Raw genomic sequence first — 111948 nt, forward strand, 5'->3', positions numbered from 1 at the left:
GCGGATGGCGTGTTGAAGGAGATCACGACCTATGGCGAGCCTGCGCTGCGCCGCGTCTATGGCGACTGGTCCTCGCAAAGGCTTGGCCCTTGGAAATCCAAGGTGCAGGAACTGGGGATGGTCGCGCATCAGGAAAGCGCGAATACCAAGGGCAAGAATGCCTCCGACATCGGTCTCGTGATCGACGCGATGGACCTTTTGCACACCGGGCGGTTCGACGGTTTCGTGCTCGTCTCGTCCGACAGCGACTTCACCGCATTGGCCAACCGCATCCGTGAACAGGGGCTGACCGTGATCGGGATCGGCGAAGGCAAGACGCCGGAAAGCCTGCGCAACGTCTGTTCGCGCTTCGTCATGATCGAAAACATCGTGGATGAAGAGGCCGAGAAACCCGCCGAGAAGAAAAAGGGTAAACGCGACCCGATGGACGCGCTGCCGCTGATCTTCGGTGCGATGGCCAAGATCGATCAGGATGGCGAGTGGTTCCAGCTTGGCGTCGTCGGCCAGACCATTCAGGCCGACAATCGCGACTTCGATACCCGCAGTTACGGTCGCGCGAAATTGTCGGACCTGATCCGCGACACCAAGCGGTTCGAGATGAAGCGTGAGGGAAACCACGTCTACGTCCGTCGTCTGGACTGAGGCCGCGACAAGCTGGACCCTTGAACTTGGCGGGCGCGTCGCTAGTTTGGAATCGTTCCAAACAGGTGTGCATATGGTTCCCGGATTCTCATTCTCCCGCCGTCGGTTCTCCGATCTGTCCGAGCAGGAAGTGCTCGCGCTCGCCATTTCCAACGAAGAGGATGACGCGCGCATCTACCGCCAGTATGCCGAACGTCTGCGCGAGGAATATCCCTCCTCCGCGAAGGTGTTCGATGAAATGGCGGCGGAAGAGGACAACCACCGCAAATGGCTGATCGACGAGCATGAGCGCCGTTTCGGCACGGTGATCCCCTTGGTCCGGCGTGAGCATGTGGCGGGTTATTTCCAGCGCCAGCCGGTGTGGATGATCGAAAACCTCGGGCTCGAGCGGATGCGAGCGCAGGCGCGCGAGATGGAGCGGCAGGCGGAACAATTCTACCGCAAGGCCGCCGACCGCTCATCAGATGCCGCCACGCGCAAGCTTCTGGGTGACCTCGCGGCTGCCGAGGCCGGGCACAATGACGTGGCCGGGCAGCTCGAACGCAAATACCTGTCGGGCGAGGCGCGGGAGCAGGAGGACGAAGCGGCGCATCGCCAGTTCGTCCTCACATGGGTGCAGCCGGGGCTGGCGGGCCTCATGGATGGCTCGGTGTCGACGCTGGCCCCGATCTTCGCCACCGCGTTCGCGACGAAAGACCCGCAGACCACGCTTTTGGTCGGTCTGGCGGCGGCGGTCGGCGCGGGCATCTCGATGGGCTTCACCGAGGCCGCGTCGGACGATGGCGAACTGTCGGGCCGCGGCTCTCCGGTCAAGCGCGGGGTGGCATCGGGGCTGATGACCACGCTCGGCGGTCTGGGCCACGCGCTCCCCTACCTGATCTCGGATTTCTGGACCGCCACGATCATCGCGATCATCGTGGTGTTCGTCGAGCTTTGGGCGATCGTGTGGATTCAGAACAAATACATGGCGACGCCCTTTTTTCGCGCTACGTTCCAAGTGGTGCTGGGGGGTGCGCTGGTGTTCGCGGCAGGGGTGCTCATCGGGGGCGGTTGACGCCCCAGAGGCCTCAGACCGAGTTGACCAGTTTTCCTTCGGCGAAGAACGACAGGATGTTGTCCACCGCCAGCATTCCCATCGCCGTGCGCACCTCAAGCGTCGCGGTGCCGAGATGGGGCAGGAGCGTCACGTTCTCCATCGCTCTCAGCGCCTCGGGCACCTCAGGCTCGTTCTCGTAGACGTCGAGCCCGGCCCCGCCGATGTCGCCCGCCTGAAGCGCGGCGATGAGCTCGGCCTCATCGACCACGTCCCCGCGCGAGATATTCACGAAGATCGCATGGTCCGGCATGGACGAGAACACCTCGCGCCCGATCAGGTGATGCGTCTCGGCCCCGCCCGGAACGGCGACGACAAGGAAATCGGCAAGCGCCGCCACATCCTCCAGCCGTTCACGCTGGCGCGCCGGAAATCCGACTTTCTTGGGCGAGCGGTTGTAGAAGATCACGTCCATGCCGAAACCGTGGTGGCAGCGTTTCGCTATCGCCTGACCGATCCGGCCCATGCCGATAACGCCCAGCGTCTTGCCGGTGACGTGCTGGCCGAGCATCTGCATCGGACCCCAGCCCTCCCACTGACCGGCCCGCACGATCCGCTCGCCTTCGCCGGCGCGCCGCGCGGTCATCAGGATCAGCGTCATCGCGATATCCGCCGTCGCATCCGTCACCGCGCCGGGGGTGTTGGACACCGCCACCCCATGCGCCTTGGCCGCCGCCACGTCGATATGGTTGTAACCGACCCCGAAATTGGCGAGCAGCTTGCAGCGGATGTCGCCCGCCGCCTCGAACACCTCGCGCGAGAACGCGTCGCCCAGCGTCGGCAGAACCGCATCGAAACCCGTGAGCGCCGCCAGCATCTCATCCCGGTCGAGCGGTTCGGTCGACTCCCGCAGGGTCACGTCGTGGGCGGCGCCCAGTTTGTTCAGCACGGCGTCGGGCAGGGGGCGGGTGACGAGGATCTCCATCAGAAAAGCCGCCCGCCGTTGGGCACGGATTTGTCCGGGGTGATGAGCACCACTTCGCCATCCGCATCCGGCACGCCGAGGACGAGGATTTCCGACATGAATTTGCCGATCTGGCGCGGCGGGAAATTCACCACCGCCATGACGCCCATGCCGATCACGCTGGTCTCGGTGTAGTGTTTGGTGATCTGGGCCGAGGATTTCTTGACCCCGATCTCTTTCCCGAAATCGACCCAAAGCTTGATCGCGGGCTTGCGCGCCTCGGGAAACGGCTCGGCCTTGACCACCGTGCCTTTGCGCACGTCGACCTTCAGGAAATCGTCAAAACTGATCTCGCTCATGCGCCCAGTTCCTTGTCGCGCTTGATCGCGGCCTCGACCGCGCGTTCCAGAAGCGGCGGGAACCCATCGGTCTCGTTCATGAGCACTTCGAGGGCGGCTTGCGTCACACCGTTGGGCGAGGTCACGTTGACGCGCAACTGGCCCGGGTCTTCGTCGGCGTTCTCGGCCAGATGCCCGGCGCCTGCCACGGTTGCCCTCGCCAGTTGCAGCGCCAGCTCTGGCGCCAGCCCATTCGCTTCGCCCGCCGCCGCCATCGCTTCGATCAGGTGGAAGGTATAGGCAGGCCCGCAGCCGGAAATCGCGGTCACCGCACTCATCTGGTCTTCACTCTCCAGCCGCACGACCTGACCCACGGCGGACAAGAGCGCCTCGGCCAGATCGGCGTGATCGGCACCCGCCGCGCCGTTCCCGATGATCGCGGTCACGCCACGGCCCACGGCGGCAGGCGTGTTGGGCATCGCGCGCACGATGGGGGTCCGATCGCCCAGCATATCCTCATAGGTGGCGATGGTGATCCCGGCGGCGACCGAAACGAACAGGGTGGACCCGTTTCCCATCGCCTTCAGCGTCGGCAGCGCATCGGCCATCATCTGCGGTTTGACCGCGACCAGAACGACCGCGGGCGCAGGCGGCAGATCGGCGTTCAGGTTCAGACCCTCCAGCCCCTGCAACCATTCCGACGGTTTCGGGTCGTTCACCCAGACCGACGTGGCGGGAAGCCCGCCATCCAGCCAGCCCTTGAGCATCGCCGAGCCCATCTTGCCGCAACCCAGAAGGACCATGCCCTTCTCGCGGATGTCGTTCATGTCCATCGCTTGTCTCCTTCGTCGGCGCGGAGACTAGGCGGGCGGCACCCGGTGCGCAATGCGGATACGAAAACAGGGGGCCGAAGCCCCCCGTCGCCGTTCATTGGAGATGAATTTCGTCAGGCGCGGCCGTAAGCCTCGGCCATCGCGATCTGCATGGCGGCTTCCACGCTCTTGTCGCCCCAGTTGACCAGTTGGAAGGCCGGGTAGAAGCGTTCGCAATTCTGGACCGCCGAGGAAATCAGGCGTCCGATCTGCTCGGGCCCGGCCATCTGGCCGCCCGCGAGCACCAGGCCGTAGCGGAACACCATCAGGCGTTGTTCGTGCCAGTAGGTGAAGGCCCCGTCCCACACCATGTCGTTGGTCGCGTTGAGCGCCTCGTAGAGCATGGCGAGTTTTTCTTCGGGCGGCTCCATCTCGAACGTCGTGATGAGCCGGAGCGTTTCGTCGTAGGGGCTCCAGGCGAGCGTGATCGAGTAGGTGCGCCACTGACCTTCGACCGCCATCGCGATCTGGTCGTCGGCCACACGGTCGAAGTCCCAGGCGTGGCTTTCCGCGAGAGTTTCGACGATGTCGATTGGATGCAGGTCTTCCGCTTCGAGATAGTGCTCGGTCGCCGCCATGGCTTGCCCCTTCTGCTCGCTTCAGCCTTTGCGGATGCAGAAACGCAATGGCTGGTTGCCTGTACAGGGTGTGGCGTCTAGTGCGCCCCATCCCTACTAGATATCGTGTGATATTCGTTGACTCCTGTAAAGGAGAAAGTCGAAAATCCGCTTTTTCCTAACGAATCGAGTCGCTTGAGGACTCGCGACTTGCACAAATCACGCAATTTTTTCGAGATTTCCGGGCGTTAACCATCGTCAGGTGCGCGATTTGCAGCCGAACGGCGCGGGCCGTTCCGGCAGGTTGGTGCCGGGTCAGGCGGCGCAGCCCGCGATGCGCTCAGGCGGCTCTGCCCCGGATCATGTCGGCGGCCTTTTCGGCGATCATGACGGTGGGCGAGGCGGTGTTGCCCGAGGTGATCGTCGGCATGACGCCCGCATCGACGACCCGCAAACCGTCGATCCCGTGGACCTTGAGGTCCGGTCCGACGACGGCCATGGGGTCGGTTCCCATCTTCGTGGTGCCGACCGGATGAAAAATGGTCGAAGCGATGTCGCCCACGCTGCGCAAGAGGTCCGCATCCGTGGCGATGGCGGGGCCGGGAAGGAATTCTTCGGGCGCGTATTTCGCCATGGCAGGCATTTTCATCAGTTCGCGCGCCTGCTGCACGGATTTGACGGCCACCAGTTTGTCCTTCTCGGCGGAGAGGTAATTCAGCCGGATGTTCGGCTGTTCACCCGGATCGGTCGAGCGCAGATGCGACGTGCCGCGGCTTTCGGGCCGGAGGTTGCAGACCGAGACGGTGATGCCGGGGAACGGGTGCAACGGATCGCCCAGCTTGTCGGTCGTCAGCGGTTGCACGTGATATTCGAGGTCCGGTGTCGCGACGCTGTCGTCCGACCGGGTGAAAATGCCCAACTGCGAGGGCGCCATGGCAAGCGGACCGGAGCGTTTCAGCGCATATTCCATGCCCATCCGGGCCTTGCCGATCAGCGAGTTGGTCAACTGGTTCAGCGTCTTGGCGCCGGTGACCTTGTAGGCGGTGCGGATCTGAAGGTGGTCCTGAAGGTTCTTGCCGACACCGGGAAGCGCATGGGCGACATCGATCCCGAAGTCGCCGATCACGTCGGGGTCGCCGATGCCTGACAACTCCATGAGCTTGGGAGAGTTGAGCGACCCGGCGGCCAGCAGCACCTCGCCCGCCGTCCGCGCCTCCTGCGGTGCGCCGTTGACGGTCCACCGCACGCCGACCGCGCGCTTGCCATCGAGGATCAGGCTTTCCGCCAACGCCCCTGTCACCACGCGCAGATTCGAGCGCCCCTGAGCCGGGCGCAGAAAAGCCTTGGCCGCCGACCAGCGCACGCCGCCCTTCTGGTTCACGTCGAAGAAACCGACACCTTCGTTCAGCCCATCGTTGAAGTCCGGCGAGAACGGGATGCCGAACTGGATCGCCGCTTCCTGCACCGCTTCGAGAATATCCCATTTCAGGCGTTGTTTCTGGACCTTCCATTCGCCGCCGGACCCGTGAAGGTCCGACGCGCCGCCGTAGTGATCCTCGCTCCTGCGGAAATAGGGGAGGACATCATCCCAGCCCCAGCCCGTGTTGCCCAGTTGCCGCCAATGGTCATAGTCCGCCGACTGCCCACGCATATAGATCATGCCGTTGATCGAGGTGCAGCCGCCGACGACCTTGCCGCGGGGATAGGCGAGCGACCGTCCGTTCAGACCCGGTTCCGGTCCGGTGGTCATCATCCAGTCGGTCTTGGGGTTCCCCATCGTATAGAGATACCCGACCGGCACATGGATCCACGGGTAGGTGTCCTTGCCCCCGGCTTCGAGCAGGAGAACGCGGGTGCCCGGATCCTCGCTCAGTCGGTTCGCAAGCACGCATCCGGCGGTTCCAGCGCCGACGATGATGTAGTCCCAGTTGCCGCCGATATCCGCCATGACCCGCTCCCAAGTTTTCAACCGCTTCCATAGTCCCCGTAGCCAAGTTGACGCAAGGTTCGAGGGACGATTTGTTTCGCGTGCGACGAATTGCGCAAAGTGACGGGATCGCTTATTTCATCAGTCATGAGGGCGGGCTATCGGCGCAAGATTCTTGTTGTGCTGGTCATGACGGTGGTTGCCGTCGTGACCGGACCCTTTGGCACATTCTTCGATCTCACCATTCTCGAACGGGCCTATTACTGGCCCGTCGCGCTGGTGTTCATCACGGTGCCGATGATCGCGCTGACCGAGTTGACGCTTTATCGCTTGCCCGGAAACCTGCACCCGATCCTGCGCATCGCCATCGGTGCCTTCATCGCCGGGCCGATCGGGGCGACCGCGCTTTTGGTGCTCGATACGATGGTGCGGCATGCCGAGTTCACGCCCTACAACCTTGGCTTCCGGTGGGTGTTCGTCACCCTGATCGGCTTCGGGGTCGGGGTGTTCGAGGGCTATCTGCGCCCGATGTACCATGCCGCCCCCGAGCCTCAGCCCGACGCCGACAAGACCACGTCGAAACCGGCCGAACCGGAGCCGCCCCTGTTCGTGCGCAATCTCGAACCCGAGCTTGGGACCGAGCTGATCTCGATCACGACGCAGGACCACTATCTCGATGTCGTCACGTCGAACGGTGCGGGCCGCATTCTCAAACGTATGTCCGACGCGCTCGCAGAGTTGAACGGCTATCCGGGAATGCAGATTCATCGGTCGCACTGGGTCGCGCTTCACGCGGTCGAGCGGGTCGAAAAGGACGGGCGCAAATGTCAGGTGGTTCTGAAAAACGGAACCACGCTGCCGGTCAGTCGCCCGAACGTGCCTGTCCTGACGGAAGCATTGGAAAAACGCTAGGGTTCTCGACACGGGCCGGGCGGATGCCTAGGTCTGTCGGGAAAGGATCCGCCATGACCGCCTATTCCATCCTCGATCTCGCGCCCGTTCCCGAAGGGTCGACGCCTGCAGACGCCCTCGCCAATTCCGTCGATCTTGCCCAGCACGCCGAACAATGGGGCTACACCCGGTACTGGTTCGCAGAACATCACAATTCGACCGGGATCGCGTCCGCCGCGACCTCGATCATGATCGGTCATGTTGCGGGCAAGACGAACACGATCCGCGTGGGGGCGGGTGGCATCATGCTGCCGAACCACGCGCCGCTCATGGTGGCCGAACAGTTCGGAACGCTTGCGACGCTATATCCCGACCGGATCGACCTTGGTCTGGGCCGCGCGCCGGGCACGGATATGGCGACCGCGCGCGCCCTGCGGCGGATCATGCAGCAGGCGGATACCTTTCCCGAGGATGTGGTCGAACTCATGGGGTACTTCGAACCGCTGACGGAAGGTCAGCGGATCAAGGCGATTCCGGGCGCGGGCACGCGCGTGCCGGTCTACATGCTCGGCTCATCGCTCTTCGGGGCGCAACTGGCCGCGCATCTGGGCCTTCCCTACGCCTTCGCCTCGCATTTCGCGCCGGACGCGCTGGACGATGCGCTTCATGTCTATCGCTCCAACTTCCAGCCCGGTCAGATCGAGAAGCCCTATTTCATGCTGGCGGCCAATGTCTTCGCCGCCGACACCGACGACGAAGGCAAACGGTTGCGCACGTCGATGCAGCAGGCGTTCCTGAACCTGCGCACCGGCAAGCCGGGGCCTTTGCCGCGGCCCGTCGACGACGCCTCGCTCATCGCGACGCCGGATCAACTGGCGATGGTGAACCATGCGCTGCGCGTCACGGCCGTTGGCGGGCCGGACCGGGTGGCCTCGCAACTGAATGCGCTGATCGAGCGCTACCAGCCCGACGAAATGATCCTCACGGGCATGATCCATGACCACGAGGCGCGCAAGACATCGTTCCGCATCGCGGCGGAGGTTCTGTCGGACCACGCGGGCGCCGCTCAGGCGGGTGTCGGCGCAGGTTGAGACAATCGCGCGCAGAAGGCTTTCAGCGCGGTCACCGGCGCACTGTCCGGTTCGGCGATTGAAACGTCGGTGCCGATGAGCGTGACCGCCGCCTCGACCTCGCCCTGCCAGTTGAGCACCGGGGCCGAGATCGCCGCGAGGCCGGGGATGAGATCGCCGGAAACCCAGGCATAGCCGTCATCGCGCACCTGCGCCGCGATGCTGCGGGCGTCCAGTGACGGCTGCGCGTCGCGTTCCTCGGCGAGTTTTGCCGCGATGACGTTCGGTTGCGCCCACGTCAGGAAGGTGCGGCCCGTGGCCGACCCCAGAAGGGGCATGGTCGTTCCCAGTCCAAGCGTGGTGACGATGAACCCGGCGGCACGCTCCCAGCGGATGATCGTCGGCCCGAAATTGCCCCAGATCGACAGCATCGCGGTCAGGTTCGTCTCGGCGCACAGGTCGGGCAGGGCATCGGCGGTGCGGTTGACGAAATCGAGCCGCGCCATGGCCGACAGCCCAAGCGCGATGGCACCGGGGCCGAGGTCGTATTTCCCGGACTTGCCCGCCTGCGCCGCCAGTCCCGCGTTCACGAAACTGGCGAGGTAGCGGTGCACCTTCGACGCGGGCATGTCGACCCGTCGGGCAAGGTCGGAAAGCGAGAGGGGGGCGTTGGCCTGTGCCATCGCCTCGAGAACCCGCAACGCGCTGTCGAGCGACTGTATCCCGGCACTGTCAGCCATGATCCACCCCCTCGATCAAAGCGCGCAATTGGTCGGTCGGTGCCGCCGTCAGTCGCCCCTCACGTTCGGCGAAAATGCCGCGTGTTTCGTAGCCTTCGACCAGAACACGGTCGTCGATCCGCCCCGTATAAGGCACCGTCAGGCTGCGGTTGGCCCAGTCGATCGGGCCGAGGTCCAGCGTGAACAGGTCGCCGTCCAGTCCGGGCGACCGAAAGTCCGCGTCAGCGTGCATGAGGCCGATACCGCGCGCGCCGAGTTGTCTGCAAAGCGCGGCGTGGCCGCCGTGGCGCTCCAGCAGAAATGTGTGAAAGCACCTGTCGAACCAGCGAAAGAAATTGGGATAGAACACGATCCCCGCCGCGTCGCAGTGGCCGAAGCTGATCTGGACGTCGATCTGGAAAAGCGGTGTTTCGGTCATCTATTTTTCCGTTCTGTAAAACTTGTTGCATAATGCGGAATCGTTTCATACGATCCCGGGCAACGCAAGCTAGACCGAGGGAGGGCGGAATGGCTACGCTCAACACCATCGAAATCGTGGGCGGCGGCCCGGGCGGGCTGTATTCCGCGATCCTGTTGCGCCGCGCGTTCCCCAACGCCCGCGTCCGCGTGACCGAGGCCAGCCCGCGTGGCGTCACCTGGGGCTTCGGTGTCGTCTTTTCGGATCAGGCGCTCGATTTTCTCAAGGCTGACGACCCCGAAACCCATGATCTGATCGCGCCGCAGATGGAACGCTGGCGCAACATGACGCTCAACCACCCGGACGGGGCGGTGACGCTGGACGGTGTCGGCTTTTCGGCCATCGGCAGGCTGGAACTCCTGACGATCCTTCAGGACCGCGCCGAAGCGGTCGGGGCCGAGTTGGTGTTCGACACCCTCATCGACGACATCGACGCGCTCGACGCCGACCTCGTGATCGGCGCGGACGGCCTGAATTCGGTCGTGCGGCAAGCCACGCCCGAGGCGTTCGGGGCGACCGTCGAGAACATGACCAACCGCTTTGCGTGGTTCGGCACGGACCGGCCTTTCGACACGCTGACCCAAACGTTCGTGCGCCACCCGAAAGGGGCGATGAACGCGCATCATTATCGTTACGCGCCGGATATGAGCACCTTCATCGTCGAGATCGAAGAAGGCGGGTTCTTCGCGCACGGCTTCGACAAGATGGACGAGGATCAAACCGCCGCCTATTGCGAAGAGGTCTTTGCCGACGTGCTGGAAGGCGCGAAGCTTATCAAGAACAAGTCTGTCTGGCGACAATTCCCCAAACTCTGGTGCAAAAGCTGGGTGTCGGGCAACCGCGCCCTGATCGGGGATGCCGTTCACACCGCGCATTTCTCGATCGGGTCGGGCACGCGCCTTGCGCTCGAAGACGCCATCGCGCTAGTCGAGGCGATGAAGCGTTCGGCCACCGTCGAAGAAGGCCTCGCCGCCTATCAGGGCAGCCGTCAGCCCATCGCGAAAAAAATCGTGACCGCCGCCAACACCTCTTGCGCGTGGTATGAGACCTTCGGGGACCGGATCGAGCAAAAGCCGCTCGACTTCGCGATGAGCTACATGACCCGCTCGGGCCGCATCCCGCGCGACCGCCTTCGTAAGATCGCGCCGGAGTTCATGGCGGCCTATGAGGCGCTGCGCCCCGAGATCACGGACCCTGTCACCGACGACACCCCCGGCGCGCGTGAAATCGGGTTCGACAAGTCGAAGCATCCGAACTGCTCTTCCGTCCTGTGGGACAACCTCGACCGCAACCCGGACAAGGTCGCGCTGACCGGACCTGCGGGCGATGTGACGTATGCCGGCCTGATCGCCGATGCCGCCCGTTGGGGCAATGCGTTCAAGGCCGCGGGTCTGATCCAAGGCGACCGCATCGCGTTTTTCCTCGACGATACGCCAACGTATCCTGCGGCCTTTTTCGGCGCGGTGCGGGCCGGGTTCGTGCCCGTGCTGCTCAACACCATGACGCCGCCCGATGTTCTGGCCTACTACCTCGAAGACAGCGCAGCTCCCTTGGCCCTGACCGAACCCGGTCTGGTCGAGGTCTTCGCCAAGGCGGGCACCCGCGTGCCGCTGATCGTGAATGGCGAGGCGCCCGCCGGCACCCGCGCGGCTGCCGATTTCATCGCAGGTCAGCCCGACACGCTCGACCTTGCCCCCACCGGGCCGGACGACATGGCGTTCTGGATGTATTCCTCGGGCACCACGGGCCGACCCAAGGGCATCGTCCACCTGCATCACGACATGGCCTACAGCCAGCAGAGTTTCGCGGCGCATGTGCTGAAGCTAAGGGAAGACGACATCTGCTTCTCGGTGCCGAAAATCTATTTCGCCTATGGCTTCGGCAACGCCTTCACCTTCCCGTTCTCCATCGGCGCGACCACGCTTCTGATGCCGGGCCGCCCGACGCCCGACGCCGTGCTGGACATGATCGAGACCTACAGGCCCACGGTGTTCTATGGCCTGCCGACGCTTTACACCGCGATCTGCAACGCGCCGGGCATCGCGGAACGGGATCTGTCGTCGCTGCGGCAATGCATGTCGGCGGCGGAAACCCTGTCCGAGGACGTGTTCAACCGCTGGAAGGCGCTCACGGGCCTCCCCGCGATCGAGGGTCTCGGATCGACCGAGCTTCTGCACGTCTACCTGTCGAACACCGCCGAGGAACAGCGCCTTGGCGCGGCGGGCAAGGCGGTGCCGGGGTATGAGATCGAACTGCGCGACGCGGACGGAAACCGCGTCGGGTCCGGGGTCGACGGTGTCATGTATGCGCGGGGCGGATCGTCCGCGCCGTGCTATTGGAACCGTCCCGACAAAACCGCCGACACGATGCGCGGCGACTGGATCTACACCGGCGACCGTTTCATCGAAGAGGATGGGTTCTACTATTTTCAGGGCCGCGCCGACGACCTCATCAAAGTGTCCGGCCAGTGGGTCTGGCCGCTGGAAGTGGAGCGTTGCCTGAACGAACACCCGGATGTCCACGAATGTGCCGTGCTGGCACATGAACTACCCGACCGGCGGATGACGTTGCGCGCCGTCGTCGCCTTGCGGCAAGGGCACGTGCCGCGTGAAGGGCAGACCGAAGCCTTGCAGAATTTCGTCAAATCGAGACTCGCCCCCTTCAAGTATCCGCGTTTCGTCAGCTACATTGAAGATCTGCCCAAGACCGGCACGGGGAAACTCGACCGTCAGGCCGTGAAGGCGATGCCGGTAGACGGAGCGGAACGCCTTGCATAGGGTGCAAGTGTGAAAAGCAACGGTCCGACAAGCCCGACGAACGGGCGGACCACCAGGGAGGAACCATGAAACGCATTATCTCGGCGGCACTGGCCGCCACAATGTTCACGAGCGTCGCGCAGGCGGAATCGGTCAAGATCGGCTTCGTCACCACGCTCACCACCCCCGCCGCCGTGATCGGCAACCAGATGGAAAACGCGGTGAACCTCGCCGTCGAGCATCTGGGCGGCAAAGCGGGCGATCTGGATATCGAAGTGATCTTCGGCGACGACGGCTTCGCACCGGAAACCGGCAAACAGGCGACCGACAAGCTGGTAAAGCAGGACGACGTCGATTTCGTCGCGGGCTACATCTGGTCCCACGTCCTGCTCGCCTCGCGCAAATCCGTGCTCGACGCAGGCAAGTTCCTGATTTCCGCCAACGCGGGCCCCAGCCAGATGGCCGGCAAGCTCTGCGATCCCAACTTCTTCTCGACCTCGTGGCAGAACGACCAGACCCCCGAGGCGATGGGCGACGTTCTGAACGATGCCGGGGTGAAATCGCTTTATATCATGGCCCCGAACTATGCCGCGGGCAAAGACATGGTGGCCGGGGTCGAGCGCACGTTCGAAGGCGAAATCGTCGGGCGCGACCTGACGAAATGGGGCGCGGATGCGCAGCTCGACTTCTCGGCCGAACTCGCCAAGGCGCGGGCGTCGGGTGCCGATGGTATCTTCGTGTTCTACCCCGGTGCGGCGGCCGGTGCCTTCATCAAGCAGTATGACCAGGCCGGCCTTGCCGAAGAGCTTCCGCTCTACTCGGTCTTCACCGTCGACGCGATCTCGCTTCCGCGCCTGCAAGAGGCCGGGTTCACCGCTGTTCTGGGGTCGCAGACCACGCAGGAATGGGATCCGACGCTCGACAACGAAGCGAACGCCCGCTTCGTCGCGGATTACAAGGCGCAGTTCGGCGGATACCCGTCCTACTACGCGGCGCAGGCCTATGACTCGATCATGCTGATCGCGTCGGCGGTGGCCAAGGTCGGCAACACCGAGGACACCGACGCCCTGCGCGCGGCCCTCAAGGAATCCGATTTCGACAGCGTCCGGGGCGAATTCACCTACGGCAACAACAACATCCCGATCCAGAACTTCTACCTGCGCGAAGTGGTCGAGGATGCCGATGGCGTCTGGACCACGAAGGTCGTGAAAACCGTCTATGAGAACGCTCAGGACAACTTCGCGGCCGAGTGCCCGATGGAGTGATCCTCAATCCGGCGCGGGCGGCCCGACTGCCCGCGCCAACTCCGGGAGCCCCCCCCCTTGGATTTTGCACTACTCGTCATCCAGACCCTCAACGGTCTGCAACTCGGGCTTTTGCTGTTCCTCGTCGCCTCCGGGCTGACGCTGGTGTTCGGCATTCTCGATTTCGTCAATCTCGCCCATGCGTCGCTTTACTTGATCGGGGCGTTCATCTGCGCCACGCTGACCTTCGCGCTGGGCAATTTCCTGATCGCCGTCGTCGTGGCCCTGCCGCTGACCGGGCTGATCGGATGGGCTGTCGAACGCTTCGTCGCGCGGCCTTTGTATGAGCGTGACCACCTCGACCATGTGCTCGCCACCTTCGGTCTGATCCTCGTGTTCGAAACCCTCGCTCACCTGATCTGGGGGCCCGAGGGGATCGCCGTGCCGCTCCCCGAATTCCTTCAGGGCCAGATCGTGCTGTCGGAAACGCTCATCATCCCGTCCTACCGCTTCCTCATCATCGGGGCCGGGCTCGCCGCCGCCGGGGGACTGTTCTGGATGGTCAACTTCACGCGCCTCGGCATGTTGATCCGCGCGGGTGCCTCGAACCGCACGATGGTCTCGGCGCTGGGCATCAACATCGAAATGCTCTTCGGCCTCGTCTTCGCCATCGGCGCGACGCTCGCGGGGCTGGCCGGGATGCTCGTCGCCCCGATCACCGAAGCCAACATCGGCATGGGCAACTCGATCATCATCACCGCCTTCGTCGTCATCATCGTGGGCGGCATCGGGTCGATGAAAGGGGCCTTCGTCGCGGCGCTTCTGATCGGGCTGATCGACACGCTGGGCCGCTCGTTCCTCGACGATATCTTCAAGATCTTCATGTCGCCCTCCGCCGCCGAAAACTCGGCCCCCGCGATTTCGGCGATGCTCATCTACATCATCATGGCCGTGGTTCTGGCGCTGAAACCGCAGGGCCTGTTCCCGCCGAAGGTGCGCTGAGATGAGCCGTCGCAACATCATCACCCTCGTCGTCATGGCGCTGCTCGCGGTGCTGCCGCCGGTTTTCTACCTGACCGGCAACGCCTTTTACCTCGACCTCGCCACGCGCCTGACGATCCTCGCCATCGCGGCGGTCAGCCTGAACCTGATCCTGGGCTATGGCGGACTCATCAGCTTCGGTCACGCGGCCTACCTCGGGATCGGCGCCTATGCGGTCGGTATCCCGGCGCATCACTGGCTTTACGGCGGTCTCGAAAGCCTCGGCCTCGCCACCACCTCGGGCTATGTGCAGATCCCGCTGGCGATCGGTGTCGCGGCGCTCTTCGCCCTCGTCACCGGCGCGATCTGCCTGCGCACCAAGGGCGTCTACTTCATCATGATCACGATGGCCTTCGCGCAGATGATGTACTACGCCATCGTCTCGATCGAGGAATACGGCGGCGACGACGGGCTTGTGATCGACTCCCGGTCCGAGCTGCCCTTCATCGACCTCGACGACCCGCTGCAACTCTTCGGCCTCGCCTATGTCTCGCTCGTCGTCGCGATGCTGATCGTGCGGATGATCGTGAACTCGCGCTTCGGCATGGTCCTGCGCGGGGCCAAGGGCAACAACGAGCGCGTCGTGATGCTGGGCTTCAACACCTACCTGTTCCGCCTGACCGCCTATGTCATCGCGGGGGCCATGGCGGGCTATGCCGGCGCACTTCTGGGCAACTTCACCACCTTCATTTCGCCCGAGATGATGGACTGGGGCCGCTCCGGTGAGCTCATGTTCATGGTGATCCTCGGCGGCACCGCAACCCTCGTCGGCCCGGTGATCGGCGCCACGCTCTTCATCGTGCTCGAAGAGGTGCTCTCGTCGCTCACGGTCTACTGGCATCTGCCCTTCGGCCTGCTGCTGCTCGCCGTCGTGCTCTTCGGCAAGGGCGGGATCATGGGGATGCTGCGCGCGGACAAGGAGGACAGCGAATGACCATGCTGGAAACCAGATCGCTGATGAAATCCTTCGGCGGCATCCGCGCCACCGACGACCTGACCCTGTCGGTCGAGCCGGGCGAACTCCATGCCATCATCGGCCCCAACGGCGCGGGTAAAACCACCCTCATCACCCAGCTTTGCGGCTCGCAGAAACCCGACAGCGGCACGATCCTCTACAAGGGGCAGGACATCACGCGCGTCCCCGCCCACAAACGCGCCCGGCTGGGGATCACGCGCAGCTTCCAGATCACCTCGCTCATCCTCGACATGACGGTAATCGACAACATCGCGCTGGCAGTGCAGGCGCGTCAGGGGTCGTCGTTCCGACTGGTGCGCAATGCGCGTACGATTTCCGCGATCCGCGACCGCGCGATGGAGCTATTGACCCGCGTGGGCCTGTCCGACAAGGCAAATATGGTGACAAGCGCGCTCAGCCACGGCGAACACCGCCATATGGAGATCGCCATCGCGCTGGCCGCCGAGGCCGAACTCATGCTGCTCGACGAACCCATGGCGGGGCTGGGCGCCGAGGAAACCCGTGCGATGATCGACCTTCTGAACGGCATCAAAGGCCAGCACACCATCGTTCTCATCGAACACGACATGGACGCGGTCTTCGCGCTGGCCGACCGTATTTCCGTGCTGGTCTACGGCCACATCATCGCGACCGGCTCGCCCGCCGAAATTCGCGCGAACAAAGACGTCGAAGCCGCCTATCTGGGCGAAGAAAGCGGGGCCGCCTGATGCTGGACGTATCCGACCTCACCACCCATTACGGCACCTCGCAGGCGCTGTTCGGCATGAATTTCTCATTGGGCACCGGCGAGGTGGCCACGCTTCTGGGCCGCAACGGCATGGGCAAGACGACAACGATCAACTCGATCATGGGGATCGTGAAGGCCTCCGGCGGGTCCATCGTCTTCGATGGCGAGGAACTGGTGGGCCGCCCCTCGTTCCGCACCGCCAACCTTGGGCTGGGGCTCGTCCCCGAAGGCCGCCAGATCTTCCCCAACCTGTCCGCGCGCGAAAACCTCGTCGCCACCGCGTCCAATCACCTGAACCAGCCCGACCCCTGGACCATCGACCGCGTCTTCGCGCTCTTTCCCGAGCTTGAAAGCCGGGCCTCCTCGATGGGCAACCTGCTCTCGGGCGGCGAACAGCAGATGCTCGCCATCGGTCGCGCGCTCATGACCAACCCCAAGCTTCTGATCCTCGACGAGGCGACCGAGGGGCTCGCCCCCCTCATCCGCCAGAAAATCTGGTCCGCGCTGGCCGACATCCGCGCCACGGGCCTTTCGATCCTCGTCGTCGACAAGAACCTTCACGACCTCATGCGCCTTGCCGACCGCCATTTCATCGTCCAACGCGGCGAAGTCGTCTGGTCCGGCACCAGCGCCGAGTTGCAGGCCGACCAGACCGCCCGCGAAACCTGGCTCGGCCTCTGATCTTTCCGGTCTGAAAATATCCCGGGGGGTGCGGGGGGCTGGCCCCCCGCCGGCGCGACCGCAGAGCGGGCGCAACCTCAGGGGTCTTCGATCCACTCCGCCGCCCATTGCCCGGACAGATAGGCACCGTGCGTGGTCGCATGATAGTCGAACGTCGTGTGCTCGCCCGCGAACACCAACCGGGCTGACGCCGGGGTCTCGAACGCCTTCCACAGGCCCCGCGACGCACCTGCGACGGGAAACGAGTAAGCCCCCCGAAACAACGGATCGGTCGACCAAGCGGTCTTCAACACGGCCGTCGGCGCACCGGCACCGTCGAATGCGGCGTCGAGCACCTCCAGCGCATCCTGCGTCGCCTCTGACGTGCTCATCCGGTCCGCCACGGGGGCGTAAGCGCCGAAAGACAGGCCCAAAAGTATGTTCTGGTCCGAGAAGGTCCGGTAGTTCAGCCAGTAATTCCAGCGCCCGCGCGGCTCGGTCACGATGCCGAAATACTGCGTGTCCACGTCCCAGAACGCCTGATCGAATTTCAGCGCGATCTTGGTCACGGTGCCTATGCCGATGCCCCGGATGGCGTCGGCATAGGCGGCCCGCAAGGGTGGGTCGAAGGTGACATCGCCCGCTTTCAGCACGCCCAAGGGCAGGGCGCAGACCACGTTGTCGCCGGTCACCTCGCCCCACGGGCCCGAGACCCGCGCGACCGACCCGTGCGCGATGCCCGTCACCCGATGCCCCGTGCGGATGTCCAGCCCCAGCGCCAAAGGTGCGAGCAGGCGGTCGTAGCCGTCCGGCAGGATCACGTCCGTGCCGGGAAACGCCTCGTCCTCGAAAGCGAGCGCCGCCGACACATCTTCCAACGGCGCGCCGAGATCGAACTCCACATAAGCCGATAGCATCCAGCGCGCTTCGGGGGTGCGCAGGATGTCGGGGTCGATGTCGTCGATCAACGCGGCGAGGCTGCGGGGATCGTCCTCACCCCCAAGCTCGTCATACAACGCGTCCTCGAAATCTTCGTAGAGCGTGTCCAAAGCCTTGGCCACGTCCTCGCCCATCTCGGTTCCGTTCGCATAGAGAACCTCAAGACTGTCGTCAGCGGTCACGAAGGTCTGTGCGCCCAGCTCATCCGCAAGTCCTGCCACCGGGTTGCCGCGCCCCGGTCCGTGAATCCAGCCCGCGCCCCACTCGAACGGAGCGCCAAGGCTGTGATCGGTCCGGATACGCCCGCCGATCCGGTCGCCAGCCTCCAGCACCACGATCTCCGCACCTGCGTCCTGCAATCGCCGCGCGGCGGAAAGTCCCGCGATCCCGGCGCCGACGACGATCACCTTCCGGCCGCCAAGTCTCTGCGCCTGAACGCGTCCCGCGTGTGTCGCCGCCAGCGCCGCCAGCGCGAACCTGATGCTGTCGCGGCGTGAAAGACGTGTCATGACGTGGTCCCCGATCCGTTCCCCCAACGCTATGTAAGCGACCGCTCGCCGTCCAGCGCGATGTCCGGGCTTGGGAATTCGCGAGCGGCGGCGTACATAATCATCCGGGTCCGCCAAAGACGGCGGGGAAGCGGAGGAACACGGTTGATCACCATCCTCGGGACAGGCCGGGCGCTTCCCGCCCGTTGCGTCAGATCCGACACCTTCGATGAACGGATCGGCAAACCTGTCGGCTATCTCGCTGAAACGACTGGTGTCGCCGCCCGCTATGTGTGTGAGGCGGAAAGCCAGATCGACCTCGCCGAAACCGCGTGTCGGGCCGCGCTGGAGGATGCCGGTGTGGCGCCGGGCGACGTCGACCTGATCCTGTGCGGCAGCGCGGTGCCCTATCAGCCGATCCCGGCGACCGCCCCGGCGGTCATGCAAAGGCTGGGCATGGCGGATGGAAGCGCGGCCGCGTTCGACGTGAATGCGACGTGCCTGAGCTTCCTGACCGCGCTCGACACCGCTGCCCGCATGATCGCCACGGGGCAGGCGACCCGTGCGCTCGTGGTCGCGTCCGAGATCGCCTCCCGCGCGCTGCCGTGGGACAGGCAGCCCGAAGTCGCGGCGCTGTTCGGGGATGGCGCGGCCGCGGCGGTCGTCACCAAGGCGACCACAGGGGGTATGGTGGCGAGCCTCATGCGGACCTATCCTTCGGCTTACGATGCCTGTTCGCTCGGCTCCGGTGGCACGCGCTTCGACTACCACAAAGACCCCGATGGATTCGCCGCCCATGCGTGGTTCGGGATGGACGGGAAAGAGCTTTTCCGCCTTGCCTCCCGCCATTTCGGGGCGTTCGTGGACGACCTGCTCGCCCGCGCAGGCTGGGCGCGCGACGACGTCGACCTCGTCATCCCGCATCAGGCCAGCCCTGCCGCGCTCACCCACATGATCCGTCAGACAGGCTTTGCCCCCGACCGGGTGGTCGACATCATCGCCGACCACGGCAACCAGATCGCGGCCTCGATCCCCTTCGTGCTCGATGTCGCGCGGCGGTCAGGGCGGATGCCGGAAGGGACGCGGACGCTTTTCCTAGGCACGTCGGCGGGTGTGTCTTTTGGGGGCTTGGCCTATGTCGCCTGAGCGCATTCTCGTCACCGGAGCGACCGGGTTCCTTGGTGGTGCGCTGGTGCGAAGGCTTCTGGCAGACGGGCGGGACGTGGTCGCGCAGGGCCGGGACCCATCCGGGTGCGCGGCGTTGACGGCGCAGGGCGTTCCCGTCCTGCGGTGGGACGTTTCGGTGCCCCTGTCGGACGTGCCGCCCGCCTTGGCCGGTGTCACCCACATCGTCCACGGCGCGGGACTATCGTCGCCTTTCGGCTCTCGTGCAGCCTTCGAAGCGGCGAATCTCATCGGAACCCGGAACGTGGTCGATCTTGCCCGCCGCCTTGGGGTTCGTCGCTTCGTTCAGGTGTCCAGTTCGACCGTCTATTTCGCCCTGCGTGACCAGTTGGACCTGCGTGAGGACGACCCGCTTCCCAAACCCTTCAACCAATACGCCCGCACCAAGCGGCTGTCGGAAGAAATCGCGCTTGCCGCACCGGACATCGGCCCCCTCGCGATCCGCCCGCGCGGGCTGTATGGGGCAGGGGACACAGTGCTTCTGCCGCGCTTGCTCAAGACGGCCGCCGAACGCCCCCTCCCGCTTCTGCGTGGTGGGGCGGCCCGGATCGACCTGACCCATGTGGAGGATGTCGTCGCCGCGATCATCGCCGGGTTGGACGCACCGACAAGCGCGGAAGGAGAGGTGTTCAATGTGACCGGGGGCGAAACCATCCCGGTAACGCGTCTCGCCGAAAGCGCCTGCGCCCGCGCGGGCATTTCGCTTCGCTGGCGCAAGGTGCCCGTGACCCTCGGCCTCGCAGCGGCGTGGTCCGCCGAAAAGGCCGCGCTTCTGACAGGGAAAGGTGAACCCGCCATCACCCGATATGCGCTGGCGCTCTTCGCCTATGCCCAAAGCCTCGACATTTCCAAGGCCGAGCGCGTGTTGGGCTGGACGCCCCGCATCGGGTTCGAGGAAGGGCTGGATCGCACGTTCGCGAAGGCGGACCTATGACCCCCGTCTTCGCCAACAGCGCCACCGTCCGGGCGCGTGAAAGCCTGATCCAGCGCGGGGGGCGGCGCAGGCCGGTGGAGCTTCGGGTGCGCTTCGGTCTGTTGGATCATCCGCGGATCGGCCCCGTCCTGATCGACACGGGATATACACGCGAAACGGTCGAAGGGGCGCGCAGTCTGGCGCTCAGGACATACGCACGCGCGCTTCGGCCCAAATTGAACGAAGCCGGTCAGCCAAGCGCCGTTCTGTCCCGTCGTGGTGTGTCGCCGGAGGATGTCGCCTGCATCATCCTCACTCATTTCCACGCCGACCACATATCCGGCCTGCGCCAGTTTCCCAACGCCCGCATCATCGCCTGCGACAAGACCTTCGCGGCGATCAGTCGAAGGGGTGCGTTGGCCAACATACGCCACGGTATCTTTCCCGAACTTCTGCCAGACGATTTCTCCACCCGCCTCACAGGATTTTCGACTCTGCCCCGATCCGAGGTCACATTGCCCGGCGGCCAACCCGCCGGGGTGGATGTGTTCGGCGATGGCTCGGTCCTGACCGTCGATCTGCCCGGACATGCCGAGGGCCATGTGGGCCTGTTCTTCCCGTCGCTTGCAACGCCGCTGCTCTACGCCACCGACACGCAATGGATGCTGGACGCCCTCGACCACGGTCGCGCACCGGGCCTCCCCGCCTCGGTCATTGCGGACGATGTGAGCGCCGGACTGCAAAGCACCCGCGTCGTCCGGGCGGTTCGCGATGCGGGGGGGCAGGTCATGCTCTGCCACGACCCGGCGCAGCAGCCCTATGACGTGGAATCCGCGTTGTGATCGCCTTCGTCGAAGCGATCGGCACTTATGTCACGGCGCGGCGCATGGCCCGTCCCGGCATGTCGCGGGAAAGGTTCGAGGCATGGCAGGCCCGACAGGTCGACATCTGGCTGGCGCGTGATCTGCCGCGCGTGGCGGCCTATGCCCATGCGCCGAAAAGGCTGTCCGATCTGCCGATCACCGACAAGGCGACGCTCATGTCCGATTTCGCTGCCTATAACGTGCCGGGCCTGACTGCCGATGACGTGCGTCAGGCGATTCACGCGGATTGCCGGATCGGAAGCCTGACCGTGGGGCAGAGTACGGGAACCAGCGGCAACCGTGGCTATTTCGTCATTTCGAATGGCGAGCGGTTCCGGTGGCTCGGCGCGATCCTCGCTAAAGCGATCCCCGACATGCTGCTGGGGGGCGCGCGGGTGGCGGTGATCCTGCCGCAATCCACTCGGCTTTATGATGCCGCCCGCCGGACCCGGCGCATCGACCTGCGGTTCTTCGATCTCGTCGCGGGGCCGGAGGTCTGGCAAGACGACCTCGCGGCCTTCGACCCCACCGTCCTCATCGCCCCGCCGAGACTGCTGCGGCATTTCGCCGAGACAGGTCTTGCTCTCGCGCCCCGCCGCACCTTCGCTGCCGCCGAAACCCTCGACACGGTGGACCGGCCCGTGATCGAAGCGGCCTTCGGTCCGCTCGAACAGATCTACATGGCGACCGAAGGTCTGCTGGCCGTGACCTGCCGAGATGGCACGCTGCACCTGTGCGAAGACTCGGTGAAGTTCGAGTTCGAGCCGGTGGGCGACGGCCTCGTCTCGCCGCTCATCACCGCATTCCGGCGGCAGGCACAGATCATGGCGCGCTACAGGATGAACGACCTCCTGCGCCTCTCCACCGCACCCTGCCGCTGCGGCTCGCCGCTTTTGGCCGTGGATGAGGTCGTGGGGCGGATGGATGACCTCTTCCGTTTCGCAACGGCGGTGCTGACGCCCGACGTGATCCGCAACGCCGTTGTGGACGCGCACCCGGCCATTCAGGACTTCCGCGTGATCCAGACCAGCCCCTCGACCGTCCAACTTGTCCTGTCCCGTGACATGTCAGACGCAGCGTGCGAGGCCGCGTTGGCCGCCCTGCGCACCCTGTTCGCGGCGCGGGCGGGCGGGGTGTCGGTGTCGCTCGAACGCAGACCCCTTACGCTCGATACGGGCCGCAAACTGCGCCGCGTCGAATGTCGGCTGCCGAAAGCGGCTGGATGATCGCGGATCGACATATCAACCTGGGCGCCGAAAACGACCCGGTCAGCGTCGCGGCCCTCGTATCGCTGTTTCGCGATCACCCGTCCCGTGACCTGATTGCAAACCTCACCACCCGCGTCGAGGTGCTGGAGGCGTGCGGGAAGACCTTTCCGATAACGCTGAACGACCGGACGGAACGCGGCAATTGCTACATCTGCCGACCGAGCGCGGGCTATATCGACTATGGGTTGGACGAGACCCGCCATTTCGTATCGAACCCCGCGCTACGTGCGGCCCTTCGCGGATTGATCCGAGCCTGCGGGCCGGTTCTTGCGGCAAGCGGGCTCGACCATCAGGTGCAGGTCAACAACTGGCTTTTCTCGACCAATCCGGTGCCCGCGCTCACCCTGTCCGACGCGACGTCCATCCGCGATACTCTGGTGGGCCGATACCCGGACCGCGCGATCGTGCTGCGGTCTTTGAACAGGCTGGCGGATCGGGACACCATCTCGGCACTGGGGCAGGCCGGGTTCATCCTGTTGCCAGCGCGTCAGGTCTATATCTTCGCGGACCGCAGCAGTGCCCCGAAGCTCAGCCGCAACATGAAGTGGGACCGCAAACTGATGCGCGCGACCCCGCACGCGGCGGTCGCGAACGAGGCATTCGGTCCAGAGGATTTCGCCCGTGCGGAAGCCCTGTACGGTATGCTTTATCTGGACAAATACACGCCCCTCAACCCGCAATACAAGGCGCTCTGCCTGCGTGAGTTGCAACGAAGGGGGATCGTCGAATTCGCCGGTTTCCGGGATCGTGAGACGGGCATATTGACCGCCGTGACCGGCCTGTTCCGGTCCGGCACGACGCTGACCCAGCCCATCGTCGGTTACGATACGTCACGCCCGCAGGAGGAGGGGCTTTACCGGATGCTGATGGCGCTGTCGCAGGATCGGGCCAGCGCGGAGGGGTTGTTTTTCAACATGAGCGCCGGGGCAGCGGAGTTCAAACGGCTGCGCGGGGCCGAACCCGTGATCGAATACACCGCCGTCTACGTCGCGCATCTGGGGCGGCGCGAACAGGCGGCGGTTCGGGTGATGGAGCGGGTGCTGACCGGTGTGGGCGTGCCGCTTCTGGAACGGTTCGGCCTATGAGTGACCAATGGCATGCCGTGGCGCTCTCGCGCGCCCTCGGGCGCAAGCCGAAACGGGCGTTCTTCGCGGGTCTGCCCGTGGTGCTGTTTCGCGATGGGCAGGGCAAGGCTGCCGCTCTGCACGACCGCTGCCCCCATCGCTTCGCCGCGTTGTCCGATGGCAGGACGCGGAACGGCGAGGTCGAATGCCCCTATCATGGCTGGCGTTTCGGGGCGGACGGGCGATGCACCGCGATCCCCGGCCTCGTCGGCTCGCTGCCGCATTTCCGCACCCGCCGTTTCGCGGTGACCGAGGCCGAAGGCGCGATCTTCCTGTCCGAAGGCGCGCCGGAAAAGGCCCCTTACGTCCACTGCCTGCAAGGACAGCACGTGATCGTCCGTCACGTGACGAGTTCCACGCGCTCGACCCTGATCGACACGGCCGAAAACATCCTCGACGCCACGCATACGCATTTCACCCACAAGGGCCTGCTGCGCGGACTATCCGCCAAACGCTACATGGTCGCGGTCGAGGTGACGGGCGGGCCGGGTTGGGTCGAGGCCCGCTATACGGGCGAGGACCGGGCGCAAGGCGTGATCTCGAAGCTGCTGGAGGGCGAGCGGGTCAAGACCGTTGGTCGCTATCGTCATCCGGGCATTGCCGAACTCGAATACTGGGGGCCGAAGGGGATGGTGCTGGCGACGACCTTCCACTTGCGGCAGACAGACGCGCATACGGTCGAGGGGATCGGCTGGCTCATAGGCCCGAAGCAGGGCGGGCTCGGCTATATCAAGGCGCTCGCCTTCAGGCCGATGTTCCGGATCGCGTTGGAGCAGGATCGCCGCGTTCTGTCGACGGCCTTGGAGAACGCCCGACACGCGCCGGTCGCGAAGCCGGTGATCGGACCGCTGGATTTCCTGCGCGAAGACATTGCGCGCATACAGGCGGGCGAGGTGCCGTTGGCCGCAGCCACACCGCGCCGGTTTCAGATCGAACTTTGATCCGGCCCGTTCCATTCGATGTCGTATGTCGTCGCGGCGAGCAGGCTGATGCGCCGGCGTAGTGCCAGCCGCGCGAATTCGACCAACGCCACAAGCTGCGCTCTTTTTGCGCCCGGATCGCCGGGCCAGTCGAGCAACTCGTCCGTCTCTTGTCGGATGCGAAGGAAATCCCTCAGCCGGCCCTTTGCCAGCGCCGGGGCAAGACCGTAGACCCAGAGCGCGAGGTGCACGGCCTGCGGCCTTGTCACGTCGGGGTCGCAGGTGGCCTCTCCCGCCAGCATCCGGGCGAAGGACGCGCCATCGCGAAAGACATACAGACCGCTGGTTGCCCGTGGATTGCATTCGAGCGGCAGGACTCGGCCGTCCGCCAGACGCATCAGGTCGAAAGACACCTGTCCGCTCCAATCCGTCCCGGCGACGAACCGCTCCACGAACGCGGTCACAGCCGCGTCCTCGACCGGGGCGAAGGCGACCGCCGCCCCCGTGCCCGCCCGAGCGAGCGCACGGTAGGTGGCGAGGGCAGAAAGCCGCCCTTCATGCGCGACGGCATAGGCGCAAAGCTCGGTGCCCGGCAAGTAGTCCTGCGCGACCCATGGCCGCGTGGGGGAAGGCGTGATCGCATCCAGCCCGCGGGGATCGGGGCGGATCAGAACGTGCTCTGCAAAGCGCGACCAGACCGGCTTGAACACCATGTCACCGGCGCGGTCCCGAACCCTGTCGAGATCCGCAAGACCACGCAGCAGGTGCGTCTCGGGCACGTCGAGGCCAAGGCCGGCGCAAAGCTCGATGAAGGCGTGTTTGGAATGCGCCTGCGCGAGCCGGTCGAACCCCGGCGCGAACATAGGCAGTTCCAGCCCGGCCTCGTCGCGCAGGCGGGCGAGGTGAAAGACCTCTTCGCAAGTCGGCAGGATCAGATCGACGCCCTCGCGCGCAACGATCCGCGAGATTGCCTGCCCATGGGCGTCCGGATCGAAGCGTGGCGATGGCGTGCGCTCGTACCGCGCGAACCCGGTCGCGGCCCCGATCGGGCGGCGCATCGTGTCGGTGAGAACGACCCTGTGTCCCGCGCTTCCCAACAGCCGCGCCATGTGTAGCGCGACGGGCGCGCGGGCGCCGGTGACGAGGAATGTCTGTCTCTCCATGGCCGGACGCTAGGGGGCGTCAGGCCCCCGCGCAAGCGTCAGCCCTCGGGATACCAGCAGGCCGCCGGATGCTCGCCCATCAGGTCCGGGCGCTGCTCGCGGCATTTGCTCTTGGCCTTCCAGCAGCGCGGCGCGAAGGGGCAGCCGTCGGGAATGTTGAGCGGCGAGGGCAGTTCGCCCTCCAGCTTGATTCGCTTCTTTTCAGGGTTCGGCTCCGTCGACGGCGTCGCCGAAAGAAGCGCCTTAGTATAAGGATGCCGGGGGTTGCCGAAGACCGCCTCTTTCGACCCGAACTCCACGGGCCGCCCGAGATACATCACCACCACGTCGTCGGCCACATGCCGCACCACCGACAGGTCGTGCGAGATGAAGAGATAGGCGAGGTCCAGACGCTCTTGCAGATCGAGCAGGAGGTTCAACACCTGCGACTGGATCGACAGGTCGAGCGCCGAGACGGGTTCGTCCAGCACCAGAAGCTTGGGCTCCAGCATCAACGCACGGGCCACCGCGATCCGTTGGCGTTGCCCGCCCGAAAACATATGCGGGAAGCGGTCGTAATGCTCGGGCCGAAGCCCCACCAGTTCGATCATCTCGCGCGCTTTGGCCTGCCGTTCCTTGGCCGACATATCGGGGCGGTTGATCTTGAGCGGCTCTTCCAGAATGGCACCCACCCGGTGACGCAGGTTGAGCGACCCGTAGGGGTCCTGAAACACGATCTGCACCGTGTCGCGCAGCGTGTCCCAGTTGTCGGGCGTCACGTCCTTGCCCGCGATGTTGAGCGTGCCCGCCGTCGGCTCTTCGATCATCGTGACGAGCCGCGCGAGCGTGGATTTGCCGCACCCGGACTCCCCCACGACGGCGAGCGTCTTGCCGGCCTCGATGGTGAACGAGGCTTCCGACAGGGCCTTGACCACGCTGGGTTTCGAGAACAGGCCGCCGCCCACTTCGTAGTGGCGGGCGAGGTTCTGCGCGGTGACGACGGTGTTCATGCCACGCCCTCCTTCGCGTTGACCGGGTAGTGACAGCGCGCGAGGCCGAGTTCCGGCGGCTGCACCGGCGGGTCGGTCTTGCGGCAGGTGTCGTTGGCGAACCGGCAGCGCGGCGAGAACAGGCAGCCTTCGGGCCGGTCGTACTGCCCCGGCACGACGCCCGGAATGGTCGGCAGATGCCGCTCGGTCGCGCGTTCCGGCAGGGCCGCGAGCAGGGCCGAGGTATAGGGGTGGTGCGGTTCGGCGAAAAGCTTGCGCACCTCCTGTTCCTCGACCTTTTGCCCGGCATATTGCACCTGAACGCGCTGCGCCGTTTCGGCCACCACGCCCATGTCGTGCGTGATGAGGATCAGGCCCATCCCGGTCTCTTTCTGAAGATCCGTCAGCAGGTCGAGGATCTGCGCCTGAATGGTCACGTCGAGCGCGGTCGTCGGCTCGTCGGCAATGAGAAGGCGCGGCTTGCATGCGAGCGCCATCGCGATCATCACCCGCTGGCTCATCCCGCCCGACATCTGGTGCGGAAACGCCTTGAGCCGTTTTTCGGGATCCGGGATGCCCACGAGATCGAGCAGTTCGACCGCCCGCCTGTGGCGTGCCGCGCGGTCCATCTTCATGTGGATGCGCAAGCTTTCCTTGATCTGGAAACCGACCGTGAAACAGGGGTTCAGCGACGACATCGGCTCCTGAAAGATCATCGACATATCGCGCCCGATCACCTTGCGCCGCGACTTGGCCGTCATGCCGCGCAGGTCCACGCCGTCGAAACTCATCTCGTCGGCGGTGATCGTCGCGGTCCACGGTAACAGCCCCATCATGGCGAGCATCGAGACGGACTTGCCCGAGCCGGATTCGCCCACGATCGACAGGATGTCGCCCTCGTTCACGGTGATGTCGACGCCGTCCACGGCGCGAAACTGGCCACCGGCGGTGTCGAAGTCGACGCTGAGATTGCGGATATTGAGGAGGGTCATCGTCAGCTCCTCTTCAGTTTGGGGTCAAGCGCGTCGCGCAGGCCGTCGCCCATCAGGTTGATGGCCAGCACCGTGGTCAGGATCGCGACACCGGGGAAGGTGACGACCCACCACGCGCGCAGGATGAATTCGCGGCTTTCGGCCAGCATGGTGCCCCATTCCGGTGTCGGCGGCTGCGCGCCCATCCCGAGAAAGCCGAGCGCGGCCACGTCGAGAATCGCGTTCGAAAACGACAGCGCCGCCTGCACGATGATCGGGGCGAGGCAATTCGGAAGAACGGTGACGAACATCAGCCGTGGCAGTTTCGCGCCCGCGACCCGCGCGGATACCACGTAGTCCTTGGACAACTCCGTCATCACCGCCGCGCGGGTCAGGCGCACGTAGTGGGGTTGAAGCACGATGGCGATGGCGATCATGGCATTCAGCAGCGACGGCCCGAGAATGGCGACGAGGACGAGCGCGAGCAGCAGCGACGGGATGGACAGAATGATGTCCATGATCCGCATGATGATCGTGTCGAGCCAGCGCGGTGCGAACCCGGCGATGAGTCCGGTCAGAATGCCGCCGGTCGCCGCGAGGATCACGACGATGGTGCCGACGAGGAACGAATAGCGCGCGCCGTAGATCAGGCGCGACAGCATATCCCGCCCCAGCGGGTCGGTGCCCAGCGGATAGGTCCAGCTTCCGCCGTCCTGCCACGCAGGCGGCACCAGCGTGGCGCCTCGGTTCTGGGTGGACGGTTCGAACGGGGAAATGAGCGGCGCGAAGATCGCGACGATCAGGAAGAAGATGAACACGTAAAAGCCGATCACGGCCCCACGGTTCTCGCGGAAGTAACGCCAGAATTCCTTGAACCGGCCGGGGCGGACGGTCGTGGTCGGCGTGGTGTTGGTCGATGAACTCACGTCTGCCATGTCAGCGCTTCCGGATCTTGGGGTTGATGAGACCGTAGAGCAGGTCGACGATCAGGTTCACCACCATCACGAGAAGTGCCACGAGCAGCAGCCCGCCCTGCACAACCGGGTAGTCGCGGCGATAGATGCTGTCGACCATCCACTTGCCGATGCCCGGCCACGAAAAGATCGTCTCGGTCAGGATGGCTCCTGCAAGGAGCATACCCACGGACAGGCCGATCACGGTGATGACCGGGATCATCGCGTTCCTGAGCGCATGGACCCCATTCACCCGCGGCGGGGTCAGGCCCTTGGCGCGGGCGGTGCGGATGTAGTCTTCGCCCAGCACCTCGAGCATGGCCGAGCGGGTCTGGCGCGCGATGACGGCGAGCGGGATGGTGGCGAGCACGATGGACGGCAGGATCAGGTGCCTTACAGCCGAAACGAACGCGCCATCCTGCCCCGACAACAGCGAGTCGATCAGCATGAAGCCGGTCACGTCGGGGAAATAGTAAAGCAGGTCGATCCGGCCGGACACGGGCGTCCAGCCCAGATTGCCCGAGAAAATGATGATGAGCAGCAGCGCCCACCAGAAGATCGGCATCGAATACCCGATCAGGGCCGAGGACATGAGCGCGCGGTCGAAGAACTTGCCGCGGTTCACGGCGGCGATGACGCCCGCCGGAATGCCCAGCGTGATGGCGATGACGATGGCGCAGAACGACAGCTCCAGCGTCGCCGGAAACAGCGCGAAGAACTCGTCGAAGACGGGGCGCTTGGTGACATAGCTGGTGCCGAGATCGCCCTGAAGGACGCCGGTGAAGAAATCCCAGAACTGCACGACGAGCGGGCGGTCGAATCCGAACTGCTGGTAAAGCTCGTTGTAGCGTTCTTCGGTCATGCCGCGTTCGCCCGCCATGACGATGATCGGATCGCCGGGCAGCACGCGGATGAAGGAGAATGAGATGATGGTGACCCCGATGAACGTCGGGATGAAGGTCAGGAGCCTCCCGATCAGGTAACGTAGCATCAGCGGGTCCTGCGGTTCGGCTGGGCGTCGGCCTGGCTTGTACGGATCATATCGGCTCCGGTCGGAATGGCGGGGCCCGCAGGCCCCGCCAATTTGCGTTATTCAGCGAGGGAAACCTCGGTGAAGATGTGGCCGCCGAGCGGGTGGACCTTGTAGCCCTCCACTTCGGGGCGCATCGGCATGAACACGACCGAGTGCGCGATGGTCGCCCACGGGGCCTGCTCCTTGAAGATCACCTGAGCCTCTTCATAGAGCGCGGCACGCTCTTCCTGCGTCGGCAGGGTCTTGGCTTCCTGAATGATCTCTTCGAACGGCTCGTGGCACCACTGGGCACGGTTCGAACCGCCCACACCGTCACAGCCCAGGAGCACGGCGAGGAAGTTGTCCGGGTCGCCGTTGTCGCCGGTCCAGCCCAGGAGGACAGCACCGTCACGCTCGACGTCTTTCGAGCGGTCGAGGTATTCGCCCCACTCATAGGACACGATCTCGACGTCCACACCGATCTTGGAGAAGTCTTCCTGGATCAGTTCGGCCATACGGCGTGCGTTCGGGTTGTAGGGGCGCTGCACCGGCATCGCCCATACCTTCATCGAAAGGTCGGACACACCGGCCTCTTCGAGCATCGCCATCGCGCCTTCGGGATCGTAGGCGTCGTCTTCGATCGCGTCGTTGTAGGACCACATGGTCGGCGGGATCGGGTTCTTGGCGATCGAGCCGGAGCCCTGGAACACCACGTCGATGATCGCCTGCTTGTCGATCGCCATGTTCAGCGCCTTGCGCACCATCGGGTTGTCGAACGGTGCCTGCTGCGTGTTGTAGGCGAGGTAGCCGACGTTCAGCCCTTCCTGCTCCATCACGTTGATGCCGTCGTCATCCATCATCGCCTGAATGTCGGCGGGGTTCGGATAGGGCATCACGTGGCATTCGCCGGCGGACAGCTTCTGGTAGCGGACCGAGGCGTCGGGCGTGATCGCGAAGACCAGATTGTCGACCTTCGGCAGGCCTTCTTTCCAGTATTCGGGGTTCTTGGCGTAACGGATCACCGCGTCCTTCTGGTAGGCGACGAATTCGAACGGGCCGGTCCCGATGGGCTGCTGGTTCAGCATCTCGGGCGTGCCGGCTTCGTCCATCGCGTCGGCGTATTCCTTGGACTGGATCGAGGCGAAGTCCATGGCGAGGTTCGCGATGAACGGCGCTTCGGGACGGGTCAGAACGAACTTGACCGTCATGTCGTCGACCTTCTCGATGGACGAGATAAGGTCGGGCATCGACATGCCGTTGAAGTATTCCCAGGAGCCTTCGGTCTCCATCTGGCGCATGAACGAATAGACCACGTCATCCGCGTTGAAGTCGCGGGTCGGGGTGAAGTAGTCCGTTTCGTGGAACTTCACGCCGGAGCGCAGGTTGAAGGTCACTTCCAGACCGTCTTCCGAGGTTTCCCAGCTTTCGGCCAGACCCGGAACGACATTGGTGGTGCCCGTCTCGAATTCGACGAGGCGGTTGTAAATCGGGTGCGACGAAGCGTCGAAGGTCGTGCCGGACGTGTAGAGCGCCGGGTCGAAGCCTTCGGGGCTGCCTTCGGAGCAATAGACGAGCGTCGATTGCGCCGAAGCGGTGCCCGCGAGCAGGGCGAAAAGGCCCGCTGCGGTCAGTGTTTTTCTTAGAGACATTTGTAACTCCCTGTTTGGGTCTCTCGCTCTGATCGGTCTTGCCTGAGGGAGGGTGCCGGACCCGGCGGCTCCATAAACGGAACCGCCCGCCTCACGGGCGGGCCAAGCTTGTTCTCCCTGTCATCCGGGGTCTTGCGCCCCATGTGATCAAATTTCTTACGACGCAGTCGGGTCGAGACAACCCGTGCCGTTGCGTCAACTTTGACCATCAGGTCAAACTCACGCAACCCTTATTTTTGTGAGGTGAATTGGACGGGTTCGAACAAACCGACAGGGCCCGGGTGGAAAGGGGATCGGGTATGGAAACGGTGACGGGCGGCTGCCTTTGCGGAAATCTGCGCATATCGGCGCGGGGCGTGCCGGATCGCGTCGGGCTGTGTCATTGTCTGGATTGCCGAAAGCATCATGGCGCCGTGTTCTTTGCGGCTGCGTTCTTTCCCGCTGACGCCGTGACGGTGGACGGAGAAACGAAGCAGTATCAGGGTCGCCATTTCTGCCCCACCTGCGGCTCGTCCGTTTTCTCGGTCAGCGAGGGCGAATTCGAAGTGCATCTCGGCACGCTGGACGAGCCGGGCGTGTTCGAGCCGACATATGAACTGTGGACCTGCCGACGCGAGCCGTGGTTGCCGCAGCTGCCGGGGGTCGAGGGGTTCGAGCGCGACGGCTGACCCCGCCCTCTCAGTCCTTCACAAAGAGCTTCCGCTCGACGTTGCAGAGGGTCTGGGCCGGGCCGTCCTCGGTGATGAGGATCGTCTCGGTCGTCTCAAGCCCCCAATCGTCCATCCACAGTCCGGGCATGAAATGGAAGGTCATGCCGGGTTCAAGCACGGTTTCGTCGAAGGCGCGGATCGACACGGTGTGCTCGCCCCAGTCAGGCGGATAGGACAGGCCAACAGCATAGCCCGCGCGGTTGGGCCGTTCGATCCCGACCTTCAGCAGTTCCACGTCCAGCGCCCGCGCGATGTCGCAGGCCCGATTGCCCGCGCGCGCCACTTCGATCCCTTGGTTCAGACCTTCGGTCAGCGCCTCGGATGCGTCCTTCATGTGCTTGGGCGGCTTGCCGAAGAAAATCGTCCGACTGAGCGGCGCGTGGTAGCGGCGATAGCATCCCGACTGCTCGATGAAGGTCGCTTCGCCCTTCTTCAGCGCCTCGCCGTTCCACGTCAGGTGCGGGGCCGAGGCATCCGCGCCCGAGGGCAGGAGCGGCACGATCGCCGGGTAATCGCCCCAACTGTCGTCTTCGCCATGCACCGAGGTCTTGAAGAGTTCGCCCACCAACTCGTGCTTGAGCATCCCCGGCTCCGCGATCTCGACCGCCTTGCCGATCACCAGTTCGGAAATCCGCGCGGCGCGGCGCATGAACGCCAGTTCTTCGTCCGACTTCCTGAGCCGCACCCAGTTCACGAGCGTCGAGGCGTCGATGAAATCCGCCTCCGGCAACCCCTCGGCCAGCACCGCAAAGGCGCGGGCGGTGAAGAAGTAGGTCTCCATCTCGACCCCGATGCGCTTGTCGCCATAGCCCATGATCCGCAGGTGGCTGGCAAGATCCTCCATCGGGTGAATGTCGGGCGCCTGAATATAGCGGTCGGCGTAGTAGATGATTTCATCATCATCCATCCAGACCGTGCGCCGCGCCCCATTGGCGTCCTGAAGCCGCCCCCACCAGATCGGTTTGCCGTCGAGCGGCAGGATCACCCCCTGATGCACGTAGAACGACCAGCCGTCGTAGCCCGTGATGTAATTCATGTTGGACGGGTTCGTCAGGAACAGAACGTCAATCCCCATCGCTTCCATGGCGGCGCGCGTCTGGGCGATGCGGCGGTCGAATTCCCCTTGGGTGAAATGCGCATTCTCGATCGGCATGACGACTCCCGTTCCGTCTGGGTTGCTTGGGTCAGGCAGAGGATGGCGGAAAAGCCCGCAGGTTCAATGACTTTCTGGCGCAGTGACATGCGTGTCGGTTGGGTGAGGCCGAAATGCGTTCCTGCTGTTGGGAACCGCGAAAGTCGTGATAAAGGCCTGATATGGTTGCCCTCGACGCCACAGACCTCGCCATCCTCAAGGTGCTCGCCCGCGACGGGCGTATCACCAAGGCCGCGCTTGCCGACGCGGTGGGGCTGTCGCCCACGCCCTGCTGGAATCGCCTGAAGCGGCTGGAAAAGGCCGGGGTGATCGACGGCTACGGCGCGCGCTTCGACCTGCGCAGGATCGGGCCGTCGGTGACGGTCTTCGTTGCGGTCGAGATCGCGGATCACACCGCCGCCAGTTTCCGCATCTTCGAAGACGCGCTTACCCGGTATGACGAGATCACCGCCTGCTGGGCGCTGGGTGGCGGTTACGATTACCTCATGCAGGTCGTCACCCGCGACATCGACGCCTATCAACGCCTGATGGACGTGATGCTCGACGCCCGCATCGGCCTGTCGCGGTATTTCACCTACATCGTGACCAAGCCCGTCAAAGGCGGCCCGCCGCCCCTGGGTCTGATCGCGGGAGAGGAATAGTCTCCCAAACCCTGCAGGCAGGAGAGGAATCCTCTCCGCAAGAGACCGAATTCGGCCTCGACGTCCGCGCGAATCCCCCATCTTGAGCCCATCGAACAGGAGGCTTGAGATGCTCGACACAGCGATCCCGACCCACGTGGACATCACCGACAAGCGGCTTTTGCGCAGCTTCGCCTATGTGAACGGCAAGTGGCACGCGGCCTCGGACGGTGGTTCGTTCAACGTCACCGACCCCGCCAACGGCGCCTTTCTCGGGGAAGTCGCCAAGCTGACCGCAGAGGATTCCACCTCCGCCGTCGACGCCGCGCAGATGGCCTTTGCCGACTGGTCCATGACCCTGCCGCAGGAGCGTGCCGCGATCATCCGCCGCTGGTTCGACCTGATGCTCGCCCACAAAGAGGATCTCGCCCGCATCATGGTGCTGGAGCAGGGCAAACCGATCTCCGAAGCGCGGGGCGAAATCGACTACGCCGCCTCGTTCGTGGAGTTCTACGCCGAAGAGGCAAAGCGCCCGAACATCGAAGGCGTCACCTCGCACCTCCACGATGCCGAGGTCGAGCTGTGGCTCGAACCCGTCGGTGTCGTCGCCCTCATCACCCCGTGGAACTTCCCCTCTGCGATGCTGACGCGCAAGGCCGCCGCCGCGCTTGCCGCCGGCTGCACCATCGTTGCGCATCCGTCGCACGAAACCCCCTATTCCGCGCTCGCGCTGGCGGAACTCGCGGAACGCGCGGGCGTGCCGCCGGGCGTCTTCAACGTCGTCACCGGCCACGCGCCCACCATCGTCGAGCCTTGGACGCAGGACCACCGCGTTCGTGCCCTGTCCTTCACCGGCTCGACCGAAGTGGGCCGGCTCCTCTACCGCCAGTCGGCTGCCACCGTGAAACGGCTGGTCATGGAATTGGGGGGGCACGCCCCGGTGATCGTGTTCAAGAACTGCGATCTGGACGAAGCCGTTGCCGAGACGATGAAAGCCAAATGGGCGACGTCCGGGCAAGATTGCCTCGGCGCGAACCGCATCTATGTCGAACGTGCTGTCTATGACGAATTCTGCCAGATGTTCACCGAAGCGACCGAAGCGCTGACCATCGGGCGCGGCATGGACGACCCCGATATCGGCCCGCTGATGAACGAGAAAGCCGTGGCGAAACAGGAGGAACACGTTGCCGACGCGCTCGCAAAGGGCGCGACGCTCATGTGCGGTGGCAAACGCACCGAGCATGGCGATCTGTTCTACGCGCCCACCGTGCTCAAGGACGTGACCGACGACTGCCTCATCATGCGTGAGGAGACCTTCGGCCCCGTTGCCGCGATCACCCCCTTCGACAGCGAGGATGAGGTGGTGCGCCGGGCGAACGATACGGAATACGGGCTTGTGGCCTATGTCCACTCGATGGACCCGCGCCGCATCTACCGCCTGACCCGCGCGCTGCAATACGGCATGGTCGCGGTGAACCGCACCAAGGTCACGGGCGCGCCGATCCCCTTTGGCGGGACCAAGCAATCCGGTCTGGGTCGCGAAGGTGCGCGGCGCGGCATGGAGGAATTCATGGAAATCAAGTACGTCTGCCGCGACTGGGCCTGAGACGCGAACAAGCGCAGCCCGAAAAGTGGGCACCGGTTTTCGGACCAAGCTGCGCGAAAATAAGAAAAGGAAAAACGATGCTCAAGAACGATCAACTCGACCGCTGGGACCGGGAAAACTTCTTTCACCCGTCCACGCACCTCGCCCAGTTCGCCCGTGGCGAAGCGCCGAGCCGCGTCATCCAGACCGGCAAGGATTGTCACATCACCGACCGCGACGGGAACGAACTGCTCGACGCTTTCGCCGGGCTCTACTGCGTGAACGTCGGCTATGGACGCCCCGAAATCGCCGAAGCCATCGCCGAGCAGGCCAAGGAACTGGCTTATTATCACGCCTATGTCGGCCACGGCACCGAGGCGTCTATCACGCTTGCCAAGATGGTGCTCGACCGTGCGCCGGACCATATGTCCAAGGTCTATTTCGGCCTGTCTGGCTCGGACGCGAACGAAACCAACATCAAGCTGGTCTGGTATTACAACAACATCTTGGGCCGCCCCGAGAAGAAGAAGATCATCTCGCGTTGGCGCGGCTATCACGGGTCGGGCCTGATGACCGGGTCGCTGACGGGCCTGCATCTGTTCCACAAGAAATTCGATCTGCCGCTGGAACAGGTGATCCACACCGAGGCGCCGTATTACTACCGCCGCGAGAACACCGACATGACCGAAGAGGATTTCGTCGGTCACTGCGTCTACGAACTCGAGCAACTGATCGAACGGGAAGGGGCCGACACCATCGCCGCCTTCATCGGCGAGCCCGCGCTGGGCACCGGCGGCCTCGTCCCGCCGCCTGCGGGCTATTGGGAGGCGATCCAGAAGGTGCTCGAAAAGCACGACATCCTGCTCATCGCGGACGAGGTCGTGACCGGCTTCGGGCGTCTCGGGTCCATGTTCGGCTCGGACCACTACGGCATCAAGCCCGACCTCATCACCATCGCAAAGGGCCTGACCTCGGCCTATGCGCCGCTGTCGGGGTCCATCGTGTCCGACAAGATGTGGAAGGTCCTGGAGCAGGGGACGGATGAGAACGGCCCCATCGGCCACGGCTGGACCTATTCGGCCCACCCGATCGGTGCGGCGGCGGGTATCGCGAACCTGAAGCTGATCGACGATCTGAACCTCGTCCAGAACGCGGGCACCGTCGGCGCGCATTTCAAGGCGGCGCTCAAGGCCGAGGTGGGCGACCATGCCCATGTGGGTGAAGTGCGTGGCGAAGGCCTCCTTTGCGCGGTCGAATTCGTGAAAGACCCGGAAACGCGCACCTTCTTCGATCCGTCCGAGGGGATCGGCGCCAAACTCGCCGGTGCGCTTCTGTCGGAGGGCGTCATCGCGCGCGCCATGCCGCAGGGCGACATCCTCGGTTTCGCGCCGCCCTTCTGCCTGACCGAAGCGCAGGCGGACGAGATCGCGACCAAGCTCGGGCGCGCCGTTCGCAGCGTTCTGGGATAAGCACGCGGCGGGGCCGATCTTGAATTTCGGCCCCGCGACCCCATATTAGGTCAGCAAAGCAGACCTAAAACCCCTTCTAAACAGCGGTTTACCTTGCAGCTTTGCATCCAAGGTGCTTGAAGGGGCCGGTATGACCCGGAAAGGGGGCGGACATGCTCGATTTTCGCACCATGCGTCAGGAACTGGCCGAGGTTTACGACCTCGCGCCCAACCCGGACCTGGCCGAGGAAATGAAGGACGACTACGCGAAGATGGATCGCGTGGTGTCGCCGCCCGAATGGGCCGTGGCCGCACCCTATGTGCGTGCGATCAACCGCCTGAAAAAAGAGAAGAACGCGGTCATCCTCGCACACAACTACATGACGCCGGACATCTATCACGGCGTGGCCGACTTCGTGGGCGACAGCCTGCAACTCGCCATCAAGGCGACCGAGGTCGAGGCCGAGACCATCGTCCAGTGCGGCGTGCATTTCATGGCCGAGACGTCGAAGATCCTGAACCCGGCCAAGCGCGTGTTGATCCCGGATATGGAGGCAGGCTGCTCGCTCGCCAACTCCATCGGGGCCGAAGGCATCAAGCAGATGCGCGCGCAATATCCGGGCGCGCCGGTCGTGACCTACGTGAACACGACCGCCGAGGAAAAGGCCAACTCCGACATCTGCTGCACCTCGTCCAATGCCGCCGCCATCGTGCGCGCGCTGCCCGAGGACACGATCATCATGGCCCCGGACCAGTACCTGGCCCAGAACGTCGCGCGTCAGGTGCCGGAAAAGAACATCGTCTGGTGGAACGGCTCCTGCGTGGTGCACGAAAGCTTCACGGCGCAGGACCTCAAGGACTATCGCCAGTGGAACCCCGACACCACGATCATCACGCACCCGGAATGCCCGCCGGACGTGGTGGACGAAAGCGATTTCTCCGGCTCCACCAGCGGGATCATCAACTATGTGCGCGAGCATAAGCCCAAGCAGGCGCTGCTCGTGACCGAGTGCTCGATGGCCTCGAACATTTCCGACGAGCTGCCCGAGGTGGATTTCGTCGGCCCCTGCAACATGTGCCCCTACATGAAGAAGATCACGCTGGAGAAAATCCTGTGGTCGCTCCACGCGGGCGTCGAAGAGGTGCACGTCGATGAAGACGTGGCCGCCAAGGCGCGCGTGGCGGTCGAGCGGATGATCGACCTCAGCAAGAAACTGGGCATCTGATAGGGGCGACCCCCATGAAAACCGAACGTATCGTCATCGTCGGCGCGGGTATGGGCGCGCTCTATGCGGCCCTGACGCTGGCGCCGCGCCCGGTGCTGATGATTTCGCCCGAACAACTCGGCGAGGGTGCAAGCTCGGCCTGGGCGCAGGGCGGTGTCGCCGCCGCGATGGCCGCGTCCGATACGCCCGCGGCGCATGCCAAGGATACGATGACTGCGGGCGCAGGCACGGTGGATGGCGAGGTTGCGGCAATGGTCACCCGCCACGCCGCCGAACACATCCTCGACCTCACGGCGTTCGGCACGCCCTTCGACCGCGACGCCGACGGGAACTACGTGATGAGCCGCGAGGCCGCGCATTCGGCAGCCCGCGTCGTGCGGGTCAAGGGCGATCAGGCGGGCCGTCAGATCATGGAGACCCTGATCGCCAGGGTGCGCGCGACGAATTCGGTGCAGGTCATCGAAGGGGCGCTCGCAACCGGACTTGAGACTGAGGGCGAACGCGTCACCGGCGTCTGGATCAGGCACACCGATCCGGCGTCCGGCCCTGTGCTGATCGAAACCCCCGCCGTGCTTCTCGCAGGTGGCGGCTCCGGCGGGCTTTATGCGCATACGACGAACCCGCCGCGCATCCGGGGCCAGGTCATCGGCTTCGCCGCCCGCGCGGGCGCCGTGATCGCCGACCCGGAATTCGTGCAGTTCCACCCCACCGCAATCGACATGGGCGAAGACCCCATGCCGCTCGCGACCGAGGCGCTCAGGGGCGAGGGTGCGATCCTCGTCAATGCCGATGGCGAACGGTTCATGACGACGGTGCATGAGGATGCCGAACTCGCGCCGCGCGACATCGTCGCCCGCGAAATCTTCAAGCAGACGCAGGCGGGCAAACGCCCGATGCTCGACACGCGCGCCGCGCTCGGGGCCGAAGTTCTGACCCGTTTTCCGGCGGTGGCCGAGGCCTGCGCGCGCGCCGGGTTCGATCCGGTCGAAAACCCGATCCCCGTCGCGGTCGCGGCGCATTACCACATGGGCGGCGTGGACACCGACGAACATGGCCGCTCGTCGCTCGACCGCCTCTGGGTCTGCGGCGAAGCCTCGTCCACGGGCCTGCACGGTGCCAACCGGCTCGCCTCCAACGGCCTGCTCGAAGCCTTGGTCTATGGCAAGAAAGCCGCCGAAGACATCGCACGAACGCTTGGCGACATTCCCGAGGCCGAAGAACTGACCTTCACCTTCCCGACGGGTGGCGAGGACGTGGACGAAGCCGCCGTGATTGACCTGCGCCGCACCATGACCACCCATGTCGGTGTGCGCCGCAATGCGGACGGGCTGAAGCAGGCGCTCGCCACCATCGCCGGGCTCGAAGCTGCGGCCAACAACGAGACCATGCGCAACATGACCGCGACCGCGACCCTCATCGCCGCCGCCGCACTCACCCGCGAGGAAAGCCGGGGCGGGCATTATCGCGACGACTTTCCCGAGCAGGTTCCCGCGCTCGCCCATCGCACCAAGATCACGCTGGAGGCCGCCGTCGGCATCCGGGACGCCGCCAAGGATATGGTATGACCTACGCCACGCTGCCCGACATCGTTCTGGAACCCATCGTGCGCAATGCGCTGATGGAGGATCTGGGCACCTATGGCGACGTCACCACCCGTGCCGTGATCCCGCCCGCGACGACCTATGACGCCGCGATCAACGCGCGTGAGCCGGGGATCGTCTCGGGGATGCAGATCGCGCGCATCGCCTTCGGCCTCGTCGACCCCTCGCTTGAAATCGAGCCGCTCGTCGAGGATGGCGACACCATCGCGCCCGGCGACACGCTCATGCGTATTCGGGGCAAGGCCGCATCGATCCTGTCGGGGGAACGCGTGGCGCTGAACTTCGCGGGCCGCCTGTCCGGTATCTCCACCATGACCGAGTCCTTCGTGGCGAAAACCGAAGGCACAAAGACCCGGATCACCTGCACCCGCAAGACCACGCCGGGCCTGCGCGTGGTCGAAAAACTCGCCGTTCTGCATGGCGGCGGCTTCAACCACCGCTATTCGCTCTCCGACGCGATCCTCATCAAGGACAACCACATCGCGGCCGCCGGGGGTGTGCGTGCGGTGCTGGAGGCGTCCAAGGCGGTGGCCAGCCACATGATGACCGTCGAGATCGAGGTCGATACGCTCGACCAGCTTGCCGAAGTGCTCGACGTCGGCGGGGCGAGCGCGGTTCTGCTCGACAATATGGACACGCCGACATTGGTCGAAGCGGTCAAGATGACGGGCGGGCGCCTGCCCTTGGAGGCATCCGGCGACATGAAGCTCGAGCGCATCGCGGAAGTTGCCGCGACGGGCGTCGATTACATCTCGTCCGGTGCCCTGACGCACTCGGCCCGGACCCTTGATCTCGGTCTGGATTTTTAGCTTTCAAATCCGAGACTTAGAGTCGTGATTGCGAAGTCGGGACGCTATATCTTGCGTCTTTTGTATGTGTCGCCACGACCACTACGTCGGCGGGAACGGGTCATTCCGGTCACAACTCGGTCATGACCGCTAGCAGCGGCGTCTACTTCCGGTTACGATTCACGGCACGAGCAAACGCGCGAACCTGGGGATCGCGAATTCATGAGGCCAAAATTTCGCCTGACGCGGCTCCTGCCGACCGCCGTCGCAATGGTATGTCTTGCGACCATGTCCGCGACGGCGCTGGACGATATTCAATTCAATGTCGAAGGCGGCGGAGCGTTGCAGAAGGACCTCGAGTCCGCGTCGCTCCTGCTTTCCGTTCAGGAAGAAGGGATCGACGATCCCCGTGATCTGCTCGCCACGTCGCTGGCGGAATACGAGCGGCTTCTGAACACGCTTTATGCCAACGGGCATTACGGCGGCGTCATCAATGTGCGGCTCGACGGGGTCGAAGCCGCCGCGATCCAGAATTTCAACGTGCCGAGCACGGTCCGCAGGATCACGGTCGATGTGCGTCCGGGTCAGCAGTTCCATTTCGGCAGCACCCAGATCACGCCGCTGGTGCAGGGCACGCAGAAGATCGACGAATTCCGCAACGGCGAGCCGGCCTATTCGACGGTCATTCAAAGCGCGGTGGAAAGCGCGGTAGACGATTGGCGTCACGCCGGGCGCGCCAAGGCGACCGTGCGCGATCAGGACCTGACCGCGAACCATCAGAACAAACTCATCAACGCACGTATCTGGATCGATCCCGGTCCGCTGGTCCGGTTCGGGCAGCTTCGCCACACGAATGCCTCGGCCGTCCGCACGAGCAAGATCGAACGGATCGCCGGACTGCCCGAGGGTGAAGTGTTCGATCCCGACGAGGCGGAAGCGGCGGCCAATCGTCTGCGCCGCACCGGGGCTTTTGCCTCGGTCGTTCTGCGGGAGGCCGAAACGCTGGGCCCGGGCAACACGATGGACATGCTGCTGACCACGGCGGACATGAAGCCGCGTCGGTTCGGGTTCGGGGCGGAACTGTCGTCGATCGAAGGGCTGGGGCTGTCGGCCTACTGGATGCACCGCAACCTTTTGGGCGGGGCCGAACGGTTCCGCGTCGATGCCGCGGTCAACGGCATCACGCCCGCGCTCAACAATCTCGACGTGGAACTCGACGCGCGTCTGGATATCCCTGCCGCCTTCGGCACCGACAACGATGCCTATGTCGAGGTGGCCGGGCTGTGGCTGCGCGAACCCTCCTACAACATCCTCGGTGCGGGGATCGAGGCAGGTGTGAAGCGCTATTTCAGCCCGAACCTCGAAGGTGAGATCGGCCTTGGCTTCGCCTACGCGCAGGTGACCGACAGCTTCGGCACGCGCAGTTTCACCACCGTCAAGGTTCCCGCCATGGTCGAATGGGACAAGCGGAACGACAGCCTGAACCCGACGCGGGGCTTTTACGTGCGTGCGGATGCCCAGCCGTTCTTCGATATCGGTCGGGGCGTCGGCGCCTGGGGCCTGCTCGATGCCCGCGTTTACCGGGGCTTCGGCGAAGACGACCGCTTCGTTCTTGCGGCGCGGGGGCAGGTCGGCACCGTGGTCGGCCCGAACCCGTCGCAGACCCATCCTGATCTGCTGTTCTATTCCGGCGGCGGCGGCACGGTGCGCGGCCAGCCCTACCAATCGCTCAACTTCGCCTCCGGCACCGGCACAGTGGGGGGGCAGGCCTTCCTCGGCGGCCAGTTCGAGGTGCGCGTCAAGGCGACCGATACCATCGGTGTCGTCGGGTTCTTCGACGTGGGCTACCTTGGCGATACGGGGTTCTTCGGCGGCACGAACGCATGGCACTCCGGCGCGGGTCTGGGCGTGCGCTACAACACCGCGCTCGGTCCGATCCGGCTTGACGTCGGCTACCCCGTCACCGGCGGCGTCCGCTCGCCCAACCCGCTGCGCAACGTGCAGCTTTATGTCGGGATCGGGCACGCCTTCTGATGAAAAGATTTCTCGCTCTTCTCGCCACGCTCACCCTCATCGGCCTGCCCGCAGGGGCGCAGGACGACACGACCGAGGAAGAGGACAAGTCGATCCTCGAATCCTTCCTCGAAGAGAACCTGTCGTCCGAAGGGATGGACGTGACCGTCAACGGTTTCTCGGGCGCATTGTCGCGCGAGGCGACGATGCAGGAGATGACTTTTGCCGATGCGGAAGGCGTCTGGCTCAGGCTTGAGGACGTGGCGCTCAACTGGAACCGGGCCGCCGTGCTGCGCGGGCGGATCGAGGTGCGCGAGTTGTCGGCGGGGCTTATCGAACTTGCGCGCCTGCCCGCGGGCGGCTCATCCGGCCCTTCGGCGGAAGCGTCGGATTTCACGCTGCCGGACCTGCCCGTTTCGATCGACATCGGCCTGATCGACGCCGAACGCCTCGTCCTTGGCGCGCCGGTTCTGGGCGAACGCATCGAAATGACGCTCGAAGGTTTGGCCAATCTCGCCGACGGCGAGGGGGCGGTCGATGTGGCGCTGTCCCGCACCGACGGCGAATTGGGCGACCTGACCCTTGCCGGGTCTTATTCGAACACCTCCAAGGTGCTTGCCGTGAACCTTCGGCTCGAAGAAGGGCAGGGGGGCATCGTCGCGAACCTTGCCAGCCTGCCGGGCGAGCCTGCACTGTCGGTGCGGGTCGAAGGCGAGGATCGGCTCGACGATTTCACCGCGAACATCGTGCTGGCGACCGATGGCCAGAACCGGGTGGCCGGGCAGGTGCGCGCGGCCGCCGCGGTCGATGGTGAAGGCGACGCTCAAAAGACCCAGTTGCAGATCGAAGCCGATCTGGCCGGTGACCTGCGGCCCCTGTTCGAAGAGCAGTATCAGGCGTTCTTCGGGGGGGAGAGCGTGCTGCACCTCGACGCGACCCGGTTCCAGAACAAGTCGATCCGGGTGGCGGATCTGTTCCTCAAGACCGAGGCGCTGGAACTGCGTGGCGACGCTTTGGTCTCGGCGAAGGGTTGGCCGCAGAATGCACAGATCACCGGCACGCTGGCCAATGCGGACGGATCGCCCGTGGTGCTCCCTATTGCTGGGCCGGAGACGCGGATCGGGTCCGCCGAGATCGAATTCGACTATGACGCCCTGCGAGGCGAAGGCTGGGTCGGTGCGATCGAGCTGGAAGGTTTCGCGCGCGAAGACATGGCGCTTGCCGCGCTCAACGTGTCGGGTGCGGGAAAACTGCGCTCCGGCGGCGGCGACACCATTCCCAGCGTGGGGGGGCGTGTCGTCATATCTGCGGACGGGATCGACCTTGGAGACGAGCCGCTGAATGCCGCCGTGGGCGAGCGCATCACCGGCAACCTGATCTTCGCCAAGGCCGACAACACGCCCTTTCGGTTCACCGACGTGGATATCTCGGGCGAGGATTACGGCCTGACCGGCGACGTGACCCTGCGGACCGAGGTCGAGCAACTCGACCTCGTCTCAGACCTCGACCTGAGGCTCGAGGCCGAGCGGCTGGCCCGCTTCGCGCAGATTTCCGGTCAAGACCTCAAGGGCGCGGCGTCGCTGTCGATCAAGGGGTCCGTCGCCGTACCGGATGGGCCGTTCGACCTTGAAATCGACGGCGCGACCCAAGACCTTTCCGTGGGCATCGCCCAAGTCGACAGCCTCTTGGCGGGGGAAAGCCGGATTTCCATCGCGGCGGACCGGAACCAGCAGCGTACGGCCATCAACCGTTTGACCATCGCCGGGCCGGGCATCACGGCTTCTGCCATGGGCGAGTTGCGCACCAACGGCAGTAGTCTGGATGCGCAGATCGAATTGCCGGATGCGTCCCGGCTGGATGAACGGCTCTCGGGTCGGCTCGCGCTGAACGCCACGGCGGTTCAGGTGCGCGACGACTGGACGGTCGAGGCGACGGCGACCGGCCCCGGTGGCCTCGACGCGGACATCACCGGAACCGGCACCATCGCAGACGGTGCCATCGGCCCGGTTCAGGCAACGCTCGTCGCGGCGCTCGACAGTATCGCCCCCTATTCCGGCCTTGCCGGAGCCGATCTGGGCGGGGCGGTCGATCTGACCGCCTCGGTGGATGCGGACCTGACCACCATGGCGGTCGCGCTCACCGGGTCTTTGCAGGGCCAGAACCTGTCGTTTCGCATGGGGGACACCGATCAGTCTTTCGCGGGCGCGAGCGAGCTGGTGTTCGACGTGAGCCGGGATGCGGCGGGCGCGCTCGCCGCCGATGTCACCGCGCGTGGCCCCGGCGGGCTGATCGCGGATATCGAAGGCACCGGTGCGATGGTCGAAGGCAAGATCGGCCCGGTCGCGGCGACGGTGAATGCCTCGGCCAACTCCATTGCGCCCTACTCGGGCCTCGCAGGCCGCGATCTGACAGGGTCGATCGACCTGTCCGCCAATGTCGAGGCGGACCTGACCACCATGGCCGTCTCGCTCGACGGCAGTTTGCAGGGCCGGGATCTGTCGTTCAGCGCGGGCGAAGTGGACCAGCTTCTTGCCGGCGGTAGCGAGGTCGTGTTCGACGTCCGGCGCGACGAGGCGGGCAAGATTTTCGTCGACAGGCTAACGGCGAACACGCCGCAGGTCAGCCTGACCGCCGACGGCACGTCGGAAGGGGGGCAGAGCCGCGTGAACTTCGATGCGCGCTTGGCCGATGTCGGGATCTTCGTGCCCGAGTTCCCCGGCCCCTTCTCGGCAAGCGGCACGGCTGTCCTGACCGGCGACGATTACCGCGTCGATATCTCGGGCCAAGGGCCGGGCGGGATCACAGTGAACGTGGCGGGCAGCCTTGCCAGCACGATGGACAACGCGAACCTGTCGATCGACGGCACCGTGCCGCTCGCCCTCGCCAATGCTTTCACCGGACAAAACCGCGTCGACGGCACCGCGAGCGTGAATGTGAATCTCAACGGCCCCCTTGTGCTGACCTCGCTGTCCGGCACCGTGCGCACGACGAATGCGCGCGTGGCGGTGCCCAGCCTGCGGGTTTCGCTCGATCCGATTCAGGCCAACGTCAATCTCGGGAACGGGCGCGCCCGGCTCGAAGTCGGGGCGGCCGTATCGTCGGGCGGGCGGATCGAGATTGCGGGGCCGATCACATTGGAACCGCCGTTCAACGGCGATCTCGTCATCCGGCTTCAGAATGTCGGGCTGACCGATCCGTCGCTTTATGACACGCAGATCAACGGCCAGTTGACGGTGAGCGGCCCGTTGACGGGCGGTGCCCGGATCGCCGGAACCGTGCGCCCCGGCGTGGCCGAGATCCGCATTCCATCGTCCGGCTTCGGCGTCGCCGGGACCGTCGAGGGGCTGCGCCATGTCAACGAACCCGCCGCAGTCTATGCGACCCGCGTGCGGGCCGGACAGGTCGGCACGACCGCGAGCGGCAATTCGGCGGGCGGTCCCGCGTTCCCGCTCGATATCGTCGTGGATGCGCCGAACCAGGTCTTCATCCGCGGACGCGGGCTGGACGCCGAAGTCGGCGGGCGTTTGCGCCTTACGGGTACCACGAACGACATCGTGCCTCAGGGCAGCCTGTCCCTGATCCGGGGGCGACTGTCCCTGCTTGGCAACCGCATCGAACTGACCGAGGCGCGCGCGACGCTCGAAGGCGATTTCGACCCCTTCATCGCGGTGACCGCCGAGACGACCGTGGACGATACCGCGATCCAGATTCGGATCGACGGACAGGCGACCGACCCCGAGATCACCTTTTCGTCGGTGCCCGATCTGCCGCAGGACGAGATTTTTTCGCGCCTGATCTTCGGGCGTTCGATTTCGGAAATCTCCGCGCTTCAGGCGCTCAGGCTCGCCAACGGGATCGCGACGCTCACCGGACGGTCCGGGGGCGGGGTGATCGGCAACCTCAGGCAGGGGTTCGGTCTGGCGGACCTCGACATCGGCCAGAACGACGACGGGGCGCTCGCGGTGCGGGCCGGGGCCTATATCTCGGAAAACATCTATACCGGCGTCGAAGTCGGGGCCGATGGCGAGGCCGAGGTGAACATCAACCTCGACCTGACCAAGAACCTGACGGCACGCGGCGCGGTGTCGAACAAGGGCGAAGCGTCCATCGGCATCTATTTCGAGCGCGACTACTGAAACGAAAGACGCCCCCCGGTGGCACGAGGGTTCGGAAGGAACCTCGGGCCTCGGGGGGCGCTTCGCTCACGGCGTACTGAAATGGCTTCTGAAATCGCCCTCTGAAATTCTTCCGCGCCGTGCGGCACGGTGCCGATGGTCGATTACCTGAAGCCCCACTGGTCCGGGTGTGCCCCCGGATCCCTTGGGTTTATCGTGGACTTTCAGTCTCAAGTTGTAACCCCCCTGAACAGGGGGTTTGCCGAGTCTCAGTTGGCGACGCCGTAGAATTGGCCGGTGACGATAGCGTCGTTCGCGGTGCCGGTGATGGCAGATACGCCGCCGCTTGGGTTGATGTTGAACTGCGCCTCCCCCGTGACCACCCGGGCATTGGAGCCACGGAAATCACCCTGTAGCCAGCTTCCCTGCGCGGGGCCGAACCCGGCCTGAAGCCGGTTGCGCACCCCGGTGTCGTCGTTGCGAAGCGTTCCGCCGATCGACACGAACATCGTCGATGCGGCGGTGGGTCCGAAGCCGGAGGTCAGAACCTGGTTGAGGGGCAGAAGCCCGGGCGCGTCGTCGCTGGAGAGTTGCCCGGAATAGGTCACGCGCTGCCCGTTGACGGTGCCCGCGAATCCGCCGGCCGTCGCGGTGATCGGATCGGTCGACGAAAACGACGCTTCCATGATGAGACCCCCACGGATAGAACCGGATTGGGTCGTGCCGGATATGGTGTCGATCTGGATCTCGCCCTCATAGGTCGCCGACCCGAAAATCGGAACCGCTGCGGGGGTAAGCGCGTTGTTCGTCGCGAAAACGGTATCGAACTGCGCCTCGGTCGTTGTGTTGGTGTCGAAGTTGACCGTGGAGCAGGCCGACATGGCCGCACAGGCCAGCGCGGCGGCAAAGGGCCGCGCGAAACGTAACTGATTCAAATGGAGTCTCCCAGAAAAGCAGATGCAGACCGTACGAGATTAGCTTGCGAAAACTTGCTTGTCTCGCGGCAAAACACGTCATCCGAACGGATCAGGGCGTCTGGCGATCTGCCCATACCTCGACACTCGCGTCGGCTTCGGTCGACTGTCCGGTGATCGCCGAGGTGCCGCCGTTCGGCGTGATCCGAAACGTGCCGTCGCCCACCAGAGTGTCGCCCGTTCCCCGGAAAACGCCGTCGATCTGCGATCCCGCATTCAACGTGTTTTCGACTCCGCTTGCGTCGTTGACGAGCGTGCCGCCAAGGTCGGCCGTGAACCAGCTTCCCGGACCGGGCGGATCGAAGATCGTGCCTGTCCGCCGCTCCGGGTTCATGTCGAGCGCGTAGAGATCGCTCAACGTGCCGGAATAGGTCACCGGCACCCCACCGATCTCTCCCGCAAAGCCCCCGGCGGCGACCTCCAGCGTTCCGGTGTATTCGTCGAAGGTGCCGTCGATCTGAAGCCGACCCCGGATCGATCCGTTCCGGGTCGTTCCGTCGGAGGTATAGATCTGAAGCTCCCCGACATAACGGGCGGTGGTGTCCTTGGGTGCGGTAGCGATGCCGATGAACGGGCTGTTTCGCGGCACCCAGATCGCGGCGAACTCCGCTTCGGTCGATGTGGTCGGGGCAAAAACAGGCAGGACACGGGGCGTTGTCGGATCGGTCGGGTCGGTCGTGCCCGGCGGGTTCTGAACCGACGCATCCACGACCGCGCATCCGGCGACGAAGGCCAGAACGGAAACGAGAAAACCAATGCGCGTCGATCTGAAAATGCGTGGCAACCAATCCGGGGGCAAATCCCCATGCCCCCGGAGGTTAGCCTGTCACGCGGGCCGTGTCACTGTTCGGCGTAGAACTGGCCGCCGGTCGCGGCACCGAAGCTTGCGCCGGTGATGGCCGAGGTTCCGCCGGTCGGCGTGATCGCCACACCGACAGCCCCCGCCACGGCCTGACCGTCCGTGCCGTAGAAGTTCCCCATCAGGTTCGACCCCGGCTCGAACTTGTTCTCGACCCCGGTCGCGTCCTCGGTCAGCGTGCCGCCGAACGACAGCGCCATCGACGTGGTCTCGCCACCTCCGGCAATCGCCGGCAGGGCCGCGGTGCGGACTTCGTTGAAGGCCGAGCGGTCGGTCGACTGGTCATGCGTGAGCGTGCCGGAGAAGGTGGTCTGCTGCCCGTTGATCTCGCCCGCGAAATCGGTGGCCGACATCGTGAACGGCGTGGCCGATGCAAAGTTCGCCGTCAGTTCGAGCGCACCGCGGATCGACCCGCTTTCCGAGCCGTTTTCCAGCGTCAGGATCTGCATCTCACCGTTGTAGGTCGCCGAGCCCGACAGGGGCGTGGTCGTCACGCCAAGCCCTGCGGCCGCCAGAAACGCTTCGTTGAATTCTTCGGGCGTCGCGCTGACGCCGTTGTTGCCGAAACAGCCCGCCAACATGGACGTGGCGGCCAGCGCCGCACTGATGTGAATGAGTCTCATTGGTATACCCCTCCAGAAATGACTGGCTTCAAATGGGGGTGGGGGTTCCATTTTGGCAATCCCCCGGTTCTGGGGGTGTGGCCCCCGGTTTCAGGGGGTTTCGCGGCCCGCCACTTCGCGGCAAGATCGCAAAAAAAGGGATAGGGACAAACGTGCGCGTTTTCGCTCCGGTGCGGATTTTCCTTGCGGTCGGGCTGTTCGGTCTGGCGCTGGTCGTGGCCGCCGTTGTGCTGGCGACACGTCAGCCGTGGCTGGGGCTCGATCTCAGGCTCGACGACACGGGTCAGGCGGTCCTGATCGAGAAGAGCGAGGGGCCAGCGGTCCTGATTTCCGAATGGTATCGGCTGGAAGGTGTCGAAGGCGAGGACGGGGTGCGCGTGCCGGTCGGCCCTACCACGATCATCGAAGAGCCGGACCAACTGTCGGACTTCGACACGCTCGACCTGTTTCGGGCCGAACAGGACGGGATCGCACGCGCGATGCGATCGGACCTCGTGACCCTGCATCTTGCAGCACCCGGCGACGTGACCCGCGAGGTGACGGTCACACCCCGTCCGCACCGCCCGATCTCGGACCTGCCCGCGATGTTCTGGGTGCAGGTTTTCGTCGGGCTCAGCGGTATCCTGATCGGCGGGTGGATCTGGTCCCTCGCGCCCGGTCGCAGGCCGCAGGCGTTCCTGATGCTGACCGGGGTCGGTCTGGCGCTGTCCTCGACGGCGGCGGCGATCTATTCGACCCGAGAACTGGCGCTTCCGGCGTCATATTTTCAGGTGTTGGGGCCATTGAACCTGACGGGCTCTTTGACGTTCGGGGCCGGGGTCATCGGCCTGTTCCTGAGTTACCCGGCACAGATCGGGCCAAGGTGGCTTGCCCTCGTGCAGGTCGGCGTGATCGCGGCGTGGCTTGTGGGGGCCTTCACGCGGGTCATTCCCGACTACACCTTCGCCTATCAGCTTCCCATCGCCACCGCGATGCTGGTGCTCGTGTTGCTGGTCGCGTTGCAGTTCCGGCGCGCGCGCAAGGCCAAAGATCTGCCCGCCCGCGCGGCCCTGCGCCTGTTCGGGCTGTCGGTTCTGATCGGGGCGGGCAGCTTCGTGGGCCTCGTCACCGTGCCTCAACTCCTCGGTCTCGAGGCGCAGGTTTCCCAAGGCTATGCCTTCACGCTGTTCCTGATCTGCTACCTCGGCCTCGCCCTCGCCGTGCGGCGGCACCGGATCTTCAACCTCGATCAATGGGCGTTTCGCATCCTGTTCTTCGCGGTGGGCGCGCTGTTCCTCGTCTGCCTCGACGCCGCCCTGATCTATGGCCTGTCGCTGGAACGCGCCCCTGCTCTCGGCATCGCGCTTTTCACCGTCGCCTTCTTCTACCTTCCCTTCCGCGAAGCCGTGTCGCGCCGCTTCGCACGATGGCGCGGGCAGACCACGGTCGAGGCGTTCTTTCGCGACGTCTCCACGGTGGCACTGACGAAAGACCCGCAGGAACAGGCCCTGCGCTGGGACGAACTGCTTCAGGCGATGTTCCAACCGCTTTTCATCGAAACCGGGCCGAACGTCACCGAACACGCGGAGCTTGCGGGCGAAGGCGTCTTTCTCGTTCTGCCCGCGGTCGCCCCGCTTCCGTCCCGGCAACTCAAATGGGCGGCTGGCGGTCGGCGGTTGTTTTCTGACAGCGATGTGCAGAAGGCCGAAGAACTGGTCGATATCCTGTCCCAGCTTATCGAAAGCCGAAAGGCTTATGAAACGGGCGCCGCCGAAGAGCGGTCGCGCATCGCACGCGACATCCACGACAACATCGGCATCCAGCTTCTCGGCGCGCTGCATTCGCAAGATCCGAAGCGCAAGGACGTGCTGATCCGTGAAACGCTCGCCGATCTGCGTGAGATCATCGACAACCAGACCGGGCCGGGGCTGGACCTTGGCAATCTGATCGCGGACTTGCGCCTTGAACTGTCCGAAGTGCTCGAAGCGGCCGGGCTTTCGGTCAACTGGCCGCTTGGCGCGAACCTGACGGGCTACAACCTGAGCCCCCGGATCGCCCACGCCCTGCGGTCCGTCCTGCGCGAATGCGTCAACAACGCCATCCGCCACGCCGGCGCGCGCGAGGTGGGTGTCGGCTTCGACGTCCAGAAGGGCCATGTCCGCATCACGGTGACCGACGATGGCCGGGGCTTCGACCCGAATGCGGACGTGTTCGGACAGGGGGTTCAGAACATGCTCGTGCGCGTGTCGGCGCTGGGCGGGCACCTCAAGGTCAGCCCCGCAGCCCCCGGAACCGACCGGCCGGGAACGCATATACTGGTGGACCTGCCGCTCATGCGCGGCGCGATCGACGACGACGACGGCATGATGGAGGCCGCGCAATGAAACGCGCTCTGATCCTCGAAGACGTTCAGGAAACCCGCATCTGGCTGGGCGAGATCGCCTTGCGTGCCTTTCCAGACCTGACGATCACCGAAGCCGCCACCATCGCGGCCGCGCATGTGGCGCTGGACCGCGACCTGCCGGAGATTGCCCTTATCGACCTTGGGCTGCCCGACGGGTCCGGTCTGGAAATCCTGCGAAAACTCAAACAGAAATCCCCGACCAGCATCGCGGTCGTCACGACGATCATGGGGGATGACGTTTCGGTCGTTTCGGCACTGTCCGCCGGAGCGGACGGGTATCTGCAAAAGGACCAGACGCAGGACCAGATGGTCGCCCAACTGCGCCAGATCAGCCACGGTATTCCCGCGCTCTCCCCTGCCGTGGCGCGCCGGATCATGGGGCATTTCTCGCGCACCGGGCCTGTGGCCAACGACGACGGGAAACTCACGGATCGGGAAACGGACGTGCTTGCCCTGATCTCACGCGGTCTGCGAAATGCCGAAGTCGCCCGCGAACTCGGCCTCGCGGAAAGCACCGTCGCGGGCTACATCAAGACGATCTATCGCAAGTTGGGGATCTCGTCGCGCGCGGAGGCCGCATGGCACGCGACCCGGCTGGGCCTGTCCGAGAACCGCCGGGGTTAGCCGACCAGCCCAAGATCACGGGCGATCATCGCCGCATGAGTCCGGTTCTTGGCGTCGAGTTTTCGGATAACGGCGCGCACGTGCATTTTCACCGTCACTTCCTTGATGTTGAAATCGTGCGCGATTTCCTTGTTCTGGAGGCCCTTGCAGACACCGGCCAGCACCTGCAACTCCCGGTCCGACAGTTTCTGCGCGACGACGCTCGGATCGGGCAGAACGTCCTCGTTCAGGGTCGGAATCCGGAGGCCCGTATGCATCAGCGACAGCAGGTGGCCCATGGCCGTGCTCGGCATGTCGTCGGTCAGCACCGCGCCCGCCCCGTTCACGATACAGCGCCAGACGGTCGAGGGACTCGCCTTATGCGGGAGTACGATCGCCACCGGCTTGCCCCGGCTGCGCGAAATCGTCGAGAACGCCGACCTGAGGTTGGCCTCGCTGACAGAGGGGACGTGCAGGACGATGACGTCCAGTTCCTTTCCATCCGTGCGAAGCCGTTGATCGGCCTGAAAACAATCGGAGACGCGATCCACGGAAACCTCGGCCCCACCGATGTGCGCCGTCGCAATTTTATCTGTAATACTTGCCAAGTCGCTGGCGACCAAAACCTTCACCAACTGTCCCCTTTCGCACGTTGGTTCGCGCGACCGCTCTTCCCAGTCCAAGCAGGCATTACACAACTGCTGGTTAGCCAAAACCTATCAATAAGGATAAATCGTCGCGCTTTTCCTCAAAACCTGAGGAATTTCTAAGTTTCCTGTTCCGCAAAATGCGGGCCTGCGCGGAATCGAAAAAACCCTGTGTTTAAATAATGTTAGGAAGGGTAAGGTTTTCCTTACCCTACGGCAGTCCCGTCTTGCGCGTCAGAGAATCAACCGCTCGACCGCCCACCAAAGGCCCATCAGGCCGATGAGAACGGACGCGGGCACGACGATGCGTTGGCGATACCAGGGCCTTGCGCCGAACCAGACGGTAATCGAGAAAAAGGCGGTCGTGACGATTGCGATCTGGCCCAGTTCGACGCCGATGTTGAACGCGATCAGACTGGCGAGGAAATACGCGGGCGACAGCCCGATCTCGCCCAGCACCGAAGCGAAGCCGAGGCCGTGCAACAGGCCGAAGCCAAACACAACCATAAGGCGCATTCTGGATAATTTCGGTCGGAGGATGTTTTCGACCGCGACATAGGCAATCGACAGGGCGATCAGGGGTTCCACGATGCTTGCAGGCACCGAAACGACACCAAGGCTCGCCAATGCGAGCGTAATCGTATGGGCGACGGTAAACGCCGTGATCTGATACAACAGCGGCCGCGCTTCACGTGAAAAGAAAAACAGGCCGAGCACGAAAAGAATATGGTCGAGGCCCTTGGGCAGAATATGCGTGAAGCCGAGCCAGACGTAATTCGCGAAACTGGCAAGTCCGGTGATTTCGACCGTCCCGGTCCGGGGCATCGGCGCCGACATCTGTCCGGGGCCGAGAAAAGCCGAATACGCCTCCTGACCTTCCGGGAGATCCTGAACGATCTGGCGCAGGATGATCGGGCCATATTGCGCGTCCCATCCGAAAGACACGTCGCTCCCATCGTCCGGCAGGGCGGCGCGCAGGATCACTCGGCTTTCCCTCGGCAACGCGTCGCTCACGGCCTCGGCCGTCGACGCCTCGACCAGTTCGGGCACGAGCATCGTGTCCCCGGCCTGCATCCGCACGCCGTCCGACAGGTCCGGCCAGGCGGCTTGCAGCCTTTGCGAGAACGCGTCGGGGGAAAGCGCGCGCAACGCGTCATAGGCATCTGCACGAGGGGAATTGTTGGTGTCGGTCACCGATGACAGGTCGATCCCGGCCACCATCGCCTCGCCCTGAAGGATGATCGACATCTCGAGGCTGTCCTCGCCGATCTCGATATCAGCGATGGCGGGCGACATTTCGTGCGCCATGGCGGGTGACGACAGGGCCATCACGATAACGACAAGCCACATGCCAAGCGTTGACAGTGGCCACCATGCTGCCACCCTGCACCCCCGACCCAATAATGGATGCCCCATGCGCCTGCTCGCCTCTCTCGTCGCCTTCTTGTTCTTCGTCCCGGCCGCCACGGCCCACGAATTCTGGATCGAGCCTGAAACCTATACGGTCGACCCGGGCGATCCGATCATCGCGGAACTGCGGGTCGGACAGGATTTCAAGGGCGCGGCCCAAACCTATTTTCCCGACCGTTTCGCGCGGTTCGATGTGAAAATGGGGGAAACCACCCGTGCTGTCGAGGGCCGTATCGGTGACAGGCCCGCGATGACCTTTGTCCCCGAGGGCGAGGGGCTTGCCGTCGTGATCCACGAAACCAAGGGCCATACCCTGCGCTACAGCAGCCGCGACCTGTTCGAAAACTTCGTCGAGCACAAGGATCTGGGCGACGTGTTGGAGCGCCACGCGGCGCGCGGCCTGCCCGAACTCGAGTTTCGCGAGGCCTATACCCGCTATGCCAAATCCCTCGTCGCGGTCGGAGACGGGGTCGGCACGGACACGGCCGTGGGCCTGCACACCGAAATCGTCGCGCTGACAAATCCCTATACCGACGATCTGTCGGACGGAGTCGGGGTGCGCGTGCTTTTGGATGGAAAACCGCGGGCCGATGCGCAGGTCGAGGTGTTCGCCCGCGACGGCGACGGGAACGTCACCCAGAGCTTCTATCGCACAGACGCGGCGGGCGAGGCGGTCATTCCGGTCGGCCCCGCGACGGAGTACATGGTGGACGCGGTCGTCATGGAGGACACCGGCAACGACGACCCCGAAGCGGGGCCGGTCTGGCACTCGGCCTGGGCCAACCTGACGTTCCGTACCCCCTGAAGACCGAGCGGAGACGCGCAAAAGCGCGTCACAGGTTTTGCGCTGCCCCGCCTTTGGCGGGCCAGCGCGGTGGGGGGAGGCCAGCCTCCCCATCGCCGGTGGCAGGCCACCGTCGATTCCCCTCCGAGGTTTCCGGAAACGAAGAAGAGCGGACCCGTCAGTCGCCTACGCGTGCGTAGAGTTTCATCGCATAGGGTCCGATCTCGGCGACGTTCAGCTTCACGCCCTGTGCGTTCGGGTGGATGCCGTCGCGCTGGAAACCGTCGGTGCGCGACATCTCGCCCCGTCCCATCGCCTTGCCCATGCCCTGAAAGATGTAGGGCATGAAGATCATATCGGGGTGGCGCGCGGCGATACGGGGATACATCTCGTCGAAGGCGCCTTTGTACTCGGGGCCGAAGTTCGCGGTGGCGCGGTAGCCCACCAGCATGACGGGCAGGTTTTTCGCCTTCACCTTCTGGATGATCTGTTCGAGGTTCGCTTCGATCGAATTGAGCGGTATGCCCCGCAGGAGATCGTTGCCGCCGAGGGCGATCATGACCGCGTCGACCTCGTCCGTCAGGGACCAGTCCACGCGGTTCAGCCCGCCCCGCGTCGTGTCGCCCGAGACGCCCGCGTTGATGATCTTCACATCCGCGCCGCGAGCCTGCATCCAGCCCTGAAGCTGCGGCACCAGCCCGGCCTCCACCGGAAGGCCGTAGCCCTGTGTCAGGCTGTCGCCCAATGCCAAAATCGTGACCTCTTCGGCGATGGCGGGCATGGCGAGGAAAGGGAATATCAACAAAGACTTGGATATGACCCGCCGCAGCCCATATCCCTTGGGCACGATCCGTGAAAAGGCTTTCCGCATGACCGACCCCGTTCTCGACCTGACCGATGCCAAGCTGAGCCTCATGGGCAATGCCGGGCCGGTCGATATCCTGCGTGGCATCACGCTATCGGTCGCACGGGGGGAGACGTTGGGGCTGACGGGGCCAAGCGGTTCGGGCAAATCATCGCTCCTGATGTTGATGGGCGGGCTGGAGCGCGCGACCTCAGGCCGGGTGGCCGCTTTGGGCCAAGACCTCGGGCCGATGGATGAGGATGCGCTCGCCCGCTTTCGTCGGGATCATATGGGTGTCGTGTTCCAGTCATTCCACCTCATCCCGACGATGACGGCCATTGAAAATGTCGCGACCCCGCTGGAACTGGCGGGAACCCGCGACGCCTTCGACCGGGCCGAGGCGGAGCTGGAGGCGGTGGGGCTGGGCCATCGAAGCGGGCACTACCCGTCGCAGATGTCGGGCGGCGAGCAACAGCGGGTGGCGCTGGCACGGGCCGCCGTCACCAGGCCCGAAATTTTGCTGGCCGACGAGCCTACGGGCAACCTCGACGGGGCCACCGGGCAGGCGATCATGGACCTGCTCTTCGGGCTGCGGGATCGCCACGGGTCGACGCTCGTGCTAGTCACCCACGCACCGGAGCTGGCCGAACGCTGCGACCGGGTCATCGGATTGGCCGACGGGGTGCTGGCGTGAGCGTTGCGTGGCGTATCGCCCGACGGGAACTGCGCGGCGGTCTCACCGGGTTTCGTGTCTTTCTGGCCTGCCTCGCGCTGGGTGTCGCGGCGATTGCGGCGGTCGGATCGGTGCGCTCCGCCATTCAGGCGGGGATCGCCGAACAGGGGGCCGTGCTGCTGGGGGGCGATGCCTCGGTCCAGCTGACCTATCGCCGGGCGTCGGCGGACGATCTGGACTACCTCGCGAGCGTGGCGGATGAGGTGGGGGAAGTGATCGACTTCCGCTCGATGGCGCGGCTTCCGGGCGATGCCGATACGGCGCTGACGCAGGTCAAGGCGGTAGATGGGGTCTACCCGATCTATGGTCAGACCGTGCTGGACCCGGTCATGCCGCTGGACGAGGCGCTCGAGCTGCGGGACGGTTTGCCGGGCGCGGTCATGGCGCCGCTTCTGGTGGAACGGTTGCAGATCGCGCCCGGCGACACGTTTTTCCTCGGCTCGCAGGAATTTCGGCTGTCGGCGCGGCTCATGTCCTTCCCCGACGATGGCTCCGGCGGGTTCGATTTCGGCCCGCCCACCCTGGTTCATATCGACGGACTGGCGAACTCAGGGCTTATCACCGAAGGCACGCTGTTCAACTCGGAATACCGGATGCGGCTGCCCGACGGGACCGACCTTTCCGCGCTGGAAGCACAGACGATGCAGGCGATGGCGGGGTCCGCCCCGCGCTGGTCCGACGCCCGCAACGGCGCGCCGGGGGTGAGCGAATTCGTCGATCGGCTGGGCAGTTTCCTCGTGCTGGTCGGGCTTGCGGGGCTGGCCGTGGGCGGTGTGGGGATTTCGGCGGCGGTGCGCAGCTATCTGGACGAAAAGACCGAGGTGATCGCGACGCTCAAGACGCTGGGGGCCGGGCGCCGCACGATCTTTGCCGTCTATGCGTTTCAGATCGGGGTGCTCGCGGTGATCGGGATCGTGCTGGGGCTGATCCTTGGTGGGCTTCTCCCCATCGTCTTCGGTCCGATCATCTCGGCGGCTCTTCCCATCCCCGCCGACATCACGATCCGCCCCGGACCCTTGGCCGAAGCGGCCCTTTACGGCGTGATCGCTGCGGCGCTGTTCACGCTCTGGCCGCTCGCCAAGTCTGAAAACGTGCGCGCCGCGGCGCTGTTTCGGGATGGTGGCACGCCGGAGGGCTGGCCGCGCCTGGTCTATGTGTTGTCGACGGGTGTCCTCCTCGCCCTACTCGTGGGGGCGGCGACGTGGTTTTCGGGCATGGAGCGGATCGCGCTCTGGTCCGCTTTCGGCATCTTAGTGGCGTTTCTGCTGCTCGTGGGCGCTGGCCGTGCGGTGAAGGGGCTTTCGCGTCGGCTGGCCCGCACACGCGCGCTGCGCGGGCGGCCGATGCTGCGCATGGCGCTGGCGTCGGTCGGCGGGCCGGGGAACGAGGCGGCCTCGGTGGTGCTGTCGCTGGGGCTTGGTCTTTCGGTTCTCGCCGCCGTGGGGCAGGTGGACACCAATCTGCGCGGCGCGATCCAGCGCGAACTGCCGGACATCGCGCCGAGTTTCTTCGTCGTCGACATCCAGCCCGACCAGATCGACGCGGTGCGCGACCGGGTGACGAACGATCCGAAGGTCAGTCGGATGGACGCGGCCCCGATGTTGCGGGGGATCATCACGCAGATCAACGGGCGCGACGCGAAGGAGGTCGCGGGCGATCACTGGATCGTCGAGGGCGACCGGGGCGTGACCTATTCCGCCGCCTTGCCGGACCGGACCAAGATCACGGCAGGCGAATGGTGGGCCGAGGATTACGCAGGCGACCCGCTTATCAGTTTCGTGGCCGAAGAGGCCGAGGAAATCGGGCTCGAGATCGGCGACACGATGACGATCAACATTCTGGGGCGGGAAATCACCGGAACGCTCGCCAGTTTCCGGGACGTGGATTTTTCATCCGCCGCGATGAACTTCACCATCGCCATGAACCCCGCCGCGCTTTCCGGTGCACCGCACAGCTGGCTCGCCACGATCTATGCCGAGGACGACGCCGAGGCGGCACTCATGCGCGATATCACCCGGACCTATCCCAACATCACCATGATCTCGGTCAGCGATGCGATCGGCCGGGCGACCGAGTTGCTGGGCACCATCGCCGCCGCGATCACCTATGGCGCATTGGTCACGCTCGCCACGGGTGCGGTCGTGCTGATCGGCGCGGCGGCGGCGGGCGAACGCGCGCGGACCTATGAGGCGGCGGTGCTGAAGACGCTGGGTGCGCCGCGCGGGCGCATCCTTGCCGAGTTCGCCTTGCGCTCGGCCATCCTCGGCGGGGCGGCCGGGATCGTCGCGGTGTTCGCGGGGGGACTGGCGGGTTGGGCGATCTCGACCTTCGTGATGGACACGACGTTCGTGTTCGAGCCGGTCTCGGCTGCGGACATCGTGATCGGCGGGGTGGTCGTCACGCTGCTCGCCGGGCTGGCGTTCGCGTGGCGGCCGCTTTCGGCCCGGCCCGCGCGGGTGCTCAGGGCGCGGGAGTAGGGGGCGGCTCTTTCTTGCGGCGGAGCGGTCTTGCGTCCTCTCCCGCATACCAATCCTCGTCCCGCGTCATCCACATGGTCGCGGCCAGCGCGATAAAGGCCAGCGTAGAGCCTGCGATCAGCGCGTAATCGGTGGATTGCAGGATCAGGTAGAGCACGGCGTAGAGCACCACCAGCATGACGAAGAGCACGCTGGTGCGCGCACCGAGTTTCAGCCCGAACCAGCCGAACATGGTGATAAGGATGATCGTCGCGGCGGAGGACAGCAGATAGGCCGTGCCGAACCCGATCTGTTCGGCATAGGCGACCATCAGCAGCACGAAGGTCGTCTGACTGAGACCGATCAGTATGTATTGCACCGGATGCGCGGGCCGCGTGGTATGGCGGTCGATCAGAAGCACGGTCAGGAAGGTCAGCGCGATGAACAGGATGCCGTATTTCGCCGCGCGAAACGCCTTTTGGTAGAAATCGTTGGGCTCATAGTAATCGACGCCGAAGGCCATCTGGTTGCGCATGGCGTCGGTATAATCCTCGCGGCTCAGTTGCGGCAGGGTGCGCGCGAGGTGCGGGATCGTCCATGTCGCCTCGAACCCGTCATCTGTGATGGTCGAGCCGTCGGGCAGAAAGCCCCCGGTGAAACTCGGGTGCGGCCAGTCCGAGGCGAGCGTGACGGCGGTCTGCCGCCCCACCGGCGCGATCTTCAGCGTCTGCGCCCCATTGAGGCCCAGACGCATCGAAAACGCCTCCATCCCGCGCGGATCGCCCAGATCGGCTGTGATCCCGGCGCTGTTGCCGGCGGATGCGAGCGGTTCGATTGCCACGTCTTCGCCGTCGACGGTCAGCTCGGCCACCCCGCGCAGGGCGGCGTTGGAGCTGATGTTGAGGATGAGGTAGGCGGCATCCCAGCGAATGACCTCCTGCCCGCGCGCTTGGGCTTCGATCTGGTCGGTCGGAAAATCGAACGCCATATCGACGTCCGCGCGATAGACCGGCACGTTGAAAATCCCGCGATGGCGAATCTCGGTCGTGGTGTCGATGGTCACGTCGAAGCGGTCGGGATTCACGTAGATCGAACTGCGCCAAACGGTTTCGCGCTTGGTCACGCTTTGCAGCACCGGGTTGCCGTTGCCATCGGTCTGAATGTTGCCGGTCGCAGGGTCCGTCACCTGCTCCTGCACCACCCGGTCGACGGTTTCCTGCACCGGGACGACGAGGATCGGGCCGGATATCACCTGCGCGCCGCCCCATTCGCGACCGACCTCGACCATGGCGTCGCGGGAATAGTTCTTGCGTGAATTGATGACCTCGGAAGCGAGGATCAGGGGAATGACCATGAGGATGGTCAGAATGCCGACGATGAGAAACCGAAAGCCCAGTGAACGCCGCATGAAAATCCTCCCTGAATGGGCGCGATCATGCGGCGGAACGACGGGGTGCGCAATGTTCTTGGGCGGTGGGGCGGTGTTCATCGCCGGGCTTGTGCCCGCTCTTCGCGATGAGAGCGCCGCGTGCCCGACGAGCGGGACGCAATAAAAAGCCCCGCCGGAGCGGGGCTTTGGGATCGTTGGGCCGGCCTGTGCCGATCAGATCGTGCGCTGCACCATCTTTTTCTTGATCTCCGCGATGGCCTTGGCCGGGTTCAGACCCTTGGGGCAGGTCTGCGCGCAGTTCATGATCGTGTGGCAGCGGTAGAGTTTGAACGGATCTTCCAGATCGTCCAGACGCTCGCCCGTCGCCTCGTCGCGCGAGTCGATGATCCAGCGATAGGCGTGGAGCAGCGCGGCGGGGCCGAGGTAGCGTTCGGAGTTCCACCAGTAGCTCGGGCAAGAGGCCGAGCAGGAGGCGCACATGACGCATTCGTAAAGACCGTCGAGCTTCTTGCGGTCTTCGATCGACTGGCGCCATTCCTTCGCCGGGGCGTTCGTCTTGGTTTCGAGCCACGGCATGATCGACGCATGTTGCGCGTAGAAATGCGTGAGGTCGGGAACGAGGTCGCGCACGACGTCCATGTGCGGCAGCGGATAGATTTTCACGTCGCCCTTGATCTCGTCGAGACCGTAGATGCAGGCGAGGTGGTTGCCGCCGTCGATGTTCATCGCGCAGGAGCCACAGATCCCTTCGCGGCAGGAGCGGCGAAAGGTCAGGGTCGGGTCGATCTCGTTCTTGATCTTGATGAGCGCGTCCAGAACCATCGGCCCGCAGGTGTCCATGTCGACGAAATAGGTGTCGACGCGCGGGTTCTGGCCGTCATCCGGCGTCCAGCGATAGATCAGGAACTTGCGCACGTTCTTGGCGCCCTCGGGCTTCGGCCAGGTCTTGCCGGTCCGGATGCGCGAGTTCTTGGGGAGTGCGAATTCAACCATGGATCTCTCTCCTTAGAACGTCCGCGCCTTGGGCGCGATTTTCTTGAGTTCGATGCCGCCCTGATCCTCTTTCGTGAGCGGGTCGAGGATGACGGGGCGGTAGCTCAGCGTCACCTTGTCGCCGTCGACGCGGGAGATCGTGTGCTTGCGCCAGTTCTCGTCGTCGCGGGCGGTGTGATCCTCCATCGCGTGCGCGCCACGGCTTTCCTTGCGGGCTTCGGCGCCGACGATGGTGGCCAGCGCGTTCGGCATGAGGTTGGTCAGCTCCAGCGTTTCCATCAGGTCCGAGTTCCACACCAGCGAGCGGTCGGTGACCTTGAGGTCGGCCAGCTTGCCCGCGATGGCGGTCATCTTCTCGACACCCTCTTTCAGCGTCTTGTCGGTGCGGAACACGGCGGCGTCGGCCTGCATCGTCTTCTGCATTTCAAGGCGCAGTTCGGCGGTCGGCGTGCCGCCGTCGGCGTGGCGCAGCCCGTCGAAACGGTCGAAGGCCGCGTCGATGGAAGCCTGGTTCGGGGTCGGCACCGGGGACTTGGCGTCCACCACCTCACCCGCGCGGATCGCGGCGGCGCGGCCGAACACGACGAGGTCGATGAGCGAGTTGGAACCAAGGCGGTTCGCCCCGTGGACCGACGCACAGCCCGCTTCGCCCACGGCCATCAGGCCCGGCACCACGGCGTTCGGGTTGTCTGCGGTCGGGTTCAGAACCTCGCCATAATAGTTCGTGGGGATTCCGCCCATGTTGTAGTGAACGGTCGGCAGAACCGGAATCGGCTCTTTCGTGACGTCCACGCCCGCAAAGATTTTCGCGGATTCGGAAATACCCGGAAGCCGCTCGGCCAGCGCCTCAGCGGGCAGGTGGCTGAGGTTCAGGTGGATGTGGTCGCCCTCGGCCCCGACACCGCGCCCTTCGCGGATTTCCATCGTCATCGAGCGCGAGACGTAATCGCGCGGGGCGAGGTCTTTGTATTGGGGCGCGTAACGCTCCATGAACCGTTCGCCCTCGGAGTTGGTGAGATACCCACCTTCGCCGCGCGCGCCCTCGGTGATGAGACAGCCGGAGCCGTAGATGCCGGTCGGGTGGAATTGCACGAATTCCATGTCCTGAAGCGCAAGGCCCGCCCGCGCCACCATGCCGCCACCGTCACCGGTGCAGGTGTGGGCGGACGTGGCCGAGAAATAGGCGCGGCCATAGCCGCCCGTCGCCAGCACCACCATCTTGGCGTTGAAGACGTGCATGGTGCCATCGTCGAGCTTCCAACAGACGACACCCTGACACACGCCGTCATCCGACATGATGAGGTCGATTGCGAAGTATTCGATATAGAACTCGGCGTTGTTCTTGAGCGATTGACCGTAGAGCGTGTGCAGGATCGCGTGACCCGTGCGGTCGGCGGCGGCGCAGGTGCGCTGCACGGCCGGGCCTTCACCGAATTCGGTGGTGTGGCCGCCGAAGGGACGTTGGTAGATCTTGCCCTCTTCGGTGCGCGAGAACGGCACGCCGTAGTGTTCCAGCTCATAGACGGCGGCGGGCGCTTCGCGGGCGAGGTATTCCATCGCGTCCGTATCGCCCAGCCAGTCGGACCCCTTCACGGTGTCGTACATGTGCCACTGCCAGTTGTCGGGGCCCATGTTCGACAGCGAGGCGGCGATGCCGCCCTGTGCTGCCACCGTGTGCGAGCGGGTCGGGAACACCTTGGTCACGCAGGCGGTTTTCAGACCCTGCTCGGCCATGCCCAGCGTCGCGCGCAAGCCAGCGCCACCGGCACCGACCACGACCACATCGTATTCGTGCGTTTCGTATTCGTATTCAGCCATGTCTTGTCCCTCAGGCGCCCAGCGAGATGCGGATGACGGCGTAGACGCCGACGAGCGCGAACAGCGTGCAAAGCAGGCGGGTGGCGATGATGATCACCATCCCGGCGCGGCCATGCACGTAATCTTCGACGACCACCTGCACACCTTGGAAGAGGTGCAGGAAGGCGGTCAGGAAAAAGGCGATCGCGATGATCGCGTTCACCGGATGCGCGTATGCGGCGCGCACCGCTTCGTATCCGTCGCCAAGGTTGTAGGCGAAGGGAAAGACGAAGAGCGGCACGAGGAACAGGAGCGCGATGGCGCTGATCCGCTGTTCCCAGAAATGCCCGGTGCCCTGCTTGGCGGAGCCAAGGCCTTCGACGCGGGCGCGGTCGGTCTGATAACGCATGTTGTCCCCCTTATCCGACGATGATGGTCACGATGACCATGACGACGGCGAAGCCGATGCCGATCAAGGCCGAGCGGTTCACGGTTTTCTGTCCGAAGTGCGAACCCGTGTCCCAGATCAGGTGCCGAACGCCGTTGGCGAAGTGCAGCCAGAGCGCGCAGATCGACAGGAAGAACACGATATCCCCGAACCATGAGGTCAGGACCGCGCTGGCCGTCTCGAAATACTCGGGCCCCGTTGCGAGCGCGAGAAAATACCAGACGATCAGAACGCCGGAAAAGCCCATGGCGACGCCGGTGATCCGGTGCAGGATCGACAGTTTCGCATTGAGCGGAAGGCGATAGGCCTGAAGGTGGGGGGAGAGCGGGCGGTTGCCCTGGTTCACATCAGCCATGAAGCGACCTTTCGATGCAGTTGGCGACGAGCTGTTTGCAATTCGGCCCCATCCATAGACAAAATTGACCGAGAGTCACGGGTGGATTCCACCAAATCGCGTTTGATCGGCGCTAACGTGAAGATTTTGTGGCATTTGTGATCACGGTCAAAGTCCGCGTGATCACAAATTACCAATCCGCCATTTCTGCGAGGAAATCGACATATTCGGTGCAGATCGTGATCTCGCGATATTCCGGGTCGTAGAAGGCGTTCGCCTCGCCGCAACCCGCGTATGAGATCACCAGATCGTCGTCGAGGCTGAATTCCGCGTTCAGCGCGTCGATCTCGTCGAACAGAAGATCGGCGATATAGTCGTCCCGCTCGAATTCGCCCGCCACGAAGGTTTCTCCTTCTCCGGCCTCCGCCATCGCGTCGAGGATCTGTCCCCATGAGTTGTTGGCCTGATTAAACTCGTCCTCGCACCATTCGGAGCGTTCCTCGGGCAGGCCGAGCTCCTCGGCCACGTCGTCCCGCTCGTCCGGGTTGGCGCCGTAAAAGATGCAGACGAGGTTGTAATACCGCTGTTCGTCCGGCCCATGCACGTCCCAGAACATCGGTTCTTCCCCGGCCTCGCGGGCCATGTCCGCCTCGGTCAGGAACCCGAAGGCCGCGTCATAGGCGATGCCGACCGCGTCCTCTCTTCCCAGAACGCATCGACGAGCAGGATCGACAGAACATCCGCCGCGTCCTCCTCCTGCCCGAAGATCGGCACGTCCTGAATGTCGATCAGGGCGTGGCCCAATTCGTGATAAAGCGTGGCCAAGATGTTCGATTCCACGAAGGCTTCCACATCCTGCGCCACCGCAAGAGACGGCAGTCCCACAAGGGCCGCCGTGGCGAGTTTTTTCAGCAATTCGGTATCCCCCTAGCGGGCCATATTGGCCAGTTCTTCCCCAAATTCCGTGCAGATCTGAATCTCCAGCAGGCCCGGGTCATAAAAGGCATTCGCCTCGCCGCAGGGGATCACGCTGATATTCAGTGTCTCGGGCAGAACCATCTCGGCATTCAGCCGTGCGACTTCGCTCCGCACGAAACGGGTCAGATGGTCGTCCTCGTTCATCACCCAGTCGAGCCGGATGGTCTGCCCCGGCGCATCGGTGACCAGACCATCCAGAACCGCGTTCCATGACGTTTCCGCAAGCGCATATTCCTCGTCACAGGTGCGCGCCCGCGCTTCGGGCAGATCGAACAGATCGACAAGGTCGGCCCGCATGTCGGTATCGACCCCGTACATGAGACAGGCGAAATTGTAATAGCGTTGCAGGTCCGGCCCATGCACGTCCCACAGCGAAAGGTCGTCGCGATGCTTTCCCGCGCCTTCCGCAAAGAGCCAGTAATTGCGGGCCACATCCCCCGCCATGCGCTGCACCGTCACGTCGTCATGCAGCCGGTTCATCAGGACGACCGCGAAGGTGTCGGCCGCAAACTCCTCCGGCCCGTAGATCGGCAGGTCCAGCAGGCCGATCAGCGCATGGGCCAGTTCGTGATAAAGCGTCTCGGTGACGTTCGCCTCGACATACAACTGCACGGGATCGACGCGGGCAGGGGCGGCCTGAAGGGTTTGGCCGCCCGGCTTTGCGAAGGTGTAGAAATCCTTGTCCCCTTCGGCGTGCGCCGGAGAGAGAGACAGGGCGAGGGCGATGGCAGCCGCGAAACGCATGTCTACATGAGGGCGCGAACCGCGGGCGCCGTCAAGAACTAGCTGTCACGGCACCGAAACCGAAACCGCGCCGCAGTCGCCTCGGCATCGGTCGGTCCGACATACATGACCTGACAGGTTTCCGTTTCCTGCGGGAACCTCAGCAATTCACCGGGAAGCAGGTTATGCTCCTCGCCGTTGAAATAGACGCCGGCCCAGGTCTCGCTCCCACTTTTGAAACGGTGGAAGCCGAGGCTCGCGAAATCGCCGTCCGGCGCGTCGAGGTCGACGGCGCTGTTGGGTGGCAGGTCGAAGACACCGCTGAAGACGCGCAGGTAAGAGCCGCTTTCGCCACTGTTGTCGGCGGATTCGGCCAGAGCCTGCGAAACGCCGCCCAAGGCGCTGATGGCCTTTTCCAACTGTTCGTCGTTCTGGGGCGCGATCCCCTGATCCGAGATCGACGTGGCAATGCTGTCGAGACTAGCGACGAGGTCGTCGATGGTGCTGACGGTCGTATCGGTCGCGCGATCGAAAAGGGCGAAACCGGCGACGCCGGCAGCCAGCAATCCGCCGACGAAGCCAAGCCCCTCTTTCAGAAATTTCATGTGCGAATACCCCTAAGTAACGGGGTCATCACATCGGCATCAGCGCCCAGTAGTCAAGATCGAGCATCACGTGGGGCAGGTATTTCCCGTCCTCGCCCTTGAGCGCGAAGTCCTGAATGCCGCCTTTGGTCGCCACCAGCCGCAGACGCACCGCCCCCACGCCGGGCGACGGGGTTTCGGCCTTGTCGAGCACTTCGGACCATGCGCGAACCGTGTCGCCCGCAAAGCACGGGTTGGCATGGGCGCCCGCGTTCAGGCCGACGATCATCTGCGCGTTTGCCAGACCGTTGAAGCTGAGGCTTCGGGCCATCGAAATCACGTGCCCGCCGTAGATCAGGCGCTTGCCGTCCTCGCGGTTGGTCGCGTCGAAATGCACCTTGGCCGTGTTCTGCCACAGGCGCGTGGCGATCATGTGCTCGGCTTCCTCGACGGTCACGCCGTCCACATGGTCGATCTTTTCGCCGATCTCGTAGTCGCCGAACCTGTGCCGCTCGCCCGCCAGCTTGAACTCGTAGCGCGAGAAGTCGAGCCCTTCGGGGATCACCAGATCCTCCACGGGCACGACCTGTTTCAACTCCGGCACCAGCGTGTCCGGCGCATCGGCGGAAAGGTCTTTCTTCCGCACCATGACCCAGCGGATATATTCCAGCACCGGCTCGTCATGCTGGTTGTAGCCAGTCGTCTTGACGTAGACGACGCCCGATTTGCCGTTCGAGTTCTGCTTGAGCCCGATCACCTTGGACTCCGAACGCAGTGTATCGCCCGGCCAGACCGGTTTGAGCCAACGCCCTTCGGCATAGCCAAGGTTGGCGACCGCGTTCAGGGAGATGTCCGGGACGGACTTGCCGAACACCAAATGGAACGCGGCAAGATCGTCGATCGGTGAGGCATCCAATCCGCAATCGCGCGCGAATTCGTCGGAGGAGTAGAGCGCGTGACGGGCCGGGTAGAGCGCGTGATACATCGCACGCTCGCCCCCCGATACCGTGCGCGGCACGGCATGGGTAATCACTTCGCCGATGCGATAATCCTCGAAAAACCGGCCCGGATTGGTCTTTGCCACGCTATTGTTCTCCCAGCTTGATGTCGGGGTGGTAGTCGCCGGGGGCGTCCTTGGTCACGGCCTGACCGCAGCGCATCACGCCGTTGGCCGCGTCGAAGGCATAGGTCGGACTGCCGTGAAGCACCCAGCCCTTGTTCAGGGCCGCCGTCACCTTGTGGCAGAACTCCGACGTGTCGTCGGCGGACAGAAATCGATAGAGTTGCATGGCTGCTCCTTATCCGAACGCCGGGTAGCCGAGCCAGTAGTGGACGCCCGCGATGGCGGCAAAGACGACGACGGCACCGACCGCGGCCCCGATCTCCTTGCCGACCGGGAACGGCCCGGTGTTCTTGGCGGGTTTGGCCTGACGGTTGATGAGGATCACCTCGATCACGGCCCAGGCGAGCAGGCCCCCGAACAGCACGAAGGACGGCATGTCGCCGTTCACCAGCAGGTGCGCGATGGCCCATGTCTTGACGCCGGTAAGCTGCGGGTGGCGGATCTTGGACGTGATCCACGTCTTCATGCCGGATGCCGCGAACAGGTAGACCGCGAACAGCATGAGCAGATTGTTGATGCCCACCATCGCGGGGCTGCGGCCCCAATAGGCCGACCCGTCCCACATCCGGTAGCCGATCACCATCAGGACGATCCCGACGAGAGACAAAAGCGCGACAGGCCCCTTGGCCTTGTCGCCCATATTGGCGCGCGCCTCGGGCGCGATACGTTTGAACAGATGCGCGAGCGTCCAGATGAGGACGCCCAGAATGAGAACGAGCATGGCTTATCCTTCGAGACTGGCGATGGCCTCTGCTTTCGCGAGCAGAGCTTTCGCGGTCACGATATGCAGATTCTCAACGATCTTTCCATCGACGACCGCCACGCCCTGTCCCGATGCCTCGACCTCTTCGAAGGCTGCGATCTGGCGGCGGGCGAGGTCGATGTCGGCCTCGGAGGGCGCGAAGAGCTCGTTCGCGATGTCGATCTGGGCCGGGTGGATCAGCGTCTTGCCGTCGAAGCCGAGGTCGCGGCCCTGTTCGCATTCCGCGCGCAGGCCGTCGTCGTCCTTGAACGCGTTGTAGACACCATCGACGATCAGGGCACCGGCGGCACGGGCCGCGATCAGGCTGATCTGAAGGCTGGTCATGACGGTGGAGCGGTCGGGCGTGACGCGGCAGCCCAGTTCCTTGACCAGATCGTTGGTGCCCATGACGATCCCCGCCAGACGCGGGTGGGCCGCGATCTCGCGCGCGTTCAGGATGCCCTCGGGCGTCTCCATCATGGCCCAGAGCGGGACATCGGGAATCATGTCGGCCAGCGTTTGCAGATCGTAGGCCGAGTTCACCTTTGGCAGAAGCAGCGCGTCGATTTCGGCGCCCTGCATCGCTTCGACGTCCTGACGCCCCCAGACCGTATCGAACCCGTTGATCCGCACGATCCGCATCCGGTTGCCGAAGCCGCCCTTGTCCAGTTCCGCGCGCAGGGTGGCCCGTGCATCCGCCTTGGCGTCGGGGGTCACGGCGTCTTCGAGGTCGAAGATGATCGCATCGGCGGGCAACCCCCGCGCCTTGTCCAGCGCCCGCTCTTTCGAGCCGGGAATGTAGAGCACGGAGCGGACGGGGCGCGTCGATTGGGTCATGATTCTACCTCTGAGCAATTTTGTTGCGCGAAACCAACATGGGGCGCACGAATTGGCAAGGGTCAATGTGCCGCAATGCAGAAAAACGCGGGCGAGACGACGCAACGCTCCTGCCGTTAACCAAACTTTCGGGGATGTGGCGCGAGGATGAATGCACAAGCCGGGCGACGGAGGCCCAATGCGGTTGGCCATCACGCCACGGGGACAAGCCCGGCGATGTCACAGGGTTTGCCGTCGGAATACCGGCTGGCCAGCAAGCCCCGACCTGAAGGACCGAACCATGAAACGGACCCTTATCGCATCGACCTTCGTCTGCCTGTCCACGCTCGCCGCGTCGACCGCAGTCGCCCAGACCGCCAATTGCTCGACCCGTGACCATGTCGTCGGACACCTCGCTGACCGTTTCGGCGAGGCGCGCCAGTCCATCGGACTCGCGTCCGGTAACCGGATCGTCGAGATGTTCGCCTCGCCCGAGACCGGCACATGGACCCTGACCATGACCACGCCCGACGGGCGCACCTGCATCATCGGTGCGGGCCAGGCCTGGGAACGTGTCGAGGACGAGGTGACGCCTGCGGGCCAGCCTACGTAAGCGCATCCGCGATCAGCTTGGTCCCGGTGAGGACGAGGAGCGTGTATGTGATCGTGAAGTAAAGGCGCTCGGGGATGATGTCGTGAAGTTTGACCCCGAGCCAGACGCCGATCACCGCGGCGGGAATCAGCATTACGTCCGCCTTGAGCGACTGCCACGTGAAGATGCCCAAAAACATATAGGGCACGAACTTCATCAGGTTGATCGCCCAAAACACGAGGACGGTGGTCGCCTGATACGTCGTCTTGTCCAGCCCGCGCGACAGAAGGAAGACCGCGGCGGGCGGGCCGCCGGCGTGACTGACGAACGAGGTGAAGCCGCCCACCGTGCCCGAGATGAGCCCGCCGGTTCGGCCCATCGGCTGCCGGGCGGGCCGAAGCAGCCCGAATTTCCGCGCCAGCTGAAACGCGACGAACCCGATCGCGACGGCGCCGATCAGCAGCCTGAACAAATCCGGATCGGCCAGATGGTAGAAGACCGCACCAAGCGCCACACCGGGAATGGCGCCGAGGATCAGCATCAGTGCTGCGAAGCGATCCCACTTCTTCCAGTAGGGCTTGAGCGCGGTGACATCCATCAGCATGAGGAGCGGCAGCATCAGACCGACGGCCTGGCCGGGTTCCAGAATCAGCGCCAGAAGCGGCGTCGCGGCAAAGGCCGCACCGGACCCGAAGCCGCCCTTGGATATCCCCGCGAAGATTACGGCCGGGATCGCGACGAGGAAGAACATGAGGTCGATTTCCAAAGCGCGCGCTCCCCAAAGTCTCTGATTGCCCACACCTTTAGCGGTATCAACGGGGCCTGCAAGGCATCCTGCCGCAATGCAGCGCCCTTGCGCCGTCTGGTGAACGGGGCTAGGCAGCGCGAGGACAGTAAAACCTGATCGGAGATCAATCACATGGCTCGACCCAAGATCGCGCTCATCGGCGCAGGCCAGATCGGCGGCACGCTCGCTCACCTCGCCGCCCTCAAGGAACTCGGTGACGTCATCCTTTTCGACATCGCCGAAGGCACCCCGCAGGGCAAGGCGCTGGACATCGCGGAAAGCGGCCCGGTCGAAGGCTTCGACGCGGCGCTGAAGGGCACGAACGATTACGCCGACATCGCGGGCGCGGACGTCTGCATCGTCACCGCCGGTGTGCCGCGCAAGCCCGGCATGTCGCGTGACGACCTCCTCGGCATCAACCTGAAGGTGATGAAATCGGTCGGCGAAGGCATCCGCGACAACGCGCCGGATGCTTTCGTGATCTGCATCACCAACCCGCTCGACGCGATGGTCTGGGCGCTTCAGCAGTATTCCGGCCTGCCGCCGGAGAAGGTCGTCGGCATGGCGGGCGTTCTGGACGCCGGTCGTTTCCGTCACTTCCTGTCGGTCGAATTCGACGTGTCGATGAAAGACGTCACCGCCTTCGTGCTGGGTGGCCACGGCGATACGATGGTGCCGCTGGTGCGCTATTCGACCGTCGCCGGTATCCCGCTCCCCGATCTGGTGGAGATGGGCTGGACGACGCAGGACAAGCTCGACGCGATCGTGCAGCGCACTCGTGACGGCGGCGCCGAAATCGTCGGCCTGCTCAAGACCGGCTCGGCGTTCTATGCGCCCGCCGCCTCGGCCATCGAGATGGCGGAAGCCTATCTCAAGGACCAGAAACGCCTGCTGCCGTGCGCGGCATGGGTCGATGGTGCGCTGGGCCTGAACGGCATGTATGTCGGCGTTCCGACCGTGATCGGTGCCGGCGGCATCGAGCGCATCGTGGACATCAAGATGACCAAGGACGAGCAGGCGATGTTCGACAACTCGGTCGAAGCGGTGAAGGGCCTTGTCGAAGCCTGTAAGGGCATCGACTCGAACCTCGGCTGATCGCAGTCCACAGGTAAGTTTCGAGAGGGTCGGGCGGTTGTCCGGCCCTTTTTCGTTTTTGGGCGGTGAAGGGGCTGCGTTAACCTTTGGCGAGGTTGCGTGGCGTTAAGTCGCTGAAAAACAGGGGATATTTTTGGGAAGGATACTAGAATCCTAGTATCCTAGAATTCTGACACGCGCGTCCAAGAGCCCCATCCGAACCACGCCCCACCGTCCCTCATCCTGGCGCAGGCACCGCAAGCAACGCGCCCCGACGTGCCGCCACTTCTGCGGCAAGCTCGTCCAGATGCGGGGCAAGGGCGTGGTCCAGCCGCGCGCCGGTCGCATCGAATTCCACCTGCGGAGCGTGACGCGCGACGGTGCCCTCAATATCGAACGGCACGCTGTGCAGCGCCCCGCGCGCCGACAGGGTCGCCAGCGTGTCAGCCGACAGTCGATAGGTCCGGTCGAACCGCTCGAGCGCCGCCGCTCTCACGTCCTGCGCCGCGATGATTTCGCGCAAAGCGGCGTAACGTGCCGGCCGCATCAGGATGCGCCGCTCCGATTGCACGGCATAGCGGAGTTGCTTCACGGCCCAATGCGTCGGCGTCAGCCCTTCGAAATGCAGAATGCGCATCTTTTCGGCTCTGCGCCGCGGCCGCGGCCCGTCTGGCCCCATGACCCGGTGCGTCACGACGTGGTGCGGCATGTAGGCGGGCACCATCGGCTTGGCCGAGGCATAGCCGGCCATCCCCTTCGGCTCCAGAAAGCGGGCGTCATCGCCGTAAACGTCGGCCAGCCCGCCCTCGACCGTGCTGCGGAACGCACCGGCGAAAAGCCCCGTGTCGCCGAGCGCCAAGACCCGTTCCCACGGCGGAACGGCCAGCCAGTCCGCGTCACCCACCGCGTCCACGTCGTGCCAGACCCCCTCCGGTGCCCAGAGAAACTCGTCCGCGTCCAGATGGATCAGCCAATCCGCCAGCCCCTGTGCCACGGCCCACCGGAAGTTGGTGTTTTGCCGCGGCGTCTGTATGTCCGGCTGCCTGTCCCATCCCAACGCGGCCCAATGCGCGGCGTCGCAGCGGATCACGCGCACGCCGTCCAGACCGTCCAGCACCGCCGCCGCCGGATCGTCAGGGTCGTCGAAGAACAGCGTGACTTCGGCCCCCATGTCGAGGTGATGGCAGGCGAAGGCGAGCACGAGGTCGATAGGTTCGCGCACCGTCGCGACCACGCCCCAACGGCGATCAGGCATTGCGTCGGGCCTGACGCTTCTGGCGGACGATGGATTGCGCGCGGGCCGAAAGCTCGGCCCGATGCAGCCGGTCGAAGCCTTCTGCGCTGAAATCCGGCGAAAGATGCGGGGCCACTCGCGCGACCGCCCCCGCCACGTCCACAGGGTAATCAAAGAGCGCCCCGGCCTCGCGCAATGTGGCGGCCTCGTCCTCGTTCAGGCGATAGAGCGCCTCATAGACCCGCGCCCCGGCCCGCTCGGGGTTCGGCGCCTGTAGGATCGCGCCGATCGAGGCCATGCGCTGAGTGTTCAGAAGCTGGTTCATGGCCGCGCCCTGCTCGGCATATCGCAGGTTCTTGAGCGCCCAATGCGCGGGCGTGATCCCGTCGAAATGCAGGATGCGCGCGCCCGGTGCCGGGACCGACGGGCGCACCGGCGCCCCTTCGGCGTCGCGCACCTTGTGGATGGCCAGAAACCCCTCGCCGACGCGGGCCATGGCCTTGCCCGCGGAATAGCCGCCCATGCCGCCCGACAGCGCCGCCGCGCGCTTGCCATAGACCCGTTCCGCCAGACCGGGCATGTCATGCAACGGCCCGCGAAAAATCCCGCCGTAGATCTCGCCGTCCGGTGCCGTCTTCCAGCATCTCTCGACGTTGGGAATGTGAAGCCACGCGCCTTCGTGCACCTGCGCCAGCTCATCGGCCAACGGCCCCGGCAACCAGAGCAATTCGTCCGCATCCGCGTGAAGCAGCCAATCCAGATCGCTTTGCGCCATGACCCGGTTCGCATTCACCGTCTGTCGTTTGGTCTGAAGCGCAGGTGGCTTTGCGAACCCGGCCTCTCGCCAGTAGTCGGCGTCGCATAGCGTCACCGTGACACCGGGGATGGTCGCCGCCACCTTGGCCGCCGGGTCATGCGGCACGTCGAAGAACAGGTGAACCCTCTCTGCCCCCAGCGCGAGGTGATGGCAGGCGAAGCCCACGATCAGCGCGACCGGCTCGCGCACCGTGGCCACGACGCCCCAACGCGGCGGTTTTCCCGATGCAGTCGATACGTTCTGTTTCACTTGGGGGTCATTTGTGCCGTGATTTGTGTTAAGCTAGGGTCATTGACGGCTTCAAGTCCAGTTAACCCTTTTGTTTTGGTGTTCGAGGCGTCACAACACGATGACGGACAAAGGACTGACATGGCAGTTAAACGCAGGGCGGATTTCGCCGAAAATCGTGTGCGCATCCTCGAGGCTGCGGATGAAATCTTCGTCGAGCGCGGCGTCGGGGCACCACTCGACTCCATCGCGCAACGGGCCGGCGTGGGGCGTGCGACGTTCTTCCGGCACTTTCCGGACCGCCGCGCGCTCATCAACGAAATGCTGGATCTGTTCCTGAGCAAGCTCGAAGAAACCAGCAGCAAGCTGGACGTGACCGAGACGTCGATCAACGAAATCACCCCGATGTTCTACGACCAGATGATCCACTACGCGCCGGTCGCCGATTTCCTGCGCGCGCAAAGCCGCGAAGACCCGGTTCTGCTCGAAGCCATCGACCGCTTCCACGCGCTGCTCCGCCCGCATGTTCAGGCCGCGATTTCGGCGGGAACGGTGCGCGAGGATCTGCGCGAAGCCGACATCGTGATCTTCGCCGTCATGCTCGCAGCCGCCGCGACCACGCCGAATATCGGGCCCGAAGGCCGCCGCGCCGCCTATGACCTGATGATGCGCGGACTGCAAAAACAGGGCTGAAGCCCCGAATCTCCGCTGCGACCGGCTGACGCACCGGAGTTTTGTGATCACGACTTCGCGGGGTGTGATCACAAGCTGCGCAATTCTTGGCCATTTTATCGGTAACACCGAAAAATACGTTTCATGGCGGTTCGCGCGGGTGCATGTAGGGCCCGAACGCAAACCAGATGGGACGAGTTCATGAACATCCATGAATATCAGGCGAAGGCGCTCCTTCGCGATTATGGCGCTCCGGTCTCCGATGGCCGTGTGGTCATGAAGGCCGAAGAAGCCAAGACCAAAGCCAGCGAACTGGACGGCCCGCTCTGGGTCGTGAAAGCCCAGATTCACGCCGGTGGTCGCGGCAAGGGCCACTTCAAGGAAGAAAGCGCCGGCGAAAAGGGCGGCGTGCGCCTCGCCAAGTCGGTGGAAGAAGCCGCCGAAGAAGCCAAGAAGATGCTCGGCCGCACGCTGGTCACGCACCAGACCGGCCCGGCGGGCAAGCAGGTCAACCGCATCTACATCGAAGCAGGCTCGGGCATCGAAACCGAACTGTACCTCGCGCTGCTGGTGGACCGCCAAACTTCGCGCGTGTCCTTCGTCTGCTCGACCGAGGGCGGCATGGACATCGAAGAGGTGGCCGCGTCGACCCCCGAAAAAATCCTGTCCTTCTCGGTCGATCCCGCGACCGGCTATCAGCCGTTCCACGGCCGCCGCATCGCCTTCGCCCTCGGCCTCGAAGGCCCGCAGGTCAAGCAGTGCGTGTCGCTGATGGGCACCCTTTACAAGGTGTTCACCGAGCGCGACATGGAGATGCTCGAGATCAACCCGCTGATCGTCACCGACGGCGGCGACCTCAAGGTGCTCGACGCCAAGTTCGGCTTCGACGGCAACGCGCTTTACCGCCAGCCAGACATCGCCAACCTGCGCGACGAGACGGAAGAGGACTCGAAGGAACTCGAGGCCTCCAAGTACGACCTGAACTACATCGCGCTCGACGGTGAAATCGGTTGCATGGTGAACGGCGCGGGCCTCGCCATGGCGACGATGGACATCATCAAGCTCTACGGTGCGGAACCGGCCAACTTCCTCGACGTCGGCGGCGGCGCCACGAAAGAGAAAGTGACGGAAGCCTTCAAGATCATCACGTCCGACAAGAACGTGAAGGGCATCCTCGTGAACATCTTCGGCGGCATCATGCGCTGCGACGTCATCGCCGAGGGCGTGATCGCCGCGGTGAAGGAAGTCGGTCTCGAAGTGCCGCTCGTCGTCCGCCTCGAAGGCACGAACGTCGACAAGGGGAAAGAGATCATCGCGAACTCCGGCCTGAACGTGATCGCTGCCGACGACCTCAAGGACGGCGCGCAGAAGATCGTGAAAGCGGTGAAAGGCTAAGGCCCGGACGAATGGTCTTCGTGGTCCCGACATACAACCTCGTTTACGCGGCCGTTCCCAAGGCCGCGTGCACGTCGTTGAAACGGGCCATGTACCGGCTCGAGCATGGCACCGAGTTCAGGGGCGTCGAGGCGAACGGCAAGCGGCTGGGGCTCCAGCAGGCCTTTCCGACGACGCGGTTCGAGCGGGGCGATTTCGCCCAGCTTGACGATCCCTGGCTTTTCGCCGTGATCCGTGACCCCGCCGAACGGGTGTTGTCCACCTGGTCGGAGCGGGTCATGGGGGCGGGCCGGTTGGAGATTGCGAACGACCGGCGCATGGGATCGGGTCTGACCCGGATCATGCGCAAGGTTACCGGCGGGATGGGGGCGCAGCCGATGCTGGACCCGCGCCCGACGCTCGACCAGTTCGTGCTGAACCTCGACCATTATGCCGCGACCTATCCGGCCGTCGCACATCACGTGCAGTCGGCAAGCTGGTTCCTCGGCCCCGATCTGGGGATCTACGACCGCATCTATACAGTGCGCGAGTTGGACCAGCTTCAAACCGACATCCGCGCGCGCACCGGCGTGGCCGATTTCACCATTCCGCACCGGAACGCTTCCCCAAAGGCCTACAGGGCCACGATCGACGACCTGTCGGACGCGGCCTTTGACGCACTCATGACGTGGCTGGCACCCGAATACGACTTTCTGGGACAGTGGGTCGATATGCCCCGCCGCGACCAACGCAACACGCAACAGACAGGAACCATATAACAATGGCCGTACTCGTTGATGAAAACACCAAGGTGATCTGCCAGGGCTTCACCGGCTCACAGGGCACCTTCCACTCGGAACAGGCGATCGCCTATGGCACCAAGATGGTCGGCGGCGTGACCCCCGGCAAAGGCGGCCAGACGCATCTCGACCTGCCCGTGTTCAACTCGGTCCACGAGGCCAAGCACAAGACCGAAGCCAACGCTTCCGTCATCTACGTGCCGCCGCCCTTCGCCGCCGACTCGATCCTCGAAGCCATCGACGCCGAGATGGAGCTGATCGTCTGCATCACCGAGGGCATCCCGGTCATGGACATGATGAAGGTCAAGCGCGCGCTGGAAGGGTCGTCGTCGATCCTGATCGGCCCGAACTGCCCCGGTGTCATCACGCCCGACGCCTGCAAGATCGGCATCATGCCGGGCCACATCCACAAGCGCGGCACCGTCGGCGTCGTGTCCCGCTCGGGCACGCTGACCTATGAGGCCGTGAAGCAGACCACCGACGTGGGCCTCGGCCAGTCGTCCTGCGTCGGCATCGGCGGCGACCCGATCAAGGGCACCGAGCACATCGACGTGCTGGAATGGTTCCTCGCGGATGATGAGACCGAGTCGATCATCATGATCGGTGAAATCGGCGGCTCCGCCGAAGAAGAAGCGGCACAGTTCCTTAAGGACGAAGCCAAAAAAGGTCGCAAGAAACCCGTCGCGGGCTTTATTGCCGGGCGCACGGCCCCTCCGGGCCGCCGCATGGGTCACGCTGGCGCGATTGTGGCTGGCGGCAAGGGCGGTGCCGAGGACAAGATCGAAGCCATGAAATCGGCCGGTATCGTCGTCGCGGAAAGCCCCGCCCAGCTTGGCGAAGCCGTGCTGGAAGCGATCAAGCAAGGCTGAGGACCAGAGATGACGTTTAACTCCCGTATTCCAATGCCGATCGCGCGACAGCCCGTCGCGGCGACGGGTATTGGGTGCGCGGAGTTCGCGTCACGCGGGCGGCGCGTATCCGAGGATCGTGAAATCCTCGGCGTAAAGCCGAGCAATGATTTCCTTGGTCCGGTCCGACGTTTCGGGCCGGACACGCGATCCGCGGCTGCCGACGTTCACCCGAGGAAGGTCTTCGACAAGCCCATGAACGCGGGCAAACGGCGGCCAGTCCGTGTCCAGCATCTCGAACTTGAGGATGCGGTCGACCGCGATCTTTCCGGCATCGTCCTTCAACATGTAGGCTTGAGGGCGAAAGTGCATCTGGCGCAAAAGCCGCGGATGGCTTTCCAGATGCTCGGCGAAATCGTTGTGCGTCATATCGGGTGCAATGTTTCGCTGCGACCAGCGCCTGTCCTGTCCGGTCGAGCCGCCGCCCTTGAGGTAGTAGAACGCCGAAACAAAGCGGTCCATCGGATCGCGCGCGATAGCGAAGGTCGCAGGCATCGCGCGATCGGCCGGTTTGTGCCGCAGATAGTAGCGGACAGGCTTGTGGCCCAACGTGTATTTGACACCCGTGCGCAGCACGCTGCTGCCGGCGGCTTTGGGGACATGTATAAAGATCGGGCCGTCCCAGACCTCGGGGTCCGGCCCTTCGAGCTCAAGCCACCCGTGCAGGATCGGTTTGCTTATGGCGCTCCGCTCGATGCCGGTGACAAGGCTTACAAGGCGCGGCACCCCCTTCAGCGCCAACGCCCGCGTTCCATTCCTCAGAATTCCATGCTTCGCCATGTCTCGCCCAACCCAAGGACCATCCCGTTCCAAATGGTTATCGGACGAAATCCAATACTTCCAGAACGCGCATTGATATCTGCGGCGCGGAAGACGACTTGCAACGGAAATAGAGCCAACACAGGGTTCACCAAATGACCGACCAAAGCCCCAACGACCAGTTCCATGCCTCTTCGTTCATGCAGGGACACAACGCCGAGTATCTCGAACAGCTCTATGCCAAATACGCCAACGACCCGAATGCGGTCGACGAGGCATGGCAGGCGTTCTTTCGCGAGCTTGGGGATGACGATGTCTCGGTCAAACGCGAGGCGCAGGGGCCGTCATGGATGCGCGCCGACTGGCCGCCACAGCCCAACGATGACCTGACCAACGCGCTTGACGGTCAATGGCCCGCCGAGCCGGAAAAAGCGCCCAAGGATTTGGCGAAAAAGATCGCGGACGAGGCGTCGAACCGCGAAATCGAGATTTCCGAGGACGCGATCAAACGCGCCGTGCTCGACTCGGTCCGCGCGCTGATGATTATCCGGGCCTACCGGATCAGGGGCCACCTTGCCGCCGACATCGACCCGCTGGGGATGCGCGACACCTCGGGCCATGCCGAGCTCGACCCGAAATCCTACGGCTTCACCGAGGCCGACATGGATCGCCCGATCTTCCTCGACAATGTGCTCGGGCTCGAAGTCGCCTCGATGCGTCAGATCATCGACATCGTGCGCGCCACCTACTGCGGCACCTTCGCGCTGCAATACATGCACATCTCGAACCCGGAAGAAGCCGGTTGGCTCAAGGAACGGATCGAAGGCTACGGCAAGGAAATCCGCTTCACCCGCGAAGGGCGTCGCGCGATCCTGAACAAGCTGGTCGAGGCCGAAGGGTTCGAGAAATTCCTGCACGTCAAGTATATGGGCACCAAGCGGTTCGGCCTCGACGGTGGCGAAGCCTTGATCCCGGCGATGGAGCAGATCATCAAGCGCGGCGGCAACCTCGGTGTCGAGGAAGTCGTCATCGGGATGCCTCACCGGGGTCGTCTGTCGGTGCTGGCCAACGTGATGTCCAAGCCCTACCGCGCGATCTTCAACGAGTTTCAGGGCGGCAGCTTCAAGCCCGAGGACGTGGACGGGTCGGGCGATGTGAAATACCACCTCGGCGCGTCGAGCGACCGGGAGTTCGACGGCAACACCGTCCACCTGTCGCTGACCGCCAACCCCTCGCACCTCGAAGCGGTGAACCCGGTCGTGCTGGGCAAAGCCCGCGCCAAGGGCGACCAGTTGAAAGACCCCGAGCATCACAAGGTGATCCCGGTGCTTCTGCACGGGGACGCGGCCTTTGCCGGGCAAGGCGTCGTGGCCGAGTGCTTCCAGCTGTCGGGTATCCGTGGCCACCGCACCGGCGGCACGATCCACATCGTCGTGAACAACCAGATCGGTTTCACCACCGCACCCTCGTTCTCGCGCACCTCGCCCTATCCGACGGATATCGCGCTGATGGTGGAAGCGCCGATCTTCCATGTGAACGGCGACGATCCCGAGGCCGTGGTTCACGCCGCCAAGGTGGCGACCGAGTTCCGGCAGAAGTTCCACAAGGACGTGGTGATCGACATCTTCTGCTACCGCCGTTTCGGCCACAACGAGGGGGATGAACCGATGTTCACCAACCCCCTCATGTATAAAGAGATCAAGACTCACAAGACGACGCTGCAACTCTACACCGACCGTCTGGTGAAGGATGGCCTGATCCCCGAGGGCGAGATCGAGGATATGAAGGCCGCTTTCCAGGCCCACCTCAACGAAGAGTTCGAGACGGGCAAGGACTACAAGCCGAACAAGGCCGACTGGCTGGACGGGCGCTGGTCGCACCTCGACAAGCAGGGCGAGGATTATCAGCGCGGCGAAACCGCGATCTCCGAGGACACGTTCCAAGAGGTCGGGCGCGCGCTGACCACCGCGCCGGACGGGTTCACGCTGCACAAGACCGTGGGGCGTCTGCTCGACACCAAGGCCGAGATGTTCAAATCCGGCAAAGGCTTCGACTGGGCCACGGCCGAGGCGCTGGCCTTCGGTTCGCTGCTCACCGAGGGCTACCCGGTGCGCCTTGCCGGGCAGGATTCCACGCGCGGCACGTTCTCGCAGCGTCACTCCGGTTTCATCAATCAGGACACCGAAGAACGCTATTACCCGCTGAACAACATCAAGTCGGGTCAGGCGCGCTACGAGGTCATCGACTCGATGCTCTCGGAATACGCGGTGCTCGGGTTCGAATACGGCTACTCGATGGCCGAACCCAACGCGCTGACGCTGTGGGAGGCCCAGTTCGGCGACTTCGCCAACGGCGCGCAGATCATGTTCGACCAGTTCATCAGTTCCGGTGAATCGAAGTGGCTGCGGATGTCCGGCCTCGTCTGCCTGCTGCCGCATGGCTACGAAGGGCAGGGGCCTGAACACTCGTCGGCCCGTCTGGAACGGTTCCTGCAAATGTGCGGCGCCGACAACTGGATCGTCGCCAACTGCACGACGCCCGCGAACTACTTCCACATCCTGCGCCGGCAGCTTCACCGCTCCTACCGCAAGCCGCTGATCCTGATGACGCCGAAATCGCTTCTGCGGCACAAGCACGCCGTGTCCGAAGCCGCCGATTTCATTTCCGGCTCGTCCTTCCACCGCGTGTTGTGGGACGATGCGGATGCGCAGAAGCGGACCGGCCACGCCGATATCGAGCTGAAATCCGACGACAAGGTGCGCCGCGTCGTGATGTGCTCCGGCAAGGTCTATTACGACCTGCTCGAAGCCCGCGACGAGGCGGGGATCGACGACGTCTATATCCTGCGGGTCGAACAGTTCTATCCCTTCCCGGCCTTGTCGCTGGTCAAGGAAATGGAACGCTTCCCGAACGCCGACGTCGTGTGGTGTCAGGAAGAGCCCAAGAACCAGGGCGCGTGGACGTTCATGGAACCCAACATCGAATGGGTCCTGTCGCGCATCCGCGAAACCAACTACCGGCCCAAATACGCCGGCCGCGCCTCCTCGGCCTCGCCCGCGACGGGTCTGGCCAGCCAGCACAAAGCACAGCAAGCCGCGCTCGTTAATGACGCGCTGACCATCGAAGGATAAGATCATGAGCACCGAAGTCCGTGTTCCCACGCTGGGCGAAAGCGTGACCGAAGCCACCGTCGCGACGTGGTTCAAGAAACCCGGCGATGCCGTGCAAGCAGACGAGATGCTGTGTGAGCTTGAAACCGACAAGGTGACGGTCGAAGTTCCGGCCCCCGCCGCCGGCACGCTGGGCGACATCGTCGCGAACGAGGGCGATACCGTGGGTGTCGACGCGCTCCTCGCCACGATCGAGGAAGGCGAGGGGGCCAAGCCCGCCAAGTCCGAAAAGAAAGACGCGCCGAAGGATGAACCCAAATCCGAAGCCCCCGCTTCGGGTGGTGGCGACAGCGTCGACATCATGGTCCCCGCTCTGGGTGAATCGGTGTCCGAGGCGACCGTTTCGACGTGGTTCAAGAAAGTGGGCGACACCGTCGCGGCGGACGAGATGCTGTGTGAGCTTGAAACCGACAAGGTGTCGGTCGAAGTGCCCGCGCCGTCCGCTGGCACGATCACCGAAATCCTCGCGGACGAGGGTGAAACGGTTGCCGCCGGTGCCAAACTCGGCGTGATCTCGGCCTCGGGCGACGCCCCGGCCCCCGCGCCGAAGTCGGAAGCGCCGAAGGGCGATGAGGCCAAGTCGTCCTCCGGCAAGGACGTGGAAGACGCGCCGTCCGCCAAGAAGATGATGGCCGAGGCCGGGCTCAAATCCGATGACGTCAAGGGCACGGGCCGCGATGGCCGCGTGATGAAGGAAGACGTGCAGGCCGCGATTTCGGCCTCCAAGTCCGCCGCGTCCTCGCCCGCACCGGCCAGCGCCCCGCGCGCGCCCGTTTCGGCCGACGACGAGGCCCGCGAAGAGCGCGTGAAGATGACACGCCTGCGCCAGACCATCGCCCGCCGTCTGAAGGAAGCGCAGAACACCGCGGCCATGCTCACCACCTACAACGAGGTGGACATGACCGAGGTCATGGCGCTGCGTAACGAATACAAAGACCTGTTCTTCAAGAAGCACGGCATCAAGCTCGGCTTCATGTCCTTCTTCGTGAAGGCCTGCGCCCATGCGCTGAAAGAGGTGCCCGAGGTGAACGCCGAAATCGACGGCACCGACGTCATCTACAAGAACTACGTCCACATGGGCGTGGCCGTCGGCACGCCCACCGGGCTGGTCGTGCCGGTCGTGCGCGACGCCGATCAGATGTCGTTCCACGGGATCGAAGCCAAGATCAACGAGCTCGGCAAACGCGCCCGTGACGGCAAGCTGTCCATGGCTGAGATGCAGGGTGGATCGTTCACCATCTCGAACGGTGGCGTCTACGGCTCGCTCATGTCTTCACCGATCCTGAACCCCCCGCAGTCGGGCATCCTAGGCATGCATAAAATTCAGGATCGTCCGATGGTCGTGAACGGCGAGATCAAGATCCGCCCGATGATGTATCTGGCGCTCTCCTACGACCACCGCATCGTCGACGGCAAAGGCGCCGTGACGTTCCTCGTCCGGGTGAAGGAAGCCCTCGAGGATCCGCGCCGTCTGCTGATGGATCTGTAAGGTGCGGTGGGTTGGCACCCACCCTACGGTCCCGTTTGGGACAGGTGGGGCGGGTGCAACCCACGCTGGTGCCCGGTCGGAGGCCGAATGAATGTCCATCGCGCTTTGGGGACTGGTCGGATTGGCGCTGCTGGTCCTCGTCTACGTCAGCACGGACAGCTTTCTTTTGAAGGGCAGCGTGGGCAACGCATGGACGGTCGGGGCGCGGGACAACCCGCCCGAGATCGGCCCCATTGCGGCGCGCGCCCATCGCGCACTCTGGAACCTTCTCGAAACCGCTCCCGCCTTCCTCGCCGTCACACTTGTCGCGGAACTCACGTCGCGGGGCGGGGCTTGGGTCGCGTGGGGCGTCGCGCTGTATTTAGGGGCGCGCGTTGCCTATCTGCCCGCCTATCTCTCGGGTCTGCCTTGGGTGCGCACGGCGTTCTGGCAGGTGGCCACGCTCGGCATCGTGCTCATCCTGATCGGAGTGCTGGTCGGATGATGTTTTCTGCGCCTGATCGCCAATCCGTGAACACCCGGCGGGGGGCCGTTGACGCCATGACCCTTCCCGCGCGATATGGCCGCGCCCCGCTTCGGGGTGTTAACAAAGGCCCCAACATGCATATCCGCCGCGCCCTCCCGCTTCTCGCTCCCCTTGCGCTTGCCGCCTGCACCGTGCCCGCCCAGATCGATCAGGCGCCGGTGCCCTATACGGCGCTCAAACCTCTGAACGAGGTCGGCACGTCGTCGTTCAGCGTGCGGGTGATGAATGGCGCGAGCCGCATTCCGAAAGAGATGACAGGTATCCCCTGCACCTTCGGCGGCGACGGCTTCGTGTCGTCCTTCACCGCGCCCGCCATCGTGACCGCCCCGAACATGGGCGCGCGCACGCCCGCCGCTTCGGTCAAGTGCAGCTTCGAGGGCCGGACCCAGACCCGCGCGCTTCAGGCGCAGAACAAGACGCTGGGCGACATCACCGGAACGGTGTCGGCAGGCGCCAACGCGGGCGTCGTCGGCGTGCTCGTGGGCGGAGCCGTGGCCGCCGCCCAGACCGTCACCCGCGACAAGACCGCCGATGTCTGGGGCTACCCGGACGTGACCATCACCTTCGACTGAGGCCAGCATGACACCGGAACTCACCGTCCTCGCACTTGCCGCCCTGCTACAGGTCGTGCAGTTCGCCCTAATGGCGATTCCGGCGAACCTCGAGCTCGGTGTCGGCAAGACGGCGTCGCCCCGCGATACGTCCCGGCTGAAAACCCCGCTGGTCGAGCAGGTTTCGGACCGGACCGGTCGACTCATGCGGGCCTTCACCAACCATTTCGAGGCGCTGATCCTCTTCACCATCGCGGTCGTGGTGGTGTCGGTGTCGGACCAGTCCACCGGCTTCACGGCGGCTTGCGCCTGGGTCTACCTCGGCGCGCGCGTCCTCTACATCCCGGCCTATGCCTTCGGCTGGGTGCCGTGGCGGTCGTTCATCTTTTTCGTCGGCCTCTTGGCGACGACGCTCATGATCCTCGCCGCGCTGTTTTGAGGCGGGGGTGACAATCGTATGTACGGCGCGTGCACATGATGTGTACGCGCGGTGCACAGCAAGAAACGGCCAAAGGAGGGACCTATGGCAGACTATGATGTGATCGTGATCGGCAGCGGGCCGGGGGGCTATGTCTGTGCGATCCGGTGCGCCCAACTGGGCCTCAAGACCGCCTGTGTCGAAGGCCGCGATACGCTGGGCGGCACCTGTCTGAACGTCGGCTGTATCCCGTCCAAAGCGCTTCTGCACGCGACCCATTCGCTGCACGAGGCCGAGCACAACTTCGCCACCATGGGTCTCAAGGGCAAATCGCCCTCGGTCGACTGGAAGCAGATGCTTGCCTACAAGGACGACGTGGTCGGCCAGAACACCAAGGGCATCGAATTCCTGTTCAAGAAGAACAAGGTCGACTGGCTCAAGGGCTGGGGCAAAATCTCGGGCAAAGGCGAGGTCACGGTCGGGGACGAGACCCACAAAGCCAAGAACATCGTGATCGCCACCGGGTCCGAGGCGTCGAGCCTGCCGGGTGTCGAGATCGACGAGAAGGTCGTCGTGACCTCCACCGGCGCGCTGGAGCTCGGCAAGATCCCGAAGAAACTGGTGGTGATCGGCGCAGGCGTCATCGGGCTTGAGATGGGGTCGGTCTACGCACGGCTCGGGTCGGAGGTGACGGTGGTGGAATACCTCGACACGATCACCCCGACGATGGACGCCGAGGTGTCCAAGCAGTTCCAGAAGCTCTTGAAGAAGCAGGGGCTGGAGTTCGTTCTGGGTGCCGCCGTCCAGAGCGTCGAGGCCATGAAAACCAAGGCCAAGGTGACATACAAGCTCAAGAAAGACGACAGCGAAGAGGTGCTGGACGCCGATGTCGTGCTTGTCGCCACCGGTCGCCGCGCCTTCACCGATGGGCTGGGTGCGGCCGAAGCAGGGGTCGAAATGACCGACCGCGGCGTCATCAAGACCGACCACTGGAAGACCAGCGTCGACGGCATCTGGGCGATCGGGGATGTGACCTCCGGCCCGATGCTGGCGCACAAGGCCGAGGATGAAGGCATGGCGGTCGCAGAATCGATCGCCGGTCAGGCGGGTCACGTGAATTATGACGTGATCCCCAGCGTGATCTACACGGTGCCGGAAGTGGCGGCTGTCGGGAAAACCGAGCAGGAGCTGAAGGATGAGGGGCGCGACTACAAGGTCGGCAAATTCTCGTTCATGGGCAATGCGCGCGCCAAAGCGGTGTTTCAGGGCGACGGCTTCGTGAAGATCCTGTCCGACAAGGCGACGGACCGCATTCTGGGCGTGCACATCATCGGGCCGTCGGCGGGCGACCTGATCCACGAGGCCTGCGTGGCGATGGAATTCGGCGCGGCCGCCGAAGACCTCGCCCGGACCTGCCATGCTCACCCGACCTTCTCGGAAGCGGTGCGCGAGGCGGCGCTGGCCTGCGGCGACGGACCGATCCACATGTAAGAAGCATTGCGCCGCGGGCTACGCCCGCGTCGCGACGGCGCCTCGCTGCGCTCGGCGGGGGAAGACCTCGACAGATCGCGCGGAATGGTGATCGGGTAGGGGGGCTGTCTGCCCCCCTCGCCCTGCGGGCTCACCCCCCGAAGGTTTCCGGAAACAGAGAAGATGAACGGTCCACCCCCTGCTTATATGGCAGGGGGCTTCTCCGTTTACGGCCCTGGCTCCTCAGCTGGTGCCGCATTCCCAAGATAGCGCGTTAACCTTAACAGGCGGTAAACCCGCCCCTTCTCTGTTTCAAAAAACCTCGGGGGCCGTTGGCCAGCTTGCTGGCCGGCGCGGGGGCAGCGCCCCCTCTGACTTCGACGTCAGCGCGATTTTGGAGGTCGGAAACGCAAACGCCGCGCCCGAAGGGCGCGGCGCGTCGCGACGGCAAAGCCGGCGCAATCCCTGTCAGACACCCGCGTCGACGATGGCATCGGCGAGGATGTCGACGGTATCCTTGTTCAGCCCGGCGATGTTCATGCGGCTGTCGCCGACCATGTAGATGCCGTGCTTTTCCTTCATCGTCTCGACCTGTTCGGGGGTCGCACCCAAGCGCGAGAACATGCCGCGGTGTTCGGCGAGGAAACCGAAACGGTCGGAACCGGTGCGCGCCTGCAACGCCTCGGCGAGTTGCGTGCGCAGGCCGAGCATGGTGTTGCGAACCTCTTCCAGCTCCGTCTCCCATTCGGTCCGCAGCGCCGGATCGTCGAGGATCATTTGCACCACGCGCGCGCCGTGGTCCGGCGGGAACGAGAAGTTCTGACGGTTGAGGTGCGTCAGGTTCTGCTGCGTGACGGCCTTCATCTTGTCGTCGGGCGACACCGCCATCAACAAGCCCGTGCGTTCGCGGTAAACCCCGAAGTTCTTTGAGCAGCTCGCCGCGATCAGGCTTTCGGGCAGGGTCGAGGTGATGTGGCGCACGCCTAGCGCGTCCGCTTCGAGCCCGTCACCGAAGCCTTGATAAGCGATGTCGATCAGCGGAAGCGCCTGTTTGGCGCCCAGAAGCTCGGTGACTTCCTTCCACTGTTCCATATTCAGATTGGCGCCTGTCGGGTTGTGGCAACAGCCGTGCAGGATCACCACGTCGCCTGCCGCCACATTGCCGAGGTCCGCCATCATGCCGGAGAAATCGACCGCGCGGGTGTCGTTGTCGAAATAGCGGTAGGGGGTCATCTTCATCTTGAGATGCTTGATGATCGACAGGTGGTTGGGCCAGGTCGGGTCCGACACCCAGACGGTCGCGTCGGGGTTCGCCATCTTCACGAGTTCCAGCGCCTGGTGAATTGCGCCGGTGCCGCCGGGCTGGGCCGCCGCGGCGAGGCGGCCCTCTTCGACCGCGCCGTTCAGCACCAGACCGGACAGCGCCTTGACGAAGGCCGGGTCGCCGCCGAGAGCGGTGTAGCTTTTGGTCGTCTCTTTTTCGAGCAGCTGTTTCTCCGCCGCTTTCACCGCGCGCATCACCGGGGTGTTTCCGGTTGGGTCTTTGTAGACGCCCACACCAAGATCGACCTTGGTGTCGCGCGGGTCTTCGCGGTACTCGACCATGAGCGCCATGATCTTGTCTTGAGCTTGTGCGTTCAGATGTTCGAACATCTCTCTCTCCTTGTCAGCCCGAAGGGGCCGTTCGCATTCAGGCGTCGCCGGTGGCGATCTTGAGGTCGTTGTACATGCCCCATTCGGCCCACGACCCGTCGTAGATCGCGTGGCGCGGGTGGCCGAGACGGGCGAGCGCGAGATCGATGATCGCCGCGGTCACGCCGGAGCCGCAGGACGAGATCACGGGTTTGGCGAGGTCCACGCCTGCCGCCTCGAACACGGCTTTCAGGCCGTCCTCATCCTTCATCGTTCCGTCCGCGTCCAACAGGTCGGTGAAGGGCACATTGCGTGAATTGGGGATATGGCCCGAGCGGAGGCCTTCGCGCGGCTCGGGCGCTTCGCCTTTGAACCGAGCGGCGGAGCGGGCATCGACGATCTGCCAGTCGCCCAGCTTGGCGGCGGCGGCGACCTGCGTCACGTCCTTCACCATGTCGGCCTGACGGGACACGGTCATGTGGCGGTCGCGGATGACCGGCGGCATGTCTTCGGTAGGGCGGCCTTCGGCGAGCCATTTCGGCAGGCCGCCGTCCAGCACGGCGACATCGGTCTTGCCCATCAGGCGAAAGGTCCACCAGACACGCGGGGCGGAAAAAATCCCGTTGGAATCGTAGACCACGACCTGGTGACCGTCGCCGATCCCCTTGGCGCGCATCCGCGACATGAATTTTTCGACCGGCGGGGCCATGTGGGGCAGGTCGGAGCGGGCATCGGAAATCTCGTCGATGTCGAAGAACCGCGCCCCCGGAATGTGCGCTTCGTCGTATTCCGCCTGACCGTCGCGCCCGGCATCGGGCATGTGCCACGACGCGTCGATGATCCTGAGATCGGGATCGTTCAGGTGCTGGGCGAGCCAGTCGGTCGAGACCAGCGTTTTCGGATCGTCCTTGGCCATCGTGCTCCCCTCGTTCACGGGTCCGGTCTTGCCTAGCGCCGGGGGGGCGGACTGGCAAGGGGGACGGCGGGGGACGACGTGGCGAAACGGCGTTATTTCGCGGGGGTGAGCAGCTTCAGCGCGCCGTCGACCAGCGCCGCGGCGAAGGCGTCGTCGAGCGGCTGGTGACCTGCGAGCAGGCGGTAGAGGACGGGGCCGTAAATCATGTCGAGCGTGACTTCGATCCCGGCAGGCGGGTGGATCTCGCCCCTGTCGGCGGCGGTGGCGATCAGGCTGCGCCCCGCCTCGCGCGAGGACAGGATCACGCGGTTGCGGAAGGCACGGGTGAGTTCGCTGTCCGGGTCGGCGGTGGCGAGCGCCATCGCGATCTGGCGGCCACGGGTCGTCGCGAAGGCGCGCACGAGGTCGGTAAGCTGGCGAGAGAGGGCGTGTTCCAGCGACGCGCCCTGAGACTTGCTTTCGGGAAAACCCGCCATAAGCGCGGCCATCGCAAGCTCGGAAGCGTTGGCCCAGTGGCGATAGATCGTCGGCTTGCCAACGCCGGAGCGGGCTGCGACCGCCTCGACCGACAAACGCCCGAAACCCTGATCGAACAGGATCTCGCGCGCGGCGACGAGCGCCTTGTCACGGGCGGCCTTGGAGGGTGGGCGACCGCGAGGTTTGGGGGTGTCTTGACTCATTTCATTACGATACGTAACGTAAATATGCGAGTCGGGCAAGGATGGACGGCCATGAAACTCATTCCCTATATCGTCTGCCGGGACGCGCCGGCGGCCATCGATTTCTACGTTGCGGCCTTTGGTGCGGTCGAGGATTTCCGGATGACCGAGCCGGGCTCCGGCAAGCTGGGGCATGCAGAACTGGAGATCGGTGACGCGCGGCTGATGCTCGCTGATGAATGGCCGGATTTCGGCGCGCTCTCGCCCGACAGTATCGGTGGCACGGCGGTCACGCTTTACCTTCAGGTCGAGGATGTGGATGCGGTCGTCGCACAGGCCGAACAGGCCGGCGCGATGGTGCTGCGCGCGCCAGCCGATCAGAGTTTCGGGGAACGCACGGCGACGGTGCAGGACCCGTTCGGGCACCGCTGGATGCTGGCCACGGTCAAGGAAGTGCTGACCGGGGAAGAAATGCAGAAGCGGTGGGAGGCGGAGGTCGGCTAGACCACCGCCTGAAAGACGAGCCCCGCAAGGATCGCGCCCAAGACTCCGAGGCCGAGGTAAAGCGCGAAGACACGCGGCTTCACCAGCGCCCAGACCGCGGCCATCGCCGGGATCGAACTGACCGCGCCCGCGACCATGAAGGACATGGCGGCCCCGGAGCTCATCCCCTGTTCCATGAGACCGGCGAGCAGGGCGGGCGCCACGTAGCTGTTGAGATAGGCGGGCATACCGACCAGCGCCGAGAGCGCGATGGGACCAGCGCCCGTGCCGCCCACGACCGAGGCGATCATCTCGGCGGGCATGTAGGTGATGAGCAGGGCCTCCAGGATATAGGCCAGCACCAGCCATTTGGTGAGGAACACGAGGTTTTCCCATCCTTCGTGGCGGAAAGCTTGGCGGCGCGCGGCCTCGGTCCAGATGCGCCAGTGCGGACGCCCGGTGGCCGGGTTCGCGCCGCAGCCGCAGCCCTGTTTCGGGCGCTGTTTGGCGACGTTCGCCAGCAGACCCGCGCGGGAGAGCGCCATGGTCGCGAAGCCTCCGAAAAGGCCGAGGCCGACGGCGGCGGTGGCTTTGCCGATGGCGAAGGGCCAGTCGAGTGCGGCGGCGGTGATGAGGAGCGAGCCCGGGTCGATCAGGGGCGAGGCGAGCCAGAAGGCCATGATCGCGGCGATGGGTGCCCCGAGCGCGATGAGGCCCGCGACGAAGGGAATGACTTCGCAGGAGCAGAACGGGGCGAGGCCGCCGAAGAGGGCGGCGAGGACGATGGCAGATGCCTCGCGCCCCTCGAAGGCGCGCCCGATCAAGGTTTCGGCACCGGAAGCCTTGAGATAGGCGACCAGAGCGACCGCCACGAGAATGAAGGGCAGGGTGCCTGCGAAGGCGCGGGCGGCATCGGTGCCGATTGTCGCAAGACGGGTCGGGTGGAGAACGGCGACCGTTATGAGCGCGAGGGCCGACGCCGTCCACGGGGATTTGAGGCGCTTCGCAATCTCGCCGACAGATGGCGCGCGCGGTGCTGTGCTGTCGGTCATGCCGCTTCTCCCCCGGTGCAGCCGCAGGTGTCGTCGCACCCTTCTTTGGCGCAGCCCGATCCGCAGGTATCGCTGCATTCGTCGGCGCAGCATTCCTCGACGATGTAGGCCGCAAGCGCACGCAATTGGTCGAAGCTCGCCCGGCTGATCGTCTCGCGCCCCTGCCGTTCCTGATGGACGAGGCCGCCCACGACGAGGAACTTGAGGTGATGGGCGAGGGTCGAGGGCGCGATTCCGGTTCGCTCCTGAATGCGGGCCATGTTGAGCCCGCTTTCACCGGCGCGCACGAGGGATTTCAGAACCGACAGGCGGGATTCCGATCCAATGGCAGAGAAACCGGCGGAGGCCGCTTCGGGGGTCATGACGATACCTTTCAACTAATAAACTAGATTTATAGTGGATTCGGCTCGGCTGTCCAGTGGGGGGCGGATTTGGAGCGTTTGGTGGGGTGAAGCCGGGGGTCTTGGTATGCACCAGAATTCTAGGATACTAGGATTCTAGTATCCTGAAACGCATAGATTTCAGCGAGTTACAGGCCGCTCACGCCTCCAGCGTTAACGAAGTTCTTAACTCGCTCAACCAGCAGCGCGTCTGAGCGCCCGCTCCAGCCCATCGCGAAACCGCGAACGATCCGCTTTGGAAAACGCCTTGCCACCACCCTGCCGGAACGGGTCCGCAGCCCGGAGGTCCGCCATGAGATCACGCGTGGCAAGCACCTGTCCGATGTTCGCGACCGTCAGCGCCTCGCCGTCATGTTTGACCACCTGTGCGCCTGCTTCGACGCATTTCGAGGCGAGCGGGATATCTCCCGTCACCACCACATCGCCGGGCCCGGCGCGGTCTGCGATCCACTTGTCCGCTTCGTCCGGTCCGTCGGGCACGTAGATCACTTCGATCAGAGGGTTGGACGAGGGGCGAAGACCGCCGTTGCAGACAAGCGCCAAGCGCACCTTGTGGCGTGTGGCCACAGCTTCCGCCTCGGCCTTGACCGGGCAGGCGTCGGCATCGACGTAGATCACCCGTAAAGCGCCTCGGCGTGGAAGGCGACATGCTCTTCCATGAAGCTCTGCACGAAGAAATACGAGTGGTCGTAGCCCGGTTGCAGCCGCATGATCGCCTGCTGGCGCTTCTGCCCGACCTCCTGCATCAAAGTCTCCGGCATCAGCAGATCGATGAACTGATCCTTGGTGCCGGTGTCGACCAGCATCGGCCCGTCGAACCCGCGTTCGCGCATCAGGAACACGGCGTCATGCGCTTCCCACGCGTCCTGATCGTCGCCGAGATAAGCGGTGAGTTGTTTCTGCCCCCAGTCCGAGGCGGTCGGGTGGCAGATCGGTGCGAAGGCCGAAATCGAGCAGAACCGTTCGGGCAGGGTCATCCCGATGGTGAGTGCGCCGTGACCGCCCATCGAATGTCCGGTGATCGACTGGCGTTCGGGGTCGAGGGCGAAGTGGTTGAACAAAAGCTCCGGCAGATCCTCGGTGATGTAGTCCCACATCCGAAAATGCTGCGACCACGGCGGTTCGGTCGCGTTGACGTAAAAGCCCGCGCCTTGCCCAAGGTCATAGGCTTCGTCATCGGCCACACCCGGTCCGCGCGGCGACGTGTCGGGAAAGACGAGCGCGATCCCATGTTCGGCCGCCCAGCTTTGGGCACCGGCCTTGGTCATCGCGTTCTCATGCGTGCAGGTCAGACCCGACAAATACCACAAAAGCGGCACCGGCCCTTCTCGGGCTTCTTCGGGCAGGAACAGCCCAAAGGTCATGTCCGTGCGCGTCGCGTTCGAAGAATGGGTATAGACCACCTGAACCCCGCCGAAGCAGGCGTTTTCAGACTGTATTTGCACGGTTGACCCCTCCTTCGTTCATTGCGCCGACCTGAACATGAGGGGCGTGGAAGGGCAAGCGGTTGGTGGTGTTTTCAGGCCCGCCCGCCGCCGGACGACAGGACCGAAGGGTCGATCCCCAGCTTGCGCAGCGCGCGCGACCATTTGGACTCGTTGTCGCTGTCGAACACGATGGCCGCATCGGCATCCACCATCAGCCAGGCGTTTTCCTGCAACTCGCCCTCGAGCTGGCCCGGTCCCCACCCGGCATAGCCGAGCGCGGTCAGCGCCTTGTCCGGCCCGTCACCGTTCGCGATGTCGACAAGGATATCCTTGGTCGCCGTCATGCCGAAACCGCCGTCGACCGCCAGCGTTCCCGCGCTGCCCTCGTAGTCGCCGGAATGGAGGACGAAGCCGCGCCCGCCCTCGACCGGGCCGCCGAAATGAACGTGGATGCCGGCGCTTCCGGCACCGCGCCCGATCTCAAGTTGGTCGAGCACGTCGTCGAGCACGATATCGGGCACCGTCTTGTTCACGATCAGGCCCATCGCGCCTTCGTCCGAATAGGCGCACAAGAACACCACGCTCGATTCGAACCGCGGATCGCCCATGCCGGGCATCGCGACGAGCAGCTTGCCCGTCAGGTCGCTGAAATTCACAGGCGTCTTCATGTCCCAAAGATGGGCATGCGGGCCACAGGTTTGCAAGGGCTTCGCTCGGATCGCGGGGGACTGGCAGGAATGTGACTTTTGCTTCACGCGATGCTGGCTATATCGGATGCATGAAGTTGCGAACTGCTCCCCTTTTCCTCGCTTTGGCGATGCTGGCCACACCTGTGTCGGCCGAGCCTGCGCCTGCGAATGTCACGCTCCTGCCCGGTTGGCGCATGGAGAACGGTCATCACATGGCTGCGATCCGCGTCGATCTGTCGGATGGGTGGAAGACCTACTGGCGCGCACCGGGCGAGGGCGGCATCCCGCCTGAAATCGACTGGTCGCAATCGTCGAACGTGGCCGGGGTGACGTTTCACTGGCCGGTGCCGGAAGTGATCCGGCGCGACGGGATGACGACGATCGGATACGAGGACGAACTCGTGCTGCCGGTCGAACTCGTCCCCGCGCGCGGCGGTGAAGCCATTCATATCGACGCCGACGTGCTGGTCGGCATCTGCGAGGAAATCTGCGTGCCGCTCGAGACCGGCTTCGATTCGGTCCTGCCAGCCGACCTGACCGCGCCCGATCCGGTGATCGAACGCGCGTTGGCGGCCCGGCCGGACACGGCCGCCGAAGCGGGGGTGTCCGCCGCCAGTTGCACGCGCGAGGAGCTTTCCGACGGTGTGCGCCTGACCGCTCAGATCGACATGCCGTCGCTGGGTGGCGATGAACTGGTGGTCATGGAGGCCGCGAACCCGGCGATCTGGGTGTCGGAAGCCGTGGCAAGTCGCGGGGCCGAGGGTGCGCTCATGGCACATGCGGATTTCGTGCCGCCGAACGCGCGACCCTTCGACATCGAGGGCGACGAGGTGCGTCTGACGGTCATCGGGGCGGGCCGCGCCGTGGATATTCCCGGCTGCGATCTGTCAGAGTGACTTCGGCCTGACGATCAGGGCCGTTACATAGGCCCCGACCGCGACCAGCGCGGCCCCCAGAACGAACAGACCCGTCGCCGCGCCGATCGTCCCGGTCCCGCCGGGCATCGTTCCGGTGACCAGCACCCATCCCATCGTCGCCACGAACAGCGCGGCGATAAGACTGGCCGACACCGCCATGATCCGCATGACCCAAGGCGCACGGTGCCCGATGGCAAGGCCGTGGCGCAGCGCGTTCATCTGCCGCCGGACGTCTTCTTGCATGGCGAGGATCGCGGGCACGACGAGCAGGACGAGGAAGAAGCCGAAGCCCAGCCCATAGACGAGCGTGACGACCGTGGGTTTCAGGAACTGCGCCTGTTGCGAGCTTTCGAACAAGAGCGGCAGCAGGCCCAGCACCGTGGTCGCGGTCGTCAGGAACACCGGGCGCAGACGGTCCGCCACCGCATCGACGATAGCCGGGCGGATGCCGCGTTCGGCGGCGTATTCATCCACGGTCGACACCAACACGATGGAATCGTTGATGATGATCCCGACCATGCCGATCAGACCCACGACCGAGAACATCGACAGCGGAATGTTCCAGGCATGGTGGCCATAGATCGCGCCGATCAGGCCGAAGGGGATGATCGCCATGACGACGAGCGGACGGGTCCAGCTTGAAAAGATCCACGCCAGAACGATGTAGATGCCGACAAGGCACAGGACGAGGCCGACCATGGCGTCGGACAGGAATTGATCCTCTTGCTCGCTCAGGCCCGACAGGCGGTATTCGACGCCGTAGTCCTCGGCGATGGTGGGCAGGATGGTCTGCTCCATCGCAAGCTGGATTTCGGCGGCCCGGTCGGCGTCGCCCTCGTCCATGTCCCCCGTCACCTCGACCACGCGCAGGCCGTTCTCGCGGTTGACGCTGGCGAACCCGGTGCGGGAGGTGACGCGCACGATGTCCGAGAGGTTCACGTAGTTCCCCGCATCGGTGCGAAGCTGCGACTTTTCGAGGAAGGCGAGGGAAAGCTCTTCCTCCGGCAGTTCGACCCGGATCGCGGCGGAGCGCATACCGTCGGGATAGGTCGCGGCCTCGATCCCCGACAGGCGATTGCGCAGCACTTGCCCGACATCGTCGATGGCGAAGCCCAGCGCCTGCCCCTGCGGGGTCAGTTCCAGAACCAGTTCTTCCTTGTCGTAGGCGAGGCTGTCTTCCAGTGCCGATATTTCCGGGAAATCGCCAAGCGCGGTCTTGAGTGCTTCGGCAGCGGCTTTCAGAAGCTCGTTGTCGGCCCCCATGAGCTGAATATCGATGGCATCCCCGCCCGGCCCGAACCGGCCGCCGCGGAACGAGAATTCTTCGAGCAGCGGGTGCTGCGGCACCGCGTCCTGCACGATCGAGACGAATTCGAACGAGGAATAGGGGCGAAGATCGGCGTCGATCAGTTCGATGGTGATCGCGCCCAGAAGGTCTTCGTCCTTGTCCTCGGCGCTGGCAAGGCCACGGCCCGACGAGCCGCCGATTTCTGCGAGGACATAGGTGATCGGATTGCGCCCGTGTTCCTCTTCAAGCCGTTTTCCGGTCGCGTCCACCGAGGCCTGAAGCTGGCGCAGGAACCTGAGCGTATCCTCGCGCGATGCGCCGTTCACCATCGCGAAGCTGCCGGTCACGGTGCCCTGCTCAGGCGCATTGAAAAAGCGGAACGGCACGTCGCCCCGGATGAACAGCCCGGCCTGCGTGGCCAGCAGCAGAACGCCCCCCGCAAAGACCGCGTATCGCGCGGTTACGACCCAGGTCATGAGCGGACGGAACAGCGTCTCGCGGAACCAGCGGAACCCCTTGTTCACCTGACGGGACGGCCAGTCGTACCAGTGTTCCTTCGCCGCATGGGCGAGTGCGTGCGACATATGGTTGGGCAGGATCAGGAAGCATTCGACGAGCGAGGCGGTGAGGACCGCGATCACGGTAAAGGGCACGTCCGCAATGAATTCGCCGAACCGGCCCTCGATCATGGTCAGCCCGAAAAAGGCGATGATCGTCGTCAGGGTCGAGGAAAACACGGGCGAGAACATGCGCCGCGCCGCGTTCTCGGCGGCTTCGACCGGGGCCTCGCCCCGCCGTCGCGCCCGGAAATCGGCGTGTTCGCCCACGACGATGGCGTCGTCCACGACGATCCCCAGCGTGATGATGAGCGCGAAGAGCGAGATCATGTTGATGGTCAGCCCGAACATATACATGATCGCGACCGCAGCCAGCATGGACACCGGAATACCCGCTGCGACCCAAAGCGCCGTGCGCGCGTTCAGGAACAGAAACAGCGTGATGAGAACGAGGACGAGGCCCATCGCCCCGTTTTCCATAAGGATGTTGAGGCGTCCGGTGATAAGCTCGGCCCGTGTGCGCACAAGGTCGATGGACACGCCCTGCGGCAGCGTCGTCATCATCCGTTCGGCGACCTGTTCGACCGTGCGCTGGATGCCGATGGCGTCGCCCGCCGCGTTGCGGTCGACCCGCACGGTCACGGCGGGGTTGTCGCCCACGAAAAAGGTGCGGGCGCGGTCCACGCCCTCCACCCGAACCGCGGCCACGTCGCCGACGGTCAGCGTCGCGCCGTCCATTTCCGAGCGCAGCACGATGGCCTCGATCTCGTCCGCCGAACGCTTTTCGACGCCTGCCCGGATGCGGGCCGCGCCCGACGCCACGTTGCCCGCCGGGCTCGCCTCGGCCTCGCCCGCGATGGCCTGAGCGATCTGCGCCATGGTCACGTCGTAGCGGACAAGATCGGCGGTCTTGACCTCGACCACCGTCTGCGGGGCGACGACGCCCTGAATGGTGGTGCGCGTCACACCCTCTTGAAACAACCGTGCGACCATTTCGTCCGAGAACCGGGCAAGCTGGTCGATGCCCACCGGCCCGGTGATGACCACATCCGTCACCCGGTCGCGCCAGCCGCCGCCCGAGACGTTCGGGTCTTCGGCGGCGTCGGGCAGGTTCGAGACGCTGTCGACGGCGGCCTGAACGTCGTCCAGTGCCTGCGCCATGTTCCAGCCGGGTTCGAACTCCAGCCGAATATAGGCGGACCCTTCGCGGGCGCGTGACGAGCTTTCGTCCACGCCGTCGATGGCCAGAAGCGTGGGTTCGAGCACCTGAATGATGCCCGCGTCCACGTCTTCGGCGCCGGCACCGCTCCACGTCACCGTAACGCGGATGTCGTCGACGACGACGTCGGGAAAGAACTGCGCGCGCATGTTGGGCATCGCGGCAAGGCCCGCCACCATGAGCAGCACGAAGAGCAGGTTCGCCACCGTGGCGTGGCGGGTGAAGTAGGACAGGATGCCCCCGGCGTTGACGCGACCCGCCATGGATCAGCCCCCCATCCGGCTTTCGATGCGCTCGATCATGTTCGCGGGCACCTCGGGCTGGCGCAGCTGGGCGAGGATGCGATCCTTGATCTCGGGCGGCATCATCTGGTTGCCTTCGACGAACGAGATCAGACGCGACCGGCGTTCTTCGTCGAGCGTGACCATCGCCGGTGCCGCCGGCACCCCTTCGGCACCTTCCGCGTTTTCGTCCACCCGTTGCGGATTGACGCGGATGCCGGCGCCAAGGGTCGGGGTGCGTTCCTCGACCACTTCCCGGCCTTCCAGATCGCCGATCTCGATCAGCACCGTGTCGCCCTGACGGCGGGCGACGGTGACGGATACCTCCTGAAGCCTGTCCTCTTCGCCCAGCACCAGAACCGTGCCGGACGATGACAGCGCGGTCGCGGGAATTTCGGCCACCCCTTCCAGTTCAGGTTCCCGAATGGTGACGGTCACGAAATCGCCGGGCCGAAGCCCGGTCGCGCGGGCAAGCGTCGCGAAGATCAGGCGGCCGGTCTGGCCGTCGCCGACAGCCGCGCTTTCGCGGGCGATCGTGCCGGTGGTGACGAGGTCGAGGTCGTTCAGGTCGAGACTTACGACGACTTCCGCCGGGACGAGGTTGCCCTCGCTGTCGATGAGGCGGGTGTATTGCGCGGTCGACAGGCGGAAACTGACCTCCAGCGCGTCCGGGTCGACCAGCGTCGCGATCTGTTCGTTCGCGGTGACGAGCCGACCTTCGAGCGCCGCCACATCGGCCAAGGCGCCCGAGAAATCGGCGCGGATGGTCGCCTCGTTCAGTCGCCGCTCGGCCTCCTTCAAAGCGATGGTGGATCGGTCGAGCGCGATCTTGGCCGACGAAACGCGGGCGCGGGCAGCGTTGATGTTCGAGCGGGCCGAGAGCACCGCCTGTTCCGCCGAGCTTTCGGCCAGTCGCGCGGTTTCGAGATCGGCCGCGAGACCCACGCCGCGGTCGAGCAGGTCCTGCTGGCGGGTGGCGGCGGTCTGACGCAGTTCGAACTGGCGCTGGGCGCTGGCAAGGTCGTCCTGTTCGAGGATCAGCGCGGCCTCGGCATCCGACACTTCCGCCTCGGCATCCGCCATGTCGGCGCGGGCCAGCGCCACGGCGTCTTCGAGGTCCGACGGGTCGATCCGCACGAGCATCTGTCCGCTCTGGACCCGCCCGCCTTCGACGAAATTCTCGCCCAATTCCACAACGGTGCCTGCCGTGCGTGCTCGGATTTCCAACGTGCGGCGCGAAACGACCTCACCGAAGGCTTCGAGAACGGGTGAAACGGTCTGGCTTTGAACCGGCACGAGCGCCACGGAATAGACCCGCTCGCGCGCGGGCATCGAGCCGGACGTGCGCGCCATGCGCGTTTCGACGGCATCGCGCACGATATAGGCGGCCAGCCCCAATCCGGCGACGGTCAGCGCGGCAAGGAACAACCCTGTCAGGGAACGGCGGAGAAAGCGCATGTGGCGTCCCGTTTCAAATCAGACAATTCACCTTGCCCGCACCCAATGCCGCTGGCAATCGGGCACGGCTGACAAGGCCGTTACGATTTCAAACGGCCGTCGGCTTCATTTCCGTCGCTTGTGTTCGTCGAGACGCGGAAAAATCTCGACGAAGTTGCAGGGCGCGTGGCGATAGTCGAGCTGATAGGCCAGAATATCGTCCCAAGCGTCCTTGCAGGCCCCGGTCGAGCCGGGCAGCGCGAAAAGGTAGGTGCCGTTCGCCACGCCACCCGTCGCACGGCTTTGCACCGCAGATGTGCCGATCTTCTGCATCGACACCATCGTGAACACGGTCGCGAAGGCTTCGATCTCTTTCTCGTAGACGTCGCGATGCGCTTCGACCGTCACGTCGCGACCCGTAAGCCCCGTGCCCCCGGTCGAGAGGATCACGTCGATCTCGGGGTTGGCGCACCAGTCGCGCAGCTTGGCCGCGATCACCTCGCGCTCGTCCTTCACGATGGTGCGGTCGGCCAGCACATGGCCAGCCGCTTCGATCCGGCCGACGAGGGTTTCGCCGGAGCGGTCATCCTCGACCGTGCGGGTGTCGGAAACGGTCATGACGGCGATACGCACCGGGATGAACTCCTTCGACGTGTCGATGCGGCTCATGTCTTGGCCCTCAGCTTGGCTTGGATGTCGAGTAGGTCCGCCCAGGCCTCGCGCTTGGAGATCGGGTTTCTGAGCAGATAGGACGGGTGGAACATCGGAAGCGCCGGTTTGCCCAGCACCTCGGTCCACGTGCCGCGCAGCTTGGTGATCCCCTGACGGTCCAGAAGCGCGGTCAGGGCGATGTTGCCCATCGGGATGATGATGTCGGGGTCGGCCAGTTCGATGTGACGCAGCAGGAACGGCGTGAACATCGCGATCTCTTCCGGCGTCGGGTTGCGGTTGCCCGGTGGGCGGTAGGGCACGACATTGGTGATGTAGAGCGCGTTTTGCGCGTCGGGCGTCGCGCGGTTCAGACCGATGGCCGCGAACATCTGATCCAAAAGCCGCCCTGCGGGGCCGACAAAGGGTTTACCTTCACGGTCCTCTTCCGCCCCCGGTCCTTCGCCCACGATCATAACGCGGGCGGCCGGGTTGCCGTCGGAAAACACGAAGGACCGCGCACCTTTCTTGAGCGGCGAGCCATCGTAAGCCTGCATCGCTTCGGCCAGCGCCTCGAGGCTGCCCGCGCCAGCGGCGTGTTCCTTGGCGACTGCCACCCAATCTGTGCGGGGCACCTCGCGCAGCGGGGTCGGGCCTTCGGGCACGGGGGCGGGCGCTGCGGGTGTTCTCGGTGGCTCCGGCTTCAGCTCGTAGCGGTCGATCGGCGCCTCGGCGACCGCATCGGTCACCCCAAGCTCGACATACCATTCGAGCAGTGCTTTCGCCTGATGCCAGTCCAGAGCCGATTCCATGCCGGTGAACCTAAGCCCCGGCGCGAGGGCCGTCCATGGCGCTCGCGCCGCACCCCCGTCTCCGGGGATTGCCCGTCTCCGGCCCGCTTCCTATAAGCGGGGGCGAAAGGGGCCGCCGATGACATTCCGCCACCGTCACCTTCTGGGGATCGAACCACTTCATCCCACGGAAATCACGACGCTCCTCGATCTGGCCGATACATATGTCGATCTGAACAAATCGCCCCACAAGCGCCGCGAGGTTCTGTCGGGGCTCACTCAGATCAACATGTTCTTCGAGAACTCGACCCGCACGCAGGCGAGTTTCGAGCTTGCGGGCAAGCGTCTGGGTGCGGACGTGATGAACATGGCGATGCAAGCGTCCTCGATCAAAAAGGGCGAGACCCTGATCGACACGGCGCTGACGCTGAACGCGATGCACCCCGATCTGCTGGTCGTGCGCCATCCGCATTCGGGGGCGGTGAACCTGCTGGCCGAAAAGGTGAACTGCGCGGTCCTGAACGCAGGCGACGGCAAGCACGAACATCCGACGCAGGCGCTTTTGGATGCGCTGACGATCCGGCGGGCGAAGGGGCGGCTGCACCGCCTGACCATCGCGATCTGCGGCGACATCGCGCATAGCCGCGTGGCACGTTCGAACCTGATCCTTCTGGGCAAGATGGAGAACCGGGTGCGGCTTGTCGGCCCGCCGACCCTTATGCCGTCCAAGATCGAAGAGTTCGGGGTCGAGGTCTATGACGACATGAAGGCGGGGCTGGAAGACGCCGACGTGGTCATGATGCTCCGGCTTCAGCGCGAACGGATGGACGGCGGCTTCATCCCGTCCGAACGCGAGTATTACCACCGGTACGGGTTGGACGCCGACAAACTTCGGCTGGCCAAGGACGACGCTATCGTCATGCATCCCGGCCCGATGAACCGGGGGGTCGAGATCGACGGGACGATTGCCGACGACATCAATCGCTCGGTCATTCAGGAACAGGTCGAAATGGGCGTGGCCGTGCGCATGGCGGCTATGGATCTTCTCGCCCGAAACCTGCGGGCCGAGACCGAAGACGAGGGAGTCATAGTATGATCGCCGATCTGAGTTTTCCCGGCCCGAACGCGCCGCGCACCATCTTCGTCTTCAAGCTCGACATCGACCCGAACGAGGTCGAGGCGTGGTCGAAGCCGGACGAGGCGGGGGACATGCATCTGGAATATGCGCTGGGCGTGAAAAAGCTCGACCCGGCGCATGTCGAGGTCTTTCCCGTGAGCCAGATCACGGAATTCGGGCTGACACGGTATCTGACCGACGCCAGCGGTATGAGCGTCGAAAGCGTGGCGGCGGATGCCAAGAAACTGTCGGCCCTGCGCGGTGTCATCGTGCTCGTCCACAACAAGGCGGTCTCGGGCGAGGGCGAATTCAAGCCGCGCAACGAGGCGGAGTTCGTGGGGCGCTACACCGAGGCGCAGAGCCTGTCGGTCTCGACCCCGACCACGAGTTATGAGGCGACGCGCGGCACCCTGTCGGGCGGTTCGACGCCGGGCACGGCGCCGGGACGGATGCCGTGGGGCATCCTTCTGATATCCGCCGCGGCGATTGTCCTGATCGCCGCGATCCTCATGGGGCTGGCATGACCGACGAAACCATCGCGACCTTCACCGGCAATCGCACGACCTACATCAAAGAGCACGTCATGCTCGCCGCCATCGGCTCGGTCGCGGCGGTCGGCGTGCTGATGGCGATGGGCAACGAACATGCCTGGACGGGCGTCGTCGGTGCGGTCGCGGCCATTGCGGTGCGCGGCGTTTATGTCGCCTCGGAACAGATCGGGCAGGACTGGGTGCTGACACCCACGACGCTGGTGTCACCCGCCGGGGTTCGTATCCCACGGACCGAGATCGCAAAGGTGCGCACGATCTTTTCCGCCGCGCAGGTCATCACCCGCACCGGCGACAAGTATATGATAAAGTATCAGTCCGACCCTGCGGCGACCGCGGCCACCATCGAAGGGGCGCGCGCATGAGCACACTGACCGGCTGGGAAGGCATCCTCGACGAGGGCGAGGTAATCTTGTGGCAAGGCCGCCCCGGACAGGGGTTTCACGTCGGGGCGGGCAGCCTGATCGGCGGCGTCTTCGGCCTGTTCTTCGCGGGTTTCGCGGTGTTCTGGATGGTCATGGCGTCGAACGCGCCGGGAAATTTCTGGATGTTCGGGCTGATCCACTTCAGCGTCGGCCTCGCCCTGTCCATCGGTTCCGTCGTCGGGCCGACGTGGAAACGGCGGCATAGCTGGTACACCCTGACCGACCGCCGCGCCTTCATCGCCACCGACATGCCGTTCAAGGGCCGCAACCTGAAAAGCTATCCCATAGGGCCGAACACCGTGATCGACTACAAGCAGGGCAACCCGGCCACGATCCATTTCGCCGAGGAATGGAAGCGCGGCAGCAAGGGCGGCAGCTACAAGGTCAAGATCGGGTTCGAGCGGCTCGAGAACGGGGACGAGGTGATGCGTCAGGTCCGAAAGGCACAGGAAGTGGACGAGACGATGATCCGGGAGCACACATGACCATCCGCACCTTCATCAACGCCCGGCTGATCGACCCCGAGGCGGGGACCGATGCGATGGGATCGCTGACCATCGAGGATGGCGCGATCATCGCGCGGGACGGGCGGCCTGCGGGCGAGGTGATCGACTGTAATGGCAAGTGCCTCGCGCCGGGGATCATCGACATCGGCGTGAAGATCGGTGAACCGGGGGAGCGGCACAAGGAAGGGTTCCGCACGGCGGGCCGCGCGGCGGCGGCGGGCGGGGTGACCACGATGGTCACGCGGCCCGATACGACGCCCGCCATCGACACGCCCGAAACGCTGGATTTCGTGAAACGCCGCGCGCGGGAGCGGGCCCCGGTGCGCGTGCATCCGATGGCCGCGCTGACCAAGGGGCGCGAAGGGCGCGAGATGGTCGAGATGGGGTTCCTGATGGACGCGGGCGCGGTGGCGTTCACCGACTGCGACCACGTGATCGGGGACAACAAGGTGTTTTCCCGCGCCATGACCTATGCCCGCTCGGTCGGCGCGCTCATCATGGCGCATCCGCAGGACCCGTCGCTGACGTCGGGGTCCGCCGTGACCTCGGGCAAGTTCGCGTCGCTGCGTGGTCTGCCGGCGGTGTCTCCGATGGCCGAGCGGCTGGGGCTTGAGCGGGACATGGCGCTCGTCGAGATGACCGGGGTGCGCTACCACGCCGACAACCTGTCGACCGCCGCCGCGCTGCCTGCGCTGGAGCGGGCCAAGGCGGCGGGTCTCGATGTCACCGCCGGGGTGAACATTCACCACCTGACGCTGAACGAGTTGGACGTGGGCGATTACCGCACCTTCTTCAAGCTGAAACCGCCGCTGAGGTCCGAGGATGACCGCAAGGCGATGGTCGAGGCCGTGGCTTCGGGCCTGATCGACATCGTCTGTTCGATGCACACGCCGCAGGACGAAGAATCGAAACGCCTCCCGTTCGAGGAAGCAGCCAGTGGCGCGGTGGGTCTGCAAACCATCCTGCCCGCCGCGATGCGCCTGATCCATGACGGGTCGATGGACCTGCCGACCCTGTGGCGCGCGCTGTCCACCAATCCGGCCAAGCGTTTCGGACTGCCCGGTGGCACGCTGGCCGAGGGGCGGCGCGCCGACCTCGTCCTGTTCGACCCCGACGCGCCCTTCGTGCTCAACCGCTTCACGCTGGAGAGCAAATCCAAGAACACGCCGTTCGACGAGGCACGGATGCAGGGCAACGTGCTGGGCACATGGGTCGGCGGGCAGCGGGTGTTCGGGTGATCCGGCCAGCGCGGCCAGACGACCTTGCGACGCTCGGGGATGTCGCGATGCGGTCCAAGGCGCATTGGGGCTATGACGCCGATTTCCTCGAAGCCTGCCGCGAAGAACTGTCGCCCACCGCCGCCGACCTCGGCCCCGGTCTGATGACGTGGGAGGACGAGGCGCCAAGGGCGGTGGCCCATGTGGTCATGGCGGGCGGCGTGGCGGAGCTTTACCTTTTGTTCGTCGCGCCCGAGGCGATGGGGCAGGGGATCGGGCGCGACCTTTTCGGCTGGGCGTGCGACTATGCCCGCGGCGAGGGGGCCGAACGGCTGGGGCTTGACGCCGACCCCTATGCCACGCCGTTCTATGAGAAGATGGGTTGTGTTCAGGTCGGCGAAGTGCCCTCGGCCACATGGCCAGACCGGATGCTGCCGCGCATGGAATACCAACTGTAGAGGCCAAGAATGCCCGAAGCTGTCACACTTCTACCGCTCCTGATCGTCACGGCGCTGGTCGCCTATCTCGTCGGGTCCATTCCGTTCGGGATCGTCATGGCGCGGCTTTTCGGGCTGGGCGATCTGCGCAAGATCGGGTCCGGCAACATCGGTGCGACGAACGTCCTTCGCACCGGGAATAAGTTGGCGGCGGCCCTGACCCTGATCCTAGATGCCGGGAAAGGCGGGTTCGCGGTGCTGATCGCGCGGGCGTTCTTTGCCGAGGATGCGGGCCAGATCGCAGGCTTCGCCGCCTTCTTGGGCCATTGCTTCCCCGTCTACCTCGGGTTCCGGGGCGGCAAGGGTGTGGCCACATGGCTCGGCACCCTGTTCGCGCTGGCCTGGCCGGTGGGGATCGCCGCCGCGCTCACATGGCTGGCGACGGCGGGGCTTTTCCGCATCTCGTCGCTCGCCGCACTCGTGGCCGCGGCTCTCACCCCGCTCTGGGCCTGGGTGCTGGGCTTTCCGACCACCATCGCGCTGCTCGTCGCGCTGGCGGTTCTGATCTATATCCGCCACCACCAGAACATCGCCCGCATCCTCGCCGGGACCGAAAGCCGGATCGGCAAGAAATGACGGACGAGGCGTTCGAGCACTTTCACAAGGACGGGTCGCTCTGGGCAAAGGGAACGCTGCGCGACGGTGAACAACACGGGTATTGGGAGTTCTTCCGAAAGGACGGTACGCGCCTGCGTTCGGGCCATTTCGAACGCGGCGTGCAGGTCGGAGAATGGACGACCTATGACAAGGACGGCGCGCCCTACAAGGTCACGCGCATGAAACCGAAACCGTGAATATGTGAGCCCGCACGGTCCAAAAAGTTGATTTTCGGCGGCTTTCAGGCAAACTGAACTCAATAACATTTTCGAGATCAGGGAGTTGGGACAATGAACATGATGCAGGCGGTGCAGACCGTCTTTTCGAAATACGCGACCTTCTCGGGACGTGCGCGCAGGGCCGAATTCTGGTGGTTCGTGCTGTTCTACATGATCGTGAACCTTGTGCTGAGTATCGTGGACTCGTTTTTGTTCGGCACCACGACGACGACCGAGAACGGCTTCTCGGCCTCGACCGACACACCATATCTGTCGATGGTCTGGTGGCTTGCGACGATCATCCCCTACCTCGCCGTCAGCGTGCGGCGGCTGCATGACATCAACCGCGTCGGCTGGTGGCTGTTCATCGGTCTGATCCCGCTGGTCGGCTTCATCGTGCTGATCGTCTGGTTCGCCACCGGCGGCGACAAAGGGGCGAACCGTTTCGGTCCTGATCCGATCGACGGCAGCGACGGCGACGGGGGCGAGACGTATTCGGACACCTCGGTTCCGCGTGTGTGACACTGGCATCTGAAGGGGAGATGGCACCATGAACATGATGGAGGCGGTGAAATCCGTCTATTCCAACTACGCGAAGTTTTCCGGGCGTGCCCGGCGGGCGGAATACTGGTGGTTCTACCTGTTCTACCTGATCGTCTATCTGGTGCTGGGCGTGGTGGACTCGCTCCTCTTCGGGACGACGACGACCGGTGACGGGAGTTTCTCGGCCTCGACCGATACGCCGATCCTGTCGGGCATCTTCGCGCTCGGCTCGCTCATCCCGAACCTCGCGGTCGGGGTGCGGCGCCTGCACGACATCAACCGTCGCGGCTGGTGGCTGCTGATCGCGCTCATCCCGCTCGTCGGGATCATCATCCTGATCGTCTGGCTGGCGAAAGCCGGGGACAAGGGGCCGAACCAGTATGGCGGCGATCCGATCAGCGGCGAAGGCGAGGGACCGGCAGAACCCTCCTATAGCGAGACCTCCATTCCCAAGGTCTGAGACGTGGGTTAGAACATCGAACGGGGCGGCCATAGCGCCGCCTCTTTTTACACGGGGACCGGGGCAGGGAACCGAAGGGAGACAGGTAGATGGACATGAAGACCGCCGTCGAGACGGTGTTGCGCGACAAGTACGTGGAATTCAACGGACGTGCGCGGCGCGCCGAGTTCTGGTGGTTCATCCTGTTCGTCTTCGTCGTCTCCACCATCCTGTCGCTCATCGACATGGCGCTGTTCGAGGGCGTGTTGCAGGACATCGGGCCGCTGTCCGCAATCTTCACGCTCATCACGCTGATCCCCGCCATCGCCGTGACCGCGCGCCGCCTGCATGATGTCGGGCGCTCGGGCTGGTGGCAGCTTCTGTTCCTGCTCCCCGTCATCGGGTTCCTCGTGATCCTGTTCTGGGCGGTCCAGAAGGGCACCGACGGCCCGAACGAATACGGCCGCGACCCGCTGGGCGGCACAGCCCCCGCCGCATGATCCGCGCTGTTGCGCAGGCGCTCCGCAATTACGCGACCTTCCGGGGCCGCACCGGGCGGCGCGCGGCGTGGTGGTTCCTCGCCTTTTTCATCGTCGGGAATTTCCTTCTGGTGAACCTGACGAAGTTCGCGCTACTGGGCGAGGTTTACGGGCTGGCCAAGTGGGCTTCGCTCGTGTCGTGGTTCTTTTTCTGGTCGATGATCCTGCCCATGGCGGCGCTCACCGCGCGGCGTTTGCAGGACATCGGTAAACCCGGCGCGCTGACGATCCTGCCGACTGCCGCCGTCATGCTGGTCAGCGTGAACGAACGGCGGCTCATCACGCAAGGCTACGAGGCGCTGATCCCCGTGTTCATCGTGGCCACGCCGATTTTCGTCTGGTTCTTCTACTGGCTCGCGCGGCCCGGTGATCCGGGCGACAACGCATATGGGCCGCCGCCGGGCGCCTGAACGCCCGGCGATTGATCAGACCTCAAGCCACTCCGCCCGCACATCGTCGCGCTCGGCGAACTCGGCGGGGGTGCCGGAATAGACGATCTCACCATGACCCATCACATAGACCCGGTGTGCGATGCGCAGGGCAATCGACAGCTTCTGTTCGACCAGAAGGATCGCGACCCCCGTCTTGGCGATCTCCGCGATCATGTCACCGATCTGTTGCACGATCTTGGGGGCCAGCCCCTCGGTCGGCTCATCAATGATGATTAGCTCCGGGTCGCCCATGAGCGTGCGGCACATGGTCAACATCTGCTTCTCGCCGCCCGACAGCACGCCCGCGGGATTGTCGGCCCTCGCCCGCAGGTTCGGGAACATGTCCAGCATCTCGTCGATGGAGTACTTGCCCGGATTGCGCATGTCCTTGACGCCGAGGACAAGGTTCTGGCGCACGGTCATCGAAGGGAAGATGTCGCGGCTTTCGGGAACGTAGCCCAGCCCCATCCGCGCGATCTTGTGGCTTTCCAGCCCCGCGATGGGTTCGCCCTTGAACAGAACCTCGCCGCGCGGCGTCACCTCGCCCATGATCGCCTTGGCCGTGGTCGAACGCCCCACGCCGTTGCGACCCAGAAGCGCGATCACCTCGCCCGGCATGATCTCCATATCCACGCCGCGCAGGACGTGGGACTTGCCGTAATAGGCGTGAAGGTCTTTCACCTGAAGCATCGCTTGGGTCATGCCGTCACCTCTTCGGGAAGGGCTTCATCGCCCAGATAAGCCTCGCGCACGGCGGCGTTGCCGCGAATGCCCTCGGGTTTGTCGGTCGCGATGATCTCGCCATAAACCAGCACGCTGATCCGGTCGGCCAGGTCGAAGATCACGCCCATGTCGTGCTCGACGATCACCAGCGTCTTGCCCTCGCTCGCCCGCCGGATCAGGTCCACGGCGCGGGCGGTTTCCGAATGGCTCATCCCCGCCGTTGGCTCATCGAGCAGGATCACGTCGGCCCCGCCCGCGATGGTTATCGCAATCTCCAGCGCGCGTTGGTCGGCATAGGGCAGGAGCGCGGCCGGCACGTTGGCCTTGTCGGCCAGCGAACAGTGTTCCAGCACCTCCCACGTCTTTTGCTGCACGGCCTTGTTGGAGCCGATGTTGCGCCACCAGGCATAGCCCTGACCCATCGAATGCAGCACGCCGCAGCGCACGTTTTCGCGCACGGTCATGTTGGTGAAAATGTTGGACACCTGAAAGGACCGGCTGAGGCCGAGCTTGTTGATCTCGTGCGGCGGCATGTCCGAAATGTCCTGCCCATGGAGCGAGACAGTGCCGGAGGTGGGCGTGTAAAGCCCCGAGATCAGGTTGAAGAGCGTCGACTTGCCCGCCCCGTTCGGCCCGATGATCGCGTGACGCTCGCCCGGCGCAATGTCGAGCGAAACGTCGTTGATGATCTTGGCCGGACCGAAGCTTTTGTTCAGCTTGTCGAGCGAAAGCGCAGGGGTCGTCATGCGGCCTCCTTGTCTTTGGATGCGTAGCGGGTCAGGGCGACCCCGGCGACGGCGGTGACCACGATGATCAGCCAGCTCAGGACGTTCTGGTGGCCAAGGTGCATTCCGAACGGCTCATAGACTTCGCCGTAGCCGTTGGACCAGCGGACCGAGACCTCGACCAGCACGATGAGGCCGATGAGCATGAGCAGGATGCCCGCGAGCTTCATCAGGAGCCCCGCGATATACTGTCCCGGATTGCTGCCGCGCAGCCCGTCCCAGATGCCGAACACGATGCCTGCGATGCCGCGCGGGGCGAACATCACGATGGCGATGAACAGCACGCCAAGATACAGCAGCCACGCCTCGGTGAAGTCCGACAGCATCGACTGCATGTAGGTCAGCAGGATCGCCCCGAAGATCGGCCCGACGAAGTAGGTGATGCCACCCACATAGGCCATGATGAGCACGAAGCCCGAGGGCACCAGCGACATCGCGTCCGGCGTGAAGATCTCGTAGTTCACGGCCGCCATGCCGCCCGCGAGGCCCGCGAAGCCGCCCGCGAAGATGAACACGAGGTAGCGCACGCGCTGCGGGTTGTAGCCGATGAACTGCACCCGCTGAGCGTTGTCGCGTGTCGCCTCGGACAGCTTGCCCAGCGGCGTGCGGGTGAAGGCCCACATGCCGACGAGGCCGACGACGGTCCAGAAGGCGATGAACCAGTAAACCTCGCTGATCGGGCCCATCGATAGGCCGAAAAGCTCGACCCCGTTCATCCGGTCGCCCGAAATCCCCTGTTCGCCGCCGAAGAAGCTGTCGAACATGAAGGCGGCGGCGAAGACGAGTTCCGCCACGCCGAGCGAGATCATGGCGAAGGTCGTGCCCGCCTTGCGGCAGGACGGCCAGCCGATGATCGCACCGGCGAGCGCCCCTCCGGCGAAACCGACGAGGGGGAGGAAGAACACCGGGAACCCGGCCCACAGTCCCGACCCGTCCTCGATCCAGTTCATCGCGTGCATGGCGACGTACCCGCCGAAGCCGAAGTAGACGGCATGACCGAAGGACAGAAGGCCCCCCTTGCCGAGGATCATGTTGTAGGACAGCGCGAAGACGATGTTGATGCCCATCTGATGCGCGATGGTGTAGAACGTCCGGCTGGGTCCGACCATCGGGATCGCGGCCAGACAGGCGGCGAAGATCAGGATGGGCAGGGTGCGCTGGCGGAACTTGGCCCCCGCGCTGGGCGCGAGGTTCTGGAAGGTTTGTGTCGCGTCGCTCATAGCTCCTGCTCCCCCATCAGGCCCTGCGGGCGGAAGATCAGCATCAGGACCAGCAGCAGGAAGGGCAGGACCGGCGCGAGCGACGAGATGGTGATGTCACCGACCTCCGACGTGGGCGACAGGCCCGTGAAGGCGAAAATCTCGGCGAAGCTCGCGTTGATGCCGACCGCGAAGTTCTGGAGCAGTCCGATCAGCAGCGAGGCGAGGAACGCCCCCTCGAGCGATCCGATTCCGCCGACCACGACGACCACGAAGACGATGGGGCCCATCTGGACCGCCATAGCCGGGTCGGTGACGAAGATGTTGCCTGCCATGAGGCCCGCCAGACCCGCGAGCGCGCAGCCGATGCCGAAGACGGTCATGAAGATGAATGGCACGTTATGGCCCAGATGGCCGACCATGTGAGGATGCGTCAGCGCGGCCTGAATGATAAGGCCCGCGCGGGTGCGTTTGAGCAGGAACCAAAGCCCCACGAGCATCGCGATGGCGATGAAGATCACGAAGATCCGGTAGGCCGGAAAGGTGGCGCCGTAGATCTCGAACGCCGCGAAATTCAGAAGGTCCGGCACGCGGTAGTCCACGGCGGTCTTGCCATAGACGATCTTGACGACCTCTTCGATCAGGTAGGCGAGGCCGAAGGTGAACAGCAATTCCGCGACATGGCCGTTCGCATGGACCTTGCGCAGCCCGTAGCGTTCGACGAGCGCGCCGACGAGGCCCACGAGGACCGGCGCGATGAACAGCGCGATCCAGAAGCTCGTGCTGCCGGTGATGGTGAAGGCGAAATAGGCGCCGAGCATGTAAAAGCTCGCATGCGCGAAGTTCAGAACGCCCATCATCGAGAAGATGAGCGTCAGGCCGGAGGACAGCATGAACAGGAGCAGGCCATAGCTCACACCGTTCAATAGCCCGAAGACAATCGTTTCCATTGGGACCTCGTGAGGGAACGAAGGGCGCCGTACGCTGCCGCACGGCGCCCCATATCAAGCCAGTGACAAGCCCGGATACGGGCGCGCGGACTTACTCCGGGCGCTCCATTTCACAGGTGGTCGGCTGTTCTGCGCTTTCCATCGAAATCGTGCCCGCATCCACGAGCTTCCATCCGAGGTCGATGTTGTCCACGCCGTATTTCACGTCGTCCGACACCACCGAGATGTAAAGCGGCTGCTGGATCTGGTGATCCTCGGCGCGCATCGTGGCCGAACCGTAGGCGTGCTCGATGGTCAGCCCTTCCAGAGCCTTGGCGACCGGGATCGGATCGGCCGAGCCGGCGGCTTCGGCGGCGGCCACGAACATGTCCATCGCGTTCCAGGCGCGGTGGTAGTAGTAGTCGTAGTCCGGGAACCGCTCTTTATATTCCTCGATCAGCGCGTATTGCTCATCCGAGGCTTCGAGGTTCGTGGTGACTTCGGACACCTGATACAGAAGGCCGATGCCCGCTTCGCCCAGCGACGACACCGCACCCTTGGACCCGCCGTAGAAGGTCAGGTAGGGAACGTCCGATCCGCTTTCGGCGGCAGCCTTCATCAGAAGCTGCATGTCCGCGCCCCAGTTGCCGGTGATGACCGCATCGGCACCGGACGAGATGATCTTCTGGATGTAGGGGGTGAAGTCCTTGACCTTGCCCAGCGGGTGAAGCTCGTTCCCGACGATCTCGATGTCGGGGCGCTTTTCGGCCAGCTGGCTTTCGGCGGCGGCGGCGACGGCCTGACCGAAGACATAGTCCTGACCGATCAGATAGACCGACTTGATGTCGTCACGCTCGGCGATCCAGTCCGTGATACCGGCCATCTTCATGTCGGCATGGGCATCGAAGCGGAAGTGCCAGAAGCTGCACAGCTCGTTGGTGAAGGCGGGCGTCACGGCGGCGTAGTTGAAGAACAGGATCTCTTCGCCGGGGTTGCGCGCATTGTGCTTGTTCACAGCTTCGATCAGCGCGGCGGCGACGGAGGAACCGTTGCCCTGAAGGATGTAGCGTGCGCCGTCGTCGATGGCTTTCTGAAGCTGAACCAGCGACTCTTTCGGGTTCACCTTGTTGTCGTAGCCGGTGACCTCGATCATGT

109 protein-coding genes and 1 pseudogene (2 of these 110 cut by a window edge) are annotated in these 111948 nt (G+C 64.5%); 56 read left to right on the top strand and 54 right to left on the bottom strand.

Annotated features, from left to right (window positions below; all coding sequences use genetic code 11):
- Positions 1 to 642, top strand: the 3' portion of a protein-coding gene (locus tag RB2654_RS16070; protein WP_008333773.1) for an NYN domain-containing protein. It extends 63 nt beyond the left edge of the window; 642 of the gene's 705 nt are visible here — the last part of the coding sequence; the start codon falls outside the window, past its left edge; it ends in the stop codon at positions 640 to 642.
- A 73-nt stretch (positions 643 to 715) separates the two neighbouring features.
- Complete coding sequence (gene mbfA, locus RB2654_RS16075) at positions 716 to 1696, top strand: iron exporter MbfA (RefSeq protein ID WP_008333776.1); 981 nt, start codon at positions 716 to 718, stop codon at positions 1694 to 1696.
- A 13-nt stretch (positions 1697 to 1709) separates the two neighbouring features.
- Here mbfA and RB2654_RS16080 read toward each other — a convergent pair whose 3' ends face one another.
- The 5 genes from RB2654_RS16080 to RB2654_RS16100 all read right to left on the bottom strand — a co-directional run bounded on the left by RB2654_RS16080 (position 1710) and on the right by RB2654_RS16100 (position 6354).
- Positions 1710 to 2660 carry a 2-hydroxyacid dehydrogenase gene (locus RB2654_RS16080; protein WP_008333778.1) on the bottom strand — a complete coding sequence of 317 codons (951 nt, stop codon included), beginning with the start codon at positions 2658 to 2660 and terminating at the stop codon, positions 1710 to 1712.
- Positions 2660 to 2998 (bottom strand): tRNA-binding protein, encoded by a 339-nt coding sequence (locus RB2654_RS16085; protein WP_008333779.1) that lies wholly within the window; start codon positions 2996 to 2998, stop codon positions 2660 to 2662. Before RB2654_RS16085 ends, RB2654_RS16080 begins: the two co-directional genes overlap by 1 nt.
- Complete coding sequence (gene proC, locus RB2654_RS16090) at positions 2995 to 3810, bottom strand: pyrroline-5-carboxylate reductase (RefSeq protein ID WP_008333780.1); 816 nt, start codon at positions 3808 to 3810, stop codon at positions 2995 to 2997. Before proC ends, RB2654_RS16085 begins: the two co-directional genes overlap by 4 nt.
- 113 nt (positions 3811 to 3923) lie before the next feature.
- Entirely contained in the window at positions 3924 to 4427 is a 504-nt protein-coding gene (locus RB2654_RS16095) for a type III secretion system chaperone family protein (protein WP_008333781.1), read from the bottom strand.
- Between the two features lie 319 nt (positions 4428 to 4746).
- Positions 4747 to 6354 (bottom strand): GMC family oxidoreductase, encoded by a 1608-nt coding sequence (locus RB2654_RS16100; protein WP_008333782.1) that lies wholly within the window; start codon positions 6352 to 6354, stop codon positions 4747 to 4749.
- Positions 6355 to 6480: 126 nt separating this feature from the next.
- Here RB2654_RS16100 and RB2654_RS22525 point away from each other — a divergent pair, with 126 nt between their 5' ends.
- Positions 6481 to 7245 carry a LytTR family DNA-binding domain-containing protein gene (locus tag RB2654_RS22525; protein ID WP_008333783.1) on the top strand — a complete coding sequence of 255 codons (765 nt, stop codon included), beginning with the start codon at positions 6481 to 6483 and terminating at the stop codon, positions 7243 to 7245.
- A 53-nt stretch (positions 7246 to 7298) separates the two neighbouring features.
- Positions 7299 to 8315, top strand: coding sequence for an LLM class flavin-dependent oxidoreductase (locus RB2654_RS16110; protein ID WP_008333784.1), 1017 nt, complete (start codon positions 7299 to 7301; stop codon positions 8313 to 8315).
- Here the strand turns inward: RB2654_RS16110 and RB2654_RS16115 are convergent.
- Together RB2654_RS16115 and RB2654_RS16120 are read right to left on the bottom strand one after the other, a co-directional pair.
- Positions 8291 to 9034, bottom strand: a complete 744-nt coding sequence (locus RB2654_RS16115; RefSeq protein WP_008333785.1) for an IclR family transcriptional regulator — start codon at positions 9032 to 9034, stop codon at positions 8291 to 8293. The genes RB2654_RS16110 and RB2654_RS16115 overlap by 25 nt on opposite strands.
- Positions 9027 to 9452, bottom strand: coding sequence for an acyl-CoA thioesterase (locus RB2654_RS16120; protein WP_008333786.1), 426 nt, complete (start codon positions 9450 to 9452; stop codon positions 9027 to 9029). The genes RB2654_RS16115 and RB2654_RS16120 overlap by 8 nt, the downstream gene beginning before the upstream one ends.
- An 89-nt stretch (positions 9453 to 9541) precedes the next feature.
- On the opposite strand from RB2654_RS16120, the gene RB2654_RS24040 reads away from it, so the two are divergent.
- The 6 genes from RB2654_RS24040 to RB2654_RS16150 all read left to right on the top strand — a co-directional run bounded on the left by RB2654_RS24040 (position 9542) and on the right by RB2654_RS16150 (position 16916).
- Complete coding sequence (locus RB2654_RS24040; protein WP_008333787.1) at positions 9542 to 12268, top strand: benzoate-CoA ligase family protein; 2727 nt, start codon at positions 9542 to 9544, stop codon at positions 12266 to 12268.
- Between the two features lie 65 nt (positions 12269 to 12333).
- The gene (locus RB2654_RS16130; protein WP_040885112.1) at positions 12334 to 13512 is read left to right on the top strand and encodes an ABC transporter substrate-binding protein; all 1179 of its coding nucleotides are present in this window, start codon (positions 12334 to 12336) and stop codon (positions 13510 to 13512) included.
- Between the two features lie 57 nt (positions 13513 to 13569).
- Positions 13570 to 14493: a branched-chain amino acid ABC transporter permease gene (locus RB2654_RS16135; RefSeq protein WP_040885114.1), complete on the top strand. Its 924-nt coding sequence runs from the start codon at positions 13570 to 13572 to the stop codon at positions 14491 to 14493.
- Position 14494: 1 nt separating this feature from the next.
- On the top strand, positions 14495 to 15466 hold the full coding sequence (locus RB2654_RS16140; protein ID WP_008333793.1) for a branched-chain amino acid ABC transporter permease: 972 nt from the start codon (positions 14495 to 14497) through the stop codon (positions 15464 to 15466).
- Positions 15463 to 16215 (top strand): ABC transporter ATP-binding protein, encoded by a 753-nt coding sequence (locus RB2654_RS16145; protein ID WP_008333795.1) that lies wholly within the window; start codon positions 15463 to 15465, stop codon positions 16213 to 16215. The genes RB2654_RS16140 and RB2654_RS16145 overlap by 4 nt, the downstream gene beginning before the upstream one ends.
- Positions 16215 to 16916, top strand: coding sequence for an ABC transporter ATP-binding protein (locus RB2654_RS16150; RefSeq protein WP_008333797.1), 702 nt, complete (start codon positions 16215 to 16217; stop codon positions 16914 to 16916). Before RB2654_RS16145 ends, RB2654_RS16150 begins: the two co-directional genes overlap by 1 nt.
- A gap of 77 nt (positions 16917 to 16993) precedes the next feature.
- On the opposite strand, the gene RB2654_RS16155 is transcribed toward RB2654_RS16150, so the two are convergent.
- Positions 16994 to 18343: a flavin monoamine oxidase family protein gene (locus tag RB2654_RS16155; RefSeq protein ID WP_040885115.1), complete on the bottom strand. Its 1350-nt coding sequence runs from the start codon at positions 18341 to 18343 to the stop codon at positions 16994 to 16996.
- Between the two features lie 144 nt (positions 18344 to 18487).
- Here RB2654_RS16155 and RB2654_RS16160 point away from each other — a divergent pair, with 144 nt between their 5' ends.
- From RB2654_RS16160 to RB2654_RS16185, 6 genes are read left to right on the top strand one after another with little or no spacing between them, the layout of a single operon-like run.
- Entirely contained in the window at positions 18488 to 19468 is a 981-nt protein-coding gene (locus tag RB2654_RS16160; RefSeq protein WP_008333799.1) for a 3-oxoacyl-ACP synthase III family protein, read from the top strand.
- On the top strand, positions 19458 to 20441 hold the full coding sequence (locus tag RB2654_RS16165; RefSeq protein ID WP_008333800.1) for an NAD-dependent epimerase/dehydratase family protein: 984 nt from the start codon (positions 19458 to 19460) through the stop codon (positions 20439 to 20441). Before RB2654_RS16160 ends, RB2654_RS16165 begins: the two co-directional genes overlap by 11 nt.
- Positions 20438 to 21262, top strand: a complete 825-nt coding sequence (locus RB2654_RS16170; protein WP_008333801.1) for an MBL fold metallo-hydrolase — start codon at positions 20438 to 20440, stop codon at positions 21260 to 21262. Before RB2654_RS16165 ends, RB2654_RS16170 begins: the two co-directional genes overlap by 4 nt.
- Positions 21259 to 22509 (top strand): coenzyme F390 synthetase, encoded by a 1251-nt coding sequence (locus RB2654_RS16175; RefSeq protein ID WP_008333802.1) that lies wholly within the window; start codon positions 21259 to 21261, stop codon positions 22507 to 22509. Before RB2654_RS16170 ends, RB2654_RS16175 begins: the two co-directional genes overlap by 4 nt.
- Complete coding sequence (locus RB2654_RS16180; protein WP_008333803.1) at positions 22482 to 23636, top strand: hypothetical protein; 1155 nt, start codon at positions 22482 to 22484, stop codon at positions 23634 to 23636. The genes RB2654_RS16175 and RB2654_RS16180 overlap by 28 nt, the downstream gene beginning before the upstream one ends.
- A complete protein-coding gene (locus RB2654_RS16185) occupies positions 23633 to 24616 on the top strand; it encodes a Rieske 2Fe-2S domain-containing protein (RefSeq protein ID WP_008333804.1) in 984 nt (327 codons plus the stop codon). Before RB2654_RS16180 ends, RB2654_RS16185 begins: the two co-directional genes overlap by 4 nt.
- Here RB2654_RS16185 and RB2654_RS16190 read toward each other — a convergent pair.
- The 6 genes from RB2654_RS16190 to RB2654_RS16215 all read right to left on the bottom strand — a co-directional run bounded on the left by RB2654_RS16190 (position 24601) and on the right by RB2654_RS16215 (position 31311).
- Positions 24601 to 25758: an ATP-grasp domain-containing protein gene (locus RB2654_RS16190; protein ID WP_008333806.1), complete on the bottom strand. Its 1158-nt coding sequence runs from the start codon at positions 25756 to 25758 to the stop codon at positions 24601 to 24603. The genes RB2654_RS16185 and RB2654_RS16190 overlap by 16 nt on opposite strands.
- Before the next feature lie 38 nt (positions 25759 to 25796).
- Complete coding sequence (locus tag RB2654_RS16195; RefSeq protein ID WP_008333809.1) at positions 25797 to 26747, bottom strand: dipeptide ABC transporter ATP-binding protein; 951 nt, start codon at positions 26745 to 26747, stop codon at positions 25797 to 25799.
- Positions 26744 to 27718 carry an ABC transporter ATP-binding protein gene (locus tag RB2654_RS16200; protein ID WP_008333816.1) on the bottom strand — a complete coding sequence of 325 codons (975 nt, stop codon included), beginning with the start codon at positions 27716 to 27718 and terminating at the stop codon, positions 26744 to 26746. The genes RB2654_RS16195 and RB2654_RS16200 overlap by 4 nt, the downstream gene beginning before the upstream one ends.
- 2 nt (positions 27719 to 27720) lie before the next feature.
- The gene (locus RB2654_RS16205) at positions 27721 to 28632 is read right to left on the bottom strand and encodes an ABC transporter permease subunit (RefSeq protein ID WP_008333824.1); all 912 of its coding nucleotides are present in this window, start codon (positions 28630 to 28632) and stop codon (positions 27721 to 27723) included.
- A gap of 1 nt (position 28633) precedes the next feature.
- Positions 28634 to 29641 (bottom strand): ABC transporter permease subunit, encoded by a 1008-nt coding sequence (locus RB2654_RS16210; RefSeq protein WP_008333826.1) that lies wholly within the window; start codon positions 29639 to 29641, stop codon positions 28634 to 28636.
- Positions 29642 to 29739: 98 nt separating this feature from the next.
- Entirely contained in the window at positions 29740 to 31311 is a 1572-nt protein-coding gene (locus tag RB2654_RS16215) for an ABC transporter substrate-binding protein (RefSeq protein ID WP_008333828.1), read from the bottom strand.
- A 299-nt stretch (positions 31312 to 31610) separates the two neighbouring features.
- On the opposite strand from RB2654_RS16215, the gene RB2654_RS16220 reads away from it, so the two are divergent.
- Entirely contained in the window at positions 31611 to 31979 is a 369-nt protein-coding gene (locus RB2654_RS16220; protein ID WP_008333830.1) for a GFA family protein, read from the top strand.
- Between the two features lie 10 nt (positions 31980 to 31989).
- Here the strand turns inward: RB2654_RS16220 and RB2654_RS16225 are convergent, their stop codons facing one another.
- Positions 31990 to 33174: a M24 family metallopeptidase gene (locus tag RB2654_RS16225; RefSeq protein ID WP_008333832.1), complete on the bottom strand. Its 1185-nt coding sequence runs from the start codon at positions 33172 to 33174 to the stop codon at positions 31990 to 31992.
- Between the two features lie 161 nt (positions 33175 to 33335).
- On the opposite strand from RB2654_RS16225, the gene RB2654_RS16230 reads away from it, so the two are divergent.
- The 8 genes from RB2654_RS16230 to RB2654_RS22530 all read left to right on the top strand — a co-directional run bounded on the left by RB2654_RS16230 (position 33336) and on the right by RB2654_RS22530 (position 46591).
- Positions 33336 to 33815, top strand: coding sequence for an Lrp/AsnC family transcriptional regulator (locus tag RB2654_RS16230; protein WP_008333834.1), 480 nt, complete (start codon positions 33336 to 33338; stop codon positions 33813 to 33815).
- A gap of 109 nt (positions 33816 to 33924) precedes the next feature.
- Positions 33925 to 35400 carry an NAD-dependent succinate-semialdehyde dehydrogenase gene (locus RB2654_RS16235; RefSeq protein WP_008333836.1) on the top strand — a complete coding sequence of 492 codons (1476 nt, stop codon included), beginning with the start codon at positions 33925 to 33927 and terminating at the stop codon, positions 35398 to 35400.
- A gap of 77 nt (positions 35401 to 35477) precedes the next feature.
- On the top strand, positions 35478 to 36848 hold the full coding sequence (locus RB2654_RS16240) for an aspartate aminotransferase family protein (RefSeq protein WP_008333837.1): 1371 nt from the start codon (positions 35478 to 35480) through the stop codon (positions 36846 to 36848).
- Between the two features lie 152 nt (positions 36849 to 37000).
- Positions 37001 to 38053 carry a quinolinate synthase NadA gene (nadA, locus tag RB2654_RS16245; RefSeq protein ID WP_008333839.1) on the top strand — a complete coding sequence of 351 codons (1053 nt, stop codon included), beginning with the start codon at positions 37001 to 37003 and terminating at the stop codon, positions 38051 to 38053.
- A 14-nt stretch (positions 38054 to 38067) separates the two neighbouring features.
- Positions 38068 to 39618: an L-aspartate oxidase gene (locus RB2654_RS16250; RefSeq protein ID WP_008333840.1), complete on the top strand. Its 1551-nt coding sequence runs from the start codon at positions 38068 to 38070 to the stop codon at positions 39616 to 39618.
- Positions 39615 to 40463, top strand: coding sequence for a carboxylating nicotinate-nucleotide diphosphorylase (nadC, locus tag RB2654_RS16255; RefSeq protein WP_008333843.1), 849 nt, complete (start codon positions 39615 to 39617; stop codon positions 40461 to 40463). Before RB2654_RS16250 ends, nadC begins: the two co-directional genes overlap by 4 nt.
- 201 nt (positions 40464 to 40664) lie before the next feature.
- Positions 40665 to 42476 carry an autotransporter assembly complex protein TamA gene (locus tag RB2654_RS16260; RefSeq protein ID WP_040885118.1) on the top strand — a complete coding sequence of 604 codons (1812 nt, stop codon included), beginning with the start codon at positions 40665 to 40667 and terminating at the stop codon, positions 42474 to 42476.
- The gene (locus tag RB2654_RS22530; protein ID WP_008333845.1) at positions 42476 to 46591 is read left to right on the top strand and encodes a translocation/assembly module TamB domain-containing protein; all 4116 of its coding nucleotides are present in this window, start codon (positions 42476 to 42478) and stop codon (positions 46589 to 46591) included. The genes RB2654_RS16260 and RB2654_RS22530 overlap by 1 nt, the downstream gene beginning before the upstream one ends.
- A 248-nt stretch (positions 46592 to 46839) precedes the next feature.
- On the opposite strand, the gene RB2654_RS16270 is transcribed toward RB2654_RS22530, so the two are convergent.
- The 3 genes from RB2654_RS16270 to RB2654_RS16280 all read right to left on the bottom strand — a co-directional run bounded on the left by RB2654_RS16270 (position 46840) and on the right by RB2654_RS16280 (position 49026).
- Positions 46840 to 47505: a hypothetical protein gene (locus tag RB2654_RS16270; RefSeq protein ID WP_040885120.1), complete on the bottom strand. Its 666-nt coding sequence runs from the start codon at positions 47503 to 47505 to the stop codon at positions 46840 to 46842.
- A gap of 91 nt (positions 47506 to 47596) precedes the next feature.
- Complete coding sequence (locus tag RB2654_RS16275) at positions 47597 to 48253, bottom strand: hypothetical protein (RefSeq protein ID WP_148912569.1); 657 nt, start codon at positions 48251 to 48253, stop codon at positions 47597 to 47599.
- A gap of 131 nt (positions 48254 to 48384) precedes the next feature.
- A complete protein-coding gene (locus tag RB2654_RS16280; protein WP_008333848.1) occupies positions 48385 to 49026 on the bottom strand; it encodes a hypothetical protein in 642 nt (213 codons plus the stop codon).
- A gap of 152 nt (positions 49027 to 49178) precedes the next feature.
- Here RB2654_RS16280 and RB2654_RS16285 point away from each other — a divergent pair, with 152 nt between their 5' ends.
- Positions 49179 to 51389, top strand: a complete 2211-nt coding sequence (locus RB2654_RS16285) for a sensor histidine kinase (protein WP_050771980.1) — start codon at positions 49179 to 49181, stop codon at positions 51387 to 51389.
- Entirely contained in the window at positions 51386 to 52033 is a 648-nt protein-coding gene (locus tag RB2654_RS16290; protein ID WP_008333850.1) for a LuxR C-terminal-related transcriptional regulator, read from the top strand. The genes RB2654_RS16285 and RB2654_RS16290 overlap by 4 nt, the downstream gene beginning before the upstream one ends.
- Here RB2654_RS16290 and RB2654_RS23785 read toward each other — a convergent pair.
- Both RB2654_RS23785 and RB2654_RS16300 read right to left on the bottom strand, forming a co-directional pair.
- Complete coding sequence (locus RB2654_RS23785) at positions 52030 to 52695, bottom strand: helix-turn-helix transcriptional regulator (protein ID WP_202795876.1); 666 nt, start codon at positions 52693 to 52695, stop codon at positions 52030 to 52032. The genes RB2654_RS16290 and RB2654_RS23785 overlap by 4 nt on opposite strands.
- Positions 52696 to 52893: 198 nt before the next feature.
- On the bottom strand, positions 52894 to 54009 hold the full coding sequence (locus RB2654_RS16300; protein ID WP_008333854.1) for a HupE/UreJ family protein: 1116 nt from the start codon (positions 54007 to 54009) through the stop codon (positions 52894 to 52896).
- A 64-nt stretch (positions 54010 to 54073) separates the two neighbouring features.
- Here RB2654_RS16300 and RB2654_RS16305 point away from each other — a divergent pair, with 64 nt between their 5' ends.
- Positions 54074 to 54874 (top strand): DUF4198 domain-containing protein, encoded by an 801-nt coding sequence (locus tag RB2654_RS16305; RefSeq protein WP_008333871.1) that lies wholly within the window; start codon positions 54074 to 54076, stop codon positions 54872 to 54874.
- Positions 54875 to 55031: 157 nt separating this feature from the next.
- Here the strand turns inward: RB2654_RS16305 and RB2654_RS16310 are convergent, their stop codons facing one another.
- Positions 55032 to 55634 carry an arylesterase gene (locus tag RB2654_RS16310; RefSeq protein ID WP_008333872.1) on the bottom strand — a complete coding sequence of 201 codons (603 nt, stop codon included), beginning with the start codon at positions 55632 to 55634 and terminating at the stop codon, positions 55032 to 55034.
- A gap of 88 nt (positions 55635 to 55722) precedes the next feature.
- Between RB2654_RS16310 and RB2654_RS16315 the strand changes: the two genes are divergently transcribed.
- Positions 55723 to 56391, top strand: a complete 669-nt coding sequence (locus RB2654_RS16315) for an ABC transporter ATP-binding protein (RefSeq protein WP_040885122.1) — start codon at positions 55723 to 55725, stop codon at positions 56389 to 56391.
- Positions 56388 to 58907 (top strand): ABC transporter permease, encoded by a 2520-nt coding sequence (locus RB2654_RS16320; protein WP_008333874.1) that lies wholly within the window; start codon positions 56388 to 56390, stop codon positions 58905 to 58907. Before RB2654_RS16315 ends, RB2654_RS16320 begins: the two co-directional genes overlap by 4 nt.
- Here the strand turns inward: RB2654_RS16320 and creD are convergent.
- The 12 genes and pseudogenes from creD to RB2654_RS16380 form a co-directional block, all read right to left on the bottom strand.
- Positions 58891 to 60294, bottom strand: coding sequence for a cell envelope integrity protein CreD (gene creD, locus RB2654_RS16325; RefSeq protein WP_008333875.1), 1404 nt, complete (start codon positions 60292 to 60294; stop codon positions 58891 to 58893). The genes RB2654_RS16320 and creD overlap by 17 nt on opposite strands.
- A gap of 195 nt (positions 60295 to 60489) precedes the next feature.
- The gene (locus RB2654_RS16330) at positions 60490 to 61269 is read right to left on the bottom strand and encodes a succinate dehydrogenase iron-sulfur subunit (RefSeq protein ID WP_008333876.1); all 780 of its coding nucleotides are present in this window, start codon (positions 61267 to 61269) and stop codon (positions 60490 to 60492) included.
- A 12-nt stretch (positions 61270 to 61281) separates the two neighbouring features.
- A complete protein-coding gene (gene sdhA, locus RB2654_RS16335; RefSeq protein ID WP_008333878.1) occupies positions 61282 to 63087 on the bottom strand; it encodes a succinate dehydrogenase flavoprotein subunit in 1806 nt (601 codons plus the stop codon).
- A gap of 10 nt (positions 63088 to 63097) precedes the next feature.
- On the bottom strand, positions 63098 to 63475 hold the full coding sequence (sdhD, locus tag RB2654_RS16340) for a succinate dehydrogenase, hydrophobic membrane anchor protein (RefSeq protein ID WP_008333881.1): 378 nt from the start codon (positions 63473 to 63475) through the stop codon (positions 63098 to 63100).
- 10 nt (positions 63476 to 63485) lie between these two features.
- On the bottom strand, positions 63486 to 63869 hold the full coding sequence (sdhC, locus tag RB2654_RS16345) for a succinate dehydrogenase, cytochrome b556 subunit (protein WP_008333883.1): 384 nt from the start codon (positions 63867 to 63869) through the stop codon (positions 63486 to 63488).
- Positions 63870 to 64038: 169 nt separating this feature from the next.
- Positions 64039 to 64491: a DUF4344 domain-containing metallopeptidase gene (locus RB2654_RS23925; protein WP_008333885.1), complete on the bottom strand. Its 453-nt coding sequence runs from the start codon at positions 64489 to 64491 to the stop codon at positions 64039 to 64041.
- Between the two features lie 11 nt (positions 64492 to 64502).
- Positions 64503 to 65570 (bottom strand): annotated as a pseudogene (locus tag RB2654_RS16355) (DUF4344 domain-containing metallopeptidase).
- Positions 65571 to 65608: 38 nt separating this feature from the next.
- On the bottom strand, positions 65609 to 66154 hold the full coding sequence (locus RB2654_RS16360; RefSeq protein ID WP_008333890.1) for a hypothetical protein: 546 nt from the start codon (positions 66152 to 66154) through the stop codon (positions 65609 to 65611).
- A gap of 28 nt (positions 66155 to 66182) precedes the next feature.
- A complete protein-coding gene (locus RB2654_RS16365; RefSeq protein WP_008333891.1) occupies positions 66183 to 67217 on the bottom strand; it encodes a MaoC family dehydratase in 1035 nt (344 codons plus the stop codon).
- A gap of 1 nt (position 67218) precedes the next feature.
- Positions 67219 to 67422, bottom strand: a complete 204-nt coding sequence (locus tag RB2654_RS16370; protein WP_008333892.1) for a DUF1737 domain-containing protein — start codon at positions 67420 to 67422, stop codon at positions 67219 to 67221.
- 9 nt (positions 67423 to 67431) lie between these two features.
- Positions 67432 to 67977 carry an NnrU family protein gene (locus RB2654_RS16375; protein WP_008333894.1) on the bottom strand — a complete coding sequence of 182 codons (546 nt, stop codon included), beginning with the start codon at positions 67975 to 67977 and terminating at the stop codon, positions 67432 to 67434.
- A 3-nt stretch (positions 67978 to 67980) separates the two neighbouring features.
- Positions 67981 to 68835, bottom strand: a complete 855-nt coding sequence (locus RB2654_RS16380; RefSeq protein WP_008333896.1) for an HpcH/HpaI aldolase/citrate lyase family protein — start codon at positions 68833 to 68835, stop codon at positions 67981 to 67983.
- Between the two features lie 280 nt (positions 68836 to 69115).
- Between RB2654_RS16380 and RB2654_RS16385 the strand changes: the two genes are divergently transcribed.
- Entirely contained in the window at positions 69116 to 69427 is a 312-nt protein-coding gene (locus RB2654_RS16385) for a hypothetical protein (RefSeq protein WP_008333898.1), read from the top strand.
- On the opposite strand, the gene RB2654_RS16390 is transcribed toward RB2654_RS16385, so the two are convergent.
- A complete protein-coding gene (locus RB2654_RS16390) occupies positions 69420 to 70172 on the bottom strand; it encodes a sulfite exporter TauE/SafE family protein (RefSeq protein ID WP_008333901.1) in 753 nt (250 codons plus the stop codon). The genes RB2654_RS16385 and RB2654_RS16390 overlap by 8 nt on opposite strands.
- Before the next feature lie 153 nt (positions 70173 to 70325).
- On the opposite strand from RB2654_RS16390, the gene mdh reads away from it, so the two are divergent.
- Positions 70326 to 71288: a malate dehydrogenase gene (gene mdh / locus RB2654_RS16395; RefSeq protein ID WP_008333903.1), complete on the top strand. Its 963-nt coding sequence runs from the start codon at positions 70326 to 70328 to the stop codon at positions 71286 to 71288.
- Between the two features lie 217 nt (positions 71289 to 71505).
- On the opposite strand, the gene RB2654_RS22540 is transcribed toward mdh, so the two are convergent.
- Both RB2654_RS22540 and RB2654_RS22545 read right to left on the bottom strand, forming a co-directional pair.
- Positions 71506 to 72522, bottom strand: coding sequence for a glycosyltransferase family 2 protein (locus RB2654_RS22540; RefSeq protein WP_008333905.1), 1017 nt, complete (start codon positions 72520 to 72522; stop codon positions 71506 to 71508).
- Positions 72515 to 73567, bottom strand: coding sequence for a glycosyltransferase family protein (locus tag RB2654_RS22545; RefSeq protein WP_050771982.1), 1053 nt, complete (start codon positions 73565 to 73567; stop codon positions 72515 to 72517). The genes RB2654_RS22540 and RB2654_RS22545 overlap by 8 nt, the downstream gene beginning before the upstream one ends.
- 120 nt (positions 73568 to 73687) lie before the next feature.
- Here RB2654_RS22545 and RB2654_RS16410 point away from each other — a divergent pair, with 120 nt between their 5' ends.
- From RB2654_RS16410 to sucD, 4 genes are all read left to right on the top strand, one after another.
- Positions 73688 to 74239: a TetR/AcrR family transcriptional regulator gene (locus RB2654_RS16410; RefSeq protein ID WP_008333909.1), complete on the top strand. Its 552-nt coding sequence runs from the start codon at positions 73688 to 73690 to the stop codon at positions 74237 to 74239.
- A gap of 180 nt (positions 74240 to 74419) precedes the next feature.
- Complete coding sequence (sucC, locus tag RB2654_RS16415) at positions 74420 to 75613, top strand: ADP-forming succinate--CoA ligase subunit beta (protein ID WP_008333911.1); 1194 nt, start codon at positions 74420 to 74422, stop codon at positions 75611 to 75613.
- Between the two features lie 11 nt (positions 75614 to 75624).
- Positions 75625 to 76371 carry a sulfotransferase family 2 domain-containing protein gene (locus RB2654_RS16420; RefSeq protein ID WP_008333913.1) on the top strand — a complete coding sequence of 249 codons (747 nt, stop codon included), beginning with the start codon at positions 75625 to 75627 and terminating at the stop codon, positions 76369 to 76371.
- A 2-nt stretch (positions 76372 to 76373) separates the two neighbouring features.
- Complete coding sequence (gene sucD, locus RB2654_RS16425; protein ID WP_008333914.1) at positions 76374 to 77261, top strand: succinate--CoA ligase subunit alpha; 888 nt, start codon at positions 76374 to 76376, stop codon at positions 77259 to 77261.
- Positions 77262 to 77351: 90 nt separating this feature from the next.
- Here the strand turns inward: sucD and RB2654_RS16430 are convergent, their stop codons facing one another.
- Positions 77352 to 78080, bottom strand: coding sequence for a sulfotransferase family 2 domain-containing protein (locus RB2654_RS16430; protein WP_008333916.1), 729 nt, complete (start codon positions 78078 to 78080; stop codon positions 77352 to 77354).
- Positions 78081 to 78214: 134 nt separating this feature from the next.
- On the opposite strand from RB2654_RS16430, the gene RB2654_RS16435 reads away from it, so the two are divergent.
- From RB2654_RS16435 to lpdA, 6 genes are all read left to right on the top strand, one after another.
- On the top strand, positions 78215 to 81190 hold the full coding sequence (locus RB2654_RS16435) for a 2-oxoglutarate dehydrogenase E1 component (protein ID WP_008333918.1): 2976 nt from the start codon (positions 78215 to 78217) through the stop codon (positions 81188 to 81190).
- A 4-nt stretch (positions 81191 to 81194) separates the two neighbouring features.
- A complete protein-coding gene (odhB, locus tag RB2654_RS16440) occupies positions 81195 to 82718 on the top strand; it encodes a 2-oxoglutarate dehydrogenase complex dihydrolipoyllysine-residue succinyltransferase (protein ID WP_008333919.1) in 1524 nt (507 codons plus the stop codon).
- A gap of 91 nt (positions 82719 to 82809) precedes the next feature.
- A complete protein-coding gene (locus tag RB2654_RS16445) occupies positions 82810 to 83202 on the top strand; it encodes an MAPEG family protein (RefSeq protein ID WP_008333921.1) in 393 nt (130 codons plus the stop codon).
- A 116-nt stretch (positions 83203 to 83318) separates the two neighbouring features.
- Positions 83319 to 83816, top strand: coding sequence for a hypothetical protein (locus RB2654_RS16450; RefSeq protein WP_040885127.1), 498 nt, complete (start codon positions 83319 to 83321; stop codon positions 83814 to 83816).
- A 7-nt stretch (positions 83817 to 83823) separates the two neighbouring features.
- Positions 83824 to 84234 carry an MAPEG family protein gene (locus RB2654_RS16455; protein WP_008333925.1) on the top strand — a complete coding sequence of 137 codons (411 nt, stop codon included), beginning with the start codon at positions 83824 to 83826 and terminating at the stop codon, positions 84232 to 84234.
- A gap of 84 nt (positions 84235 to 84318) precedes the next feature.
- Positions 84319 to 85704, top strand: a complete 1386-nt coding sequence (gene lpdA, locus RB2654_RS16460; RefSeq protein WP_008333927.1) for a dihydrolipoyl dehydrogenase — start codon at positions 84319 to 84321, stop codon at positions 85702 to 85704.
- 447 nt (positions 85705 to 86151) lie between these two features.
- On the opposite strand, the gene RB2654_RS16465 is transcribed toward lpdA, so the two are convergent.
- From RB2654_RS16465 to RB2654_RS16475, 3 genes are all read right to left on the bottom strand, one after another.
- Entirely contained in the window at positions 86152 to 87336 is a 1185-nt protein-coding gene (locus RB2654_RS16465; protein WP_008333928.1) for an amino acid aminotransferase, read from the bottom strand.
- A 37-nt stretch (positions 87337 to 87373) separates the two neighbouring features.
- The gene (gene sseA, locus RB2654_RS16470; RefSeq protein WP_040885129.1) at positions 87374 to 88231 is read right to left on the bottom strand and encodes a 3-mercaptopyruvate sulfurtransferase; all 858 of its coding nucleotides are present in this window, start codon (positions 88229 to 88231) and stop codon (positions 87374 to 87376) included.
- Between the two features lie 92 nt (positions 88232 to 88323).
- Positions 88324 to 88911, bottom strand: coding sequence for a TetR/AcrR family transcriptional regulator (locus RB2654_RS16475; RefSeq protein WP_008333939.1), 588 nt, complete (start codon positions 88909 to 88911; stop codon positions 88324 to 88326).
- A 51-nt stretch (positions 88912 to 88962) separates the two neighbouring features.
- Between RB2654_RS16475 and RB2654_RS16480 the strand changes: the two genes are divergently transcribed.
- Positions 88963 to 89394, top strand: a complete 432-nt coding sequence (locus tag RB2654_RS16480; protein WP_008333941.1) for a VOC family protein — start codon at positions 88963 to 88965, stop codon at positions 89392 to 89394.
- Here RB2654_RS16480 and RB2654_RS16485 read toward each other — a convergent pair.
- From RB2654_RS16485 to RB2654_RS16505, 5 genes are all read right to left on the bottom strand, one after another.
- The gene (locus tag RB2654_RS16485) at positions 89391 to 90425 is read right to left on the bottom strand and encodes a permease (RefSeq protein ID WP_008333944.1); all 1035 of its coding nucleotides are present in this window, start codon (positions 90423 to 90425) and stop codon (positions 89391 to 89393) included. The genes RB2654_RS16480 and RB2654_RS16485 overlap by 4 nt on opposite strands.
- Positions 90422 to 90787: an ArsR/SmtB family transcription factor gene (locus RB2654_RS16490; protein WP_040885134.1), complete on the bottom strand. Its 366-nt coding sequence runs from the start codon at positions 90785 to 90787 to the stop codon at positions 90422 to 90424. The genes RB2654_RS16485 and RB2654_RS16490 overlap by 4 nt, the downstream gene beginning before the upstream one ends.
- A 213-nt stretch (positions 90788 to 91000) precedes the next feature.
- Positions 91001 to 91444, bottom strand: coding sequence for a YaiI/YqxD family protein (locus RB2654_RS16495; protein WP_008333947.1), 444 nt, complete (start codon positions 91442 to 91444; stop codon positions 91001 to 91003).
- Positions 91441 to 92271, bottom strand: coding sequence for an S-formylglutathione hydrolase (gene fghA, locus RB2654_RS16500; protein WP_008333949.1), 831 nt, complete (start codon positions 92269 to 92271; stop codon positions 91441 to 91443). The genes RB2654_RS16495 and fghA overlap by 4 nt, the downstream gene beginning before the upstream one ends.
- 74 nt (positions 92272 to 92345) lie before the next feature.
- Entirely contained in the window at positions 92346 to 92921 is a 576-nt protein-coding gene (locus RB2654_RS16505; protein ID WP_008333950.1) for a YqgE/AlgH family protein, read from the bottom strand.
- A gap of 110 nt (positions 92922 to 93031) precedes the next feature.
- Between RB2654_RS16505 and RB2654_RS16510 the strand changes: the two genes are divergently transcribed.
- A complete protein-coding gene (locus RB2654_RS16510; protein ID WP_040885136.1) occupies positions 93032 to 93838 on the top strand; it encodes a protein-disulfide reductase DsbD domain-containing protein in 807 nt (268 codons plus the stop codon).
- On the opposite strand, the gene RB2654_RS16515 is transcribed toward RB2654_RS16510, so the two are convergent.
- From RB2654_RS16515 to RB2654_RS16530, 4 genes are all read right to left on the bottom strand, one after another.
- A complete protein-coding gene (locus tag RB2654_RS16515; RefSeq protein WP_008333952.1) occupies positions 93830 to 97186 on the bottom strand; it encodes an efflux RND transporter permease subunit in 3357 nt (1118 codons plus the stop codon). The genes RB2654_RS16510 and RB2654_RS16515 overlap by 9 nt on opposite strands.
- A 3-nt stretch (positions 97187 to 97189) precedes the next feature.
- Entirely contained in the window at positions 97190 to 98662 is a 1473-nt protein-coding gene (locus RB2654_RS16520) for an efflux RND transporter periplasmic adaptor subunit (RefSeq protein ID WP_008333953.1), read from the bottom strand.
- Between the two features lie 105 nt (positions 98663 to 98767).
- Positions 98768 to 99310 (bottom strand): molybdenum cofactor biosynthesis protein B, encoded by a 543-nt coding sequence (moaB, locus tag RB2654_RS16525; RefSeq protein ID WP_008333954.1) that lies wholly within the window; start codon positions 99308 to 99310, stop codon positions 98768 to 98770.
- A complete protein-coding gene (locus RB2654_RS16530; RefSeq protein WP_008333955.1) occupies positions 99307 to 100101 on the bottom strand; it encodes a uracil-DNA glycosylase in 795 nt (264 codons plus the stop codon). The genes moaB and RB2654_RS16530 overlap by 4 nt, the downstream gene beginning before the upstream one ends.
- 118 nt (positions 100102 to 100219) lie before the next feature.
- Here RB2654_RS16530 and RB2654_RS16535 point away from each other — a divergent pair, with 118 nt between their 5' ends.
- From RB2654_RS16535 to RB2654_RS16590, 12 genes are all read left to right on the top strand, one after another.
- On the top strand, positions 100220 to 101176 hold the full coding sequence (locus tag RB2654_RS16535; protein WP_008333957.1) for an aspartate carbamoyltransferase catalytic subunit: 957 nt from the start codon (positions 100220 to 100222) through the stop codon (positions 101174 to 101176).
- On the top strand, positions 101173 to 101721 hold the full coding sequence (locus RB2654_RS22550; protein WP_008333959.1) for a hypothetical protein: 549 nt from the start codon (positions 101173 to 101175) through the stop codon (positions 101719 to 101721). Before RB2654_RS16535 ends, RB2654_RS22550 begins: the two co-directional genes overlap by 4 nt.
- Entirely contained in the window at positions 101718 to 102110 is a 393-nt protein-coding gene (locus RB2654_RS16545; RefSeq protein ID WP_008333960.1) for a hypothetical protein, read from the top strand. The genes RB2654_RS22550 and RB2654_RS16545 overlap by 4 nt, the downstream gene beginning before the upstream one ends.
- Positions 102107 to 102655, top strand: a complete 549-nt coding sequence (locus RB2654_RS16550; RefSeq protein WP_008333961.1) for a hypothetical protein — start codon at positions 102107 to 102109, stop codon at positions 102653 to 102655. Before RB2654_RS16545 ends, RB2654_RS16550 begins: the two co-directional genes overlap by 4 nt.
- Positions 102652 to 103914 carry a dihydroorotase gene (gene pyrC / locus RB2654_RS16555; RefSeq protein WP_008333962.1) on the top strand — a complete coding sequence of 421 codons (1263 nt, stop codon included), beginning with the start codon at positions 102652 to 102654 and terminating at the stop codon, positions 103912 to 103914. The genes RB2654_RS16550 and pyrC overlap by 4 nt, the downstream gene beginning before the upstream one ends.
- Complete coding sequence (locus RB2654_RS16560) at positions 103911 to 104351, top strand: GNAT family N-acetyltransferase (RefSeq protein WP_008333963.1); 441 nt, start codon at positions 103911 to 103913, stop codon at positions 104349 to 104351. The genes pyrC and RB2654_RS16560 overlap by 4 nt, the downstream gene beginning before the upstream one ends.
- A 9-nt stretch (positions 104352 to 104360) precedes the next feature.
- A complete protein-coding gene (gene plsY / locus RB2654_RS16565) occupies positions 104361 to 104966 on the top strand; it encodes a glycerol-3-phosphate 1-O-acyltransferase PlsY (RefSeq protein WP_008333965.1) in 606 nt (201 codons plus the stop codon).
- A complete protein-coding gene (locus RB2654_RS16570; RefSeq protein WP_008333966.1) occupies positions 104963 to 105184 on the top strand; it encodes a toxin-antitoxin system YwqK family antitoxin in 222 nt (73 codons plus the stop codon). Before plsY ends, RB2654_RS16570 begins: the two co-directional genes overlap by 4 nt.
- Positions 105185 to 105277: 93 nt before the next feature.
- Complete coding sequence (locus RB2654_RS16575; RefSeq protein WP_008333968.1) at positions 105278 to 105727, top strand: DUF805 domain-containing protein; 450 nt, start codon at positions 105278 to 105280, stop codon at positions 105725 to 105727.
- A gap of 28 nt (positions 105728 to 105755) precedes the next feature.
- Complete coding sequence (locus RB2654_RS16580; protein WP_008333971.1) at positions 105756 to 106208, top strand: DUF805 domain-containing protein; 453 nt, start codon at positions 105756 to 105758, stop codon at positions 106206 to 106208.
- An 89-nt stretch (positions 106209 to 106297) separates the two neighbouring features.
- On the top strand, positions 106298 to 106687 hold the full coding sequence (locus RB2654_RS16585; RefSeq protein WP_008333973.1) for a DUF805 domain-containing protein: 390 nt from the start codon (positions 106298 to 106300) through the stop codon (positions 106685 to 106687).
- Positions 106684 to 107136 carry a DUF805 domain-containing protein gene (locus RB2654_RS16590; protein ID WP_008333974.1) on the top strand — a complete coding sequence of 151 codons (453 nt, stop codon included), beginning with the start codon at positions 106684 to 106686 and terminating at the stop codon, positions 107134 to 107136. Before RB2654_RS16585 ends, RB2654_RS16590 begins: the two co-directional genes overlap by 4 nt.
- A 15-nt stretch (positions 107137 to 107151) precedes the next feature.
- On the opposite strand, the gene RB2654_RS16595 is transcribed toward RB2654_RS16590, so the two are convergent.
- The 5 genes from RB2654_RS16595 to RB2654_RS16615 all read right to left on the bottom strand — a co-directional run.
- A complete protein-coding gene (locus RB2654_RS16595; protein WP_008333975.1) occupies positions 107152 to 107859 on the bottom strand; it encodes an ABC transporter ATP-binding protein in 708 nt (235 codons plus the stop codon).
- Entirely contained in the window at positions 107856 to 108626 is a 771-nt protein-coding gene (locus RB2654_RS16600) for an ABC transporter ATP-binding protein (protein WP_008333976.1), read from the bottom strand. The genes RB2654_RS16595 and RB2654_RS16600 overlap by 4 nt, the downstream gene beginning before the upstream one ends.
- Entirely contained in the window at positions 108623 to 109885 is a 1263-nt protein-coding gene (locus tag RB2654_RS16605) for a branched-chain amino acid ABC transporter permease (RefSeq protein ID WP_008333977.1), read from the bottom strand. Before RB2654_RS16605 ends, RB2654_RS16600 begins: the two co-directional genes overlap by 4 nt.
- Positions 109882 to 110814: a branched-chain amino acid ABC transporter permease gene (locus tag RB2654_RS16610; RefSeq protein WP_008333979.1), complete on the bottom strand. Its 933-nt coding sequence runs from the start codon at positions 110812 to 110814 to the stop codon at positions 109882 to 109884. Before RB2654_RS16610 ends, RB2654_RS16605 begins: the two co-directional genes overlap by 4 nt.
- Before the next feature lie 91 nt (positions 110815 to 110905).
- On the bottom strand, positions 110906 to 111948 hold the 3' portion of the coding sequence (locus RB2654_RS16615) for a branched-chain amino acid ABC transporter substrate-binding protein (protein WP_008333980.1). The gene runs 193 nt beyond the window's last position; the window shows 1043 of its 1236 coding nt (coding positions 194-1236); its start codon lies beyond the right edge, outside the window; its stop codon occupies positions 110906 to 110908.

Source organism: Maritimibacter alkaliphilus HTCC2654 (genome assembly GCF_000152805.1).
Classification (GTDB): domain Bacteria; phylum Pseudomonadota; class Alphaproteobacteria; order Rhodobacterales; family Rhodobacteraceae; genus Maritimibacter; species Maritimibacter alkaliphilus.

Bases quoted from the DNA above. Each gene is read 5' to 3' on its own strand.
- mbfA (WP_008333776.1), top strand. From the start codon at position 716: ATGGTTCCCGGATTCTCATTCTCCCGCCGTCGGTTCTCCGATCTGTCC.
- RB2654_RS16080 (WP_008333778.1), bottom strand. From the start codon at position 2,660: ATGGAGATCCTCGTCACCCGCCCCCTGCCCGACGCCGTGCTGAACAAA.
- RB2654_RS16085 (WP_008333779.1), bottom strand. From the start codon at position 2,998: ATGAGCGAGATCAGTTTTGACGATTTCCTGAAGGTCGACGTGCGCAAA.
- proC (WP_008333780.1), bottom strand. From the start codon at position 3,810: ATGGACATGAACGACATCCGCGAGAAGGGCATGGTCCTTCTGGGTTGC.
- RB2654_RS16095 (WP_008333781.1), bottom strand. From the start codon at position 4,427: ATGGCGGCGACCGAGCACTATCTCGAAGCGGAAGACCTGCATCCAATC.
- RB2654_RS16100 (WP_008333782.1), bottom strand. From the start codon at position 6,354: ATGGCGGATATCGGCGGCAACTGGGACTACATCATCGTCGGCGCTGGA.
- RB2654_RS22525 (WP_008333783.1), top strand. From the start codon at position 6,481: ATGAGGGCGGGCTATCGGCGCAAGATTCTTGTTGTGCTGGTCATGACG.
- RB2654_RS16110 (WP_008333784.1), top strand. From the start codon at position 7,299: ATGACCGCCTATTCCATCCTCGATCTCGCGCCCGTTCCCGAAGGGTCG.
- RB2654_RS16115 (WP_008333785.1), bottom strand. From the start codon at position 9,034: ATGGCTGACAGTGCCGGGATACAGTCGCTCGACAGCGCGTTGCGGGTT.
- RB2654_RS16120 (WP_008333786.1), bottom strand. From the start codon at position 9,452: ATGACCGAAACACCGCTTTTCCAGATCGACGTCCAGATCAGCTTCGGC.
- RB2654_RS24040 (WP_008333787.1), top strand. From the start codon at position 9,542: ATGGCTACGCTCAACACCATCGAAATCGTGGGCGGCGGCCCGGGCGGG.
- RB2654_RS16130 (WP_040885112.1), top strand. From the start codon at position 12,334: ATGAAACGCATTATCTCGGCGGCACTGGCCGCCACAATGTTCACGAGC.
- RB2654_RS16140 (WP_008333793.1), top strand. From the start codon at position 14,495: ATGAGCCGTCGCAACATCATCACCCTCGTCGTCATGGCGCTGCTCGCG.
- RB2654_RS16145 (WP_008333795.1), top strand. From the start codon at position 15,463: ATGACCATGCTGGAAACCAGATCGCTGATGAAATCCTTCGGCGGCATC.
- RB2654_RS16150 (WP_008333797.1), top strand. From the start codon at position 16,215: ATGCTGGACGTATCCGACCTCACCACCCATTACGGCACCTCGCAGGCG.
- RB2654_RS16155 (WP_040885115.1), bottom strand. From the start codon at position 18,343: ATGACACGTCTTTCACGCCGCGACAGCATCAGGTTCGCGCTGGCGGCG.
- RB2654_RS16165 (WP_008333800.1), top strand. From the start codon at position 19,458: ATGTCGCCTGAGCGCATTCTCGTCACCGGAGCGACCGGGTTCCTTGGT.
- RB2654_RS16170 (WP_008333801.1), top strand. From the start codon at position 20,438: ATGACCCCCGTCTTCGCCAACAGCGCCACCGTCCGGGCGCGTGAAAGC.
- RB2654_RS16180 (WP_008333803.1), top strand. From the start codon at position 22,482: ATGTCGGCTGCCGAAAGCGGCTGGATGATCGCGGATCGACATATCAAC.
- RB2654_RS16185 (WP_008333804.1), top strand. From the start codon at position 23,633: ATGAGTGACCAATGGCATGCCGTGGCGCTCTCGCGCGCCCTCGGGCGC.
- RB2654_RS16190 (WP_008333806.1), bottom strand. From the start codon at position 25,758: ATGGAGAGACAGACATTCCTCGTCACCGGCGCCCGCGCGCCCGTCGCG.
- RB2654_RS16195 (WP_008333809.1), bottom strand. From the start codon at position 26,747: ATGAACACCGTCGTCACCGCGCAGAACCTCGCCCGCCACTACGAAGTG.
- RB2654_RS16200 (WP_008333816.1), bottom strand. From the start codon at position 27,718: ATGACCCTCCTCAATATCCGCAATCTCAGCGTCGACTTCGACACCGCC.
- RB2654_RS16205 (WP_008333824.1), bottom strand. From the start codon at position 28,632: ATGGCAGACGTGAGTTCATCGACCAACACCACGCCGACCACGACCGTC.
- RB2654_RS16210 (WP_008333826.1), bottom strand. From the start codon at position 29,641: ATGCTACGTTACCTGATCGGGAGGCTCCTGACCTTCATCCCGACGTTC.
- RB2654_RS16215 (WP_008333828.1), bottom strand. From the start codon at position 31,311: ATGTCTCTAAGAAAAACACTGACCGCAGCGGGCCTTTTCGCCCTGCTC.
- RB2654_RS16220 (WP_008333830.1), top strand. From the start codon at position 31,611: ATGGAAACGGTGACGGGCGGCTGCCTTTGCGGAAATCTGCGCATATCG.
- RB2654_RS16225 (WP_008333832.1), bottom strand. From the start codon at position 33,174: ATGCCGATCGAGAATGCGCATTTCACCCAAGGGGAATTCGACCGCCGC.
- RB2654_RS16230 (WP_008333834.1), top strand. From the start codon at position 33,336: ATGGTTGCCCTCGACGCCACAGACCTCGCCATCCTCAAGGTGCTCGCC.
- RB2654_RS16235 (WP_008333836.1), top strand. From the start codon at position 33,925: ATGCTCGACACAGCGATCCCGACCCACGTGGACATCACCGACAAGCGG.
- RB2654_RS16240 (WP_008333837.1), top strand. From the start codon at position 35,478: ATGCTCAAGAACGATCAACTCGACCGCTGGGACCGGGAAAACTTCTTT.
- nadA (WP_008333839.1), top strand. From the start codon at position 37,001: ATGCTCGATTTTCGCACCATGCGTCAGGAACTGGCCGAGGTTTACGAC.
- RB2654_RS16250 (WP_008333840.1), top strand. From the start codon at position 38,068: ATGAAAACCGAACGTATCGTCATCGTCGGCGCGGGTATGGGCGCGCTC.
- nadC (WP_008333843.1), top strand. From the start codon at position 39,615: ATGACCTACGCCACGCTGCCCGACATCGTTCTGGAACCCATCGTGCGC.
- RB2654_RS16260 (WP_040885118.1), top strand. From the start codon at position 40,665: ATGAGGCCAAAATTTCGCCTGACGCGGCTCCTGCCGACCGCCGTCGCA.
- RB2654_RS22530 (WP_008333845.1), top strand. From the start codon at position 42,476: ATGAAAAGATTTCTCGCTCTTCTCGCCACGCTCACCCTCATCGGCCTG.
- RB2654_RS16280 (WP_008333848.1), bottom strand. From the start codon at position 49,026: ATGAGACTCATTCACATCAGTGCGGCGCTGGCCGCCACGTCCATGTTG.
- RB2654_RS16290 (WP_008333850.1), top strand. From the start codon at position 51,386: ATGAAACGCGCTCTGATCCTCGAAGACGTTCAGGAAACCCGCATCTGG.
- RB2654_RS16300 (WP_008333854.1), bottom strand. From the start codon at position 54,009: ATGTGGCTTGTCGTTATCGTGATGGCCCTGTCGTCACCCGCCATGGCG.
- RB2654_RS16305 (WP_008333871.1), top strand. From the start codon at position 54,074: ATGCGCCTGCTCGCCTCTCTCGTCGCCTTCTTGTTCTTCGTCCCGGCC.
- RB2654_RS16310 (WP_008333872.1), bottom strand. From the start codon at position 55,634: ATGCCCGCCATCGCCGAAGAGGTCACGATTTTGGCATTGGGCGACAGC.
- RB2654_RS16315 (WP_040885122.1), top strand. From the start codon at position 55,723: ATGACCGACCCCGTTCTCGACCTGACCGATGCCAAGCTGAGCCTCATG.
- creD (WP_008333875.1), bottom strand. From the start codon at position 60,294: ATGCGGCGTTCACTGGGCTTTCGGTTTCTCATCGTCGGCATTCTGACC.
- RB2654_RS16330 (WP_008333876.1), bottom strand. From the start codon at position 61,269: ATGGTTGAATTCGCACTCCCCAAGAACTCGCGCATCCGGACCGGCAAG.
- sdhA (WP_008333878.1), bottom strand. From the start codon at position 63,087: ATGGCTGAATACGAATACGAAACGCACGAATACGATGTGGTCGTGGTC.
- sdhD (WP_008333881.1), bottom strand. From the start codon at position 63,475: ATGCGTTATCAGACCGACCGCGCCCGCGTCGAAGGCCTTGGCTCCGCC.
- sdhC (WP_008333883.1), bottom strand. From the start codon at position 63,869: ATGGCTGATGTGAACCAGGGCAACCGCCCGCTCTCCCCCCACCTTCAG.
- RB2654_RS23925 (WP_008333885.1), bottom strand. From the start codon at position 64,491: ATGGCCCGCGAGGCCGGGGAAGAACCGATGTTCTGGGACGTGCATGGG.
- RB2654_RS16360 (WP_008333890.1), bottom strand. From the start codon at position 66,154: ATGAAATTTCTGAAAGAGGGGCTTGGCTTCGTCGGCGGATTGCTGGCT.
- RB2654_RS16370 (WP_008333892.1), bottom strand. From the start codon at position 67,422: ATGCAACTCTATCGATTTCTGTCCGCCGACGACACGTCGGAGTTCTGC.
- RB2654_RS16375 (WP_008333894.1), bottom strand. From the start codon at position 67,977: ATGCTCGTTCTCATTCTGGGCGTCCTCATCTGGACGCTCGCGCATCTG.
- RB2654_RS16380 (WP_008333896.1), bottom strand. From the start codon at position 68,835: ATGACCCAATCGACGCGCCCCGTCCGCTCCGTGCTCTACATTCCCGGC.
- RB2654_RS16385 (WP_008333898.1), top strand. From the start codon at position 69,116: ATGAAACGGACCCTTATCGCATCGACCTTCGTCTGCCTGTCCACGCTC.
- mdh (WP_008333903.1), top strand. From the start codon at position 70,326: ATGGCTCGACCCAAGATCGCGCTCATCGGCGCAGGCCAGATCGGCGGC.
- RB2654_RS22540 (WP_008333905.1), bottom strand. From the start codon at position 72,522: ATGCCTGATCGCCGTTGGGGCGTGGTCGCGACGGTGCGCGAACCTATC.
- RB2654_RS16410 (WP_008333909.1), top strand. From the start codon at position 73,688: ATGGCAGTTAAACGCAGGGCGGATTTCGCCGAAAATCGTGTGCGCATC.
- sucC (WP_008333911.1), top strand. From the start codon at position 74,420: ATGAACATCCATGAATATCAGGCGAAGGCGCTCCTTCGCGATTATGGC.
- RB2654_RS16420 (WP_008333913.1), top strand. From the start codon at position 75,625: ATGGTCTTCGTGGTCCCGACATACAACCTCGTTTACGCGGCCGTTCCC.
- sucD (WP_008333914.1), top strand. From the start codon at position 76,374: ATGGCCGTACTCGTTGATGAAAACACCAAGGTGATCTGCCAGGGCTTC.
- RB2654_RS16430 (WP_008333916.1), bottom strand. From the start codon at position 78,080: ATGGCGAAGCATGGAATTCTGAGGAATGGAACGCGGGCGTTGGCGCTG.
- RB2654_RS16435 (WP_008333918.1), top strand. From the start codon at position 78,215: ATGACCGACCAAAGCCCCAACGACCAGTTCCATGCCTCTTCGTTCATG.
- odhB (WP_008333919.1), top strand. From the start codon at position 81,195: ATGAGCACCGAAGTCCGTGTTCCCACGCTGGGCGAAAGCGTGACCGAA.
- RB2654_RS16445 (WP_008333921.1), top strand. From the start codon at position 82,810: ATGTCCATCGCGCTTTGGGGACTGGTCGGATTGGCGCTGCTGGTCCTC.
- RB2654_RS16450 (WP_040885127.1), top strand. From the start codon at position 83,319: ATGCATATCCGCCGCGCCCTCCCGCTTCTCGCTCCCCTTGCGCTTGCC.
- RB2654_RS16455 (WP_008333925.1), top strand. From the start codon at position 83,824: ATGACACCGGAACTCACCGTCCTCGCACTTGCCGCCCTGCTACAGGTC.
- lpdA (WP_008333927.1), top strand. From the start codon at position 84,319: ATGGCAGACTATGATGTGATCGTGATCGGCAGCGGGCCGGGGGGCTAT.
- RB2654_RS16465 (WP_008333928.1), bottom strand. From the start codon at position 87,336: ATGTTCGAACATCTGAACGCACAAGCTCAAGACAAGATCATGGCGCTC.
- sseA (WP_040885129.1), bottom strand. From the start codon at position 88,231: ATGGCCAAGGACGATCCGAAAACGCTGGTCTCGACCGACTGGCTCGCC.
- RB2654_RS16475 (WP_008333939.1), bottom strand. From the start codon at position 88,911: ATGAGTCAAGACACCCCCAAACCTCGCGGTCGCCCACCCTCCAAGGCC.
- RB2654_RS16480 (WP_008333941.1), top strand. From the start codon at position 88,963: ATGAAACTCATTCCCTATATCGTCTGCCGGGACGCGCCGGCGGCCATC.
- RB2654_RS16485 (WP_008333944.1), bottom strand. From the start codon at position 90,425: ATGACCGACAGCACAGCACCGCGCGCGCCATCTGTCGGCGAGATTGCG.
- RB2654_RS16490 (WP_040885134.1), bottom strand. From the start codon at position 90,787: ATGACCCCCGAAGCGGCCTCCGCCGGTTTCTCTGCCATTGGATCGGAA.
- RB2654_RS16505 (WP_008333950.1), bottom strand. From the start codon at position 92,921: ATGAAGACGCCTGTGAATTTCAGCGACCTGACGGGCAAGCTGCTCGTC.
- RB2654_RS16510 (WP_040885136.1), top strand. From the start codon at position 93,032: ATGAAGTTGCGAACTGCTCCCCTTTTCCTCGCTTTGGCGATGCTGGCC.
- RB2654_RS16515 (WP_008333952.1), bottom strand. From the start codon at position 97,186: ATGGCGGGTCGCGTCAACGCCGGGGGCATCCTGTCCTACTTCACCCGC.
- RB2654_RS16520 (WP_008333953.1), bottom strand. From the start codon at position 98,662: ATGCGCTTTCTCCGCCGTTCCCTGACAGGGTTGTTCCTTGCCGCGCTG.
- moaB (WP_008333954.1), bottom strand. From the start codon at position 99,310: ATGAGCCGCATCGACACGTCGAAGGAGTTCATCCCGGTGCGTATCGCC.
- RB2654_RS16530 (WP_008333955.1), bottom strand. From the start codon at position 100,101: ATGGAATCGGCTCTGGACTGGCATCAGGCGAAAGCACTGCTCGAATGG.
- RB2654_RS16535 (WP_008333957.1), top strand. From the start codon at position 100,220: ATGACATTCCGCCACCGTCACCTTCTGGGGATCGAACCACTTCATCCC.
- RB2654_RS22550 (WP_008333959.1), top strand. From the start codon at position 101,173: ATGATCGCCGATCTGAGTTTTCCCGGCCCGAACGCGCCGCGCACCATC.
- RB2654_RS16545 (WP_008333960.1), top strand. From the start codon at position 101,718: ATGACCGACGAAACCATCGCGACCTTCACCGGCAATCGCACGACCTAC.
- RB2654_RS16550 (WP_008333961.1), top strand. From the start codon at position 102,107: ATGAGCACACTGACCGGCTGGGAAGGCATCCTCGACGAGGGCGAGGTA.
- pyrC (WP_008333962.1), top strand. From the start codon at position 102,652: ATGACCATCCGCACCTTCATCAACGCCCGGCTGATCGACCCCGAGGCG.
- plsY (WP_008333965.1), top strand. From the start codon at position 104,361: ATGCCCGAAGCTGTCACACTTCTACCGCTCCTGATCGTCACGGCGCTG.
- RB2654_RS16570 (WP_008333966.1), top strand. From the start codon at position 104,963: ATGACGGACGAGGCGTTCGAGCACTTTCACAAGGACGGGTCGCTCTGG.
- RB2654_RS16575 (WP_008333968.1), top strand. From the start codon at position 105,278: ATGAACATGATGCAGGCGGTGCAGACCGTCTTTTCGAAATACGCGACC.
- RB2654_RS16580 (WP_008333971.1), top strand. From the start codon at position 105,756: ATGAACATGATGGAGGCGGTGAAATCCGTCTATTCCAACTACGCGAAG.
- RB2654_RS16585 (WP_008333973.1), top strand. From the start codon at position 106,298: ATGGACATGAAGACCGCCGTCGAGACGGTGTTGCGCGACAAGTACGTG.
- RB2654_RS16590 (WP_008333974.1), top strand. From the start codon at position 106,684: ATGATCCGCGCTGTTGCGCAGGCGCTCCGCAATTACGCGACCTTCCGG.
- RB2654_RS16595 (WP_008333975.1), bottom strand. From the start codon at position 107,859: ATGACCCAAGCGATGCTTCAGGTGAAAGACCTTCACGCCTATTACGGC.
- RB2654_RS16600 (WP_008333976.1), bottom strand. From the start codon at position 108,626: ATGACGACCCCTGCGCTTTCGCTCGACAAGCTGAACAAAAGCTTCGGT.
- RB2654_RS16605 (WP_008333977.1), bottom strand. From the start codon at position 109,885: ATGAGCGACGCGACACAAACCTTCCAGAACCTCGCGCCCAGCGCGGGG.
- RB2654_RS16610 (WP_008333979.1), bottom strand. From the start codon at position 110,814: ATGGAAACGATTGTCTTCGGGCTATTGAACGGTGTGAGCTATGGCCTG.